Here is a 112,369-nt window from a genome sequence, read left to right as displayed (position 1 = left end):
AAGAGCATCTGGTTGCTGGTGCCGGCCGCCGCCGCGCTGGCGCTGTTCGCCTGGCTGCTGACCCTGCACCCGACCGCTGCCGGGCGGGTGTATGCCGCTTACGGCGGGGTGTATGTGGCGATGGCGATTGTCTGGCTGTGGCTGGTGGACGGTATTCGGCCGAGCCATTGGGACCTGCTGGGCGCCGCTGTGGCCCTGCTTGGGATGGCGATCATCATATTTGCGCCACGCAATATTTAACCCGTTCAACGAGAGAATCTGTCCATGGCTATCAAGGTAGGTATCAACGGTTTTGGTCGTATCGGCCGTCTGGCGCTGCGTGCGGCCTGGGGCTGGCCGGAGCTGGAATTTGTGCAGATCAACGACCCGGCCGGCGATGCCGCGACCCATGCCCATCTGCTGAATTTCGATTCGGTGCACGGCCGCTGGCAGCATGAGGCCAGCAGCGAAGGCGAGAACGTGCTGATCGACGGCAAGCGGATCAAGGTAACCGCCAACAAGGCCATCGCCGACACCGACTGGAGTGGCTGCGATCTGGTGATCGAAGCCAGTGGCAAGATGAAAACTGTGGCCGTGTTGCAGGCTTATCTCGATCAGGGAGTAAAGCGCGTGGTGGTCTGCGCGCCGGTAAAAGAGCAGGGTGCGCTGAATATCGTCATGGGCGTCAACCAGCAGCTGTTTGACCCGGCGCAGCACCGCATCGTCACCGCAGCGTCCTGCACCACTAACTGCCTGGCCCCGGTGGTCAAGGTGATCCACGAGAACCTCGGCATCCGCCACGGCTCGATCACCACCATCCACGACCTGACTAACACCCAGAGCATCCTCGACACCCCGCACAAGGACCTGCGCCGAGCGCGGGCTTCGGGCATGAGCCTGATCCCCACCAGCACCGGTTCGGCCACGGCGATTGCCGAAATCTTCCCCGAGCTGCGCGGCAAGCTCAACGGTCACGCCGTGCGAGTACCGCTGGCCAACGCCTCGCTGACCGACTGCGTATTTGAGGTGGAGCGTGCCACCACGGTGGAGGAGGTCAATGCGTTGCTGAAAGCCGCCGCTGCCGGCCCGCTCAATGGCATCCTCGGTTACGAGGAACGGCCGCTGGTGTCCATCGACTACCGCACCGATCCGCGCTCATCGATCATCGATGCGCTCTCGACCATGGTGGTTAACGGCACCCAGGTGAAGCTGTACGCCTGGTACGACAACGAATGGGGCTACGCCAACCGCGCGGTTGAGCTGGCGCGGCTGGTCGGTTTGACGGATTAACACAGGCTGTATGGGAGGGGGCTTTAGCCGCGATTGGCCTCAACGGCTGTCGCGGCTAAAGCCCCTCCCACGGTCTACATAGGATTCGTTATGCACGCCTTATCCCGCCTGGCCCCCGAAGTGCGCCAATACCTGCTGGTGACCGGCAACTACTGGGCCTTTACCCTCACCGACGGCGCGCTGCGTATGTTGGTGGTGCTGCATTTTCATAGCCTGGGTTACACGCCACTGCAGATTGCCGCGTTGTTTTTGTTCTATGAGATTTTCGGCGTGGTGACCAACCTGGTCGGCGGCTATCTGGGCGCGCGGCTGGGGCTTAATCGCACCATGAATATCGGTTTGGGTCTGCAGGTCGCGGCCTTGCTGATGCTCACTGTGCCGGCGGCCTGGCTGACGATTCCCTGGGTGATGGGTGCGCAGGCATTGTCCGGCATCGCCAAAGATTTGAACAAGATGAGCGCGAAAAGCTCGATCAAGCTGCTGGTGCCGGGCAATCAGCAGGGCAGGCTGTACCAGTGGGTGGCGATCCTGACCGGCTCGAAGAACGCGCTCAAGGGTGTGGGTTTCTTTATGGGCGGCGCGCTGCTGGCGCTGCTCGGTTTTACTGGGGCGGTGCTGGCCATGGCCGCCCTGCTGGCGCTGATCTGGCTGGCCAGCCTTATGCTGCTGAAAAAGGATCTGGGTAAGGCGAAGGCCAAGCCGAAGTTTCGCGACATTCTGTCCAAGAGCCGGGCGATCAATAGCCTGTCGGCCGCACGGCTGTTTCTGTTCGGTGCCCGCGATGTGTGGTTTGTCGTCGCGCTGCCGGTGTACCTGTCCAGTGTGTTTGGCTGGGATTTCTGGATGGTTGGCGGCTTCCTCGCTGCCTGGGTAATTGGCTACGGCATGGTGCAGTCCTTCGCCCCAGCCATCACCGGCAAGGCCAGCGGTCAGTTGCCGGATGGTCGCGCGGCATTCGCCTGGGCTGCGGTGCTGGCCGGGTTGCCCGCCGCAATTGCCCTGGGTCTGAACAGTGACTTGCCGGCGCAGTGGGTCTTGCTTGGCGGGCTGATGGTGTTTGGCGCGCTGTTTGCGGTGAACTCCTCGCTGCACAGCTACCTGATCGTCAGCTACGCCAAGGAGGACGGCGTGTCGCTGGACGTGGGTTTCTACTATATGTCCAACGCCTTCGGCCGGCTGATCGGCACGCTGCTGTCGGGCTGGGTCTATCAGGCTTATGGCTTGGAAGCCTGCCTGTGGGTGTCTTCGGCCTTTGTCCTGTTGGCGGCGCTGATTTCCATCGGGTTGCCTCGGCATAAGGCGAGCGGCCCGATCGAATAAAAGCGCAAGTTTATGCAAGAGCCCCCGAGCTGATCAGGCGCAGACTCTCAGTCATCCACCGGGAGTTCGTGATGAACCTGACGCTCTATCTGTTGACCGTACTGATCTGGGGCACCACCTGGATCGCCCTCAAGCTGCAACTGGGCGAGGTGGCGATTGCCGCCTCGATCGCCTATCGCTTTGCCCTGGCCTCGCTGGTGCTGTTTGCCATTCTGCTGCTGAGCGGCCGCCTGCAGAAGCTCGACACGCGCGGCCAACTCATCTGCCTGGTGCAGGGGCTGTGCCTGTTCTGCCTGAACTTTATGTGCTTCTACACCGCCAGCCAGTGGATCCCCAGCGGCCTGGTGGCGGTGATTTTTTCCACCGCGACGCTGTGGAATGCGCTCAACGCGCGGCTGTTCTTCAAACAGAAGATCGCCGCCAATGTGCTGGCCGGTGGTGCGCTGGGGTTGGGCGGCCTAGCGCTGCTGTTCTGGCCGGAACTGGCTGGGCAGGAGGCCAGCCGTGAAACCCTGCTAGGCATCGGCCTGGCGCTGATCGGCACGCTGTGTTTCTCCGCCGGCAATATGCTTTCCAGTCTGCAGCAGAAGGCCGGCCTCAAGCCGCTGACCACCAACGCCTGGGGCATGCTGTATGGCGCGCTGATGTTGGTGGCGATCTGCCTGGTCAGCGGTACGCCGTTCGGCTTCGAGTGGAACACCCGTTACGTCGGCACCCTGCTGTACCTGGCGATTCCCGGTTCGGTGATCGGTTTCACCGCCTACCTGACTCTGGTCGGACGCATGGGCCCGGAGCGTGCGGCCTACTGCACCGTGCTGTTCCCGGTGGTGGCGCTGAATATCTCGGTGTTTGTCGAGGGCTACCAGTGGACCGCCCCGGCGCTGTTCGGCCTGGTATTGGTGATGCTGGGTAACGTGATGGTGTTTCGTAAACCCAAGGTGCTACCGGCAACGGTTGCCCTGGCCGCGAAGGGTTAACTCGGCCACTTCCACGCCGGCTCATCGAGCATGCCCTGGCCCTGGATCACGGTTTGCCCCAGTTGTTTTTCCAGCACGATGGCGTTGCATTCGGGGTGCTGTTCCAGGGTGGCGATCAGGCGGCTGGCGTGGGATACCACCCAGACCTGGGTGTGCCGCGACGCCGCGATGATCAGCCGGCCGAGGGCCGGCAGCAAATCGGGGTGCAGGCTGGTTTCCGGTTCGTTCAGCACCATCAGCGACGGTGGCCTTGGGGTGAGCAGGGCGGCCACCAGCAGCAGGTAACGCAGGGTGCCGTCCGACAATTCGCTGGCCGACAACGGTCGCAGCAGGCCCTCTTGTTGCAGTTCGACGGCAAAACGCCCGCCTTGCTGAAAGTCGATGCGCAGGCGTGCGCCGGGGAAGGCGTCGCTGATGGCCGCATCCAGCGCGGCGGGGTCGCCAATTTCGCGAATGGTCTGCAACGCCGCCGCCAGGTCGCGGCCGTCGTGGTGCAGCACCGGGGTGCGGGTGCCCAGTTGCGGCTGGCGCGCGGGCGCTTCGGCATCGCTGCGAAAGTGATCGTAGAAGCGCCAACGGCGAATATGCTCGCGCAGATGGGAGACTTCCGGGCAGGCGGGATCATTGCCGATCTGCTCGTACAGGCTGTCGAAGCTCGGCAGATGCTGGGCCATCACTTGCCAGTTGCGCCCTTCACGCATGCGCACCATCGCTCCGGCGCGATCCACCAGTAGCGAAGCGGGGCGATAGCTGCCCCCAGCCCAGATGCATTCGCGTTTGATCTCAGGATCCAGGGCGAAGGCACTGGGAATATCGCGGCTCTCGCCGGAGTTGGACTCCGGTAGCCCAAGGGAAATGGCATAGCTGAAATCATCGCCGGCAAAGCCCAGACGCAGACGCCGGGCCTCCTTGCGTGGGCCGCCCTGCACCGGCACCTCGCCGCTGAGCATGCGCCGGCTGATGGTTTCCGGCCCAGCCCAGAAGGTGGAGTCCAGTCCGCCTTCGCGGGCCAGGGCATTGACCACGCCGCCCTGGGCGGTTTCCGCCAGCAGGCGCAAGGCGCGATAGAGGTTGGACTTGCCGCTGCCGTTGGCCCCGGTGACCAGGTTGAGCCGACCCAGTGGCAGCACCAGGGTGTTGATCGAGCGATAGTTGGCGACGGCGAGGGTGTGCAGCATTTGGGGTCGTCCTGACGAGTAATAAGTGAGAGCTGGCGACTAGAACAAACCCAACTGTCCGCCGATTAGCGTGGCGAAGTCGTCGCCAACAAACGGCAGGATGGCATCGGCCACTGGCTGCAGCTGGCGGGTCAGGTAGTGGTCGTAGTCGATGGCGGCGCTGCGCGCTTCCAGTGGTTGCGGGCCGGCGGTGGTGATCACATAGCTGATCCAGCCACCATTCTGGTATTGCAGCGGGCGGCTGTGCAGGGCGTTGTATTCGTCGGCCAGGCGCGCGGCGCGCACATGCGGCGGCACGTTGCGTTCATAGTCGGTGAGCTTGCGGCGCAGTCGTTTGCGGTAGATCAGCAGTTCGTCCAGCTCGCCATTCAGGGTGCGCTCGACATAGTCGCGCACATAGCACTGGTGCGGCTGGTGCAGAAAGATCCGCTCATACAGCTCGCGTTGAAACTGCTGGGCCAGCGGCGACCAGTCGCTGCGCACGGTTTCCAGGCCCTTGTAGACCATCTCATGGCTGCCGTCGGCGTGCGTGACCATCCCGGCATAGCGCTTCTTGCTGCCTTCCTCCGCGCCTCTGATGGTCGGCATTAGAAAGCGGCTGTAATGGGTTTCGAACTGCAGTTCCAGAGCGCTTTCCAGTCCGTATTCATCGCGCAGATGCTCGCGCCACCAGGCATTGACCTTGGCCACCAGGGCGCGGCCGATCTGCGCGGCATCCTCCTGGGCATGCGGGCGCTTGAGCCAGACAAAGGTGGAGTCGGTGTCGCCGTAGATCACCGCATAGCCCTCGGCCTCGATTAGCGCGCGGGTGCGGGCCATGATTTCGTGGCCGCGTAGGGTGATGGAGGAGGCCAGGCGCGTATCGAAAAAGCGGCAACCGCTGGAGCCGAGCACGCCGTAGAAGGCGTTCATAATGATTTTCAGTGCCTGCGACAGCGGTGCGTTGTGCTCGCGTTTGGCCGCTTCACGGTTCTGAGATACGCGCTCGACGATGCTCGGCAGGCAGTGCTGGGTACGGGAGAAACGCGCACCGCGAAAGCCCGGCACCGAGTGCACGTCGTCCGGCTGGCGCAGGCCTTCGATCAGTCCCACCGGGTCGATCAGAAAGCTGCGAATAATCGACGGATAGAGGCTCTTGTAGTCCAGCACCAGCACCGATTCATACAGCCCCGGCTGCGACTCCATCACAAAGCCGCCGGGACTGGCTTGCGGCGGGTTGTCACCGAGGTTCGGCGCGACAAAGCCGCGGCGGTGCATCAGCGGCATATACAGGTGTTCAAACGCCGCCACCGAGCCGCCGTTGCGGTCGGCGGGTAACCCGGTGACCGTGGCGCGTTCCAGCAGAAAGTCGAGGATGCTGGTTTTGCCGAAGATCCGCGTCACCAGCTCGCAGTCGCGCAGGTTGTAGCGTGCCAGGGCCGGTTTGTCCTCGCGGAACATGCGGTCGATTTCGTCCATGCGCTGGTAGGGCGTGGAGATGTCCTTGCCCTCGCCGAGCAGGGTTTGCGCGACGTTTTCCAGGCTGAAGGAGGGGAAGCTCCAGGTCGCCGAACGCAGCGCCTCGATGCCGTCAATAATTAGCCGGCCGGCGGCATCGGCGAAGAAGTGGCCGTTGCGGCTGCCGTGCTCGCGCCATTGCATCTCGCTGTCATCGCGCCCCAGACGCAGGGGGATGGCCAGGCTGCGCGCATGTTCGTGCAGCACGCGCAGGTCGAACTGCACCAGGTTCCAGCCGATGATGGCGTCGGGATCATGCTGCGCCATCCACTGATTCAGACGTTCGAGCAACTGGCCGCGGCTGTCGCAGTATTCCAGCTGGAAATCCACCGCTGGTGGCTGTTCTGGCGTGCGGCCGAGCATATACACGTTGCGCTGGCCGCAGCCCTCGATGGCGATGGAGTACAGCTCGCCGAAGGCATTGGTTTCGATATCCAGCGAGGCCAGCTTGAGGCTTGGCCGGTAATCTGTGCAGGGCTTGATCTGCGCATCCAGCAGCAGGCCATTGCCGCTTGGGTCGGGCGTACCGGCAAATAGCACCGGTGCGGTGATAAAGCGCTCCATCAGGTAGCGCTCCGGCGGGCGCACATCGGCCTCATACACTTCAACGCCGGCGCGGCGCAGCAGTTTGTCGAGGTCCATCAGTTGGCGATGCTGCTGGCAATACAGGCCCAGTACCGGGCGCTGGTGAAAATCCTTGAGGCCCAGCGGGCGCAGTTCGACGCCGCGCTCATTGCTCAGCAACGCCTCGGCCTGTTCGCGTTGCGCGGCCGGAATAAACGCCACCGAGGGCTGATAGGGCAGGCGGATATGTCGCGGGCCGTTCTCGGTGGCCAACCAGAACTCCACCTGCGTCCCTGCCGGTGTATCCCGCCAGTGTCGGGTCAGCAGAAAGCCCTGTTGTAAGTCCACCACGCCATTCTCGATTGAATTTGATTGGCCAATTCTACGCGGGCTTTTGTCTGTATGCATATACAGTGTTTGGGCGACTACCAAGCGGGCACAGACAAATCCAGCTTTAGGAGTAAAATGCCCGCCCTGATTGACTGCCCGATACCCAAATCATGTCCCTGCCCAAGCACCACCTCGAACTACTGAGCCCGGCGCGCGATACCGCGATTGCCAAGGAAGCCATCCTGCACGGCGCCGATGCGGTGTATATCGGCGGGCCAGGCTTTGGGGCGCGGCACAACGCCAGCAACAGCGTGGCGGAGATTGCCGAGCTGGTGCAATTTGCCCACCTGTTCCATGCGCGGGTGTTTGTCACCCTCAACACCATCCTGCATGAGGATGAACTGGAACCGGCGCGGCAGATGATCTGGCAGCTGTATGAGGCCGGCGTCGATGCGCTGATCGTGCAGGACATGGGCGTGATGGAGATGGACATTCCGCCCATCGAGATCCACGCCAGCACCCAGTGCGATATCCGCACCCTGGACAAGGCGCGCTTCCTCGATGGCGCCGGCTTCTCGCAGCTGGTGTTGGCCCGCGAGCTGAACCTGGAAGAGATCGGCAATATCTGCCGCAACGTCGATTCGGCGGTCGAGTTCTTTATCCATGGTGCGCTGTGCGTGGCGTTCTCCGGGCAGTGCAATATCTCCCACGCGCAGACCGGGCGCAGCGCCAACCGTGGCGACTGCTCCCAGGCCTGCCGCCTGCCGTACACCTTGAAGGACGACCAGGGCCGCGTGGTGGCGTTTGATAAGCACCTGCTGTCGATGAAGGACAACAACCAGACCGACAACCTGATCTACCTGGTGGATGCCGGCGTGCGCTCGTTCAAGATCGAAGGGCGTTACAAAGACATGAGCTATGTGAAGAACATCACCGCGCACTACCGCCGCGAGCTGGATGCGATTCTCGAGCAGCGTCCGCACCTGGAGCGCGCCTCCAGTGGGCGCACCGAGCACTTCTTCACCCCCGACACCGACAAGACCTTCCACCGCGGCAGCACCGATTATTTCGTCACCGACCGCAAGGTGGACATCGGCGCGTTCGACTCACCGACCTTTACCGGACTGACCGTGGGTGTGGTGGAAAAGGTCAACAAGCGCGACCTGATCGCCGTTACCGACACGCCGCTGTCCAACGGCGATGGCCTTAACGTGCTGATCAAGCGTGAAGTGGTAGGTTTCCGCGCCAATATCGCCGAGCTTAAGGGCACATTTACTGAAAATGGCGAGGAAGACGGCGAGAAGCGCTACCGATACCGCGTCGAGCCTAATGAGATGCCCGAGGCCATGCACCGCGTGCGTCCGTTGCAGCCGCTGCATCGCAACCTCGACCACAACTGGCAGCAGGCGCTGCAGAAAACCTCATCCGAGCGGCGTATCGCGGTCAGCTGGCAGATGGCCGTGCAGGGCGATCAGCTGGCTGTAAGCGTCACCAGCGACGAAGGCATCAGCGCCAGCGTCAGCCTGGCCGGCCCGTTCGCCGCCGCCAAGGATGCCGAACAGGCCCGCGAGCAGCTGGCCGATGGCTTGAGCAAACTGGGTACCACCATCTATTACAGTGCCGGCGCGCAGATCGACTGTGAAAGCGTGCCGTTTATCCCCGGCTCGCAACTCAAGGCCCTGCGCCGCGAAGCCATCGAAGCCCTGACCCAGGCCCGCGTCGCTGCTCATCCGCTTGGCGGGCGCAAGGCTGTCAGCGTGCCGCCGCCGGTGTATCCGGAGTCGCACCTGACCTTCCTCGCCAACGTCTACAACGACAAGGCCCGCACCTTCTACAAGCGTTACGGCGTGCAACTGATCGACGCCGCCTACGAGGCCCATGAAGAAGCCGGCGAAGTGCCAGTGATGATCACCAAGCACTGCCTGCGCTTCTCCTTCAACCTCTGCCCGAAACAGGCCAAAGGCGTCACCGGCGTGCGCACCAAGGTGTCGGACATGCAGCTGATTCATCAGGACGAAGTACTGACCCTGAAGTTCGACTGCAAGCCTTGCGAGATGCACATCATCGGCAAAATGAAGGGCCATATCCTCCACCAGCCCCACCCCGGCAGCGCCCAGAGCAAGGGCGGCGCGGTGGGCTATATCACCCCGGATGATCTGCTCAAGACCATCAAGCGCTAAGACGCTGTCTCGGATCTGCTGCGCGTTGGCGATACTGCGTTAAAAACAGCCTCGGAATGCTCATTTACAATTCGTAAACTCCGCTTCCTTGGCGCTTTGACCAGCCTGCGGCTGTTACTACGTAGCGCCTTGCCTCGCTCTAGCTCGCGAGATCCGAAACAGCCTCTAGGACTTGTCTCGCTTGCTGTGCAGCTTGGTGAGAAACAGCCAGGCCAGCAGCGGGTAGCAGAAGTAGTGCAGGCTAAAGATCAGCAGCCCCATGGGGCTGGGATCGTCCTGTAACGCCATCATCGCCAGTAAACCCAGATAGAGCAGCGCCAGGATGCCGCCATACAGCGCGAGCAGGCGGCGTCGCTCGCCTTGCAGGGGCGCGCGGCGGTTGCGCCAGGAGAACCACAGGGTCATGCCGGCGGCCACCAGCGTGGCGATCAGCGCCGTGGTAAACAGCCCGCCGAGTTTGACCCAGGTGCGCAGCAGCAGGTTGAGCACGATGACCGCCAGCACGCCGCCAATGGCCAGGCGGGTAACCGGGACGCTGGTGGGGTTTGGCTCGCGCATGTGAGTGCTCCTAGAGGCTGCGGTTAAGGCCGAAGCGTTTTTTCAGCACGGCTTCCAGCAAACGTTTGGGCACCAGCGCGGCCAGCAGCGGCATGCTGCGACTGCCATTGCCCAGGCGCAGCAGGTTGGGACGGTGGCTGCCTTGTACGGCGGCCAGCAGGTTGCGGGCAAAGTGGCTGGCGGGGGTGGGGTTGTCCTGCGAGGCATTGGCGCGGGCGCGAATGCCCTCGCGGATCGGCCACCAGGGCGAGGCTTCGTCGATCAACAGCTCGGCCTGCTGGCTGGCATTGGCACCGAAGCTGGAGGCAATCGCCCCGGGCTGCACTTCCATCACGTCGATAGAAAAGGGTGCTAGCTCCAGGCGTAACGCGTCGGTTAGCGCATGCACGGCGGCCTTGGAGGCGCAGTAGGCTCCGGCAAACGGCGTTACCAGCACGCCGGAGACGCTGCCGATATTCACCACCAGGCCTTTGTTCTGCCGCAGCAGCGGGAACAGTGCGCGGGTCACGCCAATCAGCGAGAACACGTTGGTTTCAAATTGCTTGCGCATGGCGTCGACCCCGCCATCGAGCAGCGGGCCCATGGCACCGTAGCCGGCGTTGTTGATCAGCACGTCGAGGCCGCCAATCTCGGCCTTCAGGCGTTCGGCCAACTGACCCAGGCCCAGGCCATCGTTGACGTCCAGCTGCACGGCGTGAAAGCCGGCGGCGTTCAGGGCGGCGAGGTCTTCGGCTTTGCGCGCCGTGGCCCAGACTTGATAACCGGCCTGCTGGAACACCTCGGCGAGGGCGCGGCCGATGCCGCTGGAGCATCCGGTGATCAGTACGCTGGGCTGGGTCATGCAGGCTTCCTTGTTGTTGTAGATATTAGGTTGCTGAAAAACGTAGGCGAGGCAGGCAAGACAAGGCGAAAACAGGCGAGGAAGCGGAGTTTACTGCTGTAAATGAGCATTCTGAGCCTGTTTTCAACGCAGTGTTGCCAACGCAGGTAGTTTTTCAGTGGCTGAAGCTGCCTTGCAGGCGTTCGGCGCGAAATTCCAGGGTGCGGGCGCGGTAGCCGCTGCGCAAGGTCGGCAAGGGCAGGCAGTCCTGCCAGCTGGCGCCGGGCAGCAATTCGCCGGGCCCACTGTAGCGCGGTGCTTCATAGAAACGCTCGGCCAGGTTGACGCTGTCGCCGGGGCGATAGGCGGCAATTTGCCAATGCAGCTCAAGCAGCGCGGCCTCGCTGGCGTTTTTCAGATTCAGGGCCAGCGGGCGATCCGCCGGGCAACTGTCCGGGGCGTAGCTCAGGCGTAATTCCAGATGGGCCAGGTGGCGGTTCTCGCGGCTTTCCTGCCAGAGCACCCAGCTGGCGACCAGACCCAGGCCGACCAGCGCGGCAAGAGAAATTGGCAGCGCCTTGCTCGGGTAGCGGATCAGCAGGATCAGCCAGCTCAGTACCAGGATTGCGCCGAATAGCATCACTCAGGCCTCAGGGTGGTCGCGCAGGAATACCAGACTATCAGCCTTGGAGTGCTCCGCCGAATAGCGGTAGCCCTGATCGTTGAAGTCCTTGAGACCGGCCGGGTCGGTCAGACGTTCCTTGATCACATAGCGCGCCATCAGGCCGCGGGCCTTCTTGGCGTAGAAGCTGATGATCTTGTACTGGCCGTTTTTCAGGTCCTTGAATTCGGTGTCGATGATCCGCGCATTCAGCGCCTTGCGTTTCACCGCGCTGAAGTATTCGGTGGACGCCAGATTGAGCAGCACCTCGTCGCCTTGGGCGGCCAGCGCCTCATTCAGCCAGCCACTGATGCGTTCGCCCCAGAACTCATAGAGGTTATTGCCGCGCGGATTGGCCAGTTTGGTGCCCATTTCCAGGCGATAGGGCTGCATCAGGTCGAGCGGGCGCAGCACGCCGTACAGGCCGGAAAGCATGCGCAGGTGGGTCTGAGCGAAGTCGAAATCGGCTTCGCTGAAATCCTCGGCATTAAGCCCGGTGTACACGTCGCCCTTGAACGCCAGCAGCGCCTGCTTGGCGTTGGACGGGTTGAACGGCCGCTCCCAGCTACCGAAGCGTGCGGCGTTAAGACCGGCGAGCTTGTCCGAGAGGTGCATCAGCTCGGCGATCTGCGCTGGAGTGAAGTCGCGCAACTGCTGGATCAGGTCCTGAGCGTGGTCGAGGTGTTCGGGCTGGGTAAAGCGCGGGGTCGCAGGCGGTGTCTCGTAATCGAGGGTCTTGGCCGGGGAAATCACCATCAACATAAAACTGTGCTCCTGAAAGTCTGCGGCGATTCTAGAAGCTGGCGGCGGTTGAGACTACCTATAAGGGCAATTGCTTAAGTTTGCAGCCCTGCTGCTTGACCCAGGGGCCGCCACGGGGTTGTAGTTTGCCCAGGTCGAATCCTCCAAGGAGCTGTCATGACCGCCTGCAACCATTCGCGTTGGGAACCGTCCCACGCTTACCGCCCGCTGGAAACCACCGCCGAGCGCCAGGCCTGGCGCGTTGCCGCGCTGACCGGGGCGACCATGCTGGTGGAGATTGTCGCCGGCTACACCTTCAACTCCATGGCCTTGCTCGCCGATGGCTGGCACATGGCCTCGCATATGCTCGCCATCGGCCTGACGGCGTTGGCCTATCTGCTGGCGCGGCGCTATGCCGATGATCCACGCTTTGCCTTTGGCACCTGGAAGGTCGAGGTGCTGGCCGGGTTCGCCAGTTCACTGCTGCTGTTGGTGGTGGTGGCGATGCTGGCCTTCGAGTCATTCTGGCGCTTGTGGCAGCCCCAGGTGATTGCCTTCGATATGGCCCTGGGCGTGGCGGTGGTCGGCCTGCTGGTCAACCTGGTGTCTGCCTGGTTGCTGCGCGATAGCCATGATCACGGACATGCGCATGGCCATAGCCACGCCGGCGCGCACGCTCATTCCGATCACGATCACGATCACGATCACGATCACGATCACGATCACGATCATCCAGCGCCAGTGGCGGGCAAGGACCTTAATCGCCACGCCGCCTTTATCCATGTGCTGGCCGATGCGCTGACCTCGGTGGCGGCTATCGTCGCGCTACTGGGCGGCTTGCTGCTGGGTTGGGATTGGCTCGACCCGCTGATGGGGGTTATCGGCGCGCTGATTATCGCGGTGTGGGCCAAGGGCCTGCTGATCGAAACCGGCAAGGTGCTGCTCGATCGCGAGATGGACAGCCCGGTGGTCGAGCGCGTGCGCAGCGCCTTGGCCCAGGAGGCGGACACCGAACTGGCCGATCTGCACCTATGGCGCGTTGGTCGGGCGCAGTTCGCTTGCATCGTTAGCGTGGTAACCCATGGCGACGGCTCGGCGGATCGCTACAAGGCGCGGCTGGCGGGGATTGCGGAGCTGGTGCATGTGACCGTGGAGGTCAATCGCTGTGCCGATGAGCACGGGGTGACGCGGGGCTGAAGCGAAAAAACGGTTGGCTCTAAGGCCGGTGGGACTTCCGACTTTAACGATGCGCGAGCAGGTCGCCAAGCGCTATTTGTCGCGGCGATAAATAAACCGTTAAAAACCAAAAAATACGTTTTTCTGTCACCTTTTTTGGAGTATCTAAAAGGCAAGACCGCCGAACCCTGCAGACAGGTGGCGGCCATTGGCCCTCACCTACTTGCAGCCTTCTCAGCCTCGGCACTGAGGAGTCGGCGGCCCCTCCGCGGCGCACTCGCCCCTGCGCCGCTTGGCTACTACAAGAAGGTGACCGAGTATGGATGACCACGGACGCTCCAAGCCCACCGCCCCAACCCTGTACGCCCTCGACACCAATGTGCTGATCCACGACCCCAACGCGCTGCTGAATTTTCAGGAGCACCATGTCGCCATCCCGATGACCGTACTGGAGGAACTGGACAAGCTTAAAACCGGCAAACAGGGTGTGGCTGCCGAGTGCCGCCAGGCCATCCGTCTGATCGACAAGATTCTTGGCAGCGCCAACCCGGAGGAAGTGGAGCACGGCGTCGCCATCCAGCGCGACAAGAGCGGCCCGTGTGGCTTCCTGTCGATTCTTATGAGCAAGAGTGCAACTCCGGTGACCTGGCTGCCGGAAGACCTCAACGACAACAAGATCATCAACCAGCTGGTCGAGCTGAAGTCCCGCCGCCCCGGTCTCAACGTGGTGCTGGTGACCAAAGACATCAACATGCGCCTGAAGGCGCGCGCCTGTGGCATCGATTCCGAGGATTACCACACCGACCAACTGGTCGACGACGTGTCCTTGCTGTCGCAGGGTTACCACAACATGGATGGCTCCTTCTGGGACCGCGTGAACAAGGTGGAAACCCGTCAGGATCACGGCCGTACCTGGCACCGCGTGCAACTCACCGACAACCTGCCGGCGGTGCACGTCAACGAGTTCATCATCGACGAGCAGGGTTTTGTCGGCTGGATCAAGGGCATCAAGCACGGTGAACTGCTGATTCTCGACATGCACCAGGAGCCCTTGATGCACCAGGAAGCCTGGGGCCTGCGGCCGCGGGATATCTACCAGTCACTGGCGCTGTTTGCCCTGCTTGATCCGGACATCCACCTGGTCAACCTGTCCGGCGCGGCCGGTTCCGGTAAAACCATCCTGGCCCTGGCGGCGGCCATCGAACAAACCATGGTCAGCAAGCGCTACCGCCGGATTATCGCCACCCGCAGCGTGCAGGGGCTGGATCAGGAGATCGGCTTTCTGCCCGGCACCGAAGCCGAGAAGATGGAACCCTGGCTCGGCGCGATCACCGACAACCTCGAAGCCCTGCATATGGACGACGAGAACACCCACGGCAGCGTCGACTACATCCTGCAAAAGGTCCCGCTGCAGTTCAAATCCCTCAACTACATCCGCGGCCGTAGCTTCCAGCAGAGCCTGATCCTGATCGACGAATGTCAGAACCTCACCCCGCACCAGATGAAAACCATCATCACCCGTGCCGGCAGCGGTTCCAAAGTGGTGTGCCTGGGTAACCTGGCGCAGATCGATACCCCTTACCTGTCGGCACCCAGCTCGGGCCTGACCTACCTGACGGAGCGCTTCAAAGACTTCGAGCATGGCGTGCATATCACCCTGCAGGGTGTGCCGCGTTCCATCCTCGCCGAGTACGCCGAAACCCATATGTAAACCTTGCTCACGTTCGCCCAGCAGGCACTTATGCCTGCTGGGCCGGACGCCGCAGTTACCTCCCGTCTGAATCCCTCGGCATTCACAGGTGCCGAAACCTGACCCCTGGGTTTACAATCACCGGACACCTGCCTGGAGTCTGTCTGTGTTAACCCATCTCGATTCCCAAGGCCGCGCCAATATGGTCGATGTCAGCGATAAAGCCCTGACCGTCCGTGAAGCCGTGGCCGAAGCTTTGGTGCGCATGCGCCCAGAAACCCTGCAGATGATTGCTCAGGGCGACCACCCCAAGGGCGATGTGTTCGCCGTGGCACGGATTGCCGGTATTCAGGCGGCGAAGAAAACCAGCGACCTGATTCCGTTGTGCCACCCGCTGATGCTCACCAGCGTCAAGGTCGAGCTGACGCCTGAGGGCGCGGATGCGGTGCGCATCACCGCGCGCTGCAAGCTGACCGGGCAGACCGGGGTGGAGATGGAAGCCCTGACCGCCGCCAGCGTTGCCGCGCTGACCATCTATGACATGTGCAAGGCGGTGGATCGCGGCATGGTGATCGAAAGCGTGCGCCTGCTGGAGAAGGTTGGCGGCAAAAGCGGTGCCTTCAAGGTAGAGAGCATTGCAGGAGAGCAAGCATGATCCGCGTGCAGTATTTCGCCCGTTACCGCGAGGCCCTGGGCCTGGATGGCGAGCAACTGAGTGACAGCTTTACCGACCTTGAACAGCTGCGCCAACACCTGCTGGCCCGCGGCGGGGTGTGGGATGTGCTGGCCGAGCAGAACCTGATGTGCGCGCGTAATCAGGAGCTCTGCAGTCTGGAAGAGCCGCTCATGGCCGGCGATGAAGTGGCGTTCTTTCCCACTGTAACCGGCGGTTAAGCATGAGCATTCGCGTCCAGTCGCAACCCTTCGATCCGGGTGTTGAGCTCAACGCCCTGCATGCCGCCAACCTGGGTATTGGCGCGGTGGTCAGCTTTGTCGGCTATGTGCGCGATTTCAATGAGGGGCGCGAAGTCGGCGGCATGTTTCTCGAGCACTTTCCTGGCATGACCGAAAAGGCCCTGGCCAAGATTGCCGAGGAAGCCACGCAGCGCTGGCCGCTGCTGGGTATCGAGGTCGTCCACCGTATTGGCCGCCTGGAGCCGGGTGAGCCGATCGTCTTCGTCGGCACCAGCAGTGCTCACCGTCAGGCGGCGTTCGATGCCTGCAACTTCGTGATGGATTACCTGAAAACCCGCGCGCCGTTCTGGAAGAAGGAAGACACCGCCGAAGGCCCGCGCTGGGTCGAAGGGCGTTGCTCCGACCAGGCCGCGGCCGAGCGCTGGAAGCCCTAGCCGGTTGTTTGCTGCTGGGCCGTTAAACACCGTTTAGGCGGCTGGCAGCTGAGGCGTCGGGGTGCCGGCGTCCTTTTCCTTGGCCTGGTGGTAGGAGCGGAAGGCTTGGCCGATGATTTGCCTGAGCTGTTCGTCGTCCCAGGGTTTGGTCAAGAAGCGGTAGATGGCCCCCTGGTTGATCGCATCGGTGACCGATTTCAGGTCGGTATAACCCGACAGCACGATGCGGATGGTCTCGGGGTGCAGGTCCTTGACCCGGCTGAAGAACTCGGTGCCGCTCATCTCCGGCATGCGCTGGTCGGAGAGGATCACCTGGATATCGTGTTTGGCCAGTAGCTCGAAGGCATCCTGGGCGCGGGTCGCCATCAGGATCTTGTAGCCATCGCGGCGCAGCAGGCGCGCCAGTGCGCGCAGGATATTCTCCTCATCATCCAGCAGCAGCAAGGTCTGCGCTGGTTCTCCAACGGCCAGTTGGGGCAGTGCTGGCCCCTGGGTCAGCATGCGCTCGCGCATAAAGGGTTCGAGTTCGGCGAAGGGCATGGGCTTGGCGAAGTAATAGCCCTGGAACAGGTCGCAATGACTTTTCTTCAGGAAGGCGAACTGCGGTTCGGTTTCCACTCCCTCGGCGATGACCTTGAGCCGTAGGTGGTGGGCCATGGAGATGATGCCCTGGGTGATGGCCGCGTCGTGCTGGTCGCTGATGATCTCCTCGACGAAGGAGCGGTCGATCTTCACCTTGTCGATGGGCAGGCGCTTGAGGTAGTTGAGGCTGGAGAAGCCGGTGCCGAAGTCGTCGATGGCGATTCGCACCCCGAGTTTCTTCAGCTGGTGCAGGGTCTCGATGGCCCGTTCGGCATGGTTGAGCAGTACTCCCTCGGTGATTTCCAGCTCCAGCAGGGAGGCATCGAGCTGATGCTTGTGCAGCACTGCCCGCACGCTGTCGACGAAGTTGCTGCGTTGGAAATGAATCGAGGAAATATTCACCGCTACCGATGGCCCGGTCATGCCTTGGTCACACAGTTGGCGCATCTGCCGGCAGGCGGTATCGAGCACCCAGGCGCTCAGGGGGATGATCTGCCCGGTGTCTTCTGCCACTGGGATGAATACCCCCGGTGGGATAAAGCCGCGCTGCGGATGGTTCCAGCGCAGCAAGGCCTCGATCCCGACCACGCGGCCGGTGCGGCCATCGATCTGCGGTTGGTAATGGAGGTTGAACGCCTGGTTATCCAGGGCCTTCTGCAGTTCGTTGCGCAGGGTGACCCGCTCGCCCACCCTGTGGTTGAGGTCGTTGGTGTACCACTGGTAGTTGTTACGGCCTTCCTGCTTGGCCTTGTACATGGCCAGGTCGGCTTGCTGAATCAGTTGCGCGGGCTGTGTCAGCAGGCCGTCGCTGAGGGTGATGCCGATGCTCGCGGTGATATGCAGTTCAGTGCTATCGATCAGATAGGGGCGGGCGATACTGGCGAGAATGCGTTCGGCCACCAGCAGTACATCTTCCTCCCGCGCCAGATCCGGCAGCAGCACCAGAAACTCGTCGCCACCCATACGCGCCACGGTGTCGCCGGGGCGTACCTGTTGACACAAGCGTTGCGCCACTTCGATAAGGATCTGGTCGCCCGAGTCGTGGCCGATCGAGTCGTTGATCGGCTTGAAGCCATCCAGGTCGATAAACATCACCGCCAGGCTGCGCTGGTAGCGCTGGGAAATCTGGCAGCCCTGGCGCAGGCGGTCTTCCAGCAGGGCGCGGTTGGGTAGGCCGGTGAGCACGTCGTGGCTGGCGTTGAAGCTGAGCTCCGCCTGGTAGCGTTTTTCCTCGCTGATGTCGTTCTGCACGCCGATAAAGTGGCTGACCTGGCCCTGTTCATCGAGTACCGGGGAGATATACAGGTCATTCCAGAATGGGCTGCCGTCCTTGCGGTAGTTGCGCACCACCACATGCACCTCGATCCGTTGCTGCAGGCTGTGGCGGATCAAGGCGAGCGCCGGCTGGTCGTGCTCATCTCCTTGCAGGAAGCGGCAGTTGCGCCCGAGGACTTCGGCCTCGGCGTAGCCCGTGATGCGTTCGAACGCCGGGTTGATGTAGATGATCGGCTGGTCGGCGGCCAGGGCATCGGTGATGACCACGCCGTTGTAGCTGGATTCCAGGCTGCGCTTGAGCAGGCGCAACTGTTTTTCCGCGTAGCGGCGCTCGCTGATATCGCGGAGCGACAGCAGGCGCACCTGCTGGCCGTCCCAGTCGGTGTCGGACTGATGGACCTCCACCTCGAGGGTTTCGCCTTCCGGGGTGGTCAGGCTCCACTCGAAGAGTTCTTCCTCGTTCAGGGGCAGGTCGAGTCGCAGCTGTTGCAGTTGAGTCTGGCTGGCCTTGAACAGCCGTTCGGCAGCGGGGTTGGCGTAATGCAGCCGGCCTTGGGCATCGACTACCAGCAGGGCGTCGCGGGTATCGTTGAGCAGCTTGCGCAGGGATTGCTCGCGGCGGCTGGCTTCCAGGCGTGCCTTGTGTGTTTCCGTGACGTCTATGGCCAGCACCAGGCAGCAGGGCTGGCGATCGAACTCAAAGTCATGCACCAGCACGTCGGCAAAGATGTCGTGGCCGGCCCTGTGCCGGTAAGTCCACACCCCCGCCTGGGGGGCGACTATCGGCGAGCTGCGCAGGGCCGAGTTGAAGTAGCTGAGAAAGCGTGCCTGCTCCTCCGGGCTGCGGATATCCAGCACGCTCATGGCCAGGAACTCGGCCTGGGAGTAGCCCAGCAGGCGAGTGGCCGCGAGGTTGGTGGCCTGGAAGCGCAGGCTTTCTTTGTTGAACACCCACATGGCTTCGGGGTTGGCCTCAAACAGCAGGCGGTAGCGGTGTTCGCTGTTGGCCAACTCGACGCTGGCCCGACTGCGGTCGATGGCGTAGCGAATGCTGCGCAGCAACTGCAGGCTGTCGAACTGCCCCTTGACCAGATAATCGGCGGCCCCCAGCTCGATGGCGCTGGCATCCAGGCGGGCGTCGCTCTGCCCGGTGAGCAGGATGATGGGTTTGCTTACGCCCTGCTGCAGGGCGTTGTCGATCAGCTCCAAACCGGACTCGGCACCCAGCCGGTAGTCCACCAGGTAGAGGTCGTGCTCCTGGTGCAGGAGGATTTCCAGGCCTGGCCGGAAGCCGCCGCACCAGTCCAGCTGGAGGTCGATCCCAGGGTTTTGCCGCAACAGGTCGCGAATGATGATGAAGTCGTCTTCATCATCATCGATCAGTAACAGTTTCCAGACTGGGTTTTTTCTGTTCATGGCGGGGGGCATCCTTGGGGGGCTCGACTCTCTCCAACCAATAGCGACCAAGGGTTGTCACCACCTCGAGCAGGCCGCTAAAGCTGACAGGTTTGGTATTCAAAGCATTCCCTCTATAGCGTAGTTGTGGCTGATGTCTTCGCCGGCCTAGGGGGCTGATACCCCCAGCGGAATCATGCGCAGCTGAGCATCATTCTTGATTGCCCGCCGCGCTTCACGATCATCCGCGCGGCATCTTGCGGCGGGCAGGTTCAGCCCCGGTAGCGGCCGCCCCGATCTAGGGCGACTATTGGTTCGGCTCTGGCTCTAGTGGTTCGTCGAGGTCGAGCAGCACGTGGCCCTGCTCGTCGCGTTTGACCCGGGTGATGCCGGGGTGTTCGCTTTCCAGGCGCAGCAACTCTTGCTGCTGCCGCTCCAAGGCCGATTGCTGGTTGCGCACCTGGGCCAGCAGGCGCTGGTTCTCCTCGCGCAGCAGGTGCAGGTCGATGGCGGCGCGCACCCCGGTGACCAGTTCGTAGTCTTCCCAGGGCTTGGAGAGGAAGCGGTAGACCTCGGCCTGGTTGATCGCCTTCATCATCGTGTCGCGGTCGCCATGGCCGCTGAGCAGCATGCGGATGGCATGGGGCTGGCGCTGCTTGGCGAATTGCAGGTAGGTGATGCCATCCAGCTGCGGCATGCGCAGGTCGGAGATGACCACGGCGTAGTTGTGCTCGGTGAGAGCCTGCAACGCCACCTGCGGGTCGTCGAAGGGATGGATCTCCCAATCGTACGGATGCAGCACCCGTTGCAGGGCCTTGAGGATATGTGGCTCGTCGTCCAGCAGCTGGATCTTGATCATCACGGCTCTCCATCTTGGGCCGGTGGGGCGGCTTCAGGTTTGCGCACGAACAGGGTGTAGTGGCCGCCTTCGGAGGCCTCGAAGGCAACCAGCTTGTCGATCAGCGCCCGGCTCAGGGGTTTGCCCTCGTTGAGCAGGAGCATGCCGCTTTCCGCGTGGAGGTTGCGCGCCAGGATCATCCCCGGCTCCAGGCGGCGGGTTTCCAGGGCGAGGATGCTGGCATCGGCCAGGGCCAGGTCCGGGGCGAGGGTGGTGCACAGCTCGATAAATTCGCTGCAGAGCGTTGGGTCGTAGAGCCGGCCGCTGTATTTCTGCATCAGCAGCAGGGCCTCGTCGCGGTTCAGGCGACGCTCCAGCACCAGGCCGCGCTGCAGCTCGATAAAGTCCACGGCCAGCTTGAGCAGGCGCGCGCCCAGGGGAATGGCTTCGCCGGCCAACCGATCGGGAAAGCCCTGGCCATCCCAGCGCTCCTGGTGGTGGCGGATCAGGTGGCCGGCATCCTGCACGGGCTCCAGGGCCATTAGCAGGCTCTCGCCGATCAGCGGGTATTGGCGATAGCGCGTCCGTTCGTCCTTGTACATCAGGTCGGATGGGCGCTCCAGCAGATGGTCATCCCAGGTCAGCTTGCCGATGTTGTACAGGGCCGCGGCCATGGTCAGGTCGTTGCTGCTGGCCTCGTCGAGCCGATGGAGTTCGGCGTAGGCCTTGACTAGGGTGATGACCTGGGTGTTGGTCTGGCGCTCCTTGCTCAGGCGCTGGCCGACCAGGTTGGCGAATACTTCGGTGGCGGTGACATAGCTGCGGCGCAACTCGGCGTAGGCCAGGTCGAGCATGTCGGCGGTCTGTTCGAGCTCGCCGGTGCGGTCGCGCACGCGCTGCTCGAGGGTCGCATTGAGTTCCTGCAGGCGCTGGTTCTGCTCGTGGGTGAGCTGCTCCAGGCGCAGGCGCTCGCGCTCTGAGTGTTGGAAGGCCAGGGCCTGGCGAATGATCAGGCGCAGCTCGTTGTCGTCCCAGGGCTTGCTGATATAGCGGTAGATCTGCCCCTGGTTGATCGCCCTGACCGTGGTGGTCAGGTCGGCATAGCCGGTGAGCAGGATGCGCAGGCAGCTGGGCCAGCGTTGCTGCACCTGGGCCAGCAGGGTTGCACCGTCCATGCCGGGCATGCGTGCATCGGAAATCACCAGGTCAACCCGCTGCTGTTCGAGCAGTTGCAGGGCCGACTCGCCATCGTTGCAGCTCAGCAGTGCATAGGGCTCGCTGCGCAAGATCCGGCGCAGGCTGTTGAGGATGTTTTCCTCGTCATCGACCAGCAGCAAGGTGGCCAGCACCTGGTTTTCCGCGGCGCTCATAGGCTCGAGCCATCCTGCTCCGGCTTGGCGCTGGGTTGGGCGATCGGTAGGTTGAGGCGAAAGCGCGTGCCGACGCCAACCTCACTGTGCACCTCGATGCTGCCGCTGTGCTTCTGCATGATGTTGTAGGACAGCGCCAGGCCCAGGCCGGTGCCCTTGCCCACCGGCTTGGTGGTGAAGAAGGGTTCGAAGATGCGGTTGAGCAGCTTGGTTTCGATGCCGCCGCCGGTGTCCTCGACCTCGACCCACACCCAGTCCTCGTCACGCCCGGTGCGCAGGGTGATGCGGCCGAACTGCTCGATGGCATGGGCGGCATTGACCAGCAGGTTCATCACCACCTGGTTGATCTGCGACTGGATGCACTCGACTTCGGGCAGCTCGCCGTATTCCTTGATCACCTCGGCCTTGTACTTGAGCTCGTTGTTGACCACGTTGAGGGTGGTATCCAGGCCGCGGTGCAGGTCGGCCGGGCGGAACTCGTCTTCCTCGATATGGGAGAAGTCCTTGAGCGCGCTGATGATCCGCTTGACCCGGTCGATGCCGTCTTCCGACTCGCTGATCAAGGCCGCCACGTCGCCGCGGATATAGTCGTACTCCAGGTTGCGCTTGAGCTGGCGCAGCTCGTCGAGGTCGGCCACGCCTTCCACCGCATCGACGATCTTCAGCAGGTCGCGCACGTAGCCGTCGAGGGTCTTGAGGTTGGAGAACACATAGCCGATGGGGTTGTTGATTTCGTGGGCGACCCCCGCCGCCAGTTGGCCGATCGCCGCCATCTTCTCCGACTGCAGCAACTGGCTGTTGGCGGTCTCCAGTTTGCGCAGCAGCTGGTCCTGCTCGGCCTGCTTGCTGCCCAGCGCCTTGAGCGCGGCCTTGAGTTGTTCGTTGGCCTGCGCCACGACGCTGGTGTCGTATACCACCAGGCCAAAGTACTGGCTGCCGTCCGGGGTGTTGAAGGGGAAGAACAGGTTGCTCTGCAGGGCCAGGCGGTCGGACTCTGGGCTGTTCGCCTGCAGCTTCAGCGGTGGCATTTCCAGCCAGTGGTTGTAGACGTGCTGGGAGTCGCCGTGGGCCAGTTCGACTATGCGAGCGAACGCTGGCGAGTGGGCTTGCGGGAATATCTCCACGAAGGGTTGCCCGCTTGCCTGTTCGAGCGGTATGGCGCAGCGCTCGGCGACAAAGGCGTTCCAGTGCTGAATGCGTAAGGCGGCGTCCAACACGATGATGCCCAGGTTGATTTTCTCGATCAGAACCAGCAGCAGTTGCGCCTTGAATCCTTCCATTTCAAGCTCCTGTGGCAGCAAGAGTAAGCTCTTGAGCTAGAGTGTTAGCCGAGTCACCCAGGGCTGCCAGAATCAAGACGTCACTCTTATGCCATCTATGGCTGAGTGCTATTGCGTGCAGCTTCCCGTGAATGATTTAGGTTAGACCATGCCGCCTGATCAGACCGACACGCTCATCGCTTACCGTTTCACCTTCGCCGATGGGCAGTCGGTCGAGCATGATGTGGCCTTGGTCGGGACGGTCGAGTTAGCGCAAGCGGCAGCCTGGACGCACCTGGACTTTCAGCAGTGCCCACATTGCCCGCTGGCCGCCAGCGAGGTGCAACTCTGTCCCTTTGCCGCGGCCTTGCAGCAGCCGGTGAACATGCTGGCCAGGCATGCCTCCTTCGAGCCTGTGGATGTGCGGGTGCGCTGGCGTGATCGGGAAATCAGCCAACGCACCACGTTGCAGCGCGCGGCCGGCTCGCTGTTGGGGGCCATAGGGGCGGCCAGCGGTTGTCCGCATACGCGCCTGCTCAAGGCCATGGCCTGGTTTCATCAGCCCTTCAGCGGCAGCGACGAGACGCTGTTCCGGGTGCTGGGCAGCTACCTGCTAGGGCAGTACCTGCGCACCCAGCATGGCCTGGCGGCGGACTGGGATCTGGCCGGATTGCGCGAGGTGTATCGCAATCTGCGTCAGGTCAACCTGGGCATGGCGCAGCGCCTGCGCGCCGCCGCCGAGCAGGATTCGAGCGTCAACGGCCTGATTCTGCTCGACCTGCTGGCTGCCGATACCCTGTACAGCCTCGACCAGTACGGCGGCGAACTCGACCGCTTCTTCGCCGAGTATCTGCAAGCGCCCTAGGTGCCATCCCGACCTTTAACCTGCGCCAGTCGTACCCAGATGCCGATCAGGCCATTGGTCCGGTGCCATTTGGCTGGGCGGTTGAAGATTTGTACATATAAGTCCAGTATGGAATTTAAAGTATAAATCGAGACTGGCAGATGACCCGTCCATGCGTGCTACCCAGCCATCGCTTCTCGCTCAGGTGCAAACCTGACGCGTCTTTCTTCTGTCTTGCAGCAACCGTCGTTGCCCGTGCCACCTGCGCAGCAATGCCAGGTGGTACGGGCCTGTCACTCCCTCAGCAGGAATCCACAGCATGAAGAAAATCGTCCTGGCGGGCGGCATCGCCCTGAGTTTGATCGCCTCCAGTCTGTTCGCCGCAGACAAACCCTTGCGTCTGGGTATCGAGGCCGCCTATCCGCCGTTTGCGTTCAAAGAGTCCAGCGGGCAGATCGCCGGTTTTGACGTGGATATCGGCAACGCCCTGTGCGCTGAAATGAAGACCGACTGCCAATGGGTCGAGCAGGAGTTCGATGGCCTGATTCCCTCGCTCAAGGTGAAGAAGGTCGACGCCATCCTGTCGTCCATGACCATCACTGATGATCGGCGCAAATCGGTGGATTTCACTGGCAAGTACTACTACAGCCCGGCGCGCCTGGTGATGAAGGCCGGCAGCGAAGTCGCCGCTGATTTCAGCAACCTCAAGGGCAAGCGTATTGGCGTGCAGCGTTCGACCACCACCGACCGTTTCGCCAGCGAAGTGCTGGCCGCGCAAGGCGTTGAAGTGGTGCGCTACAGCTCGCAGAACGAAATCTACCTGGACCTGATTTCCGCGCGCCTTGACGGCACCCTGGCCGACGCCATCCCGGTGGATGAAGGCTTTCTGAAAACCGCCAACGGCAAGGGCTTCGCCTTCGTCGGCCCGGCGTTTACCGACCCGAAGTATTTCGGTGAAGGTGCTGGCATCGCCGTGCGCAAGGGCGACACTGAGCTGCTCGGCAAGCTGAATGCCGCCATCCAGGCGATTCGCGCCAGCGGCGAGTACCAGAAGATTCAGGCCAAGTACTTCACTTTTGATATCTACGGCGACTGATTCCGTCGGCCAGCAAAAAGCCGCGCAGTGCGCGGCTTTTTTATTCCCGGCGTTTGCTTACAGCAAACCCAGTTCCATGGCGGTGCGATCCAGCGCCAGCTTGGTCTTGCCGACCAGCTCGTCGAGGTCGCCGTGCGTGGCCACCAGGGCCGGTGCCATGATCATGCGCCCGCCGGTGGCGCGGATGATCAGGCCTTCCTCGAAGCCAATCGTGCGGCAACGCCAGGTGATGTCGGTCTCGTTGGCGAAGCGCTTGCGGCTGGACTTGTCTTCGCACAGCTGCAGGGCGGCGACCAGGCCGGCGCCCTGGATTTCACCAACCAGCGGATGGCCCTCGAACACCTGGCGCAGGCACTGCTGCAAGTACGGGCCGCTGTCGTTCTTGACCTGGCTGACCACGCCTTCGTCACGCAGCGCCTTGATATTGGCGATGGCCACGGCCGCCGCCACCGGATGTCCGGAGTAGGTCAGGCCGTGGGCGAATACACCGCCCTGCTGCACCAGCACCTCGGCCATGCGCTTGCTCAGCACCAGGCCGCCCATGGGGATGTAGCCGCTGGTCAGGCCTTTGGCGATGGTCAGGGTGTCCGGCTCGAAACCGAAGTACTGGTGGGCGAACCACTCGCCGGTACGGCCGAAACCACCGATGACTTCGTCGGCGCTCAGCAGCACGTCGTATTTGCGGCAGATGCGCTGGATTTCCGCCCAGTAGCTGGCCGGTGGGAAGATCATGCCGCCGGCACCCTGGAAGGGTTCGGCGACGAAGGCGGCGACGTTGTCGGCACCCAGTTCGAGGATCTTGGCTTCCAACTCGCGGGCCGCCTTGAGGCCGAATTCTGCTTCCGACAGCTCGCCGCCCTGCACGTACCAGTAGGGTTCGCCGATATGGGCGAAGTCCGGCAGCATGCCGCCCATCTCGTGCATAAAGCCCATGCCACCGAGGGCGGTGCTGCCCAGGGTGGAGCCGTGGTAGCCGTTCCAGCGGCCGATCATCACCTTCTTCTGCGGTTTGCCGAGAATCTGCCAGTAGCGGCGCACGGTGCGGATCAGCACCTCGTTGGCCTCGGAGCCGGAGTTGGTGTAGATGGCGTGGCTGTAGTGGCTCGGCAGCAGGCTGAATAGCAGCTCGGACAGCTCCACCACCGCCGGGTGAGTGGTGTGGAAGAACATGTTGTAGTACGGCAGCTGCTCCAGCTGACGGGTGGCGGCGGCGGCCAGGTCCTTGCGGCCGTAGCCGAGGTTGGTGCACCACAGGCCGGACATGCCGTCCAGGTAGCGCTGGCCGTCGTTGTCCCACAGGTGCAGGCCCTCGCCGCGCACCATCACGCGCGGGCCTTCGGCGTTGAGCGCCTTCTGGTCGACAAAGGCGTGGATGTGGTGGGCCGCATCCAGCGCCTGGTAATCACGGGTGGTACGGGTTGGGTTCTGGGGGAGTGTCATGACAGCGGCCTCGCCTGTTTACATGTTGTTGAATTGCCGGGGCGCAATCAGTCGCCCCGGCGGTAGCTCATTTGCGCGCCAGAACCTCGTCCAGCGGCACCGGGGTGAACAGCGGTTTGCGCATGACCAGTTTGATCCAGACTACGGCGATCAGCGACACCAGGCCCAGCACCACACCGGCACTGGTGAAGATCGATACCGCCATCTCCGGGGTCGGCGAGGCGTAGTAGATCGACACCAGCATGCCGAGGATGCCGAGCAGCTGTGGCAGCGGGTAGAACGGCGTCTTGAACGGGCGCGCCAGGTGCGGATAACGGCGGCGCAGGGCGATCACGTCCAGGTGGCAGACGATATAGGCCAGCAGCCAGGCGATGGCCGCGGCGATCAGCAGCAGATTGACCGCACCGGGGTTGTCACCCATAAACAGCACCGGAATACCGGTGATGGCGGCGACGAACAGCACGGCCACCCAGGGGGTGTTGAAGCCACGGCTGAGCAGCTTGAACTGCGGAAACGCCTGGCCGTTCTGCGCCATGCCGTAGAGCATCCGCGGGATGGCCGCCAGCGAGGTGTTGAGGGTGCTGCAGGTGGCGGTGAGCGCGGCGATCACCAGCACATGCTTGCCGGTTTCACCGAACAGCGCGGTGGCGTAGAGGAAGTGCGGCAGCGCATCGCTGGCCAGCTTGTCCTGGGGCACGTAGTAGAGCGCGCCGATGGCATACAGGGCGATGGTGAGGAAGATCACCGTCACGCCGATGATCATCGCCCAGGGAATGTTGCGTTCGGGGCGGCGCGACTCTTCCACCAGCGGGCAGACGAACTCGGCCCCGACAAAACCCCAGATGGCCAGCGCCACCAGGGTCAGCACCCCGGCACCCATGGGGTTCCAGTCCTGCGGCAGGCTGCTGCTCAGCGCCGGCTCGCTACCACTGCCGCTGACTGCGGCCAGGCCGAGGGCCAGCAGCACTATCACCATGATCGTGGCCAGGGCGGTCTGCAGGCGGGCGAAGATGTCGATGCCGAGCAGGTTGAGCAGGGTGAACAGTACCAGCACGCCGAAGGCGATGGTCATGTGCGGGAACACGCCGGGATAGACCTGGTTGATGATCAGGTCGAGCAGCAGCAGCTCGGCCGAGAGGGCGAACATCGCCACCACCACGTAACCGGAGAAGGTCGAGACGATCGCCGGGAAGTGCCCTAGGGCTACCTCGGTGTAGCTGCTCAGGCTGCCGGCGCGGGGGATCATCAGCGACAGTTCGGCGAAGGAGAAGATGTAGCTCAGCGCCAGCAGAAAGGCGATAAACAACGGAATGAGGAAGCCCGGCCCGGCAATGCCCGCGCCTTGCAGCATCAGCACCATTACGCCCTGGGAAACCACCAGGCCAATGGAGACCGAGAGCAGGGCACCGAGCCCCAGACTCTTGCTGAACTTGCCTTTGGCCGCGACGCCCGCGGTCCGCGGCGGTGCCAGGGTGATATCGGAATCGTACATGCTGCGTTCTCCTGCGATTTTATTGTTGTGCGAGGTGGAACTTGCGTTGTGGCTCGCGCGGGCATACCGCGCCCCTTGAGCATCGGTTTCGGAGCTTTTGAGCTAGAGCCAGGCAAGGCGGAATTGGGCGAGGACGCGGAATTTACGAGGTGTAAATGAGCAGTCCGAGCCCGATTCCAACGCAGCATGGCCGACGATCAAGAGCTCCGAGAACGGTGATCAGGAGCGCAGCTGGAACCAGGCGGTCTTCAACAGGCTGTATTTGTCGAAGGCATGCAGCGACAGGTCGCGACCGAAGCCGGATTGCTTGCAGCCGCCGAACGGCGTGCAGACATCCAGCGCATCGGCGGTGTTCACCGATACGGTGCCGACGCGCAGGCGTTTGGCCACGCGGTGCGCGCGGTTGAGGTCATCGGTCCACAGCGAGGCGGCCAGGCCGTACGGGCTGTCGTTGGCCAGGCGCACGGCCTCGTCCTCGCTGTCGAAAGGCATGACCGCCAGCACCGGGCCGAACACTTCCTCGCGGGCCAGCTGCATGTCCGGCGTGACGCCGGTAAAGATGGTCGGCTGAATAAAGTTATCCGAGCCGCCCACGCTCAGGCGCTGGCCGCCGCATACCAGGGTGGTGCCTTGGCTTTGCGCCCGGTCGATAAAGCCCATGATGCGTTCGGCCTGGCGGGCATCGACTATGGCTCCGGCGCGGCTGGCTGGGTTGAGCGGGTCGCCGGGTTGCCAATGCTGCGCCTTGGCGATCAGGCGCTCGACGAACTCATCGTGAATCGAACGTTCGACCAGCAGGCGCGAGTTGGCCGAGCAGACTTCGCCCTGGTTGAAGAAGATCGCGAAGGCGGCTTTTTCGGCGGCCAGGTCGAGGTCCTGGCAGTCGGCAAACACCAGATTGGCGCTCTTGCCGCCGCATTCCAGCCACACCTGCTTGAGGTTGGACTGCGCCGCGTAGGCCATAAAGTACTTGCCCACCTCGGTGGAGCCGGTAAACGCCAGGCAATCCACGTCCATATGCAGGCCGAGGGCCTTCCCGGCGCTTTCACCCAGGCCCGGCACCACGTTCAATACCCCGGCCGGCAAACCAGCCTCCAGGGCCAACTGGCCCAGGCGCAGGGCGGAGAAGGGCGACTGCTCGGCGGGTTTGAGCACCACCGAGTTGCCGGCAGCCAGGGCTGGCGCGAGTTTCCAGGCGGCCAGGTCCAGCGGGAAGTTCCACGGTACTACTGCACCGATCACCCCCAGTGGCTCGCGGGTAATGGTGGCCAGGGCATCGCTGGCGGTCGGCGCGACCTGGTCATAGAGCTTGTCCAGGGCCTCGCCGTACCAGCTGAAAACGTTGGCTGCACCGGGAACGTCGACGTTATAGGCATCCATCACCGGCTTGCCCATGTTCAGCGAGTCGAGCAGCGCCAGTTCCTCGCGGTTGGCCATGATCAGCTCGGCCAAACGCAGCAATACCTGCTTGCGCTCACGGGGTGCCATGCGCGCCCAGGGGCCTTGCTCGAAGGCCTGGCGGGCACTGCGCACGGCGGCATCGATATCCGCCGCGTCGCAGGCGGCGACATGGGCCAGTAACTGGTTGTTGGCCGGGTTGATCGAGGCAAAGGTCGCGCCGCTCTGGGCCGGACGCAGCTGGCCGTCGATCAGTACCTGGGTGATAAAGCCTTGCTCGGCCGCGCGCTTCTGCCAACCGCTGTAGTCCAACATCGCCTCTATCCTCATACCGGATGCCGTGAACGGCTTTTGGGTTGTTGAGGTCGATGGTGGCGCAGGTCGGGCTGAAGGAAAATTAGTAAATTTATGCTCGCAGGCCATTAAAAAACTGGGCAGCCCCAGTGCCGGGCCTGGGGTATGTTGGCTGCATAAAATCAGTACAAGACGGCCAGCAGGCCGCTATCGAGGAGGTACCGCATGGCCGCCTACACCCTGCGTCAGCTCAAGTATTTCGTCACCACCGTGGAATGCGGCAGCGTGGCCGAGGCTTCGCGCAAGCTGTATATCGCCCAGCCGTCGATCTCCACGGCGATCAAAGGCCTGGAAGAGAGCTTCGGTCTGCAACTGTTTATCCGCCACCACGCCCAGGGCGTGTCGCTGACGCCTGGCGGCGCGCGCTTCTACAAGAAGGCTCAGGAGCTGATCCGCATGGCCCGCGAGTTCGAGCAGAACGCCCTGGCCGATAACGATGTGGTGGCCGGGCAGATCGATATCGGCTGCTTCGAGACCGTGGCCCCGCTGTATCTGCCGCGGCTGATCGCCGGCTTCAATGCGCGCTACCCAGGGGTGGAAATCCGCATCCGCGATGGCGAGCAACAAGAGCTGATCCAGGGCCTGACGGCCGGGCGCTTCGACCTGGCCATCCTCTACGACCACGACCTCGACGCAACCATCGCCAGCGAAGCGCTGATGGCCCCACAGAAACCCTACGCCTTGCTACCCGAAGACCATCGATTTACCGGTCAGGCCCAGGTGTCACTGCGCGACCTGTGCCTGGAACCGATGATCCTGCTCGACGTGCAACCGAGTCGCACCTACTTCGTCAGCCTGTTTGAAGAGCTGGGTCTGACACCCAATATCGTCTTCAGCTCACCGTCTATTGAAATGGTGCGCGGCATGGTCGGCCAGGGTTTCGGCTTCTCCCTGCTGGTGACCCGCCCGCACTCGGAATGCACCTACGACGGCAAGAAGGTGGTGATGGTGGATATCGCCGAGCCGGTGACCAGCTCCGGCCTGGCCGCTGCCTGGCTGAAGCGTTCGCAGCTGACCAAACCGGCGCAGCTGTTTGTCGAGTTCTGTAAGGAACAGTTGGGGGCGGGGAGTGGGGCCGCAAATGGGGCGTGAAGCGTGCCAGGCGGCTTCTGCAGAAGTTAGTGCAGGCACTCCCCAGCCTTAGCGGTCAGTGCTGATAACAGCTCCACCAGGGGTTATAACCTGAATCTCTGTTTTCACCGACTCCCCTAGCCCACCATTGCGTATCTCGATGGTTTTGATTGGAGTATTGGTCAGTGCCGGATAGCGTTTTTGAAATACTGGCTGATCCCGCGCGAGCTGATCGAGGTGTATGACTTTTGCACCAATCAGGATGTTGAAGCGACGTACAGGAACAAAGTGAAAGTTACCGAGGTAGGTTGCTTTGCCGGGGGCTACTTCGAAGGCGATGGTTTCGGGGTTGGTGGAGTGGCTGTTGACCATGCCGCCCGAGGTACTCGACTTGCGGATCAGGTAACGACCAGCAGGAAGTGCCGAGCTGAACAGCGCGCCGCGAAAGCTGTTGGTGGGGAAGTCGTTGCGTGGCATGGCGGGGTACATGGCCGCTCCGGCACTAAAGTAGTTGCGTGTCCCCCCGCCTTCTCGCTCGTAATTGATACGGTATTCGGCCATGGCACCGTCATAGGTTATGGATCCGATGACCAGACCTTCGCCACTGGCAGTGTCCAGTTTGTAGTCGTCGCGGATATTGGCGGTGCCGCAGCCGATCAGTGTGCTAGCTAGCAGCAGAGTTAAGAGGTGTTTCACTAAAGACTCTCCCTGTTATGTTGCTCCAACAATGGCGCGGCGGGACGTTACGGGCTCGACACATTTCTGTCCACGTTTACCTTTGTGCATGCTTCAGTATGCGCGGCGATCGCACAATGACGGGCTCTTAACCTTGCTGGGTGGAGCATTACTCGGCGGGTTGCACCTTCGGCGAGCCCGCTCTGCGGCCACTTGTTGCCAGTGGTCGCTTTGGATCGACAGCAAGTATTTAAAGCGGGAAAAATAATTCACCCGCCTTTGGCCGGTACCCCCAGCCAAGACTGAATACAATACGCACACGATTATCCCGAGCCATACCTATGGCTGCATCGAACAAGGACCGCGCCCCATGGCTTCCCCAGATAAACAGCTAAAACGTGCCCAGCGGGCCAAAGCCAAGGCCAAGCAGAACCGTTCGGGCAAGGCCAAGGTCAATGTCGTGCATCCGCTGTTGGCCAATCCGCTGATCAACGAGCCGTTCGATGATGTCGAGATCGACCTGAGCACCTTCGATTTCAAAGACATCGAAGAGAGCGGTTTCGATCCGGCCGACTTCGACGATCTGTTCCAGGCGATGAAAGTCGGCGAGGGCATCAGCCTGCTGGCGATGTGCCTGGTGTTCCTGCAATACCCGGTGTTGGAGCTGGTGGTCGCGGAGGAAGCGGAAGATGCGGCTACGGACTTTATGATGGGCCTGCTGATTGTCTATCGCGGGATCTTCCATGATGAAGACGAAGACACGGCCGTGGAGTGGATCGGCAGCGATGCCTTCCAGCATGCCTACAACGAAGCCTCGCTGATCCTGCAGAAGAAGAGCGCTCGCGGCACACCGGGTGCTCGCGCGTAAAAAAGCCAACTGAGCGGCGCTAACTCCTTATCCCTCCAAGCCGCATTCTGCGGCTTCTGGAAAACCTCCTATGCTTGCTGAGGTCGCCGAGTTGTCGTCGGCGACGCTGACCATCCCCTGTGTCTAGCTCCCGCTTTTCTTCGCAAGGAGAAGCGTCATGCCCAGTTGTCGTCGTTTCAGCACTGTTCTGCTTGCCTGGCTGCTCCTGGCGGGTTGGAGCACTTATTCCAGTGCGCAGTCGCCTTCTGCGGCAGTCGCTGCGCCTGCCGCCGAGAGCACGGCTGAAACCGTGTTCAGTGCGCAGGAGCTGGACCAGATGATGGCACCGCTGGCGCTGTATCCAGACGCCCTGCTGGCTCAGGTGCTGATGGCCTCGACCTACCCCGGCGATGTCGCCGACGCCGTGACCTGGTCCACGGAACATCCGGATGCCAGCGGCGACGCCGCCGTGCGACAGGTGGCAAGTCAGCCCTGGGACCCGAGCGTGCAGTCGCTGGCTGCCTTCCCGGCGGTGCTGGTGACTCTCGGCCAGGACCCGGCCTGGGTGCAGCGCGTCGGCGACGCCTTTCTCGCCCAGCCTGATGCGGTCATGGACTCGGTGCAGCGCTTACGTCGCCAGGCCCAGGCCGCCGGCAACCTCAAGTCCAGTGAACAGCAGAAGGTCATCGTGCAGCCGGCGGCATCGACCAGCACGACCAGCACGACCACGGTGGTGCAGCCGGCCGCCAGTCAGACCATCATCATAGAGTCGGCCGATCCGCAGGTCATCTACGTGCCCAGCTACAACTCGACCGTGGTCTACGGCAGCTGGCCCTATCCGGCCTATCCGCCGGTGTATTACCCGCCACCGCCCGGTTACTACTTCGGCTCCGCGCTGGTCGCCGGCCTGGGGTTCGCGGCCGGTGTGGCCATCGTCGACTCGCTGTGGGGCGACTGCGACTGGGGCCACGGCGATGTCGACATCGACATCAACCGCTACAACACCATCAACAGCAACCGGCAGATCAACGTTAATCAAAACAAGTGGCAGCACAACGCGGTCAATCGCGACGGGGTGCCCTACCGCGACCGCAGCAGCCGTGAGCAGTATGGTCAGCGCCTGGCCGGCAGCGAACAGCGCGATGCCTTGCGCGGTCGTGAACCGGGGCGCGCCGCTGACCGCGAGCGGGCCCGGCAGAGCCTGTCGCAGCGTGGTATCGAGGCTCCGGCCACGAGCAATCGTGAGGCGCGCGAGCGTGCTCAGACCGCCGAGCGCGGTATCCGTGAACAGTCGCAGGCCCGTGCACAGGCGCGTCAGCGCACGCAAAGCAGCCCGCAGGCCCGCCAGCAGGCGCGAGAAAAGTATTCCAGCACGCCACGGACCCGTAACAACGCCTTCGCCGACTCACGCAATCCCTCACGCGCACAGGCGTCCGTCAACCGTGGCCAAACCAGCCGCGCCTCGGCCAGCCGGCCGAAGGTCGAGCGCAGCGGCCAGTCGGTGCAGCGCTCGGTTCCATCGTCTTCACGGGGTACCTCCCGTGGTGGTGGCCGTCGGCGCTGAAAGGAGATTCACCATGAATGCCATATTGCGCTATTGCCTGCCGCTGCTGGCCTTGCTGACGCTGGATGCCCACGCGCAGCAGGTCTATCCCACGCCAACTGCCGCCGTCGAGGCGCTGATCGGTGCGCTGGGCACCGAGAAGGGTGACCCCGTGCGCCTGGCCGCGCTGCTTGGGGATGATTGGGAAACCTGGATCCCCACTAACAACATCGAGCGCGAGGATGTCGACGCCTTCCTCGCGCTCTATCGGCAGAAGCGAACGATTCAGGTTGAGGGCGGTAAGCGTGCACATTTGCTGGTCGGCAATACGCCGCTGACGTTCCCCCTGCCGCTGATAAAGGCTGATGACGGTTGGCGCTTCGATACCCAAGCCGGGCGTGAGGAGGTCCGCGCGCGGCGTATCGGGCGCAATGAGCTGGCCGCTATGGAGGCGGTGCGCGCTTACCACGATGCACAGATGGACTACGCCGAGATCGACCGCGACGGCGACGGTGTGCTCGAGTACGCGCAGACGTTTATCAGCAGTGACGGTCAGTACGATGGCCTGTATTGGCCGGAGGAACCGGGCATTGCGCAGAGCCCGCTCGGCCCGCTGTTTGGCGACGAACTGCCGGATGGCGAGTGGCAGGGCTATCACTACCGCATCCTGGAGGCCCAGGGGCAGTCGGCACCGGGTGGTGCCTACGGGTACAAGCTGGGCGACAACATGAGCCGCGGTTTTGCCCTGATCGCCTGGCCGGCCGAGTATGGCGACAGCGGGGTGATGAGCTTTATGATCAGCCACGACGGCCAAGTGTTCGAGAGCGATCTTGGCCCTGACAGCGACAAGGTGGTCAGCGCCATGCGCCTGTTCGATCCGGACAGCAACTGGCATGAAATCAAAGAGCCGGCAGCGCCCTGAGCGCCGGCCCAACTCAGCGTAGGCAGAAACGGAGTTCGCACCCATGAGCGAAGACACCAAAGTAAAAGGGCCCGCGTCGTATTTCCCTTCAATTGAAAAGAAGCACGGGCAGCCAATCGCCCACTGGCTAACTCTGCTGGAAACAGTCGCCGGCAAGAAGCATATGGAAATGGTGGCATGGCTCAAAACTGAATACGACATGGGTCATGGTCACGCCAATGCGTTGGTTGCGCATTATCTGGCTACCGCTAAAACCAGCTAGCAAGTGTGCTCACTTCGTTCGCTGGGGCGGCGTGCCGTCGCTCCTTGACTGAGTCGTTAGCGGCCGTGAGTCAGGAACTTTCTTGCAGCCACTGCGCCAGGCGCAGCAGCATGGCGTCGCAACCGGCCAGCTGTTCAGCGCTGACGAACTCATCCGGTTTATGGCCCTGGTCCATGCTGCCGGGACCGCAGATCACTGTGGGGATGCCGGCCTGGTGAAACAGCCCACCCTCGGTACCAAAAGCCACCGTACCGAAATCGCCGCTGCCGGCCAGCAGCGCTAGCAGTTGCGCGGCCTCGCTGTGTGGGTCGGTGGCCAGTCCGGGGTAGGCCGACAGCGGTTGAAACTCGATGGCAGTCTCGGCGCTGCGTGCACGCATCTGTGGCAGCACTGTGTTGGCGGCGTAGTCCATCAGCTCGGCGGCCACCTGCAGCGGGTCATGCGCCGGCAGGGCGCGCACCTCGAAGTCGAACTGGCAGTCGGCGGGGACGATATTCAACGCGCGGCCACCCTGGATCAGCCCGGTCTGCACCGTGGAGTAGGGCGGGTCGAAGCGCGCATCCTGACGCTCAAGTGCGCTCAAACGCTGGCCGATTTCACCGAGCCGGTTGATCAGCTTGGCGGCGTATTCGATGGCATTCACCCCCTGGGTTGCATAGGCCGAGTGGCAGGCCGCGCCCTGTACCTGGCAGCGCATGGCCAATTTGCCCTTGTGGCCGAGCACCGGTTTGAGTTCGGTGGGCTCGCCGATAATGCACAGCGCAGGCTTGTTCGGCCGTTGCTCTAGGTCGGCCAGCAGCGAGCGTACGCCCAGACAGCCGACTTCTTCGTCGTAGGAAAACGCCAGATGCAGCGGCAGGCGCAGCGGCTGGGCGAGAAAGTGCGGCACGGCGGCCAGCGCGCAAGCGATAAAACCTTTCATATCGGCGCTGCCGCGGCCATACAGCTTGCCATCGCGTTCGCTCAGCTCGAAAGGTGGCAGGCTCCAGGCTTGGCCGTCCACCGGCACCACGTCGCTGTGTCCGGACAGCAGCACGCCGCCACGGTCAGTCGGGCCGATAGTGGCGAACAGGTTGGCCTTGCTGCGTTCACCGTTGTAATCCAGCTCGCAGGCCACGTCGAGGCCTGCCAGGTAGTCGCGGATAAACTCGATCAGGCCCAGATTGGAGTCGCGGCTGACGGTGGGAAAGGCGATCAGCTGGGCCAGCAGGTCGCGGCTGCTGAGCTTATTCATCGCCGGGTACGCCGTAGCTAGGGGCGCGGGTCGGGTCGAGGGCGCGGATCAGGTAGTCCTGCATCTGCGGCCGGTAGGCCTGCCAGAGCTTGTCCAGTTCACCGATCGGGTCCTGCTCGGCCCAGTCCATGCGCAGGTCGATGATCGGCCAGACCAGATCGCCAACCACCTTGAGCGCCGCAGAATGCACGGGACCGGCCTCGCCGCCGGCGGCCATTGCCGCGTGCATCGCCGCTAGCAGCCGGTCGGCGAGCTGACCTGGGGTGTGCTCGAAGGCACTGATCATGGCGGCGATCACCGCTGGCGCAGACAACAGATTGCCGGCCGCCACGCATTGCTCGCCGGTCAGGGCGTTGTGCAGCCCCAGGGCTTCGCTGCCGGAGAACAGTGCGCTGCGGCCCTGGCTGTCGAGCAGCGCGACCTGGCGATACTGGCTGTAGCCGTTACGGCTGAGCGCCTGATCCAGCGCCGCCGCCGGTTCCAGCCCGGCTTCCAGGGCGTCGAGAATTTGCGGGCCGAGGGCCGGCAGGGTGATGTTCTGGCTGGCCACCGCACCGACCCCCGCGCGCAGCCAGGGGCAACGGGCGCCCACGGCGATGCTCGAGGAACTGATGGCGATGCCCAGCTGGCCGGTTTCGGCGCAGCGGCCGACTATGGAAAAGGTCATAAAGCCTCCTTACAAACAAAATCCTGAAAGCGTCGCGAGCGAAGGCCAGACAAGGCGAGGGCAGCCGGGAAAAGCGGAGTTTGCTGGTGCAAATGAGCATTTTCCTGGCTGCCCTCAACGCCGTATGGCCGAGTGCAGTAGCTTTCAGTCGGGGATCACTGCTATCACGTCGATCTCCATCAGCCACTCCGGCTGGCCGAGGCCGCTGATCACCAGACCGGTGGAGATCGGGAACACGCCTTTCAGCCACTTGCCGACTTCCTGGTAGACCGGCTCGCGGTAGCGCGGGTCGATCAGGTAGGTGGTGGTTTTGACGATATGCGACAGGTCGCTGCCGGCCTCTTCGAGCAGTTGTTTGACGTTCTTCATGGCCTGCTCGGCCTGGGCGCGTGGGTCGCCGAGACCAACCAGTTTGCCGTTGAAGTCGGTGCCAATCTGCCCGCGTACATACACGGTGTTACCGGCGCGCACGGCCTGGCACAGGTCATTGTCCAAGCTCTGGTTGGGGTAGGTGTCCTTGGTGTTGAACATGCGGATACGGGTATGGGTAGGCATCGACGTGCGTCCTGTAAACAGAGTGGGTGAAGAGGCCCCGCAGGGCCTCGGTCAGCGAGCTGGATTTGGCGCTCAGTCAGCGTTTTTGCCGCGTGGCGCTATCGCGGTAGGCCAGGTAGGTGCGCTGGGTGGCGATATGTCCGGCAACGTGTTTGGCGTCGTGCCAAACGCCCCAGATAAAGCTCGAACCACGGCGCGACAGCCACGGCAGACCGAGGAAGTACACCCCCGGCTCGCGGGACACGCCGCGCTGGTGCGCAGGCTTGCCCTTGGCGTCGAAGGCGTCCACCTGCAGCCAGCTGAAATCCACGGCGTAGCCGGTAGCCCAGATGATCGAGGTGACGCCGGCCTTGGCCAGATCCAGCTCGGCAAGCGGCTTGCTTACGCACTCTGGGTCAGGGTAGGTGGCACGGGCTTCCGGCTCCTGCGGCAGGTCGAGGCCGTTGCGAGCGATATAGGCGTCGGCCGCATCCAGCAGCGCCAGGTAGTTCTTATCGCCGTTCTTGAGGTTTTCCAGCAGGTCCTGCTGGAAGGTCACCACGCCGTTGTCGAAACGCTTGGTCAGCCCTACCAGGGTCATGCCCTGATGGGCCAGGCCACGGAAATCCACGGTATGCCCGCCACGGGCACCGCTCACCGCGATGGTCACGTGTTCCTTGCCCGGCTGGGCGGCTTCCGCATCCCACTCGCCGAGCACGCCCAACCACCAACAGAAATCGCGGTTGCGGTAGGCGCGTGGCGGCCGGTCGTGCGGCCCCACCGAGAGGTAGACCTTCTTGCCGGAACGCTGCAGTTCATCGGCGATCTGCACCCCCGACGAGCCTGCGCCGACCACCAGCACCGCGCCTTCGGGCAATTGCTGTGGGTTGTAGTACTGCGCGGAATGGATCTGGGTGATTCGGTCGTCCTTGGGCGCGATCGGCGGGATCACCGGACGCTGGAACGGCCCGGTGGCAGAGATCACGCGGTTGGCCTGGATCACGCCCTCGGACGTCTCAATGCGAAAGCCCGGGCGGTCGCTATTGCGCGTCACCTTGCGCACTTCCACGCCGGTGCGAATCGGCGCGTTGAACTTCTTTGCATAGGCTTCGAAATAGGCCGCGACCCGCTCTTTGGGGGCAAAGGCGTCGGCGTCGAGGTCGTCAAAGGCCAGGCCGGGGAAGCGGTCGTGCCAGGCCGGGCCGTTGGCTACCAGTGAATCCCAGCGGCCGGTGCGCCAGGCTTCGGCGATGCGGTTTTTCTCCAGCACCAGGTGCGGCACGCCCAGCGTGCTCAGGTGTTCGCTGATGGCCACGCCGGCCTGACCGGCCCCCACCACCAGTGTGTCGATTTCTGTTCCTTCAAGGCTCACGCCGGTGGGCATGTGCAAGGCGCTTTGATTCAGGTCGGTCATGGCAGGGGTCCTCTGATTCCGAACGTTGTTGTTCTAGTGCGGCTGACTGTGGGGCTTAGCCGCATTCTGTTCGGAGCCGGGGAATGGCGAAATTATGATTTTTGTAGTCGCTGGCAAGGTAAAAGCGTGGCCGCGCGCAAGGCGCGCAGCCCGTAGGCAGGAAGGCTTGAGCTATAGATTTTTTAGGGTCACAGGCGACAAATTGGCTGGGCTCGTTGCCCGGTGGGAGGAGGGTGCGCGCTGCGCACCCTCAGGTTGTGGATTGCCCTTGGTTTAGATAATCCGCGCCGAACCGTTTGCCTGGTGGGCGCTGAGCGTGATGCCGATAAATTTCGAGGTGGGGGTAAAGCTGTGGATGCCGAAGCTGTCCAGCGGCACCAGCGGGTTGGCCTCCGGGTAGTAGGCGGCGGCCTGGCCGCTGGGGATGTCGTAGGCCAGCAGGGTGAAGCCGCGCACCTGGCGTTGCACGCCGTCATTCCACAGCGAGTCGATATCGACCTTCTGCCCGGGCTCGAAGCCCAGGCGCTGGATATCCTCGGCATTGATAAACAGCACCTGGCGCTGGCCCTTGACCCCGCGATAGCGGTCGTCGAGGCCGTACAGGCTGGTGTTGTACTGGTCGTGGGAGCGCAGGGTCTGCAGGATTAGGTCGGCCTGTGCGCCGCTCTGGCTGATCTGCGTGGGCAGCAGACTGGCCGGTAGCGGTTGGCTGCTGAAATTAGCCAGGCCGCTGGCGGTGCGCCACTGGCGGGTGCTGGCGGCGTTGCCCAGGTAGAAGCCGCCGCGCTGCTGCAGGCGCTGGTTGAAGTCGGCAAAGCCGGGAATGCAGTCGGCGATCAGCTCGCGGATGCGCCCGTAGTCGACGATCAGTGCGTTCCAGTCCACTGGGTGCCGGCCCAATGTGGCCTGGGCGATACCGGCGATGATCGCCGGTTCCGAACGCATCTCGCGCGACAGTGGTTCGAGCTGGCCATGGGAGGCGTGGATCATGCTGAAGGTGTCTTCCACCGTCACCGCCTGCGGGCCGCCGGCCTGATGGTCGATGTCGGTGCGGCCGAGGCACGGCAGGATCAGCGCATCCGTGCCGCAGGTCAGGTGGCTGCGATTGAGCTTGGTGCTGATCTGCACGGTCAGCGCGCACTGGCTGAGGGCCTGGTGGCTGCGCGGGCTGTCCGGGGTGGCCTGGGCGAAGTTGCCGCCCAGGCCGATAAACACCCGGCTGCGCCCTTCCAGCATGGCGTTGATCGCCTCCACCGTGTTGTGCCCAGGCGCACGCGGCACCTGAAAATTGAAACGCGCCTGCAGGGCATCGAGCAGCGCGGCCGGCGGGCGCTCGTTGATGCCCATGGTGCGGTCGCCCTGCACATTGCTGTGGCCGCGCACCGGACACAGACCGGCACCGGGGCGGCCGAGGTTGCCGCGCAGTAGCATCAGGTTGACGATTTCCTGGATGGTCGCCACCGAGTGCTGGTGCTGGGTGATGCCCATGGCCCAGCACATGATCACCCGCTCGGCATTGCGGTAGAGCGCGGCCATCTGGCGGATCTCGGCCAGGTCGATGCCGGCCTGGGCTTCGATAGCCTCCCAGCTTGTGGCGTCCAGTTCGGCCAGGTAGCTGTCGATGCCTTGAGTGTGCTCGGCAATAAACGCGTGGTCGAACACCTCGCCCGGCTGTTCGCGTTCCCAGGCCAGCAGCTGCTTGGCCATGCCGCGCAGCAGCGCCCAGTCGCCGCCCAGGGCCGGACGGAAGTAGGCGGTATGGGTCGCGGCCGAGCCGTTGCTAAGCATCTCCAGCGGATGCTGTGGATGCTGGAAACGCTCCAGGCCACGCTCCTTCAGCGGGTTGCAGCACACCACCTGGGCACCGCGGGCCACCGCCTCGCGCAGCGGTTCGAGCATGCGCGGGTGGTTGCTGCCGGGGTTCTGCCCGAGCACGAAGATGGCGTCGGCCAGGGCGAAATCGTCGAAGGTCACGCTGCCCTTGCCGACCCCCACCGTCTGGTTGAGGGCGATGCCGCTGGCCTCGTGGCACATGTTCGAGCAGTCGGGAAAGTTGTTGCTGCCGAAGGCGCGGACGAACAGCTGGTAGAGGAAAGCCGCCTCGTTGCTGGCCCGGCCCGAGGTGTAGAACTCGGCCTGGTTGGGGTCAGTCAGGCCCTTGAGGTGCTCGGCGATCAGGGCGAAGGCGGCGTCCCAGCTGACCGGCAGATAGTGATCTGAGGCGGCGTCGTAGCGCATCGGCTCGGTCAGGCGGCCCTGGTATTCCAGCCAATAATCGCTCTGTTCGCGCAGCTGGGCGACGCTGTAACGGGCGAAGAAGGCAGCGTCCACACGGCGCTTGGTGGCCTCCCAGTTGACCGCTTTGGCGCCGTTTTCGCAGAACTTGATGCGGTCGTCGTGGGGCGAGTCGCCCCAGGCGCAACCGGGGCAGTCGAAGCCGCCGTGCTGGTTGGTCTTGAGCAGGGCGCGCAGGTTCTTGAAAGGCTGCTTGGAGTCCAGCCAGGCGTGGGTCACGCTGCGCAATGCGCCCCAGCCAGCGGCCGGGCCTTGATAAGGACTGTAACGCGGGGCTATGGGTTGCAGGCTCATGCTGGCTGACCTTGGACGGGGGCGGGGCTATAGACCCGCGGCGCGCTGTGATGGGGTAAATGAATCAGGTTGAGCCGATGGCGGCGCGCCCAGTCCACGGTGAGGGCGGTGGGTGCGGACAGGCTGACCAATGTCGCAATGCCAGCGCGCACCGCCTTGTGGATCAGCTCCAGGCTGCAGCGGCTGGTGATCACCACGAAGCCCGCGCGAGCATCCAGGCGCTGGCGCTGTAGGGCACCGATCAGCTTGTCGAGAGCGTTGTGGCGGCCGATATCCTCGCGGCACAGGCGGATCTGCCCCTGCTCATCGACAAACAGCGCGGCGTGCAGGGCACCGCTGGACTGGGCCAGGGTCTGGCTCTGGGCGATGCGCTGGCGCAGGCCGTGCAGTTGGGCTGCGGGCGGCAATGGCGCTGGTTCTAGATCCGCCAGTGCGGGTAGCGCCTGCTCCAGGGCGGCCACGCCGCACAGGCCGCAACCGCTGCTGCCGGCCATCTGCCGGCGTTGCTGCTTGAGCGCCCAGAAGGCGCGGCTGCTGATGCTCAGTTCGACCTGGCGGGCGCTGTCGGTGCCGCTCAGCTGGATGTCATAGATATCGTCGATGGACTCCAGCAGGCCCTGGCCCAGGCTAAAGCCCAGGGCAAAATCCTCCAGGTCCGTGGGGCTGAGCATCATCACCGCCTGGGTGATGCCGTTGTAGCTGATGGCCAGCGCACATTCCTCGGCCAGCGTGGCGTGCGCGCCCAAGAGCGGCTGCTCCAGTTCGGCATAGTGAAAGTCGCGCGGTGGCATGGGTTGGGTGGTGCTGACGCAGGCGATCCGCGGGCGTGACATGGGCAAGGCCTCTGACGCAGATAGATTGCCTCAGGCTATGCCCTATAAACGGATGCGTCTAATCAGTGCTGCCGATGCTGTGATAGAGCGGCTCGATAATGCTAGAACCTGTTTCGGATCTCGCGAGCTAGAGCGAGGCAAGGCAAAAACAGCCGAGGAAGCGGAGTTTACGAGTTGTAAATGAGCATTCCGAGGCTGTTTTTAACGCTGCATCGCCGACGCGCAGCAGATCCAAAGCTGGTTCTTAGAGCAGTTCGCTGGCTGCTGCAAAGCAGGCTTCGGCCAGCGGCGAGCGCGGCGCGGCGCGGCGCATCAGCAGGCCTAGGGGCGACAGGGTGTGGGCGTCGCCTATGGGCGTCAGGCGCAGGTGCGGGTTGCCGTTATCCAGGCCGCCGCCCAGCGGCACCACGGCGCAACACAGGCCGGCACTCACCGCCTGCAGCAGGCTGTGCACCGCATCGGTTTCCAGTAGGGGAGTGGGGCTCAGGCCGCGACTGCGCAAGCAGTGGTCGATGGACTGGCGAAAATGCATGCCGCTGGACAGCAGGCCCAGGGGCAGGGCCGCCACCTCCTGCCAGTCCAGCTCGGCCTCGGTGATGTCGAAGTGGCGGCTGTCGTGCAGCAGGCCGATCCCACTGTTGGCCAGTTCCAGGCAATCGAAACGCTCGCGGTCGATGCGCTCCAGATAGGCCAGACCGAGGTCCAGCTGGTTGCTGGCCAGGCGCTCGATAATGGTTTCGCTGCTCAGGGCGAACAGCTGAAAGCGCAGGTTCGGGTGCTGGCGGGCGAACAGCCCAAGCAGGCGCATCGGGTCGATGCCGCCCAGCGGCACCAGGCCCAGGCGCAGGGTGCCGACTAGCTGCCCGCGGCAGGCCGAGGCTTCGGCATACAGGCCGTCATGGGCGGCCAGCAGGCTGTGGGCCCAGGCCAGGATACGCTCGCCCTCGGCGGTAAAACCCTCGAAACGCTGACCACGGCGCACCAAGGGCAGGCCCAGTTCTTCTTCCAGGCCGCGCAAACGCATGGACAGGGTCGGCTGGGTGACATGGCAACGCGCCGCGGCCTGACCGAAGTTATGCGTCTGCTCCAGGGCGATCAGGTATTTCAGCTGCTTGATATCCATCGCGTCGTCCTGCGGCGTTTACGGCGTGTGCCCCTCGCCTTAGTGGGCGAGGAAGCGGCGCAGGTCGCGCATTTCCACCTGGATCTGCGGCAACTGGCTCTGCAGCACCTTGCTGCTGTCTTTCAGCGGCCGGTCATCGGCGCGGCTGGCCTGCAGCGCGGTGAAGCTGCCGCTGGTAAACGGCAGCACCACCTTGTACTGCTCGCCGAGGAAGGCCAGGCGATCCCAGTCACCGGCCAACAGTATGCGTCCGGGTTGGGCATCGAACAGGCTGCGGCCGACTGAGTAATCCTGTTGTGGGTTCTGCACGCCGAGCAGGGGTAGCAGGGTCGGCAACAGGTCGGTGTGGCTGGTGCGCAGCTTTTCCTGCTGGGCTGCCTTGCCTGGAATCCACAGCACCAGCGGCACCCGCACCTGCTCGTCGACGAAGGTGGAGTTGTGGCCCCAGCGGCCTTTCTCCATAAATTCTTCACCGTGGTCGCCGGTGATCACCACCAGGGTGTTGTCCAGCAGCCCGTTCTTCTCCAGGTGCTGGGTGACACGCGCCAGCTGGCTGTCGAGGTGGTTGACCGAGTTCAGGTAGCGCTTGTAGATGCCGCCGATGTCGCGCTGCAGGTCCATGCTGGCGTAGCTGAAGTCGGGCAGGTAATCCGGTTCGATCACCGATTCCGGCGGGAAGCTGTAGTTGGCGTGCGGCGACTCGAAAAACATAAAGGTCATAAACGGCTTGGCCGGATCGCGCTGGTCGACGAACTTCAGCAGGCGGTCGACGTTGCGTCGATCACGTTCCCAGGTGTGGCCTTGGTCATCCTCGACCATCTGCTCGCGTGGCACGTTGACGAACAGGGTCTTGTCGAACTCCGGGTAGCTGAAGCGGGCGCTGGTGAGCAGCTTGATCTGGTAGTCCTGCTGCTGCAGAACATCGATCAGCGGGCTGCCGACGCGGGCGTCGAGTACCGGGAACCAGAGGCTCGCCGGCAGGCTGTAGAACTGGCTGAACATGCCAATGCGCGTGCCGTTGCCGCCAGAGTAGTGGCTGACGAAATGCTGGGCGCGCTGGGCGAAGGCATGGGTCTGTGGCATCACGCGTGGGTTGAGGCTGTCGGCGCGCCAGGATTCGGCAACCAGCCAGACGACGTTAAGCGGCTTGGCCGGTGGCTCGATGCGCAGCGGGGCCTGGGGGTAGCGCAACTGGCCTTTCAGCTCGGCGCTGGCGACCTCCAGGCGCTGGGGGCGTTCCAGGCCGAATTGTCTTTCCAGCACGCGGCGCATGGTCAAGGGCTGGTAGAACGGCATGCGCTGGGCGTTTTCCAGCAGCGGGCTGTAGCCGTAGAAGTGACTGACGCCATAGCTGATGCGTTCGCCGAGGGTGACCACGATAAACAGCGGCAACACCCAGGCCAGGCGCGTCACGGGCAGGCCGCGCAAGCGTGCCAGGCCATGGGTCAGTGCAAGCAGGCCAGCCTGCAGGGCGAATATGCCCGCGGCGAGCAGCGCCACTTCGCGCTCGGTGGAGGCCGACGAGCCCAGCGCGGCAATGCCGCCGGGCGTGCTGATAATGTTCCAGACAAACCCATTGAGGTGGAAGCCGTAGAGCTGCCACAACATATGGTCGCCATACAGCGCCAGTTGCACCACGCCAGCAAGCACCACCGCCAGGACTGCCGCCGCTTTCGGCGAGAACCTCAGTATCAGGCGGGTCATGACCCAGCCCGGCGCGACAAACAGCAGCGCATAGCTGCCAATCAGCACCAGTTGGTACAGCAGCAACCAGGACGGTGCGGCCAGGTCAAAGAAACGGCCCAGATTCAGGGTGACGGCCAGCCAAGTCAGCAGCCAGTAAAAGGCGTAGGGGCGACGCGATGCAGCGAACGGCATGGGCAGTCCTTCTTATGGGGTTGGGACATGGTGGGGCAATGGGTGCAGGCAATGCGTCGGCTCAGGAAAACATCCTTGGCTTAACTGCGGCTTAATGGTTTGCCGAGTCGCTTCAGACCATTGCAGGTTGCTGGAGTTTCGCACTGGCGGATGGTGGAACGACAGCCCTATTGCGTTAATAACTGTGTCGCTCCGCGGCCGGTATCACTCGCTCTTGATCTCTTTCAGGTGCTTGTACACCGTCGCCCGGCCCATGTTCAGTACGTTGGCGACATAGTTGGCGGCGCTCTTGCCCTTGAACGCGCCTTCGGCATGCAGGGCTTCGACCAGTTCGCGTTTGTGCTCGCGGGTCAGCAGGTTGAGGCCGAGCTGGCGTTGGCGCAGCCAAGCGTGGAGGAAAGTGTTGATGCGCTCTTGCCAATCGTCGCGAAACAGCGCGTCGGGCTGCGGAATCAATTTGCTCGAAGATAGGAATAGATCCAGCGCCTGCTTGGCGGTTTCGAACAGCGAGATATTCAGGTTGATGCACAGCACCGCGATCGGTGTGCCGCTGGTATCGCGCAGCACGCTGCTGACCGAACGGATCTTCTGACCATCCCAGTTGAGTTTCTCGTAGGGGCCGATGCTGCGCTCATCGACCTCGCCGCTAAGCAGATCTTCCAGCGCCGCGTCATCACCGATGGCCCGCTTGGAAATATTGTTGGCGATGTAGTCGACCTTCTGCGTGCGCAGGTCGTGCAGCACCACCTCGGCGTGGGGGAAGAACAGCGTGGCGATGGCGTCGGCGATGGTGCGGTAGTTGTCCAGCTCGGGGGCGGGGCGGGGCGGCGTCATGCGGCTAACTCTTCGGGCTTGGGAGGCGTTGCGAGTGTGCCGCAAAGCGCCCAAGGCGTCATCCTTGGGCGCTGCGAGCGGTTATTGGCGCAGGCGAGTTGGCGAGAGCATGGCCTCCGTTAGGCCGAATTGGCGCAGGTGTTCTGGCAACGGCTCGCCACGAACCAGGGCGGCGCAGGCCATGCCCATCGCTGCGGAGGTCTGGATGCCATAACCGCCTTGGCCCGCGACCCAGAAGAAGCCCGCCACCTGTGGGTCGAAACCGCCGACCAGATCGCCATCGGCGACAAAGGAGCGCAAGCCTGCCCAGGTATGCGCCGGGCGGGGGATGTGCAGACTGGTGTGTTCCTCGATCTGGTAGATGCCCAGGGCGATATCCAGCTCTTCCGGTTGCACGTCATGGGCTTCGACCGGGTCGGCGTTGGCGGGCGAGCCGAGCAGTAGCCCGGCATCGGGCTTGAAGTAGAAGGATTCATCCAGGCTGACCACGCAGGGCCAGGCGTGGCAGTCGATACCTTCCGGCCCGTTAAAGGTAAAGGCGGCGCGGCGTTTGGGGATCAAACCGATGGGCGTAACGCCAGCCAGGGCGGCGATCTGGTCGCACCAGCCGCCGGCGGCGTTTATCAGCACCCGGACGCGGTATCGCTCGGTGCCGCAGTCCACCTGCCACGCATCGCCATCGCGCTGGATGCTCAGCACTTCGCGGTTGTTGTGGATTTCGCCGCCGTGTTGGCGAATGCCACGCAGGTAGCCCTGGTGCAGGGCATCGGTGTCGATATCGGCGGCGCTGGGATCGAGCATGGCGGCTTGCACCTTGTCGCGGCGCAGCACCGGCACTAGGGCGCAGGCTTCATCGGCGCTCAGCAGGCGCATCTCGGGCACGCTGGCTTGGCCGCTGGCGAACTGGCGCTGCAATTCTTCGGTATCGCCGCTGAAATCCACCACCAGCTCGCCGCGCGGGCTTAGCAGCGGGTGGGCGGCAAAGCCTGGCGGTGGCGTGTCGAGAAACGCCCGGCTGGCTGCCGTCAGCGCGCGCACCTGCGGTGTGCCATAGGCAACGGTATAGAGCGCAGCGGAGCGGCCAGTGGCGTGATAACCGGGCAACTGCTCACGCTCCAGCACGATGGTTTTGCCATGCGGGGCGAGGAAGTAGCCGGTGGAAGCCCCGGCGATGCCCGCGCCGATAATCAGGTAGTCCGCCTGCTGCATCAGCGTGCCTCCTGTTTGAGCTGGTACAGCGCGTGGGCCAGGGCGACATCTTCCAGGCCCAGGCCGATGGAGCGGAAAAATACCGAGCGGCGGTAGTCCGGGCGCACGGCCTTACCGCTGACGAGCTCGGCCAGATCCCCCAGGATGTCAGCACTGCTCCAGCCCAGTCGGCTCGCCAGGAGCATTTCACCCGCGCTGTCCGGGGTGGTGGCGCGGTAGTCGCAGTAGACATCCATGTTCAGCAGGCTGGCGGGCGGTATTTCATGGGCGCGCGGGGCGTTGGTGCTGATCGAGGTGATCAGTGCCGGTTTATCCAGCTCGCGCGGGTCGAGCAGCGGCGTGGCTGACGAGGTGCACAGCATCAGCACATCGGCATCGCGAATGGCGTCCGCCTGGCTGGCACACAGCTGGACGCGTGGATCGAGCTGTTGCAGTTGCAGCAGTTGCGCGCCGGTTTTGCCGGCCAGGCTCGGTGAGTACAAGCGGATGCTCTGCCACGGACGCAGATTCTTCGCGTAGTGCACATGGGCGCGCGCCACCGCGCCACTGCCGATCACCGCCAGGCGGCTGGCTTCGGGCGCGGCCAGGGCATCCACGGCGACGGCGGTGGTGGCAGCGGTGCGCGCGGTGGTCAGGCTGCCGGCGTCGCACAGCAACAGCGGCTGGCCGCTGTGCATGGACATCAGCAACGTCCAGGCAGTCACCAGTGCGCCTTGCTCGCGGACGATATAGGGCGAGGTCTTCATCCCGTACACACCCGCGCCGGCGAGCACGCCGAGGTAGTTGATAAAGTCGCCGCCGCCATTGGGGAATTCCACCAGTTGCTGCGCCGGTTGCACCGCCTTGCCGGCGGCCAGCTCGCGGAACAGGGCGACCATGGCCTGGTGCACATCGACCTGAGCAAGCAGTCGCTCGGCTTCGGTTTTATCCAGCACATAAGGGGTGATCGACATGGGCGGCTCCGCAGCGAATTAAACAATTAAATCCATTTTGGACTTTATGGTATTTATCGACAAACACCGACGCGGCATCTTGATACGTTGCGGCGACGTTCTTAGGCCGACTGTCGCAGGCGCTTGCGGAATGCCCCGGGTGTTTCGCCGCACAGTTGTTTGAACAGCTTGGCAAAGGTGGCGCGGTCGCCGTAGCCAACCTGACTGGCGATCTGTTCCAGCGAGCAGCCGGGGTCGTGCAAGGCGCGTTGCGCGGCGCTGATGCGCAGGCGCTGCAGGTAGTCGTTAGGTGTCAGCCCGGTGCTGGCCTTGAAACGCCGTAACAGGGTGCGGGATGAACAGTTGGCCTGCGTGGCCAGACGGTTGAGGTCGATGCTTTCGCCATGGTGCTGCTGCATCCACTGCAGCAGCGGACCGAGCTGACTGTCGTGCGGCAGCGGCGCGGGCAACAGCGGGGCGAAGCGCGTCTGAGCGCCACGCTGGGTATCGAACACCAGGGCATTGGCGACCAACTGCGCCAGCTCGCTGCCGGCATGCAGGCCGATCAGGTGCAGGCACAGGTCGAGGCCGGCGTGCGCGCCGCCGGAGCTGAACAGCTGGCCGTCCTGACACAACAGCTGGTCGATGCGCAGCTCTACACGTGGGAAGCGTTGGCGGAATTGGTTGGCCAGCGCCCAGTGGGTGGTGGCGCGGCGACCGTCGAGTACGCCGGCGGCGGCGAGCAGAAAGGCGCTGCTGCACAGGCTGACGAGTTGCTGGCTGGCAGGGCGCTGCGCCAGCCAGGGTAATAGCGCGGCGTTGGCGGCGAGGGTGTTGTCGATGGCGCTGCCGCTGGCCGGCAGAAGCAGCACGTCGGCCTGCTCGGCCAGCGCCAGGTCGCCATCGACCTGGATGCGGGCGAAGTCGAGGTCGACGGTCTGACCGTCCAGGCTGACGCGCAATAGCCGGAACGGCGGCGGGCTGGCCAGGCGGTTAGCCAGGTTAAAGGCATCCATGGCCATGCTCAGGCTCGAACAGACGGTCTGCGGGCAGATATACAGCGCAATCGTCAGCATGCAAATTGGCCAGGTTGGTGTTTGGCGATTATTGACACAAAGCTGTCTTTTGCGCCAATCGCGCAATGACAGTTTTCCCGCAATACTCCTCGCAGTCCTAAATCCGGAGTTGCCGCTTATGAGCCATGCCAACGTCGCACTGATCACCGCCTTCTATCAGGCCTTCCAGCAGCTGGACGCCGAGGCCATGGCCCGTTGCTACGCCGACGATGTGCGTTTCAGTGACCCAGTATTTACCGATTTGCGCGGCCGCGATGCGGGCGATATGTGGCGCATGCTCTGCGCCCGCGCCAAGGATTTTTCCCTGACCTTTGATGGCGTGAGCGCCGATGAACACTCCGGTAAGGCGCGCTGGGTGGCGACCTATGTGTTCAGCCAGACCGGCAACACCGTGGTCAACCATATCGAGGCCAGTTTCGTGTTACGCAATGGCAAGATCGTCGAGCACCGTGATCACTTCGACCTGTGGCGTTGGGCTGGCCAGGCGCTGGGCACCAAAGGCCGCCTACTGGGCTGGGCGCCCTTTGTGCAAAACGCCATTCGCCAGCAGGCGGGTAAAGGTTTGGCGGCGTTTCAGAAGAGTCGTTAAGCTCGGCGACCTTGCTCATTGCCTGTTGATGTAACTGATGCCTGACTCCTCTTCTGCGCCTGAAACGCCTGCCGCCAAGCCCTGGTTTGTCTACCTGGTGCGGGCGGCCAATGGCGCGCTGTACTGTGGCGTCAGCGACGATCCGCACAAGCGCTTTGCCAAACACCAGCGCGGCAAGGGCGCGCGCTTCTTCTACTCCAGTCCGGCGCAGGCTCTGGTGTATATCGAGGTCTGCGCTGGTAAAGGCGATGCACTGCGCCGCGAGCGGGCGATCAAGGCCTTGAGCAAAATCGCCAAGGAAGCCTTGGTCGTAGCCGCGCCTGTTATCGCTGCGGCTGATAACGCACCATCAGGCTAAGCGGGTAGGCCGCCACAGCCTGCGCGGTTAAGCTGCTGGTTTACCTAATCGTTGCGGAGCCTGCCATGCACGAGTTGATCCTGCACCATTACCCAACCTCGCCGTTCGCTGAAAAAGCCCGGTTGATGCTCGGCTTCAAGCAGCTGTCCTGGCGCTCCGTGATGATCCCGCCGGTGATGCCCAAGCCAGACCTGACCGCCCTGACCGGCGGCTACCGTAAGACCCCGGTGCTGCAGGTCGGTGCCGATATCTACTGCGACACCGCGCTGATTGCCCGCCGCCTGGAAGCGGAAAAGAACACCCCGGCGCTGTTTCCCGAAGGCCAGGAATTCAACGTGGCCAGCTTCGCCCAGTGGGCCGACTCGCAGGTGTTTCTGCATGCGGTGAGTCTGGTGTTCCAGCCGGAATCCATCTCCGCGCGTTTCGGCAAACTGCCGCCGGAGTTTCTCAAGGTATTTATCGCCGACCGCTCGACGCTGTTCAACGGTGGCTTGGCCACTCGGATTCCGCTGGAAGTGGCCAAGCACCAGTGGCCAACCCTGATGACGCGCCTGCAGGAACAGTTGCAGCGTGAGCCGGGTGACTTCCTGTTTGGCGAACCGTCGCTGGCGGACATCGCCATGGCCCATCCGTTGTGGTTCCTGCGCGGCACACCGGTAACTGCGCCGCTGATCGACGCCTATCCAGCGGTGGCCACCTGGCTGGCGCGGGTGCTGGACTTCGGTCATGGATCGTTCAGCGACATGAGTGCCGCTGACGCCATCGTCATCGCCCGTGACGCTACCCCGGCGGCGTTACCGGCTGCCGCGCTGGTTGACCCCAACGGTTTTGCTGTTGGCCAGCAGGTGGCGATTTCGGCCATCGATTACGGCGTCGATGCGGTAGAAGGCGAGCTGGTTTTCAGCGGCAGCGAAGAGCTGATCCTGCGCCGCGAAGACCCACGTGCCGGCACTGTGCATGTGCACTTCCCGCGTATGGGCTTTGCGCTCAAGGCGCTTTAAGCAAGACGCGCGTTACTCAGTAGGCTGCACGTGTGGCTTGTGGGTCGTAGCCGTGGATGAGGGTGCCCTTGATATCCAGCAGGGGCACTCCACGGCCACCCAAGGATTTGAATGCCGCCTCGCCGGCGGCATCTTTTTCGATATCAATCTCGCGGTACGCCACCTGATCCTCTGCCAATAGTTCGCGGGTCTTAGCGCAGTAACCGCACCATTGCGTGGCATACAGCACCACCTCGCCTGGTCGATTGGCCAGCGATGGCTGAAACCAGCGCTGCAGATCATCCCAGTATTGATAAAGCGCCAGAGCGCTCAACAGCAGAAATATTTTCTTCACGGGCACTCCTTGCCGCTTGGGTTGCTATTCAGCCCTTGCGGCGCTTGAGCTGGTCGGTGAGCTGGGTCGGCAGGTTGCGGATCACCAGGGTGTCAGTGCTTTCGTCGTATTCGATCTTCGAGCCGAGCAGGTGCGCCTCGAAGCTGATCGACAGGCCTTCGGCGCGCCCGGTAAAGCGCTGGAACTGGCTGAGGGTGCGCTTGTCCGCCGGGATTTCCGGCGACAGGCCGTAGTCCTTATTGCGGATATGCTCGTAGAAGGCCTTGGGCCGTTCTTCGTCGATCAGCCCAGACAGCTCGGTCAGGGTGATGGGCTCGCCCAGCTTGGCTTGGCTGGAGGCATAACCGACCAGGGTCTTGGTCTTCTCGCGGGCCTGCTCTTCAGGCAGGTCTTCGCTTTCGACGAAATCGCTGAAGGCTTTCAGCAGGGTGCGGGTTTCCCCCGGGCCGTCGACGCCTTCCTGGCAGCCGATAAAGTCGCGGAAGTATTCCGAGACCTTCTTGCCGTTCTTGCCCTTAATAAAGGAAATGTACTGCTTGGAGTTGGCGTTGTTGCGCCACTCGGAAATATTGATCCGCGCCGCCAGGTGTAACTGGCTCAGGTCCAGGTGCTTGGCGGCGGTTACGTCCAGCGCATCGTTCACCGCCACGCCTTCGCTGTGGTGCAGCAGGGCGATCACCAGGTAATCGGTCATGCCCTGCTGGTAGTGGGTGAACAGCACATGGCCGCCAGTGGACAGGTTGGATTCTTCCATCAGCTTCTGCAGCTGTTCCACCGCCTGACGGCTGAACGCGGCGAAGTCCTGAGCTTCGTCCAGGTAATTCTTCAGCCAGCCGCTAAACGGGTAGGCCCCGGATTCTTCATGGAAAAAGCCCCAGGCCTTGCCCTGCTTGGCGTTATAGCTCTCATTGAGGTCGGCCAGCATGTTCTCGATGGCCTGGGACGCGCCCAGCTCGGTGTCCCGGGCATGCAGCACGGCGGGGGTGCCATCGGGCTTCTTGTCGATCAGGTGGACGATGCAGTGGCGGATCGGCATGGCGGCCTCGTGGTGCTTGAACGGAAAGCGCGCATGTTACCCGACCTGCTGCCCGGCAGTCGTGCGCTGCTGCAGCGCATGCAGCCGCTCGATCATATAGCGCAGGTGCATATGCAACTGGTACAGCTCGCTGGAGTAGGACAGCGGCACTTCGACCCGCGCCAGTTCGTCTTCCAGGCGTTCCAGGCGGGCGATCTCGGCGTCCAGGTCGCCCGGCAGCTTGCCCTTGTACAGCAGTTGGTCGATCTCGCGCAGGTGCTTGTACCAGCGGTAGATGCGCGCGCGGATGCGCCACTGGTAGATCGGCCCTACGGCCTTGAACAGCGGGAACAGCAGCACCAGCAGCGGAATGGCCAGGATGATATAGCGGTCGGCCAGCGAGGCGATGCGAAACGGCAGGTAGCGCTGCAGGATCGGCAGGCCCTTGTCGTAGTAGTACTCGGCCTCGCTCAGGATGTTCAGCGACAGCGGCGGCTTGGCCGGGTAGCTGCCGGCCGGGTCGAGCAGGCTGCCATTTTTCAGCACGGTTTTCGCTGCTTCGAGGATCAGCGGGGTTAGCGAGGGGTGGAATTCTTCGCCGGCCACCAGAGTGGCGACCGGGCCGAGGGTGACGATGTCGCGCTCCGGAGTGTTGTGCGCCATATCGAGCATGCCTTCGCCGACGCTGAGGCTACTCAGGTAGGGCAGGCGCGCCAGATAGGCCTCGGTGCGCCGCAGGCTGACCAGGCGCAGCGTGGGCTCAGCGGCCAGGCGCTGGATCAGCGGGTTTTCCGCCGGGCCTATAAAGAAGGCGGCGTCCAGCTTACCGTCAATCAGTGCATCGGCGGCGGGGCTGCCACCCAGCTGTTGCCAGCGCTTGGGGTAGTCCGCCGGTTCGATACGATTGGCGGCAAACAGCGCAGCGGTCACCGCCTGGGTACCGCTATTGGCCGAGCCAATCGCCAGGCGCATCTTCATCAGATCGGACAGCTGCTGGAATTTGGCCTTCTTGCTCGTAAACAACCACAGCGGCTCGCGGTACATCACGCCCAGACCGCTCAGCTTGGCGCGGGCCTCGTCGCTTAGGGTCAGCTCCTGGCCGCTCTGCACCAGGGCCAGCTCCACTTCACCCTTGCCGAGCCGGGCCAGGTTGTCTTCGGAGCCTGCACTCTCCACCAGTTCCAGGTCGAAGCCTTGTTGCTCAAGCTCGGCTTGCAGGCGCTCGCCGAAGGCGTGATAACCACCGCCCACCGCACCGGTTGCCATGCGCACATGCATGGGCGGCGGCGGGGCGGCGAAGTAGAACAGCGCGCCGACCAACCCGGCCAGCACCGGCACAATCCACAGGTTGGTGAAAATGAGGATTTTCAGGTCACGGAGGATGCGGCGCATGGTCAGTCCTAGTTGTGGCTTGAACTACAGGATAGCCGGAGGCATGCGTCGCTCTGCCAAAAGGTCTGCTGTCGATATTTCGGAGCGTGCCGTGACCAGCGGTCTGAATGTGGAGGTTATGCGAAAAACTCATTGAGGTGATGCAGGCACATCGCTATCGTGCGGACCGGATAACAAGAGTCAGGCAGAGCATGAAGTATTTAGCGCCATATAAAACGGAATTTGCTCACATGGTTCAGCAGGGAGATCTGACTCTGCACCTGCAGGATGACGCTGCTGCGGATATCCTTCTGCCAATTGCCGAGCTGGTTGGCCGGCGCCCCAGCAAGTCTATGCGACGTACTTTTACGGGCTGCCTCAGCGGCACAACTTCGCGCCTGTTCGTCAAGACGGTGGAGATCGACAGTCTTCCATCGCGTTTCCGTATCACCTATGGCCTGCAACGCCGTTCGGGTGGTTACGACTGGCCAGTGGCCGAACTAATAAACACTGTCGAAGCCTTCCAGCGCGGGGTTCCAGTTCCGCGGCTTCGTGGTTTTGGCTACAGCCGTCGTGGCGTGCGTATGGTTAAGGAACTGTTCCTGATTAGCGACATGCTTGATGACCATCTGGATGGGCGGCGGTGGTTGAGCCACCCGGACATGCAAATTGAACCCTTCTTGCGCAGTGTCTTCGCGTTGTTCGAAGAACTGCATGGTAAGCAGGTAAGCCATCTCGATCTATGGGTTGGCAATATCATGCTGCACCCGCAAAAACCAGGTGAGCTCAAGGTGGTCGATCTGGAGAACTGCTATATCGGCCATCCGCCTTACTGGTCTGAGGTGCTGGGTTTCCAGTTTGCCTTCTTATTCTTGCGCCTGGTTCAGGACCATATCGATGAGGCGCGCTACGACCTGTTGGTGCACGCGGCTCTGGATGGATACCCGGGTATTGATCGTGTGGGCTTCGAGCGAGTCTATTCGGTGTGCAAGCATCAGCAGATCAGCCGCAAGAAGCGCCGCGACCTGCTGTTGTCGGGTAATTTGCAACTACGCGGTTAATCAATCACTCAACTCTGCCCGGCAGCCAGGCGCATGCTGCGCTGCTCGCGCCAGCGGTCCAGCAAACCGAGCACCAGCAGCAAGCCCAGGGCATATCCGGCATCCATGCCAAGCATCAGCAGCACCAAGGCGCACAGCAGGGCGCTAAAGCCCGCCAGCCAGCGCCAGATGCCGCGCAGTAGTACCCAACCGGCAGCCATGCTCAGCAGGTAGATAACCACGAAGTTGCCGTTGGCGTAGCGGATCAGGTCATCCACCGTCAGGTTGAGGACGCTGGCAAGGCTGGCGCACAGGGCGCAGCTGAGGATCACCAGCAACAGCGCGCGGGCCGGTACGCCGTGCTGGTTGCGCTGGGCCAGGCTGGGCGGCAATTTGCCTTCGTCGGCCAGGCTCCAGATCAGCCGGGCGAAGCCCTGCATATAGACGTTCATCGAGGCGAAGCAGGCCAGATAGCCGACAGTGGCGGCGATCCAGCGCGCCTTGTCGCCCAGCAGCAGGTCGAGCATACGTGGCAGCGACGCCGCATCGGTCTGCACATCGCCGTAGGTATGCAGGCTCAGCACCGCCACCGAGCAGGCCCAGTACACCAGGCCGGCCAGCAGCACGCCGAACAGCAGGGCCAGGGGGAAGTCGCGCTTGGGATTCTTGAACTCCTCGCCCATATGGGTAAAGGCCTCGATGCCGACAAAACACCAGAACATTACCCCCAGCGCCGCCGGCAGCAGGTGCCAGGGGCCGCTGATCGCTGGCAGCAGCGGCTGGCTGCTAACGGGCAGGTCGCCGACCCACCAGATCAGCGCAATGGTGGCGATAATGGCCATGGCAATAGCGCCCTGAATCATCCCGCTGGCCTTGGCCGGGCGCTGACCGAGCAACAGCATGGCGACAAGCGTGCCCAGCTGGATGGCCAGGGCTTGGCCACGGCTAAGATCGAACAGCGCCTGCCAGAAGCCGCTGGCGATATTCAGCGCCGCCGGCAAACCCACCGGCAGCACGGCGAGAAACAGCAGCGCACTCAGACGTTCCATCCGTGCGCCGAAGGCGCGGCCAATCAGGTGCGGTGCGCCACCGGCATGGGGGAAGTGGCGACCCAGCTGGGCGAAGGTAAAGGCCACCGGCAGCACCAGGGCGATCAGCAGCATCCAGGCCCACAGTGAGGCCTCGCCGGCAGCAGTGGCGGCCAGCGCCGGGATTACGAAAATCCCGGTACCCAGCAGCGAGGTACTCAGCAGGCCAATCCCTTGCAGCAGGCCCAATTCCTGGTTCAGACGGCTCATGTTGTATGCTCTGGCGTTTTGCCGGATATGGTAGGGCGTAGCTCTGCAAAACACCGCCGTAGAAGCGTCGGCGTTGCCCGGTAAAGTGACGGAATTGGCCGTCGAACTGCTTTTTACCTGAGAGTTGCCGTGGACAAGTTCGATCAGCAGATACTCGCCCTGTTACGCGCCGATGCGCGTTTACCCGTCAGCCAGATCGCCCGCGAGGTCAACCTATCGCGCTCGGCGGTCAGCGAGCGCATTCGTCAGTTTGAGCTCAGCGGCGTAATCAGCGGCTACCACGCCCAGGTGGCGCTGCCGGGCGAGGCGGCGATCAAGGCCTATCTGGAGCTGTTCTACCAGGGCGGGCGCTGCGAGCACTATGTCGAGCTGATGCGCGTATACCCGGAAGTGCGTCGTTGCAGCGGCATCAGCGGCGAGACCGATATGCTGGTGTCCATTGAAGCCGCGTCAATGCAGCGCCTCAGCGAGATTCGCGGCGAGATCGAAAACTTCCCCGGTATGCAGAAAGTGAAGACCCATATGGTGGTCAAGGATTGGGTGTTCTAAGCATGCGCATCCTGCACAGCTCCGACTGGCACCTCGGTCAGCACTTTATGGGCAAGACCCGCCAGGCCGAGCACCAGGCGTTCTGCACCTGGCTGATCGAGCAGGTGCGCGCGCATGCGATCGATGCCGTGCTGATTGCCGGCGATATCTTCGACACCGGCGCGCCGCCCAGTTACGCCCGCGAGCAGTACAACCGCTTTATCGTCGAGCTGCGCGCTACCGGCTGCGAGCTGGTGGTGCTCGGCGGCAACCATGATTCGGTGGCCATGCTCGGTGAGAGCAAGACCCTGCTGGCGCAGCTCGGCACGCGGGTAATTCCCGGCGTCTGCGAGCAACTGGATGAACAACTGCTGGTGCTGCACCGGCGCGACGGCTCGCCCGGCGCGATTCTCTGCGGCATCCCCTTTATCCGCCCGCGTGATGTATTGCTGAGCCAGGCCGGGCAGAGCGCGCAGGACAAGCAGCAGTCGCTGCAACAAGCAATCCAGCAGCACTATCAGGACCTCTATGCCCTGGCCGAAGCCAAGCGTGCCGAGCTGGGCGGCGATCTGCCGATTATCGCCACGGGCCATCTGACCACCGTGGGTGCCAGCGCCAGCGATTCGGTGCGCGAGATCTATGTCGGCAGCCTGGAGGCCTTTCCCACCAGTGCTTTTCCGCCGGCGGCCTATATCGCCCTGGGGCATATTCACCGGCCGCAGAAGGTCGGCGGGCTGGAGCATATTCGCTACTGCGGCTCGCCCATTGCGCTGAGCTTCGATGAGGCCAAACAGCAGAAAGAAGTGCTGCTGGTGGAGCTGGATGGCAGCGGCTTGCGCCAGATCACCGCGCTGCCGGTGCCGCGTTTTCAGCCGCTGCTGTCGCTGCGCGGCTCGCTAAAAGAGCTGGAAAGCGCCATTCAGGAGGCGGCCAAACAGGGCAGTAGCGAGCAGCCGGTTTGGCTGGAAGTGCTGGTTGGCACCGACGATTATCTAAGCGACCTGCAGCTGCGTATCGCCGCGCTGTGCGAAGGCCTGCCGGTGGAGGTGCTGCGTATCCGCCGCGAGCGCGGCACGGCCAGCGTCAGCCTGCAGGGCCAGGCCAAGGAAACCCTGGATGAGTTGAGTGTCGAGGATGTGTTCGCCCAACGCCTAAGCAGCGAAGCTCTGGACGAAACCGAGCAGGCGCGCCTGCTTAGCCTGTATCAACAGGTAGTGAGTGAACTGCGCGAGGGTGAGGTATGAAGATCCTTAGCCTGCGTCTGAAAAACCTTAATTCGCTCAAAGGCGAATGGAAGATCGATTTCACCGCTGAGCTTTTTAAGGACAACGGCCTGTTCGCCATCACCGGGCCGACCGGCGCGGGCAAGACCACGCTGCTCGACGCCATCTGCCTGGCCCTGTACCACCGCACGCCGCGTATGAATACGGTGTCGGCCAGCGCTAATGAACTGATGAGCCGGCACACTGCCGACTGCCTGGCCGAGGTCGAATTCGAGGTCAAGGGCGTTGGCTATCGCGCTTTCTGGAGCCAGCGCCGTGCCCGCGACAAGGTCGATGGCGCGTTGCAGGCACCCAAGGTCGAGTTGGCCGATGCCTGCGGGCAGATCATTACCGACAAAATCAACGAGAAACTGCGCGAGACTGAGCGCCTCACGGGCCTCGATTTCGAGCGCTTTACCAAATCCATGTTGCTGGCCCAGGGCGGTTTTGCCGCCTTTCTCGAGGCCAATGCCAACCAGCGCGCCGAGCTGCTGGAAGAGCTGACCGGCACCGATATCTACGGGCAGATTTCTCAGCGGGTGTTTGAGCAGTGCCGCGAGGTCAAGGTCGCTCTCGATCAGCTGCGCGCCCGTGCCGATGGCGTCGAGCTGCTAGGCGAAGAGCAGCGGCTTGAGTTGCAGGCGCAAACCGAGCAACTGGCTATTGAAGAAGCCAGCCTGGGCACACAGCAAACCGAGTTGCAGCGCCAGCGCCGCTGGTGCGAGGAACTGAGCAAGACCCAGGCGCAGCTGCACGCCAGCCAGCAGGCCGAACAGGCGGCGCAGCACGAGTTGCAACTGGCTCAGCCGCAGTTGGCGCAATTGGCCACCAGCGAGCCCGCCCTGCGCTTGCAGCCGCTGCACCATGACTGGCAGCAGGCCCGCCACAGCCTGACCCAGACCGAGCAGGGCCTGCAACAGAATGCCGCCGAACAGCGCCAGGTGGAGCAGGCCATTGCCGAGCACAGCTGGCAGGCCAGGGAGTTCAGCACCGTGCTGCTCGCCGATTGCCAGGCGCAGCGTCAGCAGCTGGCCGAGCGCCTGCAGCAGTTACAGCAACAACTGGCCGCGCAGCCGCAGCATGGGCGGCTGGGTGAGCAGCTGGGTAGCTGGGGCGAGCAGCTTAAGGCGCGCCAGCAACTGGCAGGTGAAATCGCCCAGCTGCAACTGAGTCAGCAGCAGCTGCAAGAAGCTATCGTCGCGCTGCAGGCGCAGCTCGGCCGGCAGGCTGAGCAACTCGGCTCCGAACAGAACCGCCTGCAGCAGGCGCGCGAACAGGAGAGCTCCGCGCAGCAGCAACAGCGCGGGCTGCTGGCCGGGCGCAGTGAGGCGGCTTTGCGTGAGCGCTGGCAGCAGCTGCATATCCAGGGCGGTGTGCTGACGCAGCTGGGCGAATTGGCCATGGCCCAACAGCGCCTGACTGCCGAGCAGACTCAGCTGACCAGCGCCCTGGCGCTATTGCGTGAGCAGCATCAAACCAAGGGTGCCGAGGTGGCGCAGTTGCGCCTGAGCTACAAGGACCTGCAGCAACAGGTGCAGGCCCAGGAAAAACTGCTGGAGCAGGAACAGCGTATCCAGGCCCTAGAAGCCCATCGCGCTCAGCTGCAACCCGGCGAGGCTTGCCCGCTCTGTGGCTCCGAGTCGCACCCGGCGATCAGCGCTTATCAGGCCTTGGATGTCTCGGCGACCAAGACGTTGCTCAACAGCAAGCGCAACGAGCTGGAGGCTCTAACTGAACAAGGCCGGCAACTGGCCGGCGAGCTGGAAAAACTCGCCGCCCGCCTGGAGCAGCAACAGCAGCAGTTTGAGCGTGGCCGGCAGACCCAGGCCGAGCAGGGCGAACGCTGGCAGGCGCTGAGTGCGCAGCTGGAAAGCCCGCTGGTCGATGCCATTGCCCTGGCTGAGCAGCAGGCGCAACAAAGCCGTGAACTGCAACAGCTGCAGCAGCAATTGGAGCAGCTGCAACAGCTCAATAGCCACCTCGAACAGTGCCAGCAGGCACGGCTGGTTCTGCAGCAGTTGTGCAGCCAACTGGAACAGCAGCAGGCACTTAACCGCCTGCAACTGCAGCAGCGCCAGGAGCAGGCAGAGCAAGGCCAGTTGCGCCTGCAGCAGCTGCAAGGCGCTGCCGATAAGCGCAGCGCCAGCCTAAGCCACGCCCTGGCCAGCTTTGGCTATCAGCTGCCGGAGAATGCCAGCGCCTGGCTGGCCGAGCGCCAGGCCGAGTGGCAGCACTGGCAGCACAGTCAGCAGCAGAGCCTGGATTTACAGCGCGAGCTAAGCGAGCTGGATCATGGCCTGCAGGCTGCGGTTCAGCTGGCTCAACTCTGGCAGCAGCGCTGGAGTGTTCTGGGTCTGGCCGATCAGCCGGCCTTGGCCAAGCCCGCCGATGCCCAGGCGGCCTTGCAGCAGGCGCAGGTGACGCTGGAAGGCGCGCAGCGCCGTCAGCAGCAGTTGGCCGGTAGCCGTCAGGCTCTGGCCAGCCGTCTGCAGGATGATCAGGCACGGCTGCAACAGACCGAGCAGCAGTGGGCGGCGGCTCTGGCCGTTAGCCCCTTTAATGCCGAGGCCGATTATCTGGCAGCCCTGCTGGATGAGGCGCAGCGCGTGGCGTTGCAGCAATTGCGTCAGCGCCTGGACAAGGCCCTGAGCGATGCCCAGGCCCTGGCCAGTGCCGCCGCGCAGCAGCTAGCCGCGCTACAGGCCAGTCCGGCCACCATGCTTAGCCTGGCGCAGTTGGATGAGCAGCTGCTCGCTCTTAACGCCCAGCTAAAAAACCTAAGCGAACGCCAGGGCGAAATCCGAGCTCAGCTGCAGGGCGACGATGCGCGCAGGCTTGGTCAGCAGAGTTTGTTTGCCGCGATCCAAGCCAAGCAGGGCGAATACGACTTATGGCAACAACTTAACAGCCTGATCGGCTCGGCCGATGGCGCCAAATACCGCAAGTTCGCCCAGGGCCTGACCCTGGATCATCTGGTCTACCTGGCCAACCAGCAGCTTGAGCGTTTGCACGGTCGCTACCAGTTGGCGCGGCGCAGCAGTGGCGAGCTGGAGCTGGAGGTGATCGACACCTGGCAGGCCGATGCGGCGCGCGACACCAAGACCTTGTCCGGCGGCGAGAGCTTTCTGGTCAGCCTGGCGTTGGCCCTGGCGCTGTCCGATCTAGTCAGTCATAAGACCAGCATCGACTCGCTGTTTCTCGACGAAGGCTTCGGCACCCTCGACGGCGAAACCCTGGAGGTAGCCCTGGATGCCCTGGATAACTTGAATGCCAGTGGCAAGATGATCGGTGTGATCAGCCACGTCGAGGCGCTCAAGGAGCGCATCCCGGTGCAGCTCAAGGTGCACAAGGGTGTGGGCATGGGTTATAGCGGCCTGGATAAGCGCTTTGCCGTGCTGACGTGAGCCATTGAGTCGGGGGGGATCGTGCGCTGCTAGCGCATGCTTTCCACCGCTATGGCCTTGCCGTTCTCGATGCGGGTCAGGAACACCGCGCTGGAGCCCTGGTGGCGGCTGCGGGAGAACGCCACCTTGAAGCCTCCGAGGTCGGTGTCGAGGTGTTCCAGGGCTTCGATAAAGCGCTCCCGCGTCGGCTCGCGGCCAGTATCGTGCAGCGCCTGGGCAAACACGGCCGCGCCGATATAACCCTCCAGCGAGGCATGCCCACGCTCGGTCGGCGCTACGTCAGCCTGGTAGGTCTGCACCAGTGCGCGCGTGCTGTCGTGTGGCGAAGGCACCACCTGGGAGATATAGACGCCATCGCCGTCGCTGCCAGCCTCTTCGAGAAAGCCTTCGGTGCCGACAAACGACACGCTGAGAAAACGCGTGTTGAAGCCGGTGGCCTTGGCCTGCTTGATCGCCACTGCCAGCTGCTTGTAGGTGCCGACGAAGAACACCGCTTCGGGCTGGCTGCGCTGCAGGGCTGCGACGGCCGCGCGTACGTCCAGCGAGTTGCGCTGGATGCGCGCCTGCGCATGCAGCTGCAGGCCACGGTTGAGCAGTGCGCCGTTAAGGCCGCCCTTGACCGACTCGCCGAACGAGTCGTCCTGCATCAGGATGGCAATCTTGCGCACGCCGAGGTCCTTGGTCACCCGCTCAACCAGGTGCTCGGTTTCCTCGATATAGGAGGCGCGGATATTGAACACCCCTGGCTTTACCGGCGTACGCAGAAATTCGGCACCGGTAAACGGGAACAGGTAGGGCACCTGTGCGCGCAGGGCCAGCGGCAGGGCCGCGCGTGAGGTGGGCGTGCCGACATAGCCGAGCAGGGCGAACACCTGTTGGGTCTTGAGCAGGGCGCGGGTCTGCGCGGCGGTGCGGGCCGGTTCGTAACCATCGTCCTGGCTGATCAGGCTGATACGCCGCCCGTGGATGCCACCTGCGGCGTTGATGCGCATGAAGTAGGCCTGGGCACCATTGCGCATGCCCAAACCCAGCGCGGCGGCCGGGCCACTCTGCACATTGACCATGCCGACCCGCACTTCGTCTGCGCTCAGGCCGGGCTCCGCCGCGCCAGCTCCTCCTGATAACAGCAGGCAGGTGACAGCAAGGCCATGCAGCAGCTGTCGCAGTGTCATCAATAAGCTCCTTGCCGTGGCGTTCGGCCTCGCGTGAGTCGTGTCGTCCATTGGTTTTTATGGTGGCTGTAAACCTGTTGCATGCAATCCTCCAGCGTACTTTAGCCCGCTATGCGCAAGGCTGGGCTATGGCTCTGTCGCCTGGGTGGTGGGTGGCGGCAGCTGGTATTTGCCTTGCTGCAGGTCGTCGAAGTAACGCTGATAGCGACCGCTGTCGCGGTAGTGCTGCAGGCGTTTGTTGAAGCGTTCGAGCAGCGCCGGGCTGCCTGCCAGGCTCTTGGGCAGCATCAGGTAACTGAGGTTGACCAGCAGCGGCTTGGGGTGATGGGTGATCTTGGCCTGGTCCTGCGGGCTGAAGTGGCTGCGCAGGGCGGCGTAGCCGACGTTCATTTCCTGCGGGTAGAGCACCACGCGCTCCTTGAGCAGCTTGTCGAAGTTCTGCTGGTCGTTGGAGACGCGCTCCATCTTCACCTTGCCCTCGGCGAGAAAGGCGTCGAACTGCGGGCCGTAGCTGTATTCCAGGCCGCCACCCAGGGTCATGCCGGTGAGGTCGTCGAAGTTAGCCCAGTCGAAGGGCAGGCTTTTCAGGTGGAAGAACACGAATTGTTCATCCAGCAGCGGCGCGCTGAAGAGGAAATCCGCCTCGCGCTCGGCCTTGTGCATCCACACGGCGGTGGCGTCGAAGCGGCCGGCCGCTGCGGATGAGTAGGCGCGCGGCCAGGGTAGAAACTGGAAGCTGACGCGGTAGCCTTCATCGGCGAGCAGGTCGCTGATCAGATGGGCGATTACGCCATTGTGTTTCAACTCGCTGGAGAGATAGGGCGGCCAGTCGCCGACGCTGATCTTCAGTTCTGGCTGTTCGCTGGCGTGTGCTGAAAGACTCAGCAGCAAGCTGACTGCGGCGAACAGTGATCTGCACTTCATTGATGTTCCTCAAATCGACCGCTATTGCGCGCAATGCTTACTCGGGAAGAACGCTAGCGTGCACAGTAGTCCCAGTCACAGCCTAAGAATAGTTGCTGCGCTTTAAAACCCTACATTTCTTGCTGGCTTTGATCGGGCCTGGGGAGTTGGCGCTGGCGGGCATGGCTTTTTTCTGCGTCGGCTTGCCATTAGAGTGCGGCAACGCAATTTCGCGACAGGGCAATGGGGATGGCTGGCGCATGACCTTCTGGGTCGTTTCGATTCTGTTTGTAGTGACCTACCTGGGTATGGCCGCCGGCGGTATTCGCGGTCTGCGTGTTGATCGCAGCTGGATTGCCAGCTGTGCGGCGGTGTTGTTGCTGGTGAGCGGCGCGCTGTCGCCGGCCGAGGCGGCCAGCCATCTGGATGCGGGCGCGCTGTTGCTGCTGCTGGCGCTGATGTTGATCAGCGCGCAGTTCGATTTCTCAGGGGTGTATGCCTGGCTGAATGAGCAGCTCAGCCACTATGCGCAACGGCCGGCGTTGCTGTTGCTGGGCGTGGTGCTGCTTGGCGGCCTGCTGTCGGCGGTGCTGGTTAACGATATCGTCGCCTTTGCCCTGACCCCGCTGCTGTGCCACAGCCTGCTGGCGCGCGGCCTCGATCCACGGCCGTTTCTGCTGGCGCTGGCGTTGTCCTGCAATGCTGGTTCCGCGGCCAGCCTGATCGGCAACCCGCAGAACATCCTGATCGGCCAGGCCGGTGGCCTGGATTTCTGGGCGTATACCTGGATTGCCGGCCCACCCGCGCTGGCGGCGCTGGCCATCACCTACGCGGTGATCTGGCTGCAATGGCGCAAGCGCTGGGGCGTGGCCAAGCCGCTGGCGCTGGATGAAACGCCGGTGCAGCGCATCTATGGCGTGCGCAGTTACCTCAAGCCGTTGCTGGCGACGCTGGTACTGCTCGGGTTGTTTTCCAGCAGCATGCCGCGGGAGATTTCCGCGTTGCTGATTGCCGTGCTGGTGATGGTGTCGCGACGGGTGGATAGCCGCGACTACGTACACAAGGTCGACTGGAACCTGTTGCTGCTGTTCGCCGGGCTGTTTGTGGTCACCGGAGCGGCCTTGAGTCTGCCGCAGGTGGCGGGCGTGGCCAGTGGCCTGGCTGAGGCGGGACTGTTGCCGCAGGGGGTGATCGCGCTGGCGTCGGCCTCGCTGCTGGCCAGCAACCTGATCGGCAATGTGCCGTTCGTGATCCTGCTGCTGGGGGGGACTCCGGATGCGAGCGAGGCGCTGCTGGTTGGCCTGGCGGTGATGTCGACGCTGGCCGGCAACCTGTTGCTGATTGGCAGCGTGGTCAACCTGATCGTTGCCGAAAGCGCGCGGCGTCAGGGCGTGCCGCTGAGTTTCGCCGACTTCGCCCGCAGCGGCGTGCCGGTCACCGTGCTGAGCATGACCCTGGCCGGGTTGTGGCTGGGGTTGGGCGGGTGGTTGCCCTGGTAGCGTTTTAGGCGACTACGTCCAGCGTTCTTTGCGCCAGTTTTGCTGCTGCTCGGGCGTGAGGAAGGTCCAGGCGACAAAGCGGCTCTGCTTCTGCCCCTGGGTCATTTCCACGGTGTGCACGTGCAGTGCGCCGACCTTTTTCAGCGCGCTGTAGACGCCCGGCAGGTTGCCGGCCTTGGAAATCAGGCTGCTGAACCACAGCACCTGCTGGGCGTGCTGTGCGCTTTCCTTGATCAGCCGGCTGACAAACGCCGCTTCGCCGCCCTGGCACCACAACTCCGCGGCTTGCCCGCCGAAATTCAGTACCGGCAGTTTGCGCTTGGGGTCGAGCTTGCCCAGGTTGCGCCATTTGCGTTTGCTGCCGCTGCTGGCCTCTTCGGCCGAGGCATGGAAGGGCGGGTTGCACAGGGTCAGGTCGAAGCGTTCGTCGCTGCGCAGCAGGCCCTGGAAGATCTGCGTGCTGTCCATTTGCTGACGCAGTTCGATGGCCTCGCTCAGGCCCGGGTTGGCCCGGAGGATGGCCTTGGCCGAGGCGATGGCGCTGGCGGCGATATCCGAGCCGAGAAACTGCCAGGCGTATTCGCGGTGTCCCAGCAGAGGGTAGATGCAGTTGGCCCCCACGCCGATATCCAGCACGCGCACCTGGGCTCCGCTCGGCACCTTGCCGGCGTTGCTGCTGGCCAGCAGGTCGGCCAGGTAATGCAGGTAGTCGGCGCGCCCGGGGATCGGCGGGCACAGGTAGTCCGCCGGAATGTCCCAGTGGCTGATGCCGTAGTGCTGCTTGAGCAGGGCGCGGTTGAACACCTTGACCGCCGCCGGGTTGGCGAAGTCGATGCTCTCCTTGCCGTACGGATTGATGATCACGAAGGCCGCCAGCTCCGGGCTGGCTTTGATCAGGGCGGGGAAGTCATAACGGCCCTGGTGGCGGTTGCGCGGGTGCAACTGGCCCTTGGCAGCAGCGGGCTTGGGCGCAGTGGGGCGTGACGGTGGGCGAGGCATGGCAATCCGTTCGGGCGGCAGGGGCCGGGGCATTATTCACAACGCAGCGCGGCTGGCTAGCGGATATTCCGTAGCCTGAGTCAAAGCATAGGCCGTGCAGGGGGATCGACCAGGCCAGGCCGGCGACAGCTCAGGGGTAACCGAGCACGCTTTTGATCTGCACCAGGTTGGCGGCAATCCAGTGCGGGTTGATCGCGCCCCAGTCGCGGATCAGGTAGTGCCCGGCATTGTTGCGTTCACCGGCGTCCTGGGCGAATACACAGTCGATATCCAGCTCGGCCAGCGCCGCCAGGGTGTCCTGGGCGGTGCGCCGTGGCATGCCGGTGGCGTTCATCAGGGCCGGCACGCTGCTGGCGGTGCCGCTGTCGATCAGCCAGGCCACATACAGGCGGCGGTAGAAGCTGCTGCGGGTTTTGCTCACGTCCATAGCCTGTATTCCTCTGCGAGTAAGCGGTTAGCCCAGCGTGGCGATGGCGATATAGGTCGCCGCGCCGGACAGATAGCCCAGCAGGGCCAGCAGGCTGATGTTCTTCAGGTACCAGATGAAATCGATCTTCTCCATACCCATCGCCGCCACGCCGGCTGCCGAACCGATGATCAGGCAGCTGCCGCCGGTGCCGGCGCAGTAAGCGAGCAATTCCCAGAAGGCACCATCGACGACGAAGTTGCTCAGCCAACTGGCTTCACTGCTGGCGGCCAGGGTTTCCGCGCTGATCAGCGGGTACATCTTCATTGCCCCGGCCACCAGCGGAACGTTGTCGACCACGGCGGAGAGCAGGCCGATGGCCAGGTTGATGGTGTAGACGTTGCCCAGGCTGTCCTTCAATGCGGCCGCGACCTGGGTCAGGTGGCCGGCAGTGGCCAGGCTGGAGACCGCGAGCAGGATGCCGAGGAAGAACAGCACGCTGGTGGTGTCGATCCGCCGCAGTACGCCAACCACCGACAGTGGATGGCGCTCTTCGGTGTTCTTGTTGCGGTGCAGCAACTCGGTGACCACCCACAGCACACCCAGCCCCAGCAGGATGCCCATATAGGGCGGCAGATGCGTCACGGTCTTGAACACCGGGACGAACAGCAGCGCGCCCAAGCCGAGGGCGAACACCAGGTTGCGTTCGAACGGCGTGGTGGGTTCGCCTTGCGCCTCGTCAGTCACCGCGGGGCGATTGAACTGACCGCGCATGCGCAGGCTGAGCAGCGCCAGCGGCACCAGCAGGCAGACCAGGCTGGGGATAAACAGCTCGGTGATGATGCTGCCGGCGCTGATCTGGTTGCCGATCCACAGCATGGTGGTGGTCACGTCACCGATCGGTGACCAGGCCCCGCCAGCGTTGGCGGCAATCACCACGATGCCGGCGTAGAACCAGCGCTCGTGGCGGTCGTCGAGCAGCTTGCGCAGCAAGGAAACCATGACGATGGTGGTGGTCAGGTTGTCCAGTACGGCCGAGAGGAAGAAGGTGATAAAACCGATCAGCCACAGCAGGGTTACGCGTTTGTTGGTCTGGATGCGCTCGGTGATGACCTTGAAACCGTCATGGGCGTCGATCAGCTCAACGATGGTCATCGCGCCCAGGAGGAAGAACAGGATCTCCGAGATCTCGCCCAGGTGATGGCGCAACTCGGCGGTAACGCCATGCCCATTGGCGCCGGTCAGGCTTGGCACAAGGCTTTCGGCGCCCAGTACCAGCACCGTCCAGCAGAACACGGCGGTGAGAATGGCCGAAGCCGCCTTGTCGATCTTCAGCGGGTGTTCCAAGGCTATGCACAGGTAACCGGCGACGAAGATCAGGGCCATCAGTACGTACATGGACGATTCCCTTGTGGTTGTTGTTATAGGCAGCCGGCGAGCATGCCTGATCGGGCCGCCAGCGGAAAGTACTGAGGTTTAACCTGGCAGGCTGGTGGCGCACAAGAAAAAGGCCCGCGGTCTTGCGACGGCGGGCCTTGATCACAGGGCAGGGGCTTAGAGGTTGGCGATCTTCTCGCGCTGCTCAACCATCTTGCTCAGGGCTTGTTCGGCCTCGGCCAGCTTGGCGCGCTCCTTGTCGAGCACTTCTGCTGGAGCCTTGGCGACAAAGCCTTCGTTGCTCAGCTTGCCGCCGACGCGCTGCACTTCACCGGAGAGACGCTGGATTTCCTTGTCCAGGCGCGCCAGTTCGGCGTCCTTGTCGATCAGTCCGGCCATCGGTACCAGCACCTGCATCTCGCCGACCAGAGCGGTGGCGGACATCGGTGCTTCCTCGCCAGAAGCCAGTACGCTTACCGACTCCAGCTTGGCCAGCTTGTTCAGCAGCGGCTCGAAGTCGGCCAGACGGCGCAGGTCTTCTGCGCTGGCGTTAGCGACGATGATGTCGATGCGCTTGGCCATGGAGATTTTCATCTCGCCACGGATCTGCCGTACGCCGAGCATCAGCTGCTTGACCCATTCGATATCGCCTTCGGCGGCGGCATCGATGCGGCTCTCGTTCGCTACGGGCCAGGCCTGCAGCATGATGGTCTCGCCACTGACGCCAGCTTGAGTCTTGATCCGCTGCCAGATTTCTTCGGTGATAAACGGCATAAACGGATGGGCCAGGCGCAGGACCACTTCCAGCACGCGGATCAGTGTACGGCGGGTGCCGCGCTGGCGCTCGGCCGGGGCGTTTTCGTCCCACAGCACCGGCTTGACCAGTTCCAGGTACCAGGCGCAGTACTCGTCCCAGATGAACTCGTACAGCGCTTGCGCGGCCAGGTCGAAGCGGAAGGCGTCGAGCTGGCGGGTGACTTCCTGCTCGGTACGCTGCAGCGCGGAAATGATCCAGCGGTCCACTGGGGACAGCTCGACGGCTTCGCCATTCACACCGGTGTCTTGGCCATCGGTGTTTTCCAGCACGAAGTTGGCGGCGTTCCACAGCTTGTTGCAGAAGTTGCGATAACCCTCGACGCGGCCCATGTCGAACTTGATGTCGCGACCGGTGGAGGCCAGCGCCAGGTTGGTAAAGCGCAGGGCGTCGGTGCCATAGGCGGCGATGCCGTCCGGGAACTCGGCGCGGGTCTGCTTGGCGATCTTCTCGGCCAGCTTGGGCTGCATCATGCCGCTGGTGCGTTTCTCCAGCAGCTCGTCGAGGGTAATGCCATCGACGATATCCAGTGGGTCGAGCACGTTGCCCTTGGACTTGGACATCTTCTGGCCCTGACCATCGCGCACTAGGCCGTGCACGTACACGGTCTTGAACGGAATCTGCCCGGTCAGGTGGGTGGACAGCATGATCATCCGGGCGACCCAGAAGAAGATGATGTCGAAGCCTGTTACCAGAACATCCGTGGGGTGGAAGGTCTTCAGCTCGGCGGTTTGCTGCGGCCAGCCGAGGGTGGAGAAGGTCCACAGGCCCGAGCTGAACCAGGTGTCGAGAACGTCTTCGTCCTGGCGCAGGTTGGCGTCGCCGAGGTTGTGCGTGGCGCGAACTTCCGCCTCGTCACGGCCGACGTAGACGTTGCCGGCATCGTCATACCAGGCCGGAATGCGGTGGCCCCACCAGAGCTGACGGCTGATGCACCAGTCCTGGATGTCGCGCATCCAGCTGAAGTACATGTTTTCGTACTGCTTGGGCACGAACTGGATTTCACCGCTTTCCACTACCGCGATGGCTTTTTCGGCCAGCGGCTTGGTGGAGACGTACCATTGGTCGGTCAGCCACGGCTCGATCACGGTGCCGGAACGGTCGCCCTTCGGCACTTTCAGGGCGTGGTCGTCAACGCTGACCAGTAGGCCGGCGGCGTCAAAGGCGGCGACGATCTGCTTGCGCGCGATGAAACGGTCGAGGCCGGCGTATTCGGCTGGCAGGCTGCCATCGAAGGTGGCGTTGACGCTGCCGTCGATATTGAACACCTGGGCGGTGGCCAGTACGGCGGCGTTCTTGTCGAAGATGTTGATCAGCGGCAGGTTGTGGCGCTTGCCGACTTCGTAGTCGTTGAAGTCGTGGGCCGGGGTGATCTTCACGCAGCCGGTGCCGAATTCTGGGTCGCAGTAATCATCGGCAATGATCGGAATACGGCGGCCGAGCAGCGGCAGGTCGATAAAGGTGCCGATCAGCGCCTGGTAGCGTTCGTCATTCGGGTTTACCGCGACGGCGCTGTCACCCAGCATGGTTTCTGGGCGGGTGGTGGCGACGATCAGGTAATCCTTGCCGTCAGCGGTCTTGTTGCCGTCGGCCAGCGGGTAGCGCAGGTTCCACAGGTGGCCCTTCTCGTCGTGGTTTTCCACTTCGAGGTCGGAGATGGCGGTGTGGAACTTGGTGTCCCAGTTGACCAGGCGCTTGCCGCGGTAGATCAGGCCGTCTTTATGCAGGCGCACGAAGGCTTCCTTCACCGACTCGGACAAGCCGTCGTCCATGGTGAAGCGCTCGCGCGACCAGTCCACCGAGCTGCCCAGGCGACGGATCTGCCGGGTGATAGTGCCGCCGGACTGTTCCTTCCACTCCCAGACCTTCTCCAGGAACTTCTCGCGGCCCAGATCATGGCGGCCGATGCCGTCGGCGGCCAGTTGACGCTCGACCACCATCTGCGTGGCGATGCCGGCGTGGTCGGTGCCCGGCTGCCACAGGGTGTTGCGGCCCTGCATGCGGCGGAAACGGATCAGCGCATCCATGATCGAGTTGTTGAAACCATGGCCCATATGCAGGCTGCCGGTGACGTTCGGCGGCGGGATCATGATGGTGTAGGGCTCGCCCGAACCTTGCGGGGCGAAATAGTTGTTCGCCTCCCAGTTCTGGTACAGGGCGGTTTCAATGGCGTGCGGCTGGTAGGTCTTGTCCATGCGCGGCGGGACCCTTATGACGGCTAGACGGAAAAGCCGGCAAGTATAGCGGGGAAGGCCTGTACGGCGTAAGGGCGCGCGTGGTGCGGCTGACTGGCGGGCAGGGCTTGACCCTGCCCCGGTGATTACGGCCTACGCGGTGGCAGCAGGCGGCTTAGGCGGGCATCCAGGCGGCGTTTCAGCTCGGCTTCGATCTGCGGCACGAAGTCGTCGATCACATCCTGCAGGATCAACTGGGCGGCGGCGCGCAGTTCGCTGTCCAGGCGGTTCATCTCGCTGTCGCGGCTGACGCTCTGGGTCACCGTGGCGCGCAGGCTCTGCGCGGGTGTGATGACGGCTGGCTTGGGGCTTGGCGGCTTGGCGGCGACGCTCGGTGGCGGGGTGACGATATCCGAGAGCAGGGGAATGCTGTTGGGGTCGATGGTGTCGATCAGCAGCGGTGGTTCAAGGTTTTCATCGCCCAGCAGTTCGCGAATCGACTCCAGGTCGTTCAGCAGCTGCGCGGGTTTTTGCGGCGGTTTTGGACTGTCCATGGTGTGCAACTAGAGTTCAACTCGTTTTGGATCATAGCCGCGCTGACGGTAGCTGCGGAAATTCTCCCGGCAGGCGGTCAGCAGGTCAGGCTCTTGGTTGACGATTTCAATCACCCGGCTGAAACGCTCCACTTGCGCTGAAAGCGTGCTGCCAAGGTTGATCAGCACGCCCTGCGCGCTGGCCGGTTCTTCGTCCAGGCCGATCACTACGGGTGCCTGGGCGTCATCCTGATACAGGTTGTGCGGTACGAAGCTTTCCGCCTTGAAGCGCCACAGCCAGTCGTCCAGCTCAGCGCACTGCGCCGCATTGCTGCCGCGCAGAAACACCGGCAGGCCGGCGCGCCAGGCTTTCATCGCCAGTTGGCAGGCCGCGCGCAGGCGGTCAGCCGGCACGGCGGTGGAGAGTACATAGAATTCTATTCGGGGCATGGCGGCACAGTTTCAGCGTTATTTGCAGGGGCGGCCTGCTGACAGGCGCGCAGCTTACCAGTCAATCGTGCTCAAGACCGCTCCTGCACAGGCACCGAAGGTTATGCGCTGCAACGATCCAGCAGGTATTGCGTCAGCATCGGCACTGGGCGGCCGGTTGCGCCTTTGTCCTTGCCGCCGCTGATCCAGGCCGTGCCGGCGATATCCAGGTGCGCCCAGTGGTAGTTCTTGGCGAAGCGCGAGAGGAAGCAGCCTGCAGTGATGGTGCCGGCTTTCGGCCCGCCGATATTGGCGATGTCGGCGAACGGGCTGTCGAGCTGCTCCTGGTATTCGTCATACAGCGGCAGTTGCCAGGCGCGGTCGTCGGCAGCCAGGCCCGCGCCGAGAATCTGCTGCACCAGCTCGTCGTTATTGCCCATCAGGCCGGAGACATTGCTGCCCAGGGCGACGATGCAGGCACCGGTCAGGGTGGCGATGTCGATCACCGCCTGCGGCTTGAAGCGCTCGGCATAGGTCAGGGTGTCGCACAGCACCAGGCGGCCTTCTGCGTCGGTGTTGAGGATTTCCACGGTCTGCCCGCTCATGGTGGTGACGATATCGCCTGGGCGGGTGGCACCGCCGCTGGGCATGTTTTCGGCGCATGCCAGCAGGCACACCAGGTTGATCGGCAGTTGCAGCTCCAGCACGGCTTTCAGGGTGCCGAACACGCTGGCGGCACCGCACATGTCGTACTTCATCTCATCCATGCCGGCGGCCGGCTTGATGCTGATGCCGCCGGTGTCGAAGGTGATGCCTTTGCCGACCAAGGCGTAGGGTTTCTCGGTCTTCTTGCCGCCCTGATAGTTGAGCACGATCACCCGTGGCGGCTGGTCGCTGCCCTGGGCTACGGCGAGGAAGGCACCGGCACCCAGTTCCTTGAGTTTCTTCTCATCAAGGATTTCGACTTTGAGGTTCTTGTAGGCCTTGCCCAGGTTCTTGGCTTCTTCGGCGAGGTAGCTGGGGTGGCAGAGGTTGGGCGGCAGGTTGCCGAGGTCCTTGGTCAAGGCCATGCCCGCGGCAATCGCCTGGGCGTGCGTGCTGGCGCGCTCGGCGTCGGCCAGGTTGGCTTTGTCAGTGATCAGGGTGAGCTTCTTCAGTGCGCCGGCTTCAGCTTTCTGGCTCTTGAAACGGTCGAAGCAGTAGCCGGCGTCGGCTAGGCTTTCCACCATCAGGCGGGTTTTGCCGTAGCTGTCGCGGCCCTTGACCTGCAGCTCATCGAGGGCCAGTACCGCGTCGCTGCCGCCGAGGGTTTTCAGGCTGCTGTACACGGCGATGATCAATTTGCGCAGTTGGCGGTCAGACAGTTCGCTGTCCTTGCCGGTGCCGACCAGCAGCACGCGTTCGGCTTTAAGGTTTGCCAGGTTGTGTACCAGCAGGGTCTGGCCGAGCTTGCCGGCCAGGTCGCCGCGCTTGAGCAGGGCGCTGAGCGCGCCGGCGCTGGTGGTGTCGACGGCTTTGGCCGCCGCACCGAGTTTGCGGCCTTCGCCGACAGGGACAACCAGGGTGGCGGTTTTTAGTGTTTCTGGGCGTGCGCTTTTAACAATAAATTCCATTACGTGGTGTCCCCAAGACAAGGCGTCGGTATTGCAGGATAATGCCGGCTATTTTTCGATGGTTCGCCAGTTGGGCGAGCCGGCAAGCAGTGTGGCTAGTTTGATCTTAGCCGCCTGAGCCTGACAACCCTGGAGTGTCTGGTTTGATCGTCTTCCGTTATTTGTCTCGTGAAGTGTTGCTGACCTTGAGTGCGGTGAGTGCCGTGCTGTTGGTGATCATTATGAGCGGGCGCTTTATTCGTTATCTGGCCCAGGCGGCGCAAGGGTTACTCGACCCGGGCGTGCTGCTGCTGATTATGGCGTACCGGATTCCCGGCTTTTTGCAGCTGATCCTGCCGCTGGGGCTGTTTCTCGGCATTCTGCTGGCCTACGGCCGGTTGTACCTGGACAGCGAGATGACCGTGCTGTCGGCGACCGGCATGAGCCAGCAGCGCTTGTTCGTCTATAGCCTTGCGCCGGCCACCCTGGTGGCGTTGCTGGCCGGTTGGCTGAGCCTGGGCCTGGCACCGCAGGGCGTTGGCCAGGTGGCGCAGATTCTCGACCAGCAGAGCGCCATGACCGAGCTGGATACCCTGGCCCCTGGGCGTTTTCAGGCAATGCGGAATGGCTCGCGGGTGACCTACGCCGAAGAGCTGTCGGCGGATCGCGGTGAGTTGTCTGGGGTGTTTATCTCAGAGAAGCGGTTGTCCACCGACGGCGACAAGGAGCGCGGCATTTCCGTGCTGGTCGCGCAAAGCGGGCGCCAGGAAATCCAGGCCGACGGTAGCCGTTACCTGATTCTGGAAGACGGCTATCGCTACGACGGTAATCCGGGGCAGGCCGATTACCGCGCAATCAAGTACGACACCTATGGCGTGCTGCTGCCCAAGCCCGAAGTCGCCGCCGATGTGACCGAGCGTGAAGCCATCCCTACGCGTGAGCTGATCGGCAGCGATAAACCGCGGTTGCAGTCGGAGCTGCAGTGGCGCTTGTCGATCCCTGTGCTGGTGTTTGTGGTCACGCTGCTGGCGGTGCCGCTGTCTCGGGTTAACCCGCGTCAGGGGCGGTTCCTCAAGCTGCTGCCGGCCATCCTGCTGTACATGGTTTACCTGGCGCTGCTGATTGCCGCGCGCGGGGCATTGGATAAAGGCAAGCTTCCAACGGCGCTGGGCTTGTGGTGGGTGCATGGCGCGTTCGCATTGATCGGGCTGCTGTTGCTCTATTGGGAGCCGCTGCGGTTGCGCTGGGCTGCTCGTCGTCCGGTGCTGGAGGTGGCCCGTGGTTAAGCTGGATAGGTATATCGGTGCCCAGGTGTTTGTTGCCATTCTTGGCGTGCTGGGGATCATCGTGGGGTTGGCGCTGCTGTTTGCGTTTATCGACGAGCTGGGTGATGTCGAAGACGGCTACAGCCTGCTCGATGCGCTCTGGTACGTGTGTCTGACCGCTCCGCGGCGTATTTACGAAATGCTGCCGATGGCCGCCTTGATTGGCTGCCTGATTGGCCTCGGTAGCCTGGCCAGCAACAGTGAGCTGACCATCATGCGCGCTGCTGGCGTGTCGATCGGGCGGATTGTCTGGGCGGTGATGAAGCCGATGCTGGTGCTGATGTTGGTCGGCATCCTGATTGGCGAATACCTGGCCCCGTACAGCGAGAACCAGGCCCAGGCCAGTCGTGCCATGGCCCAGGGCGGTGGCGATGCGCAGAGTGCCAAGCGCGGCCTGTGGCATCGCCAGGGTCAGGAGTACGTGCACATCAACGCCGTGCAACCCAATGGTGTGCTGTTCGGCGTGACACGTTATCGCTTCGACGATGCCCGTCGCATGCAGTCGGCCAGCTTCGCCCGGCGTGCGCAGTACCAGGGCGACCACTGGCAGCTGGAAGATGTGGCGACCACGCATTTCCGCGAGCGCAGCAGTGAAGTGATCAAGCTGGATCGCGAGCGCTGGGATGTCGAGCTGACGCCACAGCTGCTCGGCACCGTGGTATTGGCCCCGGATGCCCTGTCGATGAGTGGGCTGTGGAGTTACATCCACTACCTGGCCGCGCAGGGGCTGAATAACAGCCAGTACTGGCTGTCGTTCTGGACCAAGGTGCTGCAGCCATTGGTAACGGCGGCGCTGGTGCTGATGGCAATTTCCTTTATCTTCGGCCCGCTACGCTCGGTAACTCTTGGTCAGCGCGTGTTCACCGGCGTGCTGGTGGGCTTCGTGTTCAAGATCAGCCAGGACCTGCTCGGTCCATCGAGCCTGGTGTTCGGCTTCTCGCCGCTGCTGGCGGTGTTGATTCCGGCTGGTATCTGCGCGCTGGCGGGTGTCTGGTTGCTGCGCCGCGCCGGTTAATCGAATGTAAAAAAAAGCCGGCGTGCGCACTGGGTGCACGCCGGCTTTTTATGGCCTGCCATCCATGGCGGCCACCCTTCGGGCCGTCGCTGCGCGACGTTAAAAATGGCTCCCGGCCATTTTTTATGCGTGGCATTTACTTCTTGTGAATATTCTTTGGCAGCTGAATCACCTGGCTGTCCGAATAGATGTCGTGCCAGCTGCGCTTTTGCTTGTCCCAGAGCATCCAGAGAAAGCCCAGGCCCAGGATCAGCCACGAACCGATCGCAACCAGGAAGCGCAACAGTGCCTGCCACAGGCTGATCGCCGTGCCGTCGGCGTTCTGGATGCGCAGGCCCCAGACCTGCATGCCCAGGGTCTGGCCGTTGTGGGTCCAGAACTTGGCGAAGAAGCCAAATAAACTGAGAAACAGCAGGGTCGAGAGCAGGGGGTCGCCATCCAGTGCGCCGGCATCGGACATCTGCTTGAGCTGCGCCTCGCCGTAGAAACCCATCAGGATCAGCTTGTAGATAAAGGTCACGACTATCAGCAGCGCGATGCACAGCAGAAAGTCATAAAACATGGCAGCGAGGCGGCGGATCAGCCCGGCGCTGGGGAATTCACCCTGCGGGCGCAGCAGGTGTTTCGGCATGGTCGGCTCTTTACTCAATCGGCTGGCGGAATGGCGGCAACGATACGGCATTCATGGAAATGGCCGGCCATAAAAAATAACCGGGAGTCATTTTTAACGTCGCGCAGCGACGGCCCGAAGGGTGGTCGCCATGGATGGCAGGACATAAAAAACCCCTGATGCTGCCATCAGGGGTTCTTCAACGCGGCAGGGTTATTCCTGAACTTGAACTTCGTCAGCCTGCATGCCTTTTTGGCCTTGCACTGCGATAAAGCTGACTTTCTGGCCTTCTTTCAGGCTCTTGAAGCCGTTGCTTTGGATCGCGCGGAAGTGCACGAACAGATCCGGACCGCTTTCTGGAGTGATAAAACCAAAACCTTTTTCGTCGTTAAACCACTTGACGGTACCGTTCTGACGATTCGACATGGTGTATTTCCTTGAACCTAGAGTTGATGACAGCCACTGCTCGATATGAGGGGCTGAATACTGGTTGCAAGGCGGTGTGCGACGTCGAGCGGGATGTAGCGGATCGCGATGATCTACTGCACCAGGTCACGATATTCGGCGACCCATGCAAACACAGTGGGGAAACTCTACGCCAACTTCCAGGCAACTGCCAAGCCCCGCCAGGGCATGCATTGCAGGCTTTGGCGGGCATGTTGAGTGGCATTGATGCGGTGTTTACCCGGCTGCGATACGCCGGTTTCGCGAGTGTTTTTAATGGCCTGAAGCGTTGCAGGCTACTGCCGAAACCACACTGCGGAGATTATTCAAGGCAATAAAAAAGGCCTTGATAATCAAGGCCTTTCTTCAAATCTATGGTGCCCTGAGGGAGAATCGAACTCCCACTTCTTTCGAAAACGGATTTTGAATCCGCCGCGTCTACCAATTCCGCCATCAGGGCAATTCGGCGCGCAGTATAGGGAGCACTTTGGGCTTGGTCAATCCACTTGCGTGGCCAGAATGCGCTATTTCCGGTAAGCTTTGCCGCCCTGCTAGACGACCCCCTTTCCGACCATGCGCGTTGCCGACTTTAATTTCGAGCTGCCTGACGCTCTTATCGCCCGTCACCCCCTTGCCGAACGCCGCGCCAGCCGCTTGCTGGTGCTGGACGGCCCGAGTGGTGCCCTGGCGCACCGTCAATTCAGTGACCTGCTGGAATACCTGCGCCCTGGCGATCTGATGGTGTTCAACAACACCCGGGTGATTCCGGCGCGGCTGTTTGGGCAGAAGGCCTCGGGCGGCAAGCTGGAGGTGCTGGTTGAGCGCGTGCTGGACAGCCATCGGGTATTGGCCCATGTGCGCTCAAGCAAGTCGCCCAAGCCGGGCTCGATGATTCTGCTCGACGGCGGTGGCGAGGCGCAGATGCTCGCCCGTCACGATGCGTTGTTCGAGTTGCGCTTTAACGAAGAAGTGCTGCCGCTGTTGGAACGAGTCGGGCACATGCCGTTGCCTCCTTATATCGACCGGGCGGACGAAGCGGCTGACCGCGAACGCTATCAGACCGTGTATGCCGAGAAAGCCGGTGCGGTTGCGGCACCTACGGCCGGGCTGCATTTCGACGATGCGCTGCTGGCGGCGATTCGCGCCAAGGGCGTGGACACGGCGTTTGTCACCCTGCATGTTGGGGCGGGCACCTTCCAGCCGGTGCGCGTCGAGCGTATCGAAGACCACCATATGCACAGCGAATGGCTGGAGGTCGGTCAGGACGTGGTCGATGCGGTGGCCGCCTGCCGCGCGCGCGGCGGCCGGGTGATCGCGGTCGGCACCACCAGTGTGCGTTCGCTGGAGAGTGCCGCTCGCGATGGCGTGCTCAAGGCTTTCAGCGGCGACACCGACATCTTTATCTATCCCGGCCGGCCGCTGCATGTGGTCGATGCCCTGGTGACCAATTTCCATTTGCCCGAGTCGACCCTGTTGATGCTGGTGTCGGCGTTTGCCGGCTACCCGGAAACCATGGCGGCGTATCAGTGCGCTATCGCCGAGGGTTATCGCTTCTTTAGTTACGGTGATGCCATGTTTATCACCCGCAATCCCGCGCCGCGCGGGCCAGAGGAACAGTTATGACGCGCACCTGCCGCATGTCTTTCGAATTATTGGCGACCGATGGCAAGGCGCGGCGTGGCCGGCTGACCTTTCCGCGCGGCGTGGTCGAGACCCCGGCGTTTATGCCGGTGGGCACCTATGGCACGGTCAAGGGCATGCTGCCGCGGGATATCGAGGCGATTGGCGCGCAGATGATTCTCGGCAACACCTTCCACCTGTGGCTGCGCCCCGGCACCGAGGTAATCAAGAAGCACGGCGATCTGCACGACTTTATGCAGTGGCAGGGGCCGATCCTTACTGACTCCGGTGGTTTCCAGGTGTTCAGCCTGGGCGCGATGCGCAAGATCAAGGAGGAGGGCGTGTACTTCGCCTCGCCAGTCGACGGTGCCAAGGTGTTTATGGGGCCGGAAGAGTCGATGCAGGTGCAGCGCGATCTTGGCTCCGACGTCGTGATGATCTTCGACGAATGCACGCCATATCCGGCCGAATTCGACGTGGCCAAGCGTTCGATGGAGTTGTCGCTGCGCTGGGCCAAGCGTTCCAAGGAGGCTCATGGCGATAACACGGCGGCACTGTTCGGTATCGTTCAGGGCGGCATGCATGAGGAATTGCGCAAAGTCTCTCTGGATGGGCTGGAGCAGATCGGCTTTGACGGTTATGCCATTGGTGGCCTGTCAGTCGGCGAGCCGAAAGACGAGATGATCAAGGTGCTCGATTACCTGCCTGCGCAGCTGCCGGCCGACAAGCCGCGCTACCTGATGGGTGTGGGCAAACCCGAGGACCTGGTTGAAGGCGTGCGTCGCGGTGTGGACATGTTCGACTGCGTGATGCCAACCCGTAATGCGCGTAACGGCCACCTGTTTATCGACACCGGCGTGTTGAAAATCCGCAATGCCTTCCACAAACAGGATGACTCGCCACTCGACCCGACCTGCGACTGTTACACCTGCAAACATTTCTCCCGCGCCTATCTGCATCATCTGGATAAATGTGGCGAAATGCTCGGTAGCATGCTCAATACAATCCATAACTTACGGCATTATCAGGTGCTTATGGCTGGTTTGCGCGAGGCTATTCAACAGGGTACATTGGCCGCCTTTGTCGATGCCTTCTATGCCAAGCGCGGGCTGCCAACGCCGCCTCTGGATTGATTCCCAACTGTTTAAAGACCCTTGCAACAGGAGTGTTACATGAGCTTTTTTATCCCCGCTGCCTTCGCTGAAGGTGCCGCACCGGCTGTCGGTCCTGCTGGCAGTGGCTTTGAATGGGTATTTCTGGTCGGCTTTCTGGTCATCTTCTACCTGATGATCTGGCGTCCACAGGCCAAGCGCGCCAAGGAGCACAAGAATCTGCTCGGCGGCCTGCAGAAGGGCGACGAAGTGGTGACTTCCGGTGGTCTGGCCGGCAAGGTGACTAAGGTTTCCGACGATTTCGTGGTAGTTGAAGTGTCCGACAACGTCGAACTGAAATTCCAGAAGCAGGCCATTGCAGCGACTCTGCCTAAAGGCACGCTGAAAGCGATCTAAGCAACACACCTTTACCATTCGACGGGGCGCTTAATGCGCCCCGCGTCATAACGGGCGGCGTCATGCTCAACAAATTCCCCCTCTGGAAGTACCTGCTGATTGCGGCTGTGCTGGCAATCGGTTTTCTCTATTCCGCGCCCAATCTGTACCCGGATGATCCGGCGATCCAGATCAGTGGCAACAGCACGGCCATGCGCGTCGAACAGGCCGATCTTGAGCGCGTCAAGCGCACGCTGGAAGACGCTGGTATCCAGGTCAAAGCCATCAGCCTGGCCAGCGAGGGCCGTGCCGGTCTGCTGCGCCTGAACAAGGCCGAAGATCAGCTGCCAGCCAAGGAGCTGGTTCGTAAGGCGCTGAGCGATGAGTTCGTGGTCGCCCTGAACCTGGCGCAAACCACGCCGCAGTGGTTGCGCAACCTGGGCGGTAGCCCGATGAAGCTGGGTCTGGACCTGTCCGGTGGTGTGCACTTCCTGATGGAAGTGGACATGGACAAGGCGCTGGATGCCCGCCGCAAGGTCTATGAAGGTGAGGTCAAGAGCCTGCTGCGCAAAGAGCGCGTGCGCTACCGCAGCCTGCCTGAGCTCGATGGTGCGATTCAGCTGGGCTTTGCCGATGAAGCAGCGCTGGAGAAAGCTCAGCAGCTGATCCGCAAGGACTTCAACGATTTCGATATGACCACCGTGCAGCGTAATGAGCTGCAGGTGCTGCGCCTGACGCTGACGCAGGCCAAGCTGGCGGAAATCCGCGAATACTCGATCAAGCAGAACTTGACCACCGTGCGTAACCGGGTCAACGAGCTGGGTGTGGCCGAGCCGCTGGTGCAGCGCCAGGGTGCCAACCGCATCGTGGTCGAACTGCCGGGCGTGCAGGATACCGCCGAAGCCAAGCGGATTCTCGGTAAGACCGCCAACCTGGAGTTCCGTCTGGCCGCCGAGCTTGATGCCGCCAAGGCCGCTACCGAAAGCTTTGAGTTCCGTCAGGAAGGCCGTCCGCCGGCGCAGCTGGAGCGTGAGCTGATCATCACCGGTGACCAGGTGACCGATGCTCAGGCCAGCTTCGACGAGAACGGCAGCCCGCAGGTGAATATCCGTCTGGATGGCCGCGGTGGCGACCTGATGAACCGTGCGACCCGTAGCAATGTCGGGCGCAGCATGGCGGTGATCTTTATCGAGCAGAAGCCGGTTTCCCGTTACGTGCGCCAGGTGGTCGACGGCGTCGAGAAGGAAGTTGAGCTGCAAACCTTTGTTGAAGAGAAGAAGATCATCAGCCTGGCGACTATCCAGTCGCCGCTGGGCAGCCAGTTCCGCATCACCGGTCTGGATGGTCAGGGCGAATCGTCCGAACTGGCCCTGCTGCTGCGTGCTGGCGGCCTGGCCGCACCGATGTACTTCGCCGAAGAACGCACCATTGGCCCGAGCCTGGGTGCCGACAACATCACCAAGGGCGTCGATGCGTCGCTGTGGGGCATGCTGTTCGTCTCGCTGTTTATCATCGCCATCTACCGCTTCTTCGGAGTGCTGGCGACCATCGCCCTGGCGTTCAACATGGTCTTGCTACTGGCCTTGATGTCGCTGCTCAGCGCCACCCTGACCCTGCCGGGTATCGCCGGTATCGTGTTGACCATGGGGATGGCGGTGGACGCCAACGTGCTGATCTTCTCGCGGATTCGCGAAGAGATTGCCAATGGCATGTCGATCCAGCGGGCGATTCATGAAGGCTTCGACCGTGCCTATAGCGCGATTCTCGACTCCAACCTGACCACCTTGCTGGTCGGCGGGATTCTGTTCGCCATGGGCACCGGGCCGGTCAAGGGCTTCGCCGTGACCATGTCGCTGGGTATCGTGACGTCGATGTTCACCGCGATTCTGGTGACTCGCGCCATGGTCAACCTGACCTGCGGCGGGCGTGACTTCAAGAAGCTGTGGGTCTAAGGGGCTTAGATGATGCGTACGATCAATTTTATGGGTGTGCGCAATATTGCGTTCACCGTCACCGTACTGCTGACCCTGCTTGCGTTGGGTAGCTGGTTTTACAAGGGCTTGAACTTCGGTCTGGATTTCACCGGCGGCACGCAGATCGAGCTGAGCTACGAGCAGCCGGCGGATCTGGGCAAGGTGCGTGATCAGTTGGCAGCGGCGGGTTTTGCCGATGCCGTGGTGCAGAGCTTTGGTGCGACCACCGATGTGGTCGTGCGCATGCAGGGTGACGATCCAGATCTGGGTCATAAGGTCGCCACTGCGCTGCAGCAGTCGGGCGATGCCTTGCAGGTGAAGAAGGTCGAGTTCGTTGGTCCGCAGGTGGGTGAGGAGCTGCGTGACCAGGGTGGCATCGGCATGTTGCTGGCCCTGGGTGGCGTTATGCTCTACCTGGCTTTCCGCTTTCAGTGGAAGTTTGCCTTGGGCGCGGTGCTCTCCCTGGTGCATGACGTGGTCGTGACCATGGGCATTCTGTCGTTCTTCCAGGTGACCTTCGACCTGACCGTGTTGGCGGCTGTGCTGGCGATCATCGGCTACTCGTTGAACGACACTATCGTGGTGTTCGACCGGGTGCGCGAGAACTTCCGCGTGCTGCGCAAGACCAGTCTGGTCGACAACATCAACATCTCCACCACGCAGACCTTGTTGCGTACGGCGGCTACCTCGATTTCCACGTTGCTGGCGATTGTGGCGCTGTTGCTGTTTGCCGGTGACAACCTGTTCGGTTTCTCGGTTGCCTTGCTGATCGGGGTGCTGGCCGGCACGTACTCGTCGATCTATATCGCCAACGTGGTACTGATCTGGCTCAACCTGAGTGTCGATGACCTGATTCCGCCGGTTGTAGCGGAAGAGGTCGATGAGCGTCCCTGAATCTGTGGCGTTCGTCGCAATTCGTTGAATGAGCCGGGCTGGTGTTGAACTTGCCCGGTTTTTTTATGCTCCAAGGCTAGGAGTAAGGCGCGTTGAGCGCTCGGTAGCGGTTTGAAGGAGGCAGGTATGAACAAGTCAATGTTGGTAGGGGCGGTATTGGGTGCGGTCGGTGTAACGGCAGGCGGGGCGGTGGCTACTTACAACATCGTCAGTGCGCCGGAATATGCCGAAGTGTTGGCGGTGAAGCCGATCAACGAAACCATCAAAACACCACGCGAGGTCTGCAAGGATGTGGCGGTGACTCGCCAGGCTCCCGTCAAGGATCAGCATCAGATAGCCGGTACCGCGATTGGTGCGGTGGTCGGCGGCTTGCTCGGTAACCAAGTCGGTGGCGGTAACGGCAAGAAGCTGGCGACAGTTGCCGGTGCCGTGGGCGGCGGCTATGCCGGCAACAAGGTGCAGGAAGGCATGCAGAACCGCGACACCTACACCACCACCGAGACGCGTTGCAGCACGGTCACCGACACCAGCGAGAAGCTGGTCGGTTATGACGTCAAATACGAGCTGGATGGCAAGATCAGCCAGGTGCGCATGGCCAGCGACCCGGGTCGGCAGATTCCGGTGCGTGATGGTCAGCTGGTACTGGTGGATGAGCCGGCCAACTGAAATTTCGATGCAATAAAAAAGCGCCCCTCGGGGCGCTTTTTTGTAGCTGCTGATCAGCGTTTCAGCGAGGCCGACAGATGCGGCTGGATCGCCGTCAGCACGGCTTTGAAGCACTTGGTGTTGCCTGCCACGATCTGGCCTTTCTCAAGGAATTCGTGGCTGCCGCTGAAATCACTGACCAGGCCGCCTGCTTCTTGGATCAGCAGTGCGCCGGCAGCCATGTCCCACTCGGACAGGCCGAATTCCCAGAACGCATCGAAGCGCCCGGCGGCGACGTAGGCCAGGTCCAGGCTGGCTGCGCCCGCGCGGCGAATGCCGGCGGTCTGGCCGACCAGGCTGCGGAACATGCCGATGTAGTTTTCCAGGTTGTCCATCTGGCTGTCGCGGAACGGGAAGCCGGTGCCGAGCAGCGCGCCTTCTAGGCTCTTGCGATTGCCTACACGCAGGCGGCGACCGTTGAGGGCCGCGCCACGGCCGCGGCTGGCGGTGAATTCTTCCTGGCGCACCGGGTCGATGATCACGGCGTGCTCGAGGCGGCCGCGGTATTTGCAGGCAATGCTGACGGCGTAATGCGGGATGCCGCGTACGAAGTTGGTGGTGCCATCCAGTGGGTCGATGATCCACAGATAGTCGGCACCGTCGCCGCTGCCTTCGCTCAGACCGCTTTCCTCGGCGAGGATGCCGTGGTTCGGGAATGCTTTGCGCAGGGCCTGGATGATCAGCTGCTCGGCGGAGCGATCAATCTCGGTCACATAATCCTTGGCTTCTTTCTCGTCGACCGAGATGACGTCCAAGCGTTCGGTCGAGCGGAAGATCATTTCGCCGGCGCTACGGGCTGCGCGCAGCGCGATATTCAGCATGGGCTGCATGGATGTTCACCTGGGTCGTTAAAGAAAGCCGGCCATTCTAGCAGAAAAGCCCGGCGGTTGAAGTGTAACCTGCGCCTTGCGTGGCGTAAGGCTGGATGCTTCTGTAAGATTTGCGCCTCTAGACCTTATCTGTGAGCGCTTGCGTTGCTGGAAAATATTCGCGTCGTGTTGGTGGGTACCAGTCATCCCGGCAATATCGGTGGCGCGGCTCGTGCCATGAAAAACATGGGGTTGTCGCGTCTGGTGCTGGTTGATCCGCAGGATTTTCCCAGTAGTGAAGCGGTGGCGCGCGCTTCGGGTGCCACCGATATTCTCGATGCTGCGCAGGTGGTCGGTACTCTGGAAGAGGCGCTGGTCGGCTGCAATCTGGTGCTGGGCACCAGTGCGCGGGATCGGCGCATTCCCTGGCCGCTGCTGGACCCGCGTGAGTGCGGCGTGGCGGCGTGCGAGCAGGCGCAGCAGGGCGGCGAAGTGGCGCTGGTGTTCGGTCGTGAATATGCCGGGCTGACCAACGAAGAATTGCAGCGCTGCCATTTTCATGTGCACATTCCCTCTGACCCCGAGTTCAGTTCGTTGAATCTGGCGGCGGCGGTTCAGGTGCTGGCCTACGAGGTGCGGATGGCCTGGTTGGCGGCAGAAAATCAGCCGACCAAGACGCTCAAGCTGGAAACCACGGCCATTCAAAGTTCGCAGCCGGTGACGGCGGATGAGTTGGAGTCGTTCTATGTCCATCTTGAGCAGGCGCTGGTCGAAATCAGGTTTCTCGATCCGGCCAAGCCGCGGCATTTGATGAGCCGCTTGCGTCGCCTGTATGGGCGCAGCGAGGTGAGCAAGCTGGAAATGAATATCTTGCGCGGCATCTTGACGGAAACCATCAAGGCGGCGCGCGGTGAGCACCCGAGTAAGGAGAAGGTTGATGTTTGAGCGCATGCGAGAGGATATCCAAAGCGTATTTAGTCGCGATCCGGCGGCGCGCAATGCCTTCGAGGTGGTCACTTGCTATCCAGGCTTGCATGCAGTCTGGCTGCATCGCCTGGCGCATGGCTTGTGGGGGCGTGGCTGGAAGTGGCTGGCGCGGCTGGTGTCGAACTTCGGGCGCTGGATGACCGGCATCGAGATTCATCCGGGGGCCAAGATCGGTCGGCGCTTCTTTATCGATCACGGCATGGGCATTGTCATCGGTGAAACGGCTGAAATCGGCAATGACGTGACGCTCTATCAGGGCGTGACCCTGGGCGGCACCAGCTGGAATAAAGGCAAACGCCACCCGACCCTGGAGGATGGCGTGGTGGTGGGCGCGGGCGCCAAAGTGTTGGGGCCGTTTACCGTCGGTGCAGGTGCCAAAATCGGCTCCAACGCCGTGGTGACCAAGGCGGTGCCAGCTGGTGCGACGGCGGTGGGGATTCCGGGGCGGATCATTCTCAAGCCGGATGACGAGCAGGAAGCCAAGCGCCAGGCCATCGCGGAAAAGCTCGGCTTCGATGCCTATGGCGTCAGTCAGGACATGCCGGATCCTGTGGCGCGCGCCATTGGTCAGTTGCTCGATCACCTGCATGCCGTAGATAGTCGTTTGGAGGGTATGTGCGGTGCGCTGAAGTCCTTGGGCAGTGATTACTGCGCGAAGGACCTGCCGCAGTTGCGCGATGAAGACTTTGCTGGCGTCTGCAAGGAGCCGGGCGACAAGCCTGCGGCATGATGCGCGGCGCGCGGTATTTTGCTATGCTGCGCGCCCTTCGAATTGGCTAATCCCGACTAAGGTGCTAGGTCTTATAGTTGACTTAAACACTCGGGAATTGCATACTCGCGGCATATTGCGATCACGCGGTAATTCCCCATGCGACTGACCACCAAAGGCCGTTACGCCGTCACCGCCATGCTTGACCTGGCGCTGCACGCACAGCGTGGTCCTGTGTCCCTGGCTGATATTTCCGAGCGCCAAGGCATTTCCCTGTCCTATCTGGAGCAGCTGTTTGCCAAGCTGCGCCGCGGCAATCTGGTTTCCAGTGTGCGTGGTCCGGGTGGTGGTTATCAGTTGTCGCGGGATATGCAGGGCATTCAGGTTGCCGAGGTGATCGATGCGGTCAACGAGTCGGTCGATGCCACGCGTTGCCAGGGTCAGGGCGATTGCCATGCCGGTGATACCTGCCTGACCCATCATCTGTGGTGCGACCTTAGCCAGCAGATACACGAATTCCTCAGTGGCATCAGTCTTGCTGATCTGGTGACCCGCCGTGAAGTGCAGGAAGTTGCTCAGCGCCAGGATCAGCGCCGCTGTAATAGCAGGACGCCGTACCTGGACAAGATCGAAACGTCTGCCGTCGATTGAGCGCAAGGCGCTGGCCTGCAGGCCTGATACCTGATTAGGAGAGAGTTAATGAAATTGCCGATTTATCTCGATTATTCCGCCACCACGCCGGTTGATCCGCGTGTTGCACAGAAAATGAGCGAATGCCTGCTGGTGGACGGTAACTTCGGTAACCCGGCATCGCGCTCCCACGTGTTTGGCTGGAAGGCTGAAGAGGCAGTAGAGAACGCTCGTCGCCAGGTGGCTGAGCTGGTCAATGCTGATCCGCGCGAGATTGTCTGGACCTCCGGTGCGACCGAGTCCAACAACCTGGCGATCAAGGGCATTGCTGACTTCTACAAGACTAAAGGCAAGCACCTGATCACCTCGAAAATCGAGCACAAAGCGGTGCTCGATACCATGCGCCAGCTTGAGCGCGAAGGCTTCGAAGTAACCTACATCGAGCCCGGTGAAGATGGCCTGATTACTCCGGCCATGGTTGAGGCTGCGTTGCGTGAGGACACCATTCTGGTGTCGGTCATGCACGTGAACAATGAAATCGGCACCATCAACGACATTGCGGCTATCGGTGAGCTGACCCGCTCGCGCGGCGTGTTCCTGCATGTTGACGCAGCGCAGTCTACCGGCAAGGTGGCGATCGACCTGGAGTCGCTCAAGGTCGACCTGATGTCCTTCTCCGCACACAAGACCTATGGCCCTAAAGGCGTCGGTGCGCTGTTTGTACGCCGTAAGCCGCGTGTGCGTCTGGAAGCCCAGACTCACGGTGGTGGTCATGAGCGCGGTATGCGTTCCGGCACCCTGGCGACTCACCAGTGCGTCGGCATGGGTGAGGCGTTCCGCATTGCCAAGGAAGAGATGATCCAGGAAAACCAGCGCATCCTGGCCCTGCGCGAGCGTTTCTTCAAACAGGTCGATGGTCTGGAAGAGCTGTATATCAACGGCAGCATGACCGCCCGCGTACCACACAACCTCAACCTCAGCTTCAACTACGTTGAGGGCGAGTCGCTGATCATGGCGCTCAAGGATCTGGCGGTTTCCTCCGGTTCGGCTTGTACCTCGGCTTCGCTGGAACCGTCCTACGTGTTGCGCGCCCTGGGCCGCAATGACGAACTGGCGCACAGCTCGATTCGCTTTACCTTTGGCCGCTTCACCACGGATGAAGAGGTTGATTACGCTGCGCAGAAGGTTTGCGAGGCGGTCACCAAGCTGCGCGAATTGTCGCCGCTGTGGGATATGTACAAAGACGGTGTCGACATCTCCAAGATCGAGTGGGCGGCGCACTAAGTAGTCGCCGAGCAAGAGCGGCTCTCTGATGAGGAAGGAATACCAGCATGGCTTACAGTGAAAAGGTCATTGACCATTACGAAAACCCGCGCAACGTCGGCAAGATGGACGCGGAAGACCCGGATGTTGGCACCGGCATGGTCGGCGCGCCGGCGTGTGGCGACGTCATGCGTCTGCAGATCAAGGTTAACGAGCAGGGCGTGATCGAAGACGCCAAGTTCAAGACCTACGGCTGCGGTTCGGCGATTGCCTCCAGCTCCCTCGCTACCGAGTGGATGAAGGGCAAGACCCTGGATGAAGCGGAAACCATCAAGAACACCCAGCTGGCCGAGGAATTGGCTCTGCCGCCGGTGAAGATCCACTGCTCGGTACTCGCTGAGGACGCCATCAAGGCGGCCGTGCGCGATTACAAGCAGAAGAAAGGCTTGCTCTAAGGAGGTTTGTCGATGGCTATCAGCATGACCGAAGCTGCTGCTCAGCACGTGCGTCGCTCCCTGGATGGGCGCGGTAAGGGCGAGGGCATCCGTCTGGCTGTTCGCACCACTGGCTGTTCCGGCCTGGCTTATGTGCTGGAGTTCGTCGATGAAACTGCCGGCGAAGATCAGGTGTTCGAGAGTCACGGGGTCAAGGTGATCATCGATCCCAAGAGCCTGGTGTACCTCGATGGCACCGAGCTGGACTTCGTCAAAGAGGGCTTGAACGAAGGTTTCAAGTTCAATAACCCGAACGTGCGCGGCGAATGTGGCTGCGGCGAGAGCTTCAATATCTGAGGCGCGTGTGGGCAGTCCTTGTCACTTTGCTTTGTTTGACCTGCAGCCGGGCTTCCGTCTGGATCCCGAGCAGCTGGCTACGCGTTATCGCGAGCTGGCGCGCAGCGTTCATCCGGATCGTTTTGCCGACGCCAGCGAGCGCGAACAGCGTCTAGCGCTGGAGCAGTCGGCCAGCCTCAATGAAGCCTATAGCACCTTGAAGAGCGCGCCACAGCGCGCGCGCTATCTGCTGGCCTTGCGCGGTCCCGAGCTGCCGTTGGAAGTCACGGTGCAAGATCCGGATTTCCTCCTGCAGCAGATGCAGCTGCGCGAAGAGCTGGAAGACTTGCAGGGCAGCGCCGACTTTGCCGGCGTTGCGGCGTTCAAGCGCCGCTTGAAGGTCGCTCAGGATGAGCTGAACGAGAGTTTTGCCCTGTGTTGGGATGATGCGTTGCGCCGCGAAGAGGCCGAGCGCCTGATGCGCCGCATGCAGTTTCTCGACAAGCTTGCCCAAGAGGTCCGTCAGCTGGAAGAGCGCCTCGACGATTAACGCTCGTGCGCCGCTGTGGCGCGCCAGCTCTCCCTGATCCAGATAATAAGCATTGATTAACCATGGCCTTACTGCAGATCGCTGAGCCCGGACAGAGCCCCCAGCCCCACCAGCGTCGCTTGGCGGTTGGGATTGATCTGGGTACCACCAACTCGCTGGTTGCCGCTGTGCGCAGTGGCCTCTGCGCGCCGCTGCCGGATGCGAATGGGCAGGTGATTCTGCCGTCGGCAGTGCGTTATCACCCCGATCGTATTGAGGTGGGTGAGGTGGCTAAGGCCGCCGCATCTGCCGATCCGCTGAATACTGTGCTGTCGGTCAAGCGCCTGATGGGGCGTGGCCTGGCGGACGTCAAGCAGCTCGGCGAGCAGCTGCCGTATCGCTTTGTCGGCGGCGAGTCGCATATGCCGTTTATCGACACCGTGCAGGGGCCGAAAAGCCCGGTCGAAGTTTCCGCCGATATTCTCAAGACCTTGCGCCAGCGCGCCGAGGCAACTCTGGGTGGTGAATTGGTGGGCGCGGTGATTACCGTGCCGGCCTATTTCGACGACTCTCAGCGCCAGGCCACCAAGGACGCTGCGCGTCTGGCCGGGCTGAATGTATTGCGCCTGCTCAACGAACCGACCGCGGCGGCTGTGGCCTATGGTCTGGATCAGCACGCCGAAGGCGTGGTGGCGATTTACGACTTGGGCGGCGGTACCTTCGATATTTCTGTGCTGCGCCTGACCGGCGGTGTGTTCGAGGTATTGGCCACCGGCGGCGACAGCGCTTTGGGTGGCGATGATTTCGATCACGCAATTGCCGGCTGGATTGTCGAGCAGGCGGGTTTGTCCGCCGATCTCGATCCGGGTGCGCAGCGCCTGTTGCTTGAAGCTGCCTGCGCGGCGAAAGAGGCGCTAACTGAGAGCGCGATTGCCACGCTCAGCTATGCCGGTTGGCAAGGGAGCTTGAGTCGTGAGCAGTTCGAGGCGCTGATCGAGCCAATGTTGGCGCGCAGCCTCAAGGCCTGCCGCCGTGCGGTGCGCGATGCCGGGATTGAGCTGGACGAAGTCGAAGCGGTGGTTATGGTCGGCGGTTCGACCCGCGTGCCGCGTGTGCGTCAGGCGGTGGCGGAGCTGTTCGCCCGTGAGCCGCTGACCGATATCGACCCCGATCAAGTAGTGGCCATCGGTGCGGCGATTCAGGCCGATGCCCTGGCGGGTAACAAGCGCGACGGTGGCGAAGAGCTGCTGCTACTTGATGTGATCCCTCTGTCGCTTGGTCTGGAAACCATGGGCGGGCTGATGGAAAAGGTCATCCCGCGCAACACCACGATTCCGGTAGCGCGTGCCCAGGACTTCACCACCTATAAAGATGGCCAGACCGCCATGATGGTGCATGTGCTGCAGGGTGAACGTGAGCTGATCAGTGATTGCCGATCCCTGGCGCGCTTTGAGTTGCGCGGCATTCCGCCGATGGTGGCGGGTGCGGCAAAAATTCGCGTGACCTTCCAGGTCGATGCTGATGGCTTGCTCAGCGTCGCGGCGCGTGAGCTGGCCTCGGGCGTGGAGGCGAGCATTCAGGTCAAGCCGTCTTATGGGCTGACCGATGGCGAAATCGCGCGGATGCTGCAGGATTCCTTCAAGAATGCCAGCGACGACAAGGTCGCTCGCGTGCTGCGTGAGCAGCAAGTAGATGCCCAGCGTTTGCTCGAAGCGGTGCAGGCTGCACTGGATGCCGATGGCGAGCGCTTGCTGGATGCCGATGAGCGCCTGGCGATCGATGCGCAGATGCAGCAGTTGCGTGACTTGATGGCCGGCAATGATGGCTTGGCGATTGAGCTGCAAACCAAGCGTTTGACCCAGGTGACCGATGCCTTTGCCGCTCGTCGCCTTGATGCCACGGTCAAGGCCGCGCTGGCCGGCCGTAGTCTTAACGAGATTGAGGAATAAGCATGCCGCAGATCATTTTTCTGCCTCACGCTGTGCTCTGCCCGGAAGGTCTGGTCGTAGACGTTGAGCCGGGTACCTCGGTGCTCGAAGTGGCGCATGATCACCACATCGAGATCGAAAGCGCCTGTGGCGGTGTCTGCGCGTGCACCACGTGCCACTGCATCATTCGTGAGGGCTTTGACTCGCTGGCTGAGGCTGACGAGTTGGAAGAAGACATGCTGGACAAGGCGTGGGGGCTTGAGGCGCAGTCGCGTCTATCCTGCCAGGCGCTGGTCGGTAATGAAGATCTGGTCGTCGAGATCCCGAAATATTCGCTCAACCATGCTGCCGAAGCGCCGCATTGATCTAAGGAGCCATCATGAGTCTGAAGTGGGTTGATGTGCTGGAAATCGCTATTGAGCTTGCCGAAAGCAAGCCGGAAGTTGATCCGCGTTTCGTCAATTTTGTCGACCTGCACCGCTGGGTGTTGGCGTTGCCAGAGTTTTCCGATGATCCGCAGCGTGGCGGTGAGAAGGTGCTTGAAGCGATTCAGGCGGCCTGGATTGAAGAGGCTGACTGACGCGCGCTAAGGCACGCCCTACGCATTTAACCGGAACCCGCGTATAATTCGCGGGTTTAATTTTTCGCTTTAATCATTGTTTCTGGAGTTTCACATGGCTGTTCAACGCACTTTCTCCATCATCAAGCCTGATGCCGTTGCTAAAAACGTTGTTGGCGAGATCACCACCCGTTTCGAAAAAGCCGGCCTGCGCGTCGTTGCTTCGAAAATGGTTCAGCTGTCCGAGCGCGAAGCTGCTGGCTTCTACGCTGAGCACAGCGAGCGCGGCTTCTTCAAGGATCTGGTTGCTTTCATGACCTCCGGTCCGGTTATCGTTCAGGTTCTGGAAGGCGAAAACGCTGTTCTGGCTAACCGTGACCTGATGGGCGCAACTAACCCTAAAGACGCAGCTGCCGGCACCATCCGTGCTGATTTCGCCGTTTCCATCGACGAAAACGCTGTTCACGGTTCTGATTCCGAAGCCTCCGCTGCGCGTGAAATCGCTTACTTCTTCGCTGCCACCGAAGTTTGCGCTCGCATTCGCTAAGCGAAATTGAGTGAGGGTGAAGCCATGACTGACGCTACCGGTAAAATCAATCTGCTGGGTCTGACCCAGGCAGAGATGGAACAATTCTTCGAACGCATCGGGGAAAAGCGTTTCCGTGCCGGTCAGATGATGAAGTGGATTCACCACTTTGGCGTCGATGATTTCGATGCCATGAGTAATGTCAGCAAGGTCTTGCGCGAAAAGCTCAAGGCCTGTGCTGAAATCCGCGGCCCGGAAGTGGTCAGCGAAGATATTTCCACTGATGGCACGCGCAAGTGGGTAGTGCGAGTGGCGTCAGGCAGTTGTGTAGAAACCGTGTATATCCCCCAGGGCTCGCGTGGCACCTTGTGTGTGTCCTCGCAAGCCGGCTGTGCGCTGGATTGCAGTTTTTGCTCGACCGGCAAACAAGGCTTCAACAGCGATCTGAGCGCCGCCGAAGTGATCGGTCAGGTGTGGATCGCCAACAAGTCGTTCGGTAGCGTGCCGGCGAAAATCGACCGTGCCATCACCAACGTGGTGATGATGGGCATGGGCGAGCCGCTGCTGAACTTCGATAACGTTGTCGCCGCCATGAAAATCATGATGGACGACCTCGGTTATGGCATCTCCAAGCGCAAGGTGACCCTGTCCACCTCCGGCGTGGTGCCGATGATCGACAAGCTCGGCGAAGTGATCGACGTATCACTGGCGCTGTCGCTGCACGCACCCAACGATGCGCTGCGTAATCAGCTGGTGCCGATCAACAAGAAGTACCCGCTGGAGATGCTGCTGGCGGCCTGCAAGCGTTATGTTTCGCGCCTTGGCGAGAAGCGTGTGCTGACGATCGAGTACACCCTGCTCAAGGATGTTAACGATAAGACCGAGCATGCTGAGGAGATGATCGCACTTCTCAAAGATGTGCCTTGCAAGATCAACCTGATTCCGTTTAATCCCTTCCCCCACTCCGGGTACGAGCGGCCAAGCAACAATGCCATTCGCCGCTTTCAGGACCTGCTGCACAAAGCCGGGCACAATGTCACCGTGCGCACCACCCGTGGTGAGGATATCGACGCGGCGTGCGGGCAGTTGGTCGGCCAGGTTATGGACCGTACCCGTCGTAGTGAGCGCTATATCGCCGTGCGTGAATTGAGTAGCGAGGCCGAAGCGCCGAGTTCCGCCGCCAATCGAACCTGAGGGGAGGATACCCATGACCTTGCGTCCCGCGTTGTTGCTGTTGAGCGTCAGCTTGTTGGTGGGCTGTGTTTCGACCGGTAATGTCGACCCGATGAAGACCGAAAAGGGCCGTGATGAAGCACGCGATGCCTATACACAATTGGGCATCGGTTATCTGCAGCAGGGCGCGACCGAACGCGCCAAAGTTCCCTTGAAAAGCGCCCTGGAGCTCGACCCTTCGGATGCAGATGCTCATGCCGCGCTGGCAATAGTGTTCCAGATTGAGATGGAACCCAAGCTGGCGGATGAACATTTCCGCAAGGCCATTTCGCAGCGTAGTGGCGATGCACGCCTGCTGAATAACTACGGTGGTTTTCTCTTTGAGCAGGAGCGTTACCAAGAAGCCCAGGAGCGCTATATCCAAGCGTCGCAGGACAGTCTTTACCCTGAGCGTTCGCGCATTTTCGAGAATTTGGGGCTGACCGCGTTGCGGCTCAAACAGCGTGAGCAGGCCCGTGCCTATTTCGAACGGTCGTTGCGCTTGAATAGCCGCCAGCCACGTGCGCTGATGGAAATGGCGCAGTTGTCCTATGAGGACAAACAATACGTGCCTGCTCGCGGCTATTACGAAAGCTATATGGCTCTTGCCGTTGAGCACGATGCCCGTAGCCTCTTGCTGGGCGTACGCTTGGCGAAGATTTTCGAGGATCGCGACAATGCCGCGAGCCTTGGCCTGCAGTTGAAACGACTTTATCCGGGCACTCCGGAATATCAGCAATACCTGTCGGAGCAATGATGAAAGCGGCGCATCCTGAAGTGCTAGCAGTTCCTCGCGTCAATCCGGGCGAGTCTTTGCGCAAGGCTCGTGAGGGCCGCGGCTGGACCATCGCGGAGGTGGCTGGGCAGCTTAATCTGACCCCGCAGCGTCTGAGTCAGATCGAGCAAGGGGCTTTCGACAAGTTGCCCGGGCATACCTTTGCCCGTGGTTATGTGCGCGCCTACGCCAAGCTGCTGGAGGTCGATCAGAATCGCCTGGTGTTGGAGTTTGACCAGTACACCGGCAGCGATGCTGCTGGTAGCAGTGTGCACAGCCTGAACCGCATCGAAGAGCCGGTCAGTTATTCACAGCGTATCTTGCGCATGGTCAGTTTTGTCTTGCTGCTGGCGCTGGCAGGCTTGAGTTTCTTCTGGTGGCAGGAGCAGGCCGAGCGCCGTGCAGGCGATTTGGCTGCGAGCAGTTTCGAGCATGTTGAAGTCGACGGTGCTGACGGCACGACCCAGATTCATCCACTGGATGAGCCCGAAGATCAGGCCGTGGCCGCCGCCCAACTCGATTCGGCAGTGCCGCAGCCAATAGCGGGTGAGAGTGCTGAAGTGGTGGTCGACCCCGTCGTGGCCCCGCCTGTACTTGACGCTGCTCCGGCAGAACTGCCGCTTGCTGCAGCAAGCAGCGCAACGCTCCCGGCTGCAGTGGCCAGCACGGCTGCGGTAGCCGCAACGCCTGCTCCTGGCGAGTTGACTGCAGCAGCGCCAGGTGCCGCTGCACCGGTAGCGTCTCCGGCACCTGTGCAAGCCGCCGCCGGTGAGGCGGTAGTCAGCATGACCTTTATTGCCGATTGCTGGACGCAGTTGACTGATGCCAATGGCAAGGTGCTGTTCAGTGCCCTCAAGCGCAAGGGCGATAGCCTGGAGTTGGTCGGTAAGGCCCCGCTGGAGCTGCGTCTGGGCTATGCCCGGGGTGCGCAAGTCAGCCTCAATGGCAGTCCGGTGGATGTTGCGCCGTTTATCTCCGGTGAGACCGCGCGTTTGAAGTTGGGTGGGCAGTAGCATGCATTGCGAATCACCGATCAAACGCCGTATATCTCGCAAAATTTGGGTCGGCTCCGTGCCGGTTGGCGGCGACGCGCCGATTGCCGTGCAGAGCATGACCAACAGCGACACCAATGATGTAGCCGCCACTGTGGCGCAGATTCGTCGCCTCGAAGATGCCGGTGCAGATATCGTGCGGGTCTCGGTGCCGGACATGGATGCAGCCGAAGCCTTTGGCCGAATCAAGCAGCAGGTCAAGGTGCCGCTGGTTGCGGATATCCACTTCGATTACCAGATCGCCCTACGCGTGGCCGAGCTCGGCGTCGATTGCTTGCGCATCAATCCGGGCAACATCGGTCGTGAAGACCGTGTGCGTGCGGTGGTCGAGGCGGCCCGTGACAAGGGCATTCCGATTCGTATCGGGGTCAACGCCGGTTCGCTGGAAAAGGACCTGCAGAAGAAATATGGCGAACCGACCCCGGCTGCGCTGGTTGAGTCGGCGCTGCGCCATGTCGAGCACCTAGATCGCCTGAATTTCCCTGATTTCAAGGTCAGCGTTAAAGCATCTGACGTGTTTATGGCTGTCGAAGCCTATCGCTTGCTGGCCAAACAGATCGAGCAGCCGCTGCACCTGGGCATTACCGAAGCCGGTGGTTTGCGTTCTGGTACGGTCAAGTCAGCGGTGGGCCTGGGCATGCTACTGGCTGAAGGTATCGGCGATACCATCCGCATCTCCCTGGCCGCCGATCCGGTGGAAGAGATCAAGGTCGGCTACGACATCCTCAAGTCGCTGCGCCTGCGTTCCCGTGGCATCAACTTCATCGCCTGCCCGAGCTGCTCGCGGCAGAATTTTGATGTGGTGAAGACCATGAACGAGCTGGAGTTGCGCGTCGAAGACCTGCTGGTGCCGCTGGATGTGGCGGTGATCGGCTGCGTGGTCAACGGCCCGGGCGAAGCCAAGGAAGCCCATATCGGCCTGACCGGTGGTTCGCCCAACCTGATCTATATCGATGGCAAGCCGGCGCAGAAGCTCGGCAATGACAACCTGGTGGACGAGCTGGAAAAGCTTATCCGCCGGAAAGCGGCCGAAAAGGTCGCTGCTGACGCCGCCCTGATTGTGCGCAGCTAACACCGCTAAGGAATCGAATTGAGCAAGTCCCTGCAAGCCATCCGTGGCATGAACGACATCCTGCCCGAGCAAACTCCGCTTTGGCGCTACTTCGAAGGTACTGTTGGCAGCCTGCTTGACGGTTACGGCTATCGGCAGATTCGTATGCCAATCGTCGAGTTCACCGAGCTGTTCAAGCGCTCGATCGGTGAAGTCACCGATATCGTCGAAAAAGAGATGTACACCTTCGAGGACCGTAACGGCGACTCGCTGACCCTGCGTCCGGAAGGCACGGCCGCCTGTGTGCGGGCCGTGCTCGAACACGGTCTGTCCGGTGGCGGGCAGACCCAGAAGCTCTGGTATATCGGCCCGATGTTCCGTCACGAGCGTCCACAGAAAGGCCGTTATCGCCAGTTCCATCAGATTGGCGTGGAGGTCTTCAATGTCGACGGCCCGGATATCGATGCGGAACTGATCGTGCTGACCTGGCGTCTGTGGGGCCTGCTCGGCATTCGTGATGCGGTGAAGCTTGAGCTGAACAGCCTCGGCACCAGCGCCGCGCGCGCGGTGTATCGCGATGCGCTGGTCGAGTTTCTGACCGCGCACGCTGACCAGCTGGATGAAGACAGCCGTCGCCGTATGACCAGCAACCCGCTGCGTGTGCTCGACAGCAAAGCGCCGGAAACCCAGGCGCTGCTGGTCAATGCACCGAAGCTGGCGGATTACCTCGACGAAGAGTCTCGCGTGCATTTCGAGGGGTTGAAGGCTCGTCTGGATGCGGCTGGCGTGCCTTATGTGATCAATCCCAAGCTGGTGCGTGGCCTGGACTACTACAGCAAGACGGTGTTCGAGTGGGTGACCGATCAGCTCGGTTCCCAGGGCACGGTCTGTGCCGGCGGTCGCTACGATGGCCTGGTCGAGCAGATGGGTGGCAAGCCGACCCCTGGTGTGGGTTTTGCCATGGGCATCGAACGTTTGGTGCTGTTGCTCGAAACTCTAGGTAAAGTACCGGCTGAAATCGCCCGTACGGTTGATGTTTACCTGTGCGCCTTCGGCGAGCCTGCTGAACTGGCGGCGCTGGCTTTGACCGAACGCCTGCGTGATCAGCTGCCGGGCCTGCGTCTGCAGGTCAACGCCGGCGCGGGTAGCTTCAAGAGTCAATTCAAGAAAGCCGACAAGAGCGGCGCGCTTTACGCCTTGATCTTGGGTGAAGACGAACTGGCCCAGCAAGTGGTAGGTTGCAAACCGCTGCGCGGTCAGGGTGAACAACAAAGTATTGCTTGGTCGGCATTGGCCGATCATCTGGCGACCTGCGCCGATCAGGCCTGAGCGCCTGTTGAGTGATTTAGCGAATAGGAGTATTGGGGTGGTTTCGCGTACTGATGATGAAGAACTGGCAGTAATCAAGGACTGGTGGCAGCAAAATGGCATGCCTTTGCTGACTGGCGTCGCACTGGCGCTGGTTGCCGTATTTGGCTGGCAGGGCTGGCAGAAGTACCAGAGCAATCAGTCCCAGGGTGCTTCGCTGGTGTATCAGCAGCTGCTGGAAGCGGCGTTGGTCCCTAGCGGCAAGCCGGATGCCGGCAAGGTCGCCGAGCTGGCAAACACCCTGAAAAATGATTTCACCGGCACTCACTACGCCCAGTACGGCAGCTTGTTTGTCGCCAAGGTAGCGGTCGAGGCTGGCAAGCTGGATGACGCCGCCAGCGAGTTGCAGGCGATTGTCGACAAGCCAGTCGATGGCAACCTGGCCGAACTGGCGCGTCAGCGTCTGGCTCGTGTGCTGGCCGCTCAGGACAAGGCTGACGCTGCGCTCAAGCTGCTTGAGGCCGACGTTGAGCCGGCTTTCGCCGCCAGCCGCGAAGAGCTCAAAGGCGACCTGCTGGTACAGCTGGGTCGTGCCGATGATGCTCACGCTGCCTATGAGAAAGCCAAGGCCGCGCTGTCTGAAGACGCCGCCGTGGGTGGCCTGCAAATGAAGCTGGATGATCTGGCAAAAGGGGGTGCGTGACGTGATGCGCTGGAAGAATGCCGCACTGCTGGCCCTGGCCGTTCTGGTCGTAGGTTGCAGCAGCAATAGCAAGAAGGAACTGCCGCCAGCTGACCTGCCTGACTTCGAAGAAGAAGTGCAGTTGCAGAAAGAGTGGAGTCGTTCGATTGGCGAAGGCCAGGGCGAAACCTTCAATATGCTGGTCCCGGTGGTCGATGGTGAGCGCATTTATGCTGCTGACGTCGAAGGCCTGGTCATGGCGCTGGACCGTATGAACGGCGACGTGATCTGGAAAGCCGAGCTGGAACTGCCGGTCTCCGGTGCAGTGGCTGCCGGTTATGGTTTGGTGGTGGTCGGCACCCTGAAAGGCGAAATCATCGCCCTGGATTCTTCCAGCGGTGAAGAGAAGTGGCGTGCTCGGGTGACCAGTGAAGTGCTGGCTGCCCCTGCGCTGAACGGCGATGTGGTGCTGGTACAGACCCAGGACGATCGTCTGATCGCTCTGGATATGAACAGTGGTGAGCAGCGCTGGATCTTCGAGAACACTCCGGCCGTACTGACTCTGCGTGGCACTGGCAGTCCTGTGCTGACCAACCGTCTGGCGATTGCCGGCCTGTCCACTGGCAAGGTGATTGCGCTGGATGCCCAGCGTGGCATTCCGGTCTGGGAGCAGCGTGTTGCTGTGCCGCAAGGTCGTTCCGAGCTGGAGCGTGTGGTGGATATCGACGGCGGCTTGCTGCTGTCCGCCGGTACCCTTTACACCGTGAGCTACCAGGGCCGCGTCGCGGCGCTGGATCTGGAAAGCGGGCGCATTCTCTGGCAGCGCGAAGCATCGAGCTCGGTGGGCGTAGCCCAGGGCTTCGGCAACGTCTATGTCAGCTTGGCCAGCGGTACCGTGGAAGGCATCGACGAGCGTTCAGCGTCGGCACTCTGGAGCAACGATGCACTGGCACGCCGCCAGCTGTCGGCTCCGGAAGTGTTCTCCAGCTATGTCGCCTTCGGTGATCTGGAAGGTTACCTGCACCTGGTCAGCCAGGTGGATGGTCGCTTTGTCGGCCGTGAGCGTATCGACAGCGATGGCCTGCGCGCCCGTCCGCTGGTGGTTGGCGACTGGCTGTATGCCTTCGGCAACGGCGGCAAGCTGGTGGCACTGACCATCAAGTGACCCTGCGCTGACGCCTTGGCTATGCTGCACAGCATTCACGCTGTGCAGCATGGTCAGTGCAAAGAATTCCGGCCGCTGCTCCTGCAGCGGCTTTTGTATTTTCTGAAATAACGAAGTGGAGAGCCTAATGGTTCCCGTAATTGCCCTGGTGGGCCGCCCTAACGTTGGCAAGTCCACCCTGTTTAACCGCTTGACCAAGTCCCGTGACGCGATTGTCGGCGACCTGTCTGGTCTGACCCGTGATCGTCAATACGGCGAGGCCAAGTGGCAGGGGCGAACCTATATCGTCATCGACACCGGTGGAATTTCCGGTGACGAGGAAGGTATCGACGCGAAGATGGCCGAGCAGTCGCTGCAGGCCATCGAAGAGGCCGATGCCGTATTGTTCCTGGTGGACGCCCGTGCGGGTCTGTCCGCTTCCGACCAGATGATCGGCGAGCACCTGCGTCGGCGCAACAAGCGCAGCTTCCTGGTCATCAACAAGGTCGACAACATCGACACCGACCTGGCCCGCGCCGAATTTTCCAGCATGGGCATGGGCGAGTCCCTGCCGATTGCCGGTGCCCATGGCCGCGGCATCACCCAGATGCTCGAGGCCGTGCTGGGCTCCTTCCCCAAGGATGCCAGCGAGCCAGAAGAGGGTGAGGAAGAGGAAGTCGTCCTCGAAGGTCAGGAAGCCAAGCGCATTCCCGGCCCGAGCGAGAAGGACGGCATCAAGCTGGCCATCATCGGTCGGCCCAACGTCGGCAAGTCGACCCTGGTTAACCGCATGCTCGGTGAAGACCGGGTGATCGTCTATGACCAGCCTGGCACTACCCGCGACAGTATCTATATCCCGTTCGAGCGCGATGACGAGAAGTACACCCTGATCGACACCGCTGGCGTACGTCGCCGCGGCAAGATCTTCGAGGCTGTGGAAAAGTTCTCGGTGGTGAAAACCCTGCAGGCGATCCAGGACTCCAACGTCGTGGTGTTCGTCATGGATGCCCGTGAAGGTGTGGTCGACCATGACCTCAACCTGCTCGGCTTCGTGTTGGAAAGCGGTCGCGCCCTGGTGATCGCCCTGAACAAATGGGACGGCATGGAGCCCAGCGAGCGTGACTACGTGAAGGTCGAGCTGCAACGCCGGCTGTTCTTCGTCGACTTCGCTGATATCCACTTTATCTCGGCGCTGCACGGCACCGGCGTGGGTAACCTGTACAAGTCGGTGCAGGCGTCGTTCAAGTCGGCGATCACCCGCTGGCCGACCAACCGTCTGACCCAGATTCTCGAGGATGCGGTGAGCGATCACGCGCCACCCATGGTCAGCGGTCGCCGGATCAAGTTGCGTTACGCTCACCTGGGTGGTGCCAACCCGCCGCTGATTGTGATCCACGGTAACCAGGTCGATGCGGTGCCCAAGTCCTATGTGCGCTACCTGGAGAACACCTACCGCCGTGTGCTCAAGCTGGTCGGTACGCCGATCCGCATCGAGTTCAAGGGTGGCGAGAACCCTTATGAGGGCAACAAGAACACCCTCACCGATCGCCAGGTGAACAAGAAACGCCGTCTGATGAGCCACCACAAGAAGGCCGAGAAGAAGCGCAAAGACAAGCGCTAAGCTTGGATTTAAACGCTCTATAAAGGCACCTTCGGGTGCCTTTTGCCTTTCTGGGCGTTGGGATATTCTGCGCCATCAATAGCGTTCAAGCCGGCGCTGGCCCAGGAATATTGCCTCGATGATTATCAGCAAGCTGCCGAATGTCGGCACCACCATCTTCACCCGCATGTCGCAGCTCGCCGTGGAAACCGGCGCGCTCAACCTGTCCCAGGGTTTCCCCGACTTCGAAGGCCCACAAGCCTTGCGCGATGCGGTCGGCCGGCATATTGCTGCTGGGCATAACCAGTACGCGCCGATGACCGGCTTGCCGGCGCTGCGCGAGCAGGTCGCGGCCAAGGTGGCCCGCAGCTATGGCCGCGTGGTCAGTGCAGATACTGAGGTCACCATCGTTCCGGGGGCGACCCAGGGGATCTTCTGTGCGATCCAGGCGCTGATCCAGCCGGGCGATGAAGTCATAGTCTTCGACCCCAGCTACGACAGCTACGAGCCCTCGGTGCAGCTGGCTGGTGGGCACTGCGTGCATGTGCCGCTGGCCCTGCCGGGTTTCAGCATCGACTGGCAGCGCCTGGACGATGCGTTGAGCGACAAGACCCGCCTGATTATCCTCAACAGCCCGCATAACCCCAGTGGCGCGTTGATTTCACGGGCCGAACTGGACCAACTTGCGGCGCTGATTCGTGGGCGCGATATCTACCTGATCAGCGACGAGGTCTACGAGCATCTGGTGTTCGACGGCATCCAGCACGCCAGCGTGCTGGCTCATGAGGAGCTGTACCAGCGCGCCTTCGTGGTCAGCTCGTTCGGCAAGACCTACCACGTCACCGGCTGGAAGACCGGCTATGTGGTGGCCCCGCCGGCCTTGAGCGCCGAGCTGCGCAAGGTCCACCAGTACGTCAGCTTCTGCGGCGTGACCCCTCTGCAATGGGCGCTGGCCGACTATATGACCGCGCATCCCGAGCATGTCGAAGAGCTGCCGGCCTTCTACCAGAGCAAGCGCGATCTGTTCTGCGACCTGCTGGCCGACTCGCGCTTCAGCTTCACCCGCACTACAGGTACCTACTTCCAGCTGGTCGACTATTCGGCGATCCGCAACGACCTCGACGATGTGGCCATGGCCGAATGGCTGACCCGCGAGCATGGGGTGGCCGCCATTCCGGTGTCGGTGTTCTATCAGCGGCCGCCGAAGGATTTACGCCTGGTGCGTTTCTGCTTCGCCAAACGGGAAGAGACCCTGCGCCAGGCGGCGGAGAAGTTATGCGCGATCTAAGCCAGTTGCCCGGCCTCGTGTGAGCACTTCCCGGTATATCGCGAGCCTAGATTGGCGGGCTGAGAGACCGCTATTTCTGCTCTAGATAGTGGTCATAGATCGCCTGGTAGCGGCCGCTAGCCTTGAGTTGGGCGAGGCCGGCATTGAAGTCGTCGCGGATCTGCGGGTCGCGGAATACGGGGCGATAGTTCTGCGGGTCTTCCTCGACGAACTGGTGCATCTCGGTGCTCTTGGCCTTGAACAGGGTAGTGCGCTCCAGCAGTAGTTCGAAGTAGCGGAAGATGCTTCTATCGCTGAGCACCAGGTCATAGCGCGCCTTGTTCAGGCCGAGCACCTGCAGCTCCTGGTTGTTCTGCTCGAAGTACAGGCCATCCTTCTGGCTCGCGGCCAGCCATTCGGGGTAGCGCTGGGCTGCACCCTGGAAGGCCACCACGCTGAGCCCTTTAATGTCCTCGGGTTTCTTGATGCTGAGATGGCGGCCCTTGAGGCTGACGAAGACGTTGTAATAGATCACGGCCGGGTTGCCATAGTGGGCACCGGCGTCGCTAAGGTCCTGACCCAGGTCGGTCATGGCCGCGTCCACCTCGCCGCGGCGAAAGGCCAGGGGCACGCGAGCCAGGGGGAAGTAGCGTGGTTCGAGCTGGTGGCCGCGAAATGCCAGGGCTTCGCCTATCACTTCCAGCTCGATGCCGCTGTCACTTTCCGGGAAGCAGAAGGGTGGAATCTTTTCGCCGAAGGCCATCACTACCGTGGCCGCCCCGGCATAGGTGCTGCATGCGAACAGCAGTGGCAGGATGAGCCTGCCTATCCAGCGTGTCAGTGAGCGCATGGTCAGGTGCTCCTTGCGGTCGATTGTTTGCAGTGTAGATGTCGCCCGGTAAGTCACTGTGCGCTTCGTCAGCTGGCCACCGATGACTTTATGGCCAAGGCATGTTGTTCGGCCGCACTGGCCTCCAGGCGCTGTTTCTCGTTGCGCAGGAAATCACGCAGGTGGTGCAGGTCGGTGATTTTCTTTTCCACCTCGATGAGTTTGCGCATCACCAGCAGCGCGCCCTGGGCACAATCCAGTTGCTGCTCACGCCTGGCGTGGAGGATTTCGCCGATTTCGCCGAGGGAAAAGCCCATGCTCTGCGCCTGCTGGATAAAGCCCAGGTCGCTCAGGGTCTGCTGGCTGTACGCGCGGTAATTGTTGGCCTGGCGCTGGGCGCGGATCAGGCCCAGGCTCTCGTAATAGCGCAGGGTATGCCGGCTGGCCCCGCTGTGTTTTTCCAGTTCGCCAATACGCATGACAATTGCCTCTTGACTGTCGAGTAGGCTCGACAGTTTAGCCTGCTTGGGTCATCAACGACTCAGGTGGATTGGCTATGAATCAGGAATGTTTTGTAACCGGCGGCAGTGGCTTTATCGGTCAGCATCTACTGGCGCTGCTGACGCGCAAGGGGCATCCGGTCACGCTATTGATGCGTGCGCCGCAGCGCTTGCCGGCGCTGCGCGAGCAGGTCGAGCAACTTGGCGGGCGCGGTGAGTTGCTGAGCGCGGTTGCCGGCGATCTGGCCAGTCCCGGCTTGGGCCTGGATGCGCCGGCGCGCGAGCGTGTGCGCCAGGCTGCGGTGGTGTTTCACCTGGGCGCGCAGTTCGCCTGGGGCTTGTCGGTCGAGCAGGCGCGCGCGGTGAATGTCGAGGGCGCGCTGGCGGTGGCGGAACTGGCGGCCAGCCAGGGCAGCCGCCTGCTGATGGCGGGCGGCTTTATGTTGGCCAATCACCAGCATTTGCAGCGTTTGGGGATCGATCTGCAGACGCCCAGTCGCACCGATTGGGATCAGGTCTATCGACGTATCGGTGCCTATGAGGGCAGCAAGCTGGAGGCGCACTTCCGCGTACTGGCGCGTATGGCCGAGCGCGCTGCCGCGCTGACGGTGGTGCATCCGGCGACGGTCTGTGGCCATAGCCGCAGCGGGCATATCCTGGCCACGCAGCCACTGGCGGGGCTGATTGGCAATCTGGCGGATGGCGTCTTGAGCGCGATTCCAGGCTCGGCGGCGCATTGGCTGCCGTTGGTCAGTGTGGATTTTCTGGTGGAGCTGATGCTGGCTGCCGCCTTCGACAGCGAGCAGGTTGGCCGGGAAATTCTCGCGCTGGATGAGCGCACGCCGAACTTGCAGGGTGTGGTGCAGCTCTTGGCTGGCGTCTTGGGCGTCGCCGCGCCGCGCCGGCATGTGCCGATCGCTCTGCTGCGTCTGTTGCTGAAGATTCCGGGGCTGCCGAAGCTGCTGCGCACCGAGGTCGAGTCGCTGGATTTTATCCAGAGCACGCGCTTCGACACTGCCGCGACTCAGGCATTGGCGCGGCAGCATCAACTGCTGTGGCCGGATATCGCCCAGGCCATACAGGCCACTGCGCGCTATCTGGCGAGCAAGCCGTCAGCCGTATAGGCTGGCGGCTCACGACGCATTCAGGCGGCTTGTTCGGCGGTCTGGCCGAGGGCGCGATTCAGTGCGCTGAACAGCGCGCGGAAGCTCGCGGTGGTGAGGTTTTCGTCGATGCCGACGCCATGCAATGCCCGACCGCCGTTAACGCGCAGTTCGATATAAGCCGCCGCCTTGGCGTTGGTGCCGGCACCGATGGCGTGTTCGCTGTAGTCCATGATTTCCACGGCAACCGGCAAACCGGCCACCAGGGCTTCCAGCGGGCCTTTGCCGATACCGCGCCAGTGCTGGCTGTCACCGTCGCTGATGATTTCCACATCGACCGCGCTGGTGCCGTTTTCTTCCTGCAGACGATGGCCTTTCAGGGCGTAGGGCGTGGTGGCTTGCAGGTACTCGCGCTCCAGCAGCTGATAGATCTGCTTGGCGCTCATCTCCAGGCCGAGGCGGTCGGTTTCCTTCTGCACCACCTGGCTGAACTCGATCTGCATGCGTCGCGGCAGGTTGATGCCGTATTCCTGTTCGAGCAGGAAGGTGATGCCGCCCTTGCCGGACTGGCTGTTGACGCGAATCACCGCCTCGTAATCGCGGCCGATATCGGCAGGGTCGATCGGCAGGTACGGCACTTCCCAAACAGCATCGGCCTTTTGTTGGGCGAAGCCCTTGCGGATCGCGTCCTGGTGCGAGCCGGAGAAAGCGGTGTGCACTAGGTCGCCGACGTAGGGGTGGCGTGGGTGTACTGGGATCTGGTTGCAGTCCTCGACCACCTTGCGCACGGTGTCGATATCGGAAAAGTCCAGCTCCGGGTCGACGCCCTGGGTGTAGAGGTTCAGCGCCAGGGTCACCAGGCAGACGTTGCCGGTGCGCTCGCCATTGCCGAACAGGCAGCCTTCGACGCGGTCCGCACCGGCCATTACCGCCAATTCCGAGGCCGCCACACCGGTTCCACGGTCGTTGTGGGTGTGCACGCTGAGCAGCACGCTGTCGCGGCGGTCGATATGGCGGCCGAACCATTCGATCTGGTCTGCGTAGTTGTTCGGCGTGGCGCACTCGATGGTCGCCGGCAGGTTGAGGATCAGCTTGTTCGCCGGAGTCGGCTGGAACACTGCGATCACCGCGTTGCACACCTCGACGGCGAAGTCGATTTCGGTGGAGCTGAACACTTCCGGCGAGTACTCAAAACCCCAGCGCGTCTCGGGGGCGGCGTCGGCCAGGCGTTTGATGGTCTGGCCGGCGGCCACGGCGATGGCTTTGACGCCGGCCTTGTCCTGGTTGAAGACGATCTTGCGAAAGCTCGGTGCGCAGGCGTTGTAGTAATGAACGATGGCCTGCTTCGCGCCCTTGAGCGACTCGAAGGTGCGTTCGATAAGGTCGTCACGGGCCTGGGTCAGCACCTGAATGGTCACGTCATCCGGAATATGGCCACCTTCGATCAGCTCGCGGACGAAGTCAAAATCGGTCTGCGAAGCGGACGGGAAGCCGACTTCGATTTCCTTCAGGCCTACGGCCAGCAGGCATTTGAAGAAGCGCATCTTCTTTTCGGCGTCCATCGGCTCGATCAGCGACTGGTTGCCATCGCGCAGATCGGTGGACAGCCAGATTGGCGCCTTGTCGATGATCTTGTCCGGCCAAGTGCGGTCTGGAATGGCAATTTGAGTGAACGGACGGTACTTGCTGGACGGGTCTTTAAGCATGCTCATCGGGGGTGTCCTTTATAGCGGCGGCTGCAATCGGCGGGCCGGGCTGAATCTGAAAGAAGGCGGGGCGCTGGCGTGAACAATTAGCCACGCAGTCGCTGGCTGACCAGGCAGAGGGCCGCGCCCGCTCCCGGCGGGCTAGCGGCATTTCCCGCATCCCTGTGGGTCTTGGCGTGTTGGCGCAGCAGGATAAGGGTGTATGGGCTATTCATGCTGCTAACCCTAATCATCGTGGCTGGCTATGGCAAGCATCGATAAAAGAATGGCAGGAATAACCAGTTGGCTGTCGTTTGTGGTTTTTTATTGCGTGATGGGCGCTGGCTAGCGTGAACGATTGCGCGCTAGGAATTGAGCAGGGCGAGCACGGCCTGAGGCTCTTGGTTGGCTTGCAGCAGCACGCTTTGCGCGGCCTGCTGGATGATCTGTCGGGATACCAGGTTGGCGGTTTCCGCGGCGTAGTCGGTGTCGAGAATGCGCGAACGGCTGGCGGCGGCATTTTCCGAGACGTTCATCAGGTTCTCGATTGTGTATTGCAGGCGATTCTGCGTTGCCCCCAGATAAGCCCGCTGGGTGTCGATGTAGGTCAGGGCGTCATCGATATCCAGCACGGCAATGCCGGCATTCTTGTGCAGGTCGACATTGCTCAGCGCCATGGCGTCGACGCTGAAGGCGCTGATGCCGATCTCCAGGGTCTCGTTGGCGTTGGCCCCGACTTGCAGCTTGATCAGGTTATTGCCGCCGGCCCCCAGGGCGTTGTACAGCGTGGGGAACTCCTCGCTGAAACCCCTGAGCACTGAGCTGCCGGCCCCCTGGTTGGGTAGCACGTCGGCGGCGCTCAGGGGCAGGCCGTCGTCACTGTCTTCGCCACCGATGGCACCGGTGTCGGCGTTGCTCAGATCGAGCCCGGCGACGAAGGTGGCGGCATCGGCGTTGAACTGCGCCTGAAAGTTTGCCAGCCCGCTGAAAGCACCATTGCTGGCATTGGCCAAGGCCTGGTCGAGGCTGGCGTTGGTGCGGTTGAGGTACTGCATGATGCTTTTGACGCCGTCGCCACCGATGCGTTGGTGCATGTATTTCATGGCGGCGTAACCGCCGGAGTAACCGGCACTACCTGACACGTCGTCGGCGTTGAAGGCGGCCAGGATGCCGGCCACGTTGGTGCCGCCGGCGGTGTCGCCGCTCAAGCGCTCATCCGCACCGTGGATAAACTCGGCCGCGCCTTCCTTGAACCAGGACGGCAGAGGCGTGAAGTTCATGGCGCGGCCCATGATCGCGTGGGCCATCTCGTGGGCGATGATGCGGTCGTTGTAGAAGGGCGGGTTGCCGCCGTTGGGCAGATTGGGCGGGAGGAAGTCGGCCAGGTCGATGTTCAGCTTCTGGTCGTCGACCCGGCCGAATGCGCCGCCGACGCCGGATACCGAGGCCAGTACGCTGCCGGCACCGTCGGTAAAGTCCAGATTGATCTCCAGGCTCGCGCCGTCGCCCTTGATTCCGTAGAACTCCAGCACCCGGGCTTCGGCCTCGTTCAGCCAGTAGCCCTTGAGGCCGTTGAGGATGGCGCGGCGGTCGAGGTTGCCGAGCAGCGAGTCCTGATTCTGGGCGAAGACCTTGCGCCCGGCGAAGCTGGTGGTTTCGTTGACTCGGTTGATTTCCTGGAGCAGTTGCTGGGCTTCCTGGTCGAGCGCTGCGCGCTCCTGGGAGCCGTTGGAGCCGTTCATCGCCTGTAAGCCGAGCTCGCGCATGCGCTGCAGGGCGTCGGTGACGCTTTGCAAAGCGCCTTCTGCTACCTGCAGCAGCGATATGCCGTCGTTGGCATTGCGCGTGGCCACGTTCAACCCCCGAATCTGCGAGGTCAGACGGTTGGAAATTTGCAGCCCGGCGGCATCGTCCTTGGCGCTGTTGATGCGCTGTCCGGTGGACAGGCGCTGCAGCGAAGTCGCGAGGGCCGTGCTGTTACTCTCCAACTGGCGACGCGTGAACGACGACGAGATGTTGGTGTTAACCGTCAGCATCTGCGTGCGTACCCGCTCGGCCGGGCGAAATCCCGGTGTCACGAATAAGATCGGCCGCGGTTAAGCGGGCTTGAAAGCGTGCCTCGGAAAGCCGATGAGCGGTTATGGCTTGAACGCGCCGATAAAAATCGCCGGGTCGACGCGGGCGTCATTCAGGCTGACGTTCCAGTGCAGGTGCGGCCCGGTGGCGCGGCCGGTGGCACCGACTTTGCCGAGTACGCCGCCGCGCGGCAGTTCATCGCCGACGGTTACGCCGATGGCCGAGAGGTGGCAGAACATGCTGACCAGGCCTTGGCCGTGGTCGACAAACACCGTCTTGCCATTAAAAAAGTAGTCGCCGATCAGGATCACCTTGCCGGCGGCCGGGGCCTTGATCGGCGTACCGCTATTGGCGGCGAAGTCCAGCCCGGAGTGCGGGTTGCGCTCCTCGCCGTTAAAGAAACGGCGCAGGCCGAAGGGGCTCGACAGTGGGCCGCTGACCGGCCTGTCGAATAGCAGGTTGCTTGGCTGGCGCGCACTGAACTGCTGGTAGGCGCGGGTCTGCTCGGCCAGTTCGCGCTCAATGCGGGCAAGGTTCTTGGCGTTCGGATTGACCTGTTGCTGGTTTTTGAGGGTGATGCGCTGTTCGACGTAATGCTTGCTGCCGACCTGGAAGCTCAGCGTTTGGCTGCCATTGACGCTGATTTGCTGGCTGCCGGGCTTGATGCTTAGCGGGATGCCGACGATAGCGATCCAGCGTTGCTGCTCTTCATTTATGACCAGTACCGGTTTGCCCTGATAGCGCACGTTGGGCGCGCCGGCTGCTGGCCCAAGATCAACCACGGCTACGCCGCCTGGCACGGGTTTATTGAGCAGTCGGCTGATAAAGCCTTCGGCGTGGGCGGGCAGGGCGAAGCAGAACAGGGTGAGGAGGGTAACGAGACGCATGGGATGCTTGGCGACCTAATATCGAAATCAATCGAGCAGCGAGAGGGTGACTGGCTGTACGTGGTTGTCTTCGACCCGCACATCCAGCTCGCCGTTGCCCAGGCGCGCCTTCAGGCGTTGGCCGGGGCGGGTGTCGGCGGCGTTGCGGATGGCACGGCCGCGCTCGTCCAGCAGGATGCTGTAGCCACGGCCTAGGGTCGCCAGCGGGCTGACCGCGTGCAGGGTGTGCATTTGGCTTTGTAGCTGCAGGCGGCGCTGTTTCAGGCCTTCGCGCATGCTGCGTTGCAGGCGTTCGGCGAGGGCTTGCAGGCGCTGCTCCAGCAGCTTGAGGTTGCGTTCCGGGTGCAGGCTTAGCAGGCGGGTCTGCAGATGATTCAGGCGTTCGCGGCGACTGTTCAGTTGCCGTTCGAAGGCGCGGGTCAGGCGCATATCCAGATCATCCACGCGCTGGGCGTGCTGGCGCAGACGCTCGCCGGGGTGGCGCAAGCGCCGCTGCAAGCCGTCCAGGCGCATGCGTTCGCGCTCCAGGCGGTGCTGCATGCGCAGGTTTAGACGGCGCTTGAGATTGTGCAGGCGCTGCACCAGTTCGCTGCTGTCGGGGGCCAGCAGTTCGGCGGCGGCCGAGGGCGTGGGGGCGCGCACGTCGGCGACAAAGTCGGCGATGGATACATCGGTTTCATGGCCCACGGCGCTGACGATGGGCGTGACGCAGGCGGCAATCGCGCGAGCCACGGCTTCTTCGTTAAAGCACCAGAGGTCTTCCAGCGAGCCGCCACCCCGGGCCAGGATCAGCGCATCGAAGCCGCGGCGGTCAGCCAGGTCGAGGGCGCGGACGATCTGCGCAGTGGCGTCGCGGCCTTGCACGGCGGTGGGGATCAGGGTCAGTTCGACCTGCGGGGCGCGGCGGCGGAATACGCTGATGATGTCGCGAATTACCGCACCGGTCGGCGAACTGATAATGCCGATACGTTTCGGATGGGCTGGCAGGGCGACTTTAGCGTCGGCCGCGAACAGCCCTTCGGCGCTGAGCTTTTCCTTCAGGGCTTCGAAGGCCAGGCGCAGTGCGCCATCGCCGGCAGGTTCCACGGCATCGAGAATCAGCTGATAATCGCCGCGGCCCTCGAACAGCGAAACCTTGCCGCGCACCTTCACCGCCAGGCCGTCGCGCAGAGCCTGGCGCACCTTGGCGGCGTTCTGCCGGAACAATGCGCAGCGCACCTGGGCCTGGCTATCTTTAAGGGTGAAGTAGATATGCCCGGACGCCGGCTTGGCCAGGTTGGAGATTTCGCCCTCGACCCAGATGCCGCCGAACACATCTTCCAGCAGCAGGCGTGCGCGGTTGTTCAGTTGGCTGACGCTGAGTACCTCGCGGTCGAGGTTCAGGCGTTGGAAGGGATCTTTGATCATGGCCGGCATAGTAAAGGCTTTGCCCAGGCAACTGTAGAGCCTTGACCCGCACCGCCAGCCGATTAAGCTGCGCGCCTTCAATGCAAACCGAGTCCCGTTATGAGTGAGCAGCAGGCGATTATCGTGCCGCAGATTTCCAGCTTTCCCGGCCATGAGGCACGGGCGCGGTTGATCGTGCGCTGGCTGGTCAAGCAGAACATCATCGACGAGCAGCTGACCACCTGTGGGCGTACCTTCAAACATATGGGCTACGGCATTGCCGAGGGCGCGCGGCGGGTGGTCGAGCGTCCTGAACTGCTGCCGTACGGGCAGGCGGTGCATGGCTTGGAGATTATCTATAAGCGTTGCATCTATACCCCGACGGCGGGCTTTCTCGAAGAGGCCGGCTGCCCTGAGTGCCGGCGGGAAGTAGGGGGAAGGTTGTTCGATAGCCTGGAAGACTGGATGCCGGGGCATACCGACAACTTCCGCTGTCCGTTATGCGGCCATGAAGACGATATCAACGGCTTTCTGTTTCTGCAGCCCTGCGGCTTTTCCAACCTGGGCTTTATCTTCAATAACTGGGCGGATGCCGGCTTTAAGCAGAGCTTTCTCGATGAGTTTGCTGCGCGCTTGGGCTATCCGGTGTCGCTGGTGCGAGTCGATCTTGCCTGAGTTGGCTCATCCCTGAGCCTTGCAGCCCCGCTTGGGGCGTTTAGAAATCGACGCTGGCCGACAGGCGCACCTCACGCGGTTCACCGACGGCGACGCGCAGGTTGCCGCCGCTGGAGGGGTAGTACTCCTGGTCGAACAGGTTGCGCGCGTTCAGTTGCAGGCGAGTCTTGTCGCCCAGTAACTGGCTTTCCCAACTGATAAACGCATCGGCCACGGTGTAGCTGTCCAGCCAGAAGCTGTTGGCGTTATCCCCGGCGCGTTCGCCGACGTAACGCGCGCCGCCGCCAACCCGCCATTGTCCGGCGTCGCTGGGCAGCGCCAGGTGGTGGGTCAGGTACAGGCTGGCGATATTCTGCGCGGCATTCACCAGCTCATTGCCCTGGTTGGCCGGGTCGTCGAGGATTTCCGTGTCGGTGTAGGCATAGGTGCCGAGCAGTTCCCAGCGCTCGGCAAGGCGCCCGCTGATATCGATTTCCACCCCTTGTGAGCCAACCTTGCCGGCGGCTTGCGAGGTGCCATTGTTGCTGACCACGACGTTTTCTTTCTCGATATCGAACAGTGCGGCGCTGGCTGTGAGGGCGTTGCCCAGGTCGAGCTTGATGCCCAGTTCATAGCTGCGGCCCTCTTCAGGGTCGAACGCCTGGCCGGTGTCGGCGTCGGAGGCGTTGGGTACGAACGAGCGGCTGTAGTTACCGTACAGCGAGACCTGCTGATTGAGCTGATACACCAGGCCGCCGAAAGGCAGGAAGGTGTTGTCCTGGAGGTCGGTGGTTTTCACATAGCTGCTGCCGCGACCTTGCTCGACCAATTGTTCAAAGTGCTGGTAGCGACCGCCGGCCACCAATATCCATTGCTCATCAAGGTGCCAGTTGTCTTTCACATACAGCGAGCGCGAGTGCAGTTCGTCGCTTCGGTCGCTTTGCGCGGTGTTCAGCAGTGAGGGCTCGGCGAGTTTGCCGT

General features: G+C 62.4%; 104 protein-coding genes and 1 tRNA gene (2 of these 105 only partly in view). 55 read left to right on the top strand and 50 right to left on the bottom strand.

What is annotated here, in order from left to right; translation table 11 throughout:
- The 4 genes from WBK23_RS06730 to WBK23_RS06715 form a co-directional block, all read left to right on the top strand.
- Window positions 1–240: the 3' portion of a YnfA family protein gene (locus tag WBK23_RS06730; RefSeq protein WP_424483186.1), read on the top strand. 87 nt of this gene lie to the left of the window's left edge; the window shows 240 of its 327 coding nt (coding positions 88–327); its start codon lies off the left edge, out of view; it ends in the stop codon at window positions 238–240.
- A gap of 24 nt (window positions 241–264) precedes the next feature.
- The gene (locus WBK23_RS06725; protein ID WP_424483185.1) at window positions 265–1,269 is read left to right on the top strand and encodes an ArsJ-associated glyceraldehyde-3-phosphate dehydrogenase; all 1,005 of its coding nucleotides are present in this window, start codon (window positions 265–267) and stop codon (window positions 1,267–1,269) included.
- A gap of 90 nt (window positions 1,270–1,359) precedes the next feature.
- A complete protein-coding gene (arsJ, locus tag WBK23_RS06720) occupies window positions 1,360–2,589 on the top strand; it encodes an organoarsenical effux MFS transporter ArsJ (RefSeq protein ID WP_424483184.1) in 1,230 nt (409 codons plus the stop codon).
- Between the two features lie 71 nt (window positions 2,590–2,660).
- Window positions 2,661–3,566 (top strand): DMT family transporter, encoded by a 906-nt coding sequence (locus WBK23_RS06715; protein WP_424483183.1) that lies wholly within the window; start codon window positions 2,661–2,663, stop codon window positions 3,564–3,566.
- On the opposite strand, the gene WBK23_RS06710 is transcribed toward WBK23_RS06715, so the two are convergent.
- Both WBK23_RS06710 and WBK23_RS06705 read right to left on the bottom strand, forming a co-directional pair.
- Window positions 3,563–4,744, bottom strand: a complete 1,182-nt coding sequence (locus WBK23_RS06710) for an AAA family ATPase (protein WP_424483182.1) — start codon at window positions 4,742–4,744, stop codon at window positions 3,563–3,565. The genes WBK23_RS06715 and WBK23_RS06710 overlap by 4 nt on opposite strands.
- A gap of 39 nt (window positions 4,745–4,783) precedes the next feature.
- Window positions 4,784–7,153: a DNA polymerase II gene (locus tag WBK23_RS06705; RefSeq protein ID WP_424483303.1), complete on the bottom strand. Its 2,370-nt coding sequence runs from the start codon at window positions 7,151–7,153 to the stop codon at window positions 4,784–4,786.
- Window positions 7,154–7,305: 152 nt separating this feature from the next.
- Here WBK23_RS06705 and WBK23_RS06700 point away from each other — a divergent pair, with 152 nt between their 5' ends.
- Window positions 7,306–9,315, top strand: a complete 2,010-nt coding sequence (locus WBK23_RS06700) for a peptidase U32 family protein (RefSeq protein ID WP_424483181.1) — start codon at window positions 7,306–7,308, stop codon at window positions 9,313–9,315.
- A 165-nt stretch (window positions 9,316–9,480) separates the two neighbouring features.
- Here the strand turns inward: WBK23_RS06700 and WBK23_RS06695 are convergent, their stop codons facing one another.
- The 4 genes from WBK23_RS06695 to yaaA all read right to left on the bottom strand — a co-directional run bounded on the left by WBK23_RS06695 (window position 9,481) and on the right by yaaA (window position 12,116).
- The gene (locus WBK23_RS06695) at window positions 9,481–9,873 is read right to left on the bottom strand and encodes a hypothetical protein (RefSeq protein WP_424483180.1); all 393 of its coding nucleotides are present in this window, start codon (window positions 9,871–9,873) and stop codon (window positions 9,481–9,483) included.
- Between the two features lie 10 nt (window positions 9,874–9,883).
- On the bottom strand, window positions 9,884–10,714 hold the full coding sequence (locus tag WBK23_RS06690; RefSeq protein ID WP_424483179.1) for an SDR family oxidoreductase: 831 nt from the start codon (window positions 10,712–10,714) through the stop codon (window positions 9,884–9,886).
- Between the two features lie 154 nt (window positions 10,715–10,868).
- Window positions 10,869–11,333, bottom strand: coding sequence for a multidrug transporter (locus WBK23_RS06685; RefSeq protein WP_424483178.1), 465 nt, complete (start codon window positions 11,331–11,333; stop codon window positions 10,869–10,871).
- Window positions 11,334–11,336: 3 nt separating this feature from the next.
- Window positions 11,337–12,116, bottom strand: coding sequence for a peroxide stress protein YaaA (gene yaaA / locus WBK23_RS06680; protein ID WP_424483177.1), 780 nt, complete (start codon window positions 12,114–12,116; stop codon window positions 11,337–11,339).
- A 156-nt stretch (window positions 12,117–12,272) separates the two neighbouring features.
- On the opposite strand from yaaA, the gene dmeF reads away from it, so the two are divergent.
- The 5 genes from dmeF (at window position 12,273) to moaE (ending at window position 16,310) form a co-directional block, all read left to right on the top strand.
- Window positions 12,273–13,292, top strand: a complete 1,020-nt coding sequence (gene dmeF / locus WBK23_RS06675) for a CDF family Co(II)/Ni(II) efflux transporter DmeF (RefSeq protein ID WP_424483176.1) — start codon at window positions 12,273–12,275, stop codon at window positions 13,290–13,292.
- Between the two features lie 298 nt (window positions 13,293–13,590).
- Window positions 13,591–14,982 (top strand): PhoH family protein, encoded by a 1,392-nt coding sequence (locus WBK23_RS06670; protein WP_275960946.1) that lies wholly within the window; start codon window positions 13,591–13,593, stop codon window positions 14,980–14,982.
- Window positions 14,983–15,127: 145 nt separating this feature from the next.
- The gene (moaC, locus tag WBK23_RS06665; protein ID WP_424483175.1) at window positions 15,128–15,616 is read left to right on the top strand and encodes a cyclic pyranopterin monophosphate synthase MoaC; all 489 of its coding nucleotides are present in this window, start codon (window positions 15,128–15,130) and stop codon (window positions 15,614–15,616) included.
- Window positions 15,613–15,855, top strand: coding sequence for a MoaD/ThiS family protein (locus WBK23_RS06660; RefSeq protein WP_424483174.1), 243 nt, complete (start codon window positions 15,613–15,615; stop codon window positions 15,853–15,855). The genes moaC and WBK23_RS06660 overlap by 4 nt, the downstream gene beginning before the upstream one ends.
- A gap of 2 nt (window positions 15,856–15,857) precedes the next feature.
- A complete protein-coding gene (gene moaE / locus WBK23_RS06655) occupies window positions 15,858–16,310 on the top strand; it encodes a molybdopterin synthase catalytic subunit MoaE (RefSeq protein ID WP_424483173.1) in 453 nt (150 codons plus the stop codon).
- A 33-nt stretch (window positions 16,311–16,343) separates the two neighbouring features.
- Here moaE and WBK23_RS06650 read toward each other — a convergent pair whose 3' ends face one another.
- The 4 genes from WBK23_RS06650 to WBK23_RS06635 form a co-directional block, all read right to left on the bottom strand.
- Window positions 16,344–19,583 carry an EAL domain-containing protein gene (locus WBK23_RS06650; RefSeq protein WP_424483172.1) on the bottom strand — a complete coding sequence of 1,080 codons (3,240 nt, stop codon included), beginning with the start codon at window positions 19,581–19,583 and terminating at the stop codon, window positions 16,344–16,346.
- A 286-nt stretch (window positions 19,584–19,869) separates the two neighbouring features.
- Window positions 19,870–20,421, bottom strand: a complete 552-nt coding sequence (locus WBK23_RS06645) for a response regulator (protein WP_424483171.1) — start codon at window positions 20,419–20,421, stop codon at window positions 19,870–19,872.
- Window positions 20,421–21,770 carry an HD domain-containing phosphohydrolase gene (locus WBK23_RS06640; RefSeq protein ID WP_424483170.1) on the bottom strand — a complete coding sequence of 450 codons (1,350 nt, stop codon included), beginning with the start codon at window positions 21,768–21,770 and terminating at the stop codon, window positions 20,421–20,423. The genes WBK23_RS06645 and WBK23_RS06640 overlap by 1 nt, the downstream gene beginning before the upstream one ends.
- Window positions 21,767–23,050, bottom strand: coding sequence for an ATP-binding protein (locus WBK23_RS06635; RefSeq protein WP_424483169.1), 1,284 nt, complete (start codon window positions 23,048–23,050; stop codon window positions 21,767–21,769). Before WBK23_RS06635 ends, WBK23_RS06640 begins: the two co-directional genes overlap by 4 nt.
- A 148-nt stretch (window positions 23,051–23,198) precedes the next feature.
- Here WBK23_RS06635 and WBK23_RS06630 point away from each other — a divergent pair, with 148 nt between their 5' ends.
- Complete coding sequence (locus WBK23_RS06630; RefSeq protein WP_424483168.1) at window positions 23,199–23,894, top strand: DUF6901 family protein; 696 nt, start codon at window positions 23,199–23,201, stop codon at window positions 23,892–23,894.
- Between the two features lie 298 nt (window positions 23,895–24,192).
- Entirely contained in the window at window positions 24,193–24,969 is a 777-nt protein-coding gene (locus tag WBK23_RS06625; protein ID WP_424483167.1) for an ABC transporter substrate-binding protein, read from the top strand.
- 57 nt (window positions 24,970–25,026) lie between these two features.
- On the opposite strand, the gene WBK23_RS06620 is transcribed toward WBK23_RS06625, so the two are convergent.
- The 3 genes from WBK23_RS06620 to WBK23_RS06610 all read right to left on the bottom strand — a co-directional run bounded on the left by WBK23_RS06620 (window position 25,027) and on the right by WBK23_RS06610 (window position 29,614).
- A complete protein-coding gene (locus WBK23_RS06620) occupies window positions 25,027–26,409 on the bottom strand; it encodes an aspartate aminotransferase family protein (RefSeq protein WP_424483166.1) in 1,383 nt (460 codons plus the stop codon).
- A gap of 67 nt (window positions 26,410–26,476) precedes the next feature.
- The gene (locus WBK23_RS06615; protein WP_424483165.1) at window positions 26,477–27,901 is read right to left on the bottom strand and encodes an APC family permease; all 1,425 of its coding nucleotides are present in this window, start codon (window positions 27,899–27,901) and stop codon (window positions 26,477–26,479) included.
- Between the two features lie 219 nt (window positions 27,902–28,120).
- A complete protein-coding gene (locus WBK23_RS06610) occupies window positions 28,121–29,614 on the bottom strand; it encodes an aldehyde dehydrogenase (RefSeq protein WP_424483164.1) in 1,494 nt (497 codons plus the stop codon).
- 204 nt (window positions 29,615–29,818) lie between these two features.
- Here WBK23_RS06610 and WBK23_RS06605 point away from each other — a divergent pair, with 204 nt between their 5' ends.
- Window positions 29,819–30,745: a LysR family transcriptional regulator gene (locus WBK23_RS06605; RefSeq protein WP_424483163.1), complete on the top strand. Its 927-nt coding sequence runs from the start codon at window positions 29,819–29,821 to the stop codon at window positions 30,743–30,745.
- Window positions 30,746–30,793: 48 nt separating this feature from the next.
- Here the strand turns inward: WBK23_RS06605 and WBK23_RS06600 are convergent, their stop codons facing one another.
- Window positions 30,794–31,420, bottom strand: coding sequence for a hypothetical protein (locus WBK23_RS06600; protein WP_424483162.1), 627 nt, complete (start codon window positions 31,418–31,420; stop codon window positions 30,794–30,796).
- Window positions 31,421–31,769: 349 nt separating this feature from the next.
- Between WBK23_RS06600 and WBK23_RS06595 the strand changes: the two genes are divergently transcribed.
- From WBK23_RS06595 to WBK23_RS06580, 4 genes are all read left to right on the top strand, one after another.
- Complete coding sequence (locus WBK23_RS06595) at window positions 31,770–32,267, top strand: hypothetical protein (protein WP_424483161.1); 498 nt, start codon at window positions 31,770–31,772, stop codon at window positions 32,265–32,267.
- Window positions 32,268–32,424: 157 nt separating this feature from the next.
- Window positions 32,425–33,810, top strand: a complete 1,386-nt coding sequence (locus WBK23_RS06590; protein WP_424483160.1) for a DUF3300 domain-containing protein — start codon at window positions 32,425–32,427, stop codon at window positions 33,808–33,810.
- A 13-nt stretch (window positions 33,811–33,823) separates the two neighbouring features.
- Window positions 33,824–34,711: a DUF2950 domain-containing protein gene (locus tag WBK23_RS06585; protein WP_424483159.1), complete on the top strand. Its 888-nt coding sequence runs from the start codon at window positions 33,824–33,826 to the stop codon at window positions 34,709–34,711.
- A 43-nt stretch (window positions 34,712–34,754) separates the two neighbouring features.
- Window positions 34,755–34,973: a DUF4287 domain-containing protein gene (locus tag WBK23_RS06580; RefSeq protein WP_424483158.1), complete on the top strand. Its 219-nt coding sequence runs from the start codon at window positions 34,755–34,757 to the stop codon at window positions 34,971–34,973.
- A 70-nt stretch (window positions 34,974–35,043) separates the two neighbouring features.
- Here WBK23_RS06580 and argE read toward each other — a convergent pair whose 3' ends face one another.
- The 12 genes from argE to WBK23_RS06520 all read right to left on the bottom strand — a co-directional run bounded on the left by argE (window position 35,044) and on the right by WBK23_RS06520 (window position 49,296).
- The gene (gene argE, locus WBK23_RS06575) at window positions 35,044–36,207 is read right to left on the bottom strand and encodes an acetylornithine deacetylase (protein WP_424483157.1); all 1,164 of its coding nucleotides are present in this window, start codon (window positions 36,205–36,207) and stop codon (window positions 35,044–35,046) included.
- Window positions 36,200–36,874 carry a DUF1028 domain-containing protein gene (locus WBK23_RS06570; protein ID WP_424483156.1) on the bottom strand — a complete coding sequence of 225 codons (675 nt, stop codon included), beginning with the start codon at window positions 36,872–36,874 and terminating at the stop codon, window positions 36,200–36,202. Before WBK23_RS06570 ends, argE begins: the two co-directional genes overlap by 8 nt.
- A gap of 144 nt (window positions 36,875–37,018) precedes the next feature.
- The gene (locus WBK23_RS06565; RefSeq protein WP_424483155.1) at window positions 37,019–37,429 is read right to left on the bottom strand and encodes a RidA family protein; all 411 of its coding nucleotides are present in this window, start codon (window positions 37,427–37,429) and stop codon (window positions 37,019–37,021) included.
- Between the two features lie 76 nt (window positions 37,430–37,505).
- Window positions 37,506–38,822 (bottom strand): flavin-containing monooxygenase, encoded by a 1,317-nt coding sequence (locus WBK23_RS06560; RefSeq protein WP_424483154.1) that lies wholly within the window; start codon window positions 38,820–38,822, stop codon window positions 37,506–37,508.
- A gap of 273 nt (window positions 38,823–39,095) precedes the next feature.
- On the bottom strand, window positions 39,096–41,411 hold the full coding sequence (locus WBK23_RS06555) for an FdhF/YdeP family oxidoreductase (RefSeq protein WP_424483153.1): 2,316 nt from the start codon (window positions 41,409–41,411) through the stop codon (window positions 39,096–39,098).
- On the bottom strand, window positions 41,408–42,244 hold the full coding sequence (gene fdhD / locus WBK23_RS06550; RefSeq protein ID WP_424483152.1) for a formate dehydrogenase accessory sulfurtransferase FdhD: 837 nt from the start codon (window positions 42,242–42,244) through the stop codon (window positions 41,408–41,410). Before fdhD ends, WBK23_RS06555 begins: the two co-directional genes overlap by 4 nt.
- Before the next feature lie 244 nt (window positions 42,245–42,488).
- Complete coding sequence (locus WBK23_RS06545) at window positions 42,489–43,367, bottom strand: LysR family transcriptional regulator (RefSeq protein WP_424483151.1); 879 nt, start codon at window positions 43,365–43,367, stop codon at window positions 42,489–42,491.
- Between the two features lie 39 nt (window positions 43,368–43,406).
- Window positions 43,407–45,245, bottom strand: a complete 1,839-nt coding sequence (locus tag WBK23_RS06540) for a sulfatase-like hydrolase/transferase (RefSeq protein ID WP_424483150.1) — start codon at window positions 45,243–45,245, stop codon at window positions 43,407–43,409.
- A 204-nt stretch (window positions 45,246–45,449) separates the two neighbouring features.
- Window positions 45,450–46,079 (bottom strand): helix-turn-helix transcriptional regulator, encoded by a 630-nt coding sequence (locus WBK23_RS06535; RefSeq protein ID WP_424483149.1) that lies wholly within the window; start codon window positions 46,077–46,079, stop codon window positions 45,450–45,452.
- An 81-nt stretch (window positions 46,080–46,160) separates the two neighbouring features.
- Window positions 46,161–47,288 carry an NAD(P)/FAD-dependent oxidoreductase gene (locus WBK23_RS06530; protein WP_424483148.1) on the bottom strand — a complete coding sequence of 376 codons (1,128 nt, stop codon included), beginning with the start codon at window positions 47,286–47,288 and terminating at the stop codon, window positions 46,161–46,163.
- Window positions 47,288–48,241 carry an ornithine cyclodeaminase family protein gene (locus tag WBK23_RS06525; RefSeq protein WP_424483147.1) on the bottom strand — a complete coding sequence of 318 codons (954 nt, stop codon included), beginning with the start codon at window positions 48,239–48,241 and terminating at the stop codon, window positions 47,288–47,290. The genes WBK23_RS06530 and WBK23_RS06525 overlap by 1 nt, the downstream gene beginning before the upstream one ends.
- 101 nt (window positions 48,242–48,342) lie before the next feature.
- Entirely contained in the window at window positions 48,343–49,296 is a 954-nt protein-coding gene (locus WBK23_RS06520; RefSeq protein WP_424483146.1) for a GlxA family transcriptional regulator, read from the bottom strand.
- Window positions 49,297–49,414: 118 nt separating this feature from the next.
- Here WBK23_RS06520 and WBK23_RS06515 point away from each other — a divergent pair, with 118 nt between their 5' ends.
- The 3 genes from WBK23_RS06515 (at window position 49,415) to WBK23_RS06505 (ending at window position 51,244) form a co-directional block, all read left to right on the top strand.
- Window positions 49,415–49,885: a nuclear transport factor 2 family protein gene (locus WBK23_RS06515; protein ID WP_424483145.1), complete on the top strand. Its 471-nt coding sequence runs from the start codon at window positions 49,415–49,417 to the stop codon at window positions 49,883–49,885.
- A gap of 37 nt (window positions 49,886–49,922) precedes the next feature.
- On the top strand, window positions 49,923–50,243 hold the full coding sequence (locus tag WBK23_RS06510) for a GIY-YIG nuclease family protein (RefSeq protein WP_424483144.1): 321 nt from the start codon (window positions 49,923–49,925) through the stop codon (window positions 50,241–50,243).
- Window positions 50,244–50,308: 65 nt separating this feature from the next.
- On the top strand, window positions 50,309–51,244 hold the full coding sequence (locus tag WBK23_RS06505; protein WP_424483143.1) for a glutathione S-transferase family protein: 936 nt from the start codon (window positions 50,309–50,311) through the stop codon (window positions 51,242–51,244).
- A 16-nt stretch (window positions 51,245–51,260) separates the two neighbouring features.
- Here WBK23_RS06505 and WBK23_RS06500 read toward each other — a convergent pair whose 3' ends face one another.
- Genes WBK23_RS06500 through WBK23_RS06490 form a run of 3 tightly spaced genes read right to left on the bottom strand, consistent with a single transcriptional unit; the run spans window position 51,261 to window position 53,985 of the window.
- On the bottom strand, window positions 51,261–51,578 hold the full coding sequence (locus tag WBK23_RS06500; protein WP_424483142.1) for a glutaredoxin family protein: 318 nt from the start codon (window positions 51,576–51,578) through the stop codon (window positions 51,261–51,263).
- Window positions 51,579–51,606: 28 nt separating this feature from the next.
- Complete coding sequence (gene yejK, locus WBK23_RS06495; RefSeq protein WP_424483141.1) at window positions 51,607–52,614, bottom strand: nucleoid-associated protein YejK; 1,008 nt, start codon at window positions 52,612–52,614, stop codon at window positions 51,607–51,609.
- Between the two features lie 36 nt (window positions 52,615–52,650).
- A complete protein-coding gene (locus tag WBK23_RS06490) occupies window positions 52,651–53,985 on the bottom strand; it encodes a TAXI family TRAP transporter solute-binding subunit (protein WP_424483140.1) in 1,335 nt (444 codons plus the stop codon).
- Window positions 53,986–54,176: 191 nt separating this feature from the next.
- On the opposite strand from WBK23_RS06490, the gene WBK23_RS06485 reads away from it, so the two are divergent.
- Window positions 54,177–55,025: a lipopolysaccharide kinase InaA family protein gene (locus WBK23_RS06485; protein ID WP_424483139.1), complete on the top strand. Its 849-nt coding sequence runs from the start codon at window positions 54,177–54,179 to the stop codon at window positions 55,023–55,025.
- Window positions 55,026–55,033: 8 nt separating this feature from the next.
- On the opposite strand, the gene yjeH is transcribed toward WBK23_RS06485, so the two are convergent.
- Window positions 55,034–56,302: an L-methionine/branched-chain amino acid transporter gene (gene yjeH, locus WBK23_RS06480; RefSeq protein ID WP_424483138.1), complete on the bottom strand. Its 1,269-nt coding sequence runs from the start codon at window positions 56,300–56,302 to the stop codon at window positions 55,034–55,036.
- A 129-nt stretch (window positions 56,303–56,431) separates the two neighbouring features.
- Between yjeH and WBK23_RS06475 the strand changes: the two genes are divergently transcribed.
- From WBK23_RS06475 to WBK23_RS06465, 3 genes are read left to right on the top strand one after another with little or no spacing between them, the layout of a single operon-like run.
- Window positions 56,432–56,851, top strand: coding sequence for an Lrp/AsnC family transcriptional regulator (locus tag WBK23_RS06475; protein ID WP_424483137.1), 420 nt, complete (start codon window positions 56,432–56,434; stop codon window positions 56,849–56,851).
- Window positions 56,852–56,853: 2 nt separating this feature from the next.
- Window positions 56,854–58,074 carry an exonuclease subunit SbcD gene (sbcD, locus tag WBK23_RS06470; protein WP_424483136.1) on the top strand — a complete coding sequence of 407 codons (1,221 nt, stop codon included), beginning with the start codon at window positions 56,854–56,856 and terminating at the stop codon, window positions 58,072–58,074.
- Window positions 58,071–61,496, top strand: a complete 3,426-nt coding sequence (locus WBK23_RS06465) for an SbcC/MukB-like Walker B domain-containing protein (RefSeq protein ID WP_424483135.1) — start codon at window positions 58,071–58,073, stop codon at window positions 61,494–61,496. Before sbcD ends, WBK23_RS06465 begins: the two co-directional genes overlap by 4 nt.
- Before the next feature lie 29 nt (window positions 61,497–61,525).
- Here WBK23_RS06465 and WBK23_RS06460 read toward each other — a convergent pair whose 3' ends face one another.
- A complete protein-coding gene (locus tag WBK23_RS06460) occupies window positions 61,526–62,668 on the bottom strand; it encodes an ABC transporter substrate-binding protein (RefSeq protein WP_424483134.1) in 1,143 nt (380 codons plus the stop codon).
- Window positions 62,669–62,794: 126 nt separating this feature from the next.
- Entirely contained in the window at window positions 62,795–63,592 is a 798-nt protein-coding gene (locus WBK23_RS06455; RefSeq protein ID WP_424483133.1) for a substrate-binding periplasmic protein, read from the bottom strand.
- Between the two features lie 239 nt (window positions 63,593–63,831).
- Here WBK23_RS06455 and WBK23_RS06450 point away from each other — a divergent pair, with 239 nt between their 5' ends.
- Window positions 63,832–65,070 (top strand): SLC13 family permease, encoded by a 1,239-nt coding sequence (locus WBK23_RS06450; RefSeq protein WP_424483132.1) that lies wholly within the window; start codon window positions 63,832–63,834, stop codon window positions 65,068–65,070.
- A gap of 12 nt (window positions 65,071–65,082) precedes the next feature.
- On the opposite strand, the gene rlmF is transcribed toward WBK23_RS06450, so the two are convergent.
- The 7 genes from rlmF to WBK23_RS06415 all read right to left on the bottom strand — a co-directional run bounded on the left by rlmF (window position 65,083) and on the right by WBK23_RS06415 (window position 73,415).
- Window positions 65,083–66,102 carry a 23S rRNA (adenine(1618)-N(6))-methyltransferase RlmF gene (rlmF, locus tag WBK23_RS06445; RefSeq protein ID WP_424483131.1) on the bottom strand — a complete coding sequence of 340 codons (1,020 nt, stop codon included), beginning with the start codon at window positions 66,100–66,102 and terminating at the stop codon, window positions 65,083–65,085.
- A gap of 97 nt (window positions 66,103–66,199) precedes the next feature.
- Window positions 66,200–66,496, bottom strand: a complete 297-nt coding sequence (locus tag WBK23_RS06440; protein WP_424483130.1) for a winged helix-turn-helix domain-containing protein — start codon at window positions 66,494–66,496, stop codon at window positions 66,200–66,202.
- Window positions 66,497–66,523: 27 nt separating this feature from the next.
- Window positions 66,524–67,873, bottom strand: coding sequence for a sodium:proton antiporter NhaD (gene nhaD, locus WBK23_RS06435; protein ID WP_424483129.1), 1,350 nt, complete (start codon window positions 67,871–67,873; stop codon window positions 66,524–66,526).
- Window positions 67,874–68,029: 156 nt separating this feature from the next.
- A complete protein-coding gene (locus WBK23_RS06430) occupies window positions 68,030–70,861 on the bottom strand; it encodes a valine--tRNA ligase (protein WP_424483128.1) in 2,832 nt (943 codons plus the stop codon).
- A 125-nt stretch (window positions 70,862–70,986) separates the two neighbouring features.
- Window positions 70,987–71,394, bottom strand: a complete 408-nt coding sequence (locus WBK23_RS06425; RefSeq protein ID WP_424483127.1) for a DNA polymerase III subunit chi — start codon at window positions 71,392–71,394, stop codon at window positions 70,987–70,989.
- A gap of 9 nt (window positions 71,395–71,403) precedes the next feature.
- The gene (locus WBK23_RS06420; RefSeq protein WP_424483126.1) at window positions 71,404–71,823 is read right to left on the bottom strand and encodes a DNA polymerase III subunit chi; all 420 of its coding nucleotides are present in this window, start codon (window positions 71,821–71,823) and stop codon (window positions 71,404–71,406) included.
- A 101-nt stretch (window positions 71,824–71,924) separates the two neighbouring features.
- Complete coding sequence (locus tag WBK23_RS06415) at window positions 71,925–73,415, bottom strand: leucyl aminopeptidase (RefSeq protein ID WP_424483125.1); 1,491 nt, start codon at window positions 73,413–73,415, stop codon at window positions 71,925–71,927.
- Between the two features lie 143 nt (window positions 73,416–73,558).
- Here WBK23_RS06415 and lptF point away from each other — a divergent pair, with 143 nt between their 5' ends.
- Both lptF and lptG read left to right on the top strand, forming a co-directional pair.
- The gene (gene lptF, locus WBK23_RS06410; protein WP_424483124.1) at window positions 73,559–74,680 is read left to right on the top strand and encodes an LPS export ABC transporter permease LptF; all 1,122 of its coding nucleotides are present in this window, start codon (window positions 73,559–73,561) and stop codon (window positions 74,678–74,680) included.
- Window positions 74,673–75,734 carry an LPS export ABC transporter permease LptG gene (gene lptG / locus WBK23_RS06405; protein ID WP_424483123.1) on the top strand — a complete coding sequence of 354 codons (1,062 nt, stop codon included), beginning with the start codon at window positions 74,673–74,675 and terminating at the stop codon, window positions 75,732–75,734. The genes lptF and lptG overlap by 8 nt, the downstream gene beginning before the upstream one ends.
- 136 nt (window positions 75,735–75,870) lie before the next feature.
- Here the strand turns inward: lptG and WBK23_RS06400 are convergent, their stop codons facing one another.
- From WBK23_RS06400 to WBK23_RS06390, 3 genes are all read right to left on the bottom strand, one after another.
- Window positions 75,871–76,365, bottom strand: a complete 495-nt coding sequence (locus WBK23_RS06400) for an RDD family protein (RefSeq protein ID WP_424483122.1) — start codon at window positions 76,363–76,365, stop codon at window positions 75,871–75,873.
- A gap of 192 nt (window positions 76,366–76,557) precedes the next feature.
- Complete coding sequence (locus WBK23_RS06395; RefSeq protein ID WP_424483121.1) at window positions 76,558–76,770, bottom strand: cold-shock protein; 213 nt, start codon at window positions 76,768–76,770, stop codon at window positions 76,558–76,560.
- A 393-nt stretch (window positions 76,771–77,163) separates the two neighbouring features.
- Window positions 77,164–77,248 (bottom strand) — tRNA-Leu (locus tag WBK23_RS06390).
- 113 nt (window positions 77,249–77,361) lie between these two features.
- On the opposite strand from WBK23_RS06390, the gene queA reads away from it, so the two are divergent.
- The 6 genes from queA to WBK23_RS06360 all read left to right on the top strand — a co-directional run bounded on the left by queA (window position 77,362) and on the right by WBK23_RS06360 (window position 83,428).
- Window positions 77,362–78,411, top strand: coding sequence for a tRNA preQ1(34) S-adenosylmethionine ribosyltransferase-isomerase QueA (gene queA, locus WBK23_RS06385; protein WP_424483120.1), 1,050 nt, complete (start codon window positions 77,362–77,364; stop codon window positions 78,409–78,411).
- Between the two features lie 14 nt (window positions 78,412–78,425).
- Window positions 78,426–79,541, top strand: coding sequence for a tRNA guanosine(34) transglycosylase Tgt (gene tgt / locus WBK23_RS06380; RefSeq protein WP_424483302.1), 1,116 nt, complete (start codon window positions 78,426–78,428; stop codon window positions 79,539–79,541).
- A 39-nt stretch (window positions 79,542–79,580) separates the two neighbouring features.
- Window positions 79,581–79,916, top strand: a complete 336-nt coding sequence (yajC, locus tag WBK23_RS06375) for a preprotein translocase subunit YajC (protein WP_424483119.1) — start codon at window positions 79,581–79,583, stop codon at window positions 79,914–79,916.
- Window positions 79,917–79,978: 62 nt separating this feature from the next.
- Complete coding sequence (secD, locus tag WBK23_RS06370) at window positions 79,979–81,847, top strand: protein translocase subunit SecD (RefSeq protein WP_424483118.1); 1,869 nt, start codon at window positions 79,979–79,981, stop codon at window positions 81,845–81,847.
- Between the two features lie 9 nt (window positions 81,848–81,856).
- Entirely contained in the window at window positions 81,857–82,762 is a 906-nt protein-coding gene (gene secF, locus WBK23_RS06365) for a protein translocase subunit SecF (RefSeq protein ID WP_424483117.1), read from the top strand.
- 126 nt (window positions 82,763–82,888) lie between these two features.
- Window positions 82,889–83,428, top strand: a complete 540-nt coding sequence (locus tag WBK23_RS06360) for a glycine zipper 2TM domain-containing protein (protein WP_424483116.1) — start codon at window positions 82,889–82,891, stop codon at window positions 83,426–83,428.
- A 53-nt stretch (window positions 83,429–83,481) separates the two neighbouring features.
- On the opposite strand, the gene suhB is transcribed toward WBK23_RS06360, so the two are convergent.
- Window positions 83,482–84,297, bottom strand: a complete 816-nt coding sequence (gene suhB / locus WBK23_RS06355; protein WP_424483115.1) for an inositol-phosphate phosphatase — start codon at window positions 84,295–84,297, stop codon at window positions 83,482–83,484.
- A 144-nt stretch (window positions 84,298–84,441) separates the two neighbouring features.
- On the opposite strand from suhB, the gene trmJ reads away from it, so the two are divergent.
- From trmJ to WBK23_RS06255, 20 genes are all read left to right on the top strand, one after another.
- A complete protein-coding gene (gene trmJ / locus WBK23_RS06350; protein ID WP_424483114.1) occupies window positions 84,442–85,221 on the top strand; it encodes a tRNA (cytosine(32)/uridine(32)-2'-O)-methyltransferase TrmJ in 780 nt (259 codons plus the stop codon).
- The gene (gene cysE / locus WBK23_RS06345; protein ID WP_424483113.1) at window positions 85,214–85,993 is read left to right on the top strand and encodes a serine O-acetyltransferase; all 780 of its coding nucleotides are present in this window, start codon (window positions 85,214–85,216) and stop codon (window positions 85,991–85,993) included. Before trmJ ends, cysE begins: the two co-directional genes overlap by 8 nt.
- Before the next feature lie 138 nt (window positions 85,994–86,131).
- On the top strand, window positions 86,132–86,623 hold the full coding sequence (iscR, locus tag WBK23_RS06340) for a Fe-S cluster assembly transcriptional regulator IscR (protein ID WP_424483112.1): 492 nt from the start codon (window positions 86,132–86,134) through the stop codon (window positions 86,621–86,623).
- Window positions 86,624–86,671: 48 nt separating this feature from the next.
- Entirely contained in the window at window positions 86,672–87,886 is a 1,215-nt protein-coding gene (locus tag WBK23_RS06335; RefSeq protein WP_424483111.1) for an IscS subfamily cysteine desulfurase, read from the top strand.
- 47 nt (window positions 87,887–87,933) lie between these two features.
- The gene (iscU, locus tag WBK23_RS06330) at window positions 87,934–88,320 is read left to right on the top strand and encodes a Fe-S cluster assembly scaffold IscU (RefSeq protein WP_040261926.1); all 387 of its coding nucleotides are present in this window, start codon (window positions 87,934–87,936) and stop codon (window positions 88,318–88,320) included.
- A gap of 12 nt (window positions 88,321–88,332) precedes the next feature.
- Window positions 88,333–88,656, top strand: a complete 324-nt coding sequence (gene iscA, locus WBK23_RS06325) for an iron-sulfur cluster assembly protein IscA (RefSeq protein WP_424483110.1) — start codon at window positions 88,333–88,335, stop codon at window positions 88,654–88,656.
- Between the two features lie 7 nt (window positions 88,657–88,663).
- Window positions 88,664–89,185, top strand: a complete 522-nt coding sequence (gene hscB, locus WBK23_RS06320; protein ID WP_424483109.1) for a co-chaperone HscB — start codon at window positions 88,664–88,666, stop codon at window positions 89,183–89,185.
- Between the two features lie 62 nt (window positions 89,186–89,247).
- Window positions 89,248–91,113 carry a Fe-S protein assembly chaperone HscA gene (gene hscA, locus WBK23_RS06315; RefSeq protein WP_424483108.1) on the top strand — a complete coding sequence of 622 codons (1,866 nt, stop codon included), beginning with the start codon at window positions 89,248–89,250 and terminating at the stop codon, window positions 91,111–91,113.
- A 2-nt stretch (window positions 91,114–91,115) separates the two neighbouring features.
- Window positions 91,116–91,457, top strand: coding sequence for an ISC system 2Fe-2S type ferredoxin (fdx, locus tag WBK23_RS06310; RefSeq protein WP_424483107.1), 342 nt, complete (start codon window positions 91,116–91,118; stop codon window positions 91,455–91,457).
- 14 nt (window positions 91,458–91,471) lie between these two features.
- Entirely contained in the window at window positions 91,472–91,672 is a 201-nt protein-coding gene (gene iscX / locus WBK23_RS06305; protein WP_424483106.1) for a Fe-S cluster assembly protein IscX, read from the top strand.
- Between the two features lie 94 nt (window positions 91,673–91,766).
- The gene (ndk, locus tag WBK23_RS06300; protein WP_424483105.1) at window positions 91,767–92,198 is read left to right on the top strand and encodes a nucleoside-diphosphate kinase; all 432 of its coding nucleotides are present in this window, start codon (window positions 91,767–91,769) and stop codon (window positions 92,196–92,198) included.
- Between the two features lie 24 nt (window positions 92,199–92,222).
- Window positions 92,223–93,371: a 23S rRNA (adenine(2503)-C(2))-methyltransferase RlmN gene (gene rlmN, locus WBK23_RS06295; protein ID WP_424483104.1), complete on the top strand. Its 1,149-nt coding sequence runs from the start codon at window positions 92,223–92,225 to the stop codon at window positions 93,369–93,371.
- A 13-nt stretch (window positions 93,372–93,384) separates the two neighbouring features.
- Entirely contained in the window at window positions 93,385–94,146 is a 762-nt protein-coding gene (pilW, locus tag WBK23_RS06290; protein WP_424483103.1) for a type IV pilus biogenesis/stability protein PilW, read from the top strand.
- Complete coding sequence (locus WBK23_RS06285; RefSeq protein WP_424483102.1) at window positions 94,146–95,177, top strand: RodZ domain-containing protein; 1,032 nt, start codon at window positions 94,146–94,148, stop codon at window positions 95,175–95,177. The genes pilW and WBK23_RS06285 overlap by 1 nt, the downstream gene beginning before the upstream one ends.
- Window position 95,178: 1 nt before the next feature.
- Window positions 95,179–96,288: a flavodoxin-dependent (E)-4-hydroxy-3-methylbut-2-enyl-diphosphate synthase gene (ispG, locus tag WBK23_RS06280; RefSeq protein ID WP_424483101.1), complete on the top strand. Its 1,110-nt coding sequence runs from the start codon at window positions 95,179–95,181 to the stop codon at window positions 96,286–96,288.
- A gap of 18 nt (window positions 96,289–96,306) precedes the next feature.
- Window positions 96,307–97,596: a histidine--tRNA ligase gene (gene hisS / locus WBK23_RS06275; RefSeq protein WP_424483100.1), complete on the top strand. Its 1,290-nt coding sequence runs from the start codon at window positions 96,307–96,309 to the stop codon at window positions 97,594–97,596.
- Window positions 97,597–97,696: 100 nt separating this feature from the next.
- The gene (locus tag WBK23_RS06270) at window positions 97,697–98,278 is read left to right on the top strand and encodes a tetratricopeptide repeat protein (protein ID WP_424483301.1); all 582 of its coding nucleotides are present in this window, start codon (window positions 97,697–97,699) and stop codon (window positions 98,276–98,278) included.
- Window positions 98,271–99,422 (top strand): outer membrane protein assembly factor BamB, encoded by a 1,152-nt coding sequence (gene bamB / locus WBK23_RS06265; RefSeq protein ID WP_424483300.1) that lies wholly within the window; start codon window positions 98,271–98,273, stop codon window positions 99,420–99,422. Before WBK23_RS06270 ends, bamB begins: the two co-directional genes overlap by 8 nt.
- A gap of 127 nt (window positions 99,423–99,549) precedes the next feature.
- A complete protein-coding gene (gene der / locus WBK23_RS06260) occupies window positions 99,550–101,022 on the top strand; it encodes a ribosome biogenesis GTPase Der (protein WP_424483099.1) in 1,473 nt (490 codons plus the stop codon).
- A 118-nt stretch (window positions 101,023–101,140) separates the two neighbouring features.
- Entirely contained in the window at window positions 101,141–102,289 is a 1,149-nt protein-coding gene (locus tag WBK23_RS06255; RefSeq protein ID WP_424483098.1) for a pyridoxal phosphate-dependent aminotransferase, read from the top strand.
- 70 nt (window positions 102,290–102,359) lie between these two features.
- Here the strand turns inward: WBK23_RS06255 and WBK23_RS06250 are convergent, their stop codons facing one another.
- Window positions 102,360–103,118 carry a substrate-binding periplasmic protein gene (locus WBK23_RS06250; RefSeq protein WP_424483097.1) on the bottom strand — a complete coding sequence of 253 codons (759 nt, stop codon included), beginning with the start codon at window positions 103,116–103,118 and terminating at the stop codon, window positions 102,360–102,362.
- Window positions 103,119–103,186: 68 nt separating this feature from the next.
- On the bottom strand, window positions 103,187–103,576 hold the full coding sequence (locus tag WBK23_RS06245) for a MerR family transcriptional regulator (protein ID WP_424483096.1): 390 nt from the start codon (window positions 103,574–103,576) through the stop codon (window positions 103,187–103,189).
- 77 nt (window positions 103,577–103,653) lie between these two features.
- Here WBK23_RS06245 and WBK23_RS06240 point away from each other — a divergent pair, with 77 nt between their 5' ends.
- Window positions 103,654–104,721: an SDR family oxidoreductase gene (locus WBK23_RS06240; protein ID WP_424483095.1), complete on the top strand. Its 1,068-nt coding sequence runs from the start codon at window positions 103,654–103,656 to the stop codon at window positions 104,719–104,721.
- A 20-nt stretch (window positions 104,722–104,741) separates the two neighbouring features.
- Here the strand turns inward: WBK23_RS06240 and leuA are convergent, their stop codons facing one another.
- From leuA to xseA, 4 genes are all read right to left on the bottom strand, one after another.
- The gene (gene leuA / locus WBK23_RS06235) at window positions 104,742–106,412 is read right to left on the bottom strand and encodes a 2-isopropylmalate synthase (RefSeq protein WP_424483094.1); all 1,671 of its coding nucleotides are present in this window, start codon (window positions 106,410–106,412) and stop codon (window positions 104,742–104,744) included.
- A 338-nt stretch (window positions 106,413–106,750) separates the two neighbouring features.
- Window positions 106,751–108,463, bottom strand: coding sequence for a flagellinolysin (locus WBK23_RS06230; protein ID WP_424483093.1), 1,713 nt, complete (start codon window positions 108,461–108,463; stop codon window positions 106,751–106,753).
- Between the two features lie 60 nt (window positions 108,464–108,523).
- Complete coding sequence (locus tag WBK23_RS06225; protein ID WP_424483092.1) at window positions 108,524–109,348, bottom strand: peptidoglycan DD-metalloendopeptidase family protein; 825 nt, start codon at window positions 109,346–109,348, stop codon at window positions 108,524–108,526.
- Window positions 109,349–109,375: 27 nt separating this feature from the next.
- Window positions 109,376–110,755: an exodeoxyribonuclease VII large subunit gene (xseA, locus tag WBK23_RS06220; protein ID WP_424483091.1), complete on the bottom strand. Its 1,380-nt coding sequence runs from the start codon at window positions 110,753–110,755 to the stop codon at window positions 109,376–109,378.
- A gap of 99 nt (window positions 110,756–110,854) precedes the next feature.
- Here xseA and WBK23_RS06215 point away from each other — a divergent pair, with 99 nt between their 5' ends.
- Window positions 110,855–111,409: a sugar ABC transporter ATPase gene (locus tag WBK23_RS06215; protein WP_424483090.1), complete on the top strand. Its 555-nt coding sequence runs from the start codon at window positions 110,855–110,857 to the stop codon at window positions 111,407–111,409.
- A 40-nt stretch (window positions 111,410–111,449) separates the two neighbouring features.
- Here WBK23_RS06215 and WBK23_RS06210 read toward each other — a convergent pair whose 3' ends face one another.
- Window positions 111,450–112,369: the final stretch of a TonB-dependent siderophore receptor gene (locus WBK23_RS06210; RefSeq protein ID WP_424483089.1), read on the bottom strand. The gene runs 1,198 nt beyond the window's last position; 920 of the gene's 2,118 nt are visible here — the last part of the coding sequence; its start codon lies off the right edge, out of view; its stop codon occupies window positions 111,450–111,452.

This window comes from Pseudomonas sp. (genome assembly GCF_049653025.1).
Classification (GTDB): domain Bacteria; phylum Pseudomonadota; class Gammaproteobacteria; order Pseudomonadales; family Pseudomonadaceae; genus Aquipseudomonas.
The sequence above is the reverse complement of the archived record's forward strand: the minus strand, read 5'-3'. Positions and strand labels throughout refer to the sequence as shown.

What these genes read in the sequence shown, in the direction of transcription:
- xseA (WP_424483091.1), bottom strand. Translation starts at nt 110,755, where the DNA reads ATGATCAAAGATCCCTTCCAACGCCTGAACCTCGACCGCGAGGTACTC.
- yajC (WP_424483119.1), top strand. Translation starts at nt 79,581, where the DNA reads ATGAGCTTTTTTATCCCCGCTGCCTTCGCTGAAGGTGCCGCACCGGCT.
- WBK23_RS06440 (WP_424483130.1), bottom strand. Translation starts at nt 66,496, where the DNA reads ATGGACGTGAGCAAAACCCGCAGCAGCTTCTACCGCCGCCTGTATGTG.
- suhB (WP_424483115.1), bottom strand. Translation starts at nt 84,297, where the DNA reads ATGCAGCCCATGCTGAATATCGCGCTGCGCGCAGCCCGTAGCGCCGGC.
- iscR (WP_424483112.1), top strand. Translation starts at nt 86,132, where the DNA reads ATGCGACTGACCACCAAAGGCCGTTACGCCGTCACCGCCATGCTTGAC.
- WBK23_RS06570 (WP_424483156.1), bottom strand. Translation starts at nt 36,874, where the DNA reads ATGACCTTTTCCATAGTCGGCCGCTGCGCCGAAACCGGCCAGCTGGGC.
- WBK23_RS06555 (WP_424483153.1), bottom strand. Translation starts at nt 41,411, where the DNA reads ATGAGCCTGCAACCCATAGCCCCGCGTTACAGTCCTTATCAAGGCCCG.
- WBK23_RS06650 (WP_424483172.1), bottom strand. Translation starts at nt 19,583, where the DNA reads ATGAACAGAAAAAACCCAGTCTGGAAACTGTTACTGATCGATGATGAT.
- WBK23_RS06580 (WP_424483158.1), top strand. Translation starts at nt 34,755, where the DNA reads ATGAGCGAAGACACCAAAGTAAAAGGGCCCGCGTCGTATTTCCCTTCA.
- WBK23_RS06545 (WP_424483151.1), bottom strand. Translation starts at nt 43,367, where the DNA reads ATGGATATCAAGCAGCTGAAATACCTGATCGCCCTGGAGCAGACGCAT.
- yaaA (WP_424483177.1), bottom strand. Translation starts at nt 12,116, where the DNA reads ATGTTGATGGTGATTTCCCCGGCCAAGACCCTCGATTACGAGACACCG.
- WBK23_RS06590 (WP_424483160.1), top strand. Translation starts at nt 32,425, where the DNA reads ATGCCCAGTTGTCGTCGTTTCAGCACTGTTCTGCTTGCCTGGCTGCTC.
- WBK23_RS06245 (WP_424483096.1), bottom strand. Translation starts at nt 103,576, where the DNA reads ATGCGTATTGGCGAACTGGAAAAACACAGCGGGGCCAGCCGGCATACC.
- sbcD (WP_424483136.1), top strand. Translation starts at nt 56,854, where the DNA reads ATGCGCATCCTGCACAGCTCCGACTGGCACCTCGGTCAGCACTTTATG.
- WBK23_RS06270 (WP_424483301.1), top strand. Translation starts at nt 97,697, where the DNA reads ATGCCTTTGCTGACTGGCGTCGCACTGGCGCTGGTTGCCGTATTTGGC.
- ndk (WP_424483105.1), top strand. Translation starts at nt 91,767, where the DNA reads ATGGCTGTTCAACGCACTTTCTCCATCATCAAGCCTGATGCCGTTGCT.
- WBK23_RS06560 (WP_424483154.1), bottom strand. Translation starts at nt 38,822, where the DNA reads ATGACCGACCTGAATCAAAGCGCCTTGCACATGCCCACCGGCGTGAGC.
- WBK23_RS06415 (WP_424483125.1), bottom strand. Translation starts at nt 73,415, where the DNA reads ATGGAATTTATTGTTAAAAGCGCACGCCCAGAAACACTAAAAACCGCC.
- WBK23_RS06640 (WP_424483170.1), bottom strand. Translation starts at nt 21,770, where the DNA reads ATGAGCGCCGCGGAAAACCAGGTGCTGGCCACCTTGCTGCTGGTCGAT.
- WBK23_RS06225 (WP_424483092.1), bottom strand. Translation starts at nt 109,348, where the DNA reads ATGCGTCTCGTTACCCTCCTCACCCTGTTCTGCTTCGCCCTGCCCGCC.
- WBK23_RS06610 (WP_424483164.1), bottom strand. Translation starts at nt 29,614, where the DNA reads ATGTTGGACTACAGCGGTTGGCAGAAGCGCGCGGCCGAGCAAGGCTTT.
- WBK23_RS06490 (WP_424483140.1), bottom strand. Translation starts at nt 53,985, where the DNA reads ATGCGCCGCATCCTCCGTGACCTGAAAATCCTCATTTTCACCAACCTG.
- WBK23_RS06460 (WP_424483134.1), bottom strand. Translation starts at nt 62,668, where the DNA reads ATGACACTGCGACAGCTGCTGCATGGCCTTGCTGTCACCTGCCTGCTG.
- secF (WP_424483117.1), top strand. Translation starts at nt 81,857, where the DNA reads ATGATGCGTACGATCAATTTTATGGGTGTGCGCAATATTGCGTTCACC.
- leuA (WP_424483094.1), bottom strand. Translation starts at nt 106,412, where the DNA reads ATGAGCATGCTTAAAGACCCGTCCAGCAAGTACCGTCCGTTCACTCAA.
- WBK23_RS06645 (WP_424483171.1), bottom strand. Translation starts at nt 20,421, where the DNA reads ATGATCAAGATCCAGCTGCTGGACGACGAGCCACATATCCTCAAGGCC.
- der (WP_424483099.1), top strand. Translation starts at nt 99,550, where the DNA reads ATGGTTCCCGTAATTGCCCTGGTGGGCCGCCCTAACGTTGGCAAGTCC.
- iscX (WP_424483106.1), top strand. Translation starts at nt 91,472, where the DNA reads ATGAGTCTGAAGTGGGTTGATGTGCTGGAAATCGCTATTGAGCTTGCC.
- queA (WP_424483120.1), top strand. Translation starts at nt 77,362, where the DNA reads ATGCGCGTTGCCGACTTTAATTTCGAGCTGCCTGACGCTCTTATCGCC.
- hscA (WP_424483108.1), top strand. Translation starts at nt 89,248, where the DNA reads ATGGCCTTACTGCAGATCGCTGAGCCCGGACAGAGCCCCCAGCCCCAC.
- moaE (WP_424483173.1), top strand. Translation starts at nt 15,858, where the DNA reads ATGAGCATTCGCGTCCAGTCGCAACCCTTCGATCCGGGTGTTGAGCTC.
- WBK23_RS06670 (WP_275960946.1), top strand. Translation starts at nt 13,591, where the DNA reads ATGGATGACCACGGACGCTCCAAGCCCACCGCCCCAACCCTGTACGCC.
- WBK23_RS06565 (WP_424483155.1), bottom strand. Translation starts at nt 37,429, where the DNA reads ATGCCTACCCATACCCGTATCCGCATGTTCAACACCAAGGACACCTAC.
- ispG (WP_424483101.1), top strand. Translation starts at nt 95,179, where the DNA reads ATGCATTGCGAATCACCGATCAAACGCCGTATATCTCGCAAAATTTGG.
- WBK23_RS06240 (WP_424483095.1), top strand. Translation starts at nt 103,654, where the DNA reads ATGAATCAGGAATGTTTTGTAACCGGCGGCAGTGGCTTTATCGGTCAG.
- argE (WP_424483157.1), bottom strand. Translation starts at nt 36,207, where the DNA reads ATGAATAAGCTCAGCAGCCGCGACCTGCTGGCCCAGCTGATCGCCTTT.
- tgt (WP_424483302.1), top strand. Translation starts at nt 78,426, where the DNA reads ATGTCTTTCGAATTATTGGCGACCGATGGCAAGGCGCGGCGTGGCCGG.
- nhaD (WP_424483129.1), bottom strand. Translation starts at nt 67,873, where the DNA reads ATGTACGTACTGATGGCCCTGATCTTCGTCGCCGGTTACCTGTGCATA.
- WBK23_RS06715 (WP_424483183.1), top strand. Translation starts at nt 2,661, where the DNA reads ATGAACCTGACGCTCTATCTGTTGACCGTACTGATCTGGGGCACCACC.
- WBK23_RS06395 (WP_424483121.1), bottom strand. Translation starts at nt 76,770, where the DNA reads ATGTCGAATCGTCAGAACGGTACCGTCAAGTGGTTTAACGACGAAAAA.
- WBK23_RS06530 (WP_424483148.1), bottom strand. Translation starts at nt 47,288, where the DNA reads ATGCAGCAGGCGGACTACCTGATTATCGGCGCGGGCATCGCCGGGGCT.
- WBK23_RS06485 (WP_424483139.1), top strand. Translation starts at nt 54,177, where the DNA reads ATGAAGTATTTAGCGCCATATAAAACGGAATTTGCTCACATGGTTCAG.
- fdhD (WP_424483152.1), bottom strand. Translation starts at nt 42,244, where the DNA reads ATGTCACGCCCGCGGATCGCCTGCGTCAGCACCACCCAACCCATGCCA.
- WBK23_RS06255 (WP_424483098.1), top strand. Translation starts at nt 101,141, where the DNA reads ATGATTATCAGCAAGCTGCCGAATGTCGGCACCACCATCTTCACCCGC.
- secD (WP_424483118.1), top strand. Translation starts at nt 79,979, where the DNA reads ATGCTCAACAAATTCCCCCTCTGGAAGTACCTGCTGATTGCGGCTGTG.
- WBK23_RS06525 (WP_424483147.1), bottom strand. Translation starts at nt 48,241, where the DNA reads ATGTCGATCACCCCTTATGTGCTGGATAAAACCGAAGCCGAGCGACTG.
- yjeH (WP_424483138.1), bottom strand. Translation starts at nt 56,302, where the DNA reads ATGAGCCGTCTGAACCAGGAATTGGGCCTGCTGCAAGGGATTGGCCTG.
- WBK23_RS06625 (WP_424483167.1), top strand. Translation starts at nt 24,193, where the DNA reads ATGAAGAAAATCGTCCTGGCGGGCGGCATCGCCCTGAGTTTGATCGCC.
- yejK (WP_424483141.1), bottom strand. Translation starts at nt 52,614, where the DNA reads ATGCCGATCCGCCACTGCATCGTCCACCTGATCGACAAGAAGCCCGAT.
- WBK23_RS06685 (WP_424483178.1), bottom strand. Translation starts at nt 11,333, where the DNA reads ATGCTATTCGGCGCAATCCTGGTACTGAGCTGGCTGATCCTGCTGATC.
- WBK23_RS06515 (WP_424483145.1), top strand. Translation starts at nt 49,415, where the DNA reads ATGAGCCATGCCAACGTCGCACTGATCACCGCCTTCTATCAGGCCTTC.
- iscA (WP_424483110.1), top strand. Translation starts at nt 88,333, where the DNA reads ATGGCTATCAGCATGACCGAAGCTGCTGCTCAGCACGTGCGTCGCTCC.
- WBK23_RS06605 (WP_424483163.1), top strand. Translation starts at nt 29,819, where the DNA reads ATGGCCGCCTACACCCTGCGTCAGCTCAAGTATTTCGTCACCACCGTG.
- WBK23_RS06360 (WP_424483116.1), top strand. Translation starts at nt 82,889, where the DNA reads ATGAACAAGTCAATGTTGGTAGGGGCGGTATTGGGTGCGGTCGGTGTA.
- rlmF (WP_424483131.1), bottom strand. Translation starts at nt 66,102, where the DNA reads ATGCCCCGGCCCCTGCCGCCCGAACGGATTGCCATGCCTCGCCCACCG.
- cysE (WP_424483113.1), top strand. Translation starts at nt 85,214, where the DNA reads ATGTTTGAGCGCATGCGAGAGGATATCCAAAGCGTATTTAGTCGCGAT.
- WBK23_RS06250 (WP_424483097.1), bottom strand. Translation starts at nt 103,118, where the DNA reads ATGCGCTCACTGACACGCTGGATAGGCAGGCTCATCCTGCCACTGCTG.
- WBK23_RS06630 (WP_424483168.1), top strand. Translation starts at nt 23,199, where the DNA reads ATGCCGCCTGATCAGACCGACACGCTCATCGCTTACCGTTTCACCTTC.
- WBK23_RS06510 (WP_424483144.1), top strand. Translation starts at nt 49,923, where the DNA reads ATGCCTGACTCCTCTTCTGCGCCTGAAACGCCTGCCGCCAAGCCCTGG.
- WBK23_RS06465 (WP_424483135.1), top strand. Translation starts at nt 58,071, where the DNA reads ATGAAGATCCTTAGCCTGCGTCTGAAAAACCTTAATTCGCTCAAAGGC.
- WBK23_RS06335 (WP_424483111.1), top strand. Translation starts at nt 86,672, where the DNA reads ATGAAATTGCCGATTTATCTCGATTATTCCGCCACCACGCCGGTTGAT.
- WBK23_RS06595 (WP_424483161.1), top strand. Translation starts at nt 31,770, where the DNA reads ATGGCTTCCCCAGATAAACAGCTAAAACGTGCCCAGCGGGCCAAAGCC.
- WBK23_RS06535 (WP_424483149.1), bottom strand. Translation starts at nt 46,079, where the DNA reads ATGACGCCGCCCCGCCCCGCCCCCGAGCTGGACAACTACCGCACCATC.
- WBK23_RS06400 (WP_424483122.1), bottom strand. Translation starts at nt 76,365, where the DNA reads ATGCCGAAACACCTGCTGCGCCCGCAGGGTGAATTCCCCAGCGCCGGG.
- WBK23_RS06660 (WP_424483174.1), top strand. Translation starts at nt 15,613, where the DNA reads ATGATCCGCGTGCAGTATTTCGCCCGTTACCGCGAGGCCCTGGGCCTG.
- WBK23_RS06700 (WP_424483181.1), top strand. Translation starts at nt 7,306, where the DNA reads ATGTCCCTGCCCAAGCACCACCTCGAACTACTGAGCCCGGCGCGCGAT.
- WBK23_RS06450 (WP_424483132.1), top strand. Translation starts at nt 63,832, where the DNA reads ATGACCTTCTGGGTCGTTTCGATTCTGTTTGTAGTGACCTACCTGGGT.
- WBK23_RS06725 (WP_424483185.1), top strand. Translation starts at nt 265, where the DNA reads ATGGCTATCAAGGTAGGTATCAACGGTTTTGGTCGTATCGGCCGTCTG.
- iscU (WP_040261926.1), top strand. Translation starts at nt 87,934, where the DNA reads ATGGCTTACAGTGAAAAGGTCATTGACCATTACGAAAACCCGCGCAAC.
- WBK23_RS06430 (WP_424483128.1), bottom strand. Translation starts at nt 70,861, where the DNA reads ATGGACAAGACCTACCAGCCGCACGCCATTGAAACCGCCCTGTACCAG.
- WBK23_RS06425 (WP_424483127.1), bottom strand. Translation starts at nt 71,394, where the DNA reads ATGGACAGTCCAAAACCGCCGCAAAAACCCGCGCAGCTGCTGAACGAC.
- WBK23_RS06710 (WP_424483182.1), bottom strand. Translation starts at nt 4,744, where the DNA reads ATGCTGCACACCCTCGCCGTCGCCAACTATCGCTCGATCAACACCCTG.
- WBK23_RS06690 (WP_424483179.1), bottom strand. Translation starts at nt 10,714, where the DNA reads ATGACCCAGCCCAGCGTACTGATCACCGGATGCTCCAGCGGCATCGGC.
- WBK23_RS06695 (WP_424483180.1), bottom strand. Translation starts at nt 9,873, where the DNA reads ATGCGCGAGCCAAACCCCACCAGCGTCCCGGTTACCCGCCTGGCCATT.
- arsJ (WP_424483184.1), top strand. Translation starts at nt 1,360, where the DNA reads ATGCACGCCTTATCCCGCCTGGCCCCCGAAGTGCGCCAATACCTGCTG.
- WBK23_RS06215 (WP_424483090.1), top strand. Translation starts at nt 110,855, where the DNA reads ATGAGTGAGCAGCAGGCGATTATCGTGCCGCAGATTTCCAGCTTTCCC.
- fdx (WP_424483107.1), top strand. Translation starts at nt 91,116, where the DNA reads ATGCCGCAGATCATTTTTCTGCCTCACGCTGTGCTCTGCCCGGAAGGT.
- WBK23_RS06635 (WP_424483169.1), bottom strand. Translation starts at nt 23,050, where the DNA reads ATGGAAGGATTCAAGGCGCAACTGCTGCTGGTTCTGATCGAGAAAATC.
- WBK23_RS06620 (WP_424483166.1), bottom strand. Translation starts at nt 26,409, where the DNA reads ATGACACTCCCCCAGAACCCAACCCGTACCACCCGTGATTACCAGGCG.
- WBK23_RS06505 (WP_424483143.1), top strand. Translation starts at nt 50,309, where the DNA reads ATGCACGAGTTGATCCTGCACCATTACCCAACCTCGCCGTTCGCTGAA.
- rlmN (WP_424483104.1), top strand. Translation starts at nt 92,223, where the DNA reads ATGACTGACGCTACCGGTAAAATCAATCTGCTGGGTCTGACCCAGGCA.
- WBK23_RS06455 (WP_424483133.1), bottom strand. Translation starts at nt 63,592, where the DNA reads ATGAAGTGCAGATCACTGTTCGCCGCAGTCAGCTTGCTGCTGAGTCTT.
- WBK23_RS06540 (WP_424483150.1), bottom strand. Translation starts at nt 45,245, where the DNA reads ATGCCGTTCGCTGCATCGCGTCGCCCCTACGCCTTTTACTGGCTGCTG.
- WBK23_RS06585 (WP_424483159.1), top strand. Translation starts at nt 33,824, where the DNA reads ATGAATGCCATATTGCGCTATTGCCTGCCGCTGCTGGCCTTGCTGACG.
- WBK23_RS06420 (WP_424483126.1), bottom strand. Translation starts at nt 71,823, where the DNA reads ATGCCCCGAATAGAATTCTATGTACTCTCCACCGCCGTGCCGGCTGAC.
- WBK23_RS06285 (WP_424483102.1), top strand. Translation starts at nt 94,146, where the DNA reads ATGAAAGCGGCGCATCCTGAAGTGCTAGCAGTTCCTCGCGTCAATCCG.
- dmeF (WP_424483176.1), top strand. Translation starts at nt 12,273, where the DNA reads ATGACCGCCTGCAACCATTCGCGTTGGGAACCGTCCCACGCTTACCGC.
- WBK23_RS06615 (WP_424483165.1), bottom strand. Translation starts at nt 27,901, where the DNA reads ATGTACGATTCCGATATCACCCTGGCACCGCCGCGGACCGCGGGCGTC.
- pilW (WP_424483103.1), top strand. Translation starts at nt 93,385, where the DNA reads ATGACCTTGCGTCCCGCGTTGTTGCTGTTGAGCGTCAGCTTGTTGGTG.
- WBK23_RS06520 (WP_424483146.1), bottom strand. Translation starts at nt 49,296, where the DNA reads ATGCTGACGATTGCGCTGTATATCTGCCCGCAGACCGTCTGTTCGAGC.